Here is an 87,651-nt window from a genome sequence, read left to right on the forward strand (position 1 = left end):
CGTATAACCGTCGTGAATGGCGCGCCGGGAACAGGTAAAACAATCCTCGCCATCAGTCTCATGTTCAAAATCAAAAATGAGCCGAACCTTTCCGGTCTGCGGGTCGGTTTTGTCACCCCCATGGATTCCCTGAAGAAGACCCTCAGGAAACTCACGCACTTCCTTCCAGTGCTAAAGCCTGGCGATATCTTGAGCCCCAGTGACGTAACCAAAAATGATCGTTATGACATCCTACTTGTCGATGAAGCACATCGACTGGGTAATTATCTAAGCATGGGCTCCGGCATCAAGGCCTTCTATAGCACCTGCGATCGTCTCGGCCTTCCGCATACGAGCAACCAAGTTGACTGGATATTCAAATGCTGCGACAAGGCATATCTGTTTTATGACCCCAAGCAGCAAGTCAGGGCATCCGGCCTCAATCGAGACGGTCTTGAGCAACGACTCAACCAACTCGAAGAAGCAGGAATCGAGACCGAAGAATTCAACTTGAGCACCCAAATGCGTGTGCGTGGCGGCGATGAGTACCTCGATTTTGTCTACGACCTGCTTGATAACAAAGCGTACATGCATGCCGGCATGAAGTTTGATGAGCTCTTTGCCTCTCGGCCTTACGACTCGCAAGCCGGCGATCCTGACAGTGATATCCCCAGGTACCAGTTTGGCATCGTCGACCGATTTGAGGATTTCTGTTCTCTGCAGCAAGCCAAGGAAGAAGAAGTTGGTCTATCCCGCATGACGGCAGGTTTTGCGTGGAAGTGGGAAACGAAGAATAACAAAGACGCGTTCGATATCGTCATTGAGGGCATCCCTAAACGTTGGAACTCGAGTCAAAAGGATTGGGTTAACTCCCCCAACGCCGTCAACGAAGTCGGATGTATCCACACAGTGCAGGGCTACGACCTCAATTACGGATTCGTAATTCTGGGTCCCGACATTTACTACGACAACGACAAAGGGGGCGTCTGCGTTAACAAGGCAAACTTCAAAGATACCGTCGCAAAGAAAAAGGCAAGCGACGACGACCTACGAAAGATTATCGTCAACGCCCACTACGTTCTCATGACGCGCGGCATGCTGGGAACGTTTCTTTATGTATGCGACCCAGCGCTCAAGGAGTATTTGTCACGGTATATCCCGGTGATATAGACCTAACGACCGCCCTCCCCCATGTAACCATCCTGTAAATCATAGCGGCGCACTCGAGTTTTACCGTGATGCGGTCGCGCCCGGCGCTCCACTGTGCTAAAGTATCCCGAACGCTCAAACGACTACGAGGGGAACTAGAAGATGGCACGTGTGCACAACTTCTCAGCTGGCCCGGCCGCACTGCCCACAAGCGTGCTCGCCGAGATCGCCGACGAGATGATGGACTACCGCGGTTGCGGCATGTCCGTGCTCGAGATGAGCCATCGATCTAGCATGTACCAGCAGATCATCGACGACGCCGAGGCAACCCTGCGCCGCCTGCTGAGCATCCCCGACAACTACCGTGTCCTGTTTTTGCAGGGCGGCGCCACGCTGCAGTTTGCGGGCATCCCCATGAACCTCATGCGCCGCGGCCGCGCCGGCTACGTCGTGACCGGCAACTTTGCCAACAAGGCGTACAAGGAGGCCGCCAAGTACGGCGAGGCCGTGCTGCTCGCGAGCTCCGAGGACACCAATTTCGACCGCATCCCAGACATGGCCGACGTCAACGCGCGCATTGCCGCCGAGGCCGCGGGCGACGGGCTCGACTACGTCTACATCTGCCAGAACAACACTATCTTTGGCACCATGTACCACGAGCTGCCCAACTGCGGCGATGTGCCGATGGTCGCCGATGTCTCGAGCTGCTTTTTGTCACAGCCGCTCGACGTTGAGCGCTACGGGCTCATTTACGCCGGCGCGCAGAAAAACGCCGGCGCCGCAGGCGTGACCGTGGTCATCGTGCGCGACGACCTTATCGCCGAAAGCCCCGCCTTTGCGCAGACGCCGCAGTACCTGGACCTCAAGACCCAGGTCGCCAAGGGCTCCATGCTCAACACGCCCAACACCTTTGGCATCTACGTGTGCGGCAAGGTGTTCCGTTGGGTTGAGCAGACCGGCGGACTTGCCGCCATGGCCGAGCGCAACTGGGCCAAGGCCAACCTGCTCTACGACCTGCTCGAGCACAGCGAGCTGTTCCATGGCACAACGCAGGCCGACAGCCGCTCCATCGCCAACGTCACCTTCCGCACCGGCGACGCCGAGCTCGATGCGGCCTTTGTTGCAGGCGCGGCCGAGCACCAGATTCAAAACGTCAAGGGCCATCGCCTCGTCGGCGGCATGCGCGCAAGCGTGTACAACGCCGTCACCATGGAGGACGTGCAAGCGCTGGCCACGTACATGAAGGACTTCGAAGCGCAGCATAGTTTGAGTCCGCGATCTAACTAGCCCGCAACACGCGGGCCGACCAGCCACTTCAAACCACCTGTTTTAAACAAACCTGCTAAGGAGTTTTTCATGCGTAAGATTAAGACCATCGACGACATTACCAAGGACGGCAAGGTCGAGTTTGGCGAGGGCTACGAGTTTGTGGGCACCGCCGAGGAGGCCGATGCCGTCCTGATGCGCTCCACCGACCTGCACGGCTACGAGCTGCCCGAGGGCATCCGCGCCATCGCCCGCTGCGGCGCCGGCGTCAACAACATCCCCGTCGAGGAGTACGCCAAGAAGGGCGTCGTCGTCTTTAACTCCCCCGGTGCCAACAGCAACGCCGTCAAGGAGCTCGTCCTGGGCATGCTGGTGCTTTCGAGCCGCGGCGTGGTGCAGTCGATGAACTGGGTGCGCGACAACGCCGACGACCCCGAGATCCAGGTCGACGCCGAGAAGGCCAAGAAGGCCTTTGTGGGCCGCGAGCTCAAGGGCAAGCGCATCGGCGTTATCGGTCTGGGCAACGTGGGCTCCAAGGTCGCCAACGCCTGCGTCGATCTGGGCATGGACGTCTACGGCTACGATCCGTTCATTTCCGTCGAGCACGCGTGGGTGCTGAGCCGCGAGGTGCAGCGCGTGGGCACGCTCGAGGATCTGTGCCGCGGCTGCGACTACCTCACCGTGCACGTGCCCAGCAAGGCAGACACCATCGGCATGATCAGCACCGAGCAGATTAACCTGCTGGCGCCCGACGCCGTGCTCATCAACTACGCGCGCGAGACCATCATTGACGAGGACGCCGTCGACGCCGCCCTGCGCGAGGGCAAGCTCAGCTGGTTTAGCTGCGACTTCGCCACGCCCAAGACCGTCAAGATGCCCAATACGTTTATCACCACGCACTCGGGCGCCGGCACCGGCGAGGCCGAGGCCAACTGCGCCGACATGGCCATCAGCGAGCTCAAGGATTACCTGGAGAACGGCAACATAGCGCACAGCGTCAACTACCCCGCCTGCAGCATGGGCAAGGCGCGCGCCGCAAGCCGCATCGCCTGCCTGCACGCCAACGTGCCCAACATGATCGGCCAGATCACGGCGATCCTGGCCAAGGACAACGCCAACGTGCAGCGTATGACCAACGAGTCCGCCGGCGAGAACGCCTACACCATGTTCGACACCGACGAGCACCTGGACAGCAGCACCATCGAGGCGCTCAAGCAGATTCCGTCGATGTATCGCGTGCGCGTGATCAAGTAGCGTCGGCGCCAAGCCTGCCAGACAGACCACGAAGTCCATTCGCCCCCCGTTTTCACGAAACCGGGGGGCGAATTTCGTGCTCCCGGCGGCTTGAAAAGTGCTACCCAGAACAAGTTGTTTCGGATAATCGACAGTGAGGCCCTAGTCGCTAAGCACAGCTGCTTTTATCAGCAGCTTTATCAGGGGTTTTAGTAGGTAAAAATCGATCTCTATATGCCAAATTAAAGTTGACTGTCCATTTTCCGAAATAACTCGTTCTGGATAGCACTTTTCAAGCCATTTCCAAGGAGCAACTGAAGTTTTTTCGCAACCAAAACTCTAGCTCGCGCAATCGTTTTCCACCCGCGCCGCTACATTCCCGCCCAATCGATAAAAATCTCCTCACGAAGCCGCCGTTCGAGCTCCTGCTGCCGCGGCGTCTTGTCTTTCAGCGGCATATCGAGATAGGACATGATGAGTTCCATCACCACGCGGAAGGCATCGGAGTCGACTAGCTGACCATAGGTCATCAGAACGACAGGATATCCCATCGTCTGCAGGGCCGTCGTTCGATCGGAGTCCGAGATCTTGGATTCTATGGATCCGTGAATGGCTTTACCTTGACATTCAACCAGGCACTCCCGGCTGCCGTCCTTATTTGACAGCAGGATATCGGCGTAGCGCCTATCAAGCCCCGAAATCAGGCGGGCGCTGCGCGTCATGCGAATCTCGACGTTATTGGTGAGGTGCAGCCCTTCGCCGCCGCGCAGCCTCGAAAGGCCAAACAGCATCGAAGCCTGGACCTCGAGCGGCGATGCCACAATCCCCGTAATGCATTTCGCGGCACGTGTGAACGATTTAGCACCGCGGAGCCCCTGGATCTTATTGGCGAACTCCGTAAGTTCAGAGAGCTCGATCAAGGGGGGTCGTTTCCACAAGTCCGTTGGATTCCCCGAGGCATCCTTTACGTTTTCCCAGCCTAATCGTGCGTCGCCCCACCGGCCCCCATATGCCTGCTCAAGTGCCAACTTTACTTGAGGCGCAATCTTGCACACGGCAAAGGTGCCGCACATCTCATACATGCACATGATCAGACGCTCGTTTGAGACCGAGGAAGCAATGGTCAACAGCGTAAAGAGCGGGGACGCGACATCGAGGCCAAACTCTGTCTGCCGCACGGAGCCAAACGGCCTCTCCCCGTTCCAAACATGCCTGATAATGCGACCGCCTTTACGTCCACAGCTGCCCTGTGCCAACACGTGTAACGGGGTGCCCAGGAAATGTTTGACAAGCGGATGCTCACAAAGGCGCTCCCTGCGCTGATCGTCCGCAGAATCGGGCAGGTCCGGCATTATTGCCAAGACCTGTGGAGGTATCCGGTGATACCGAAAGGCAGATATGTCGCACAGCATGTCGTCCATGAAGGGTACGTACCCACTACGTCGTTTGTGAGCCCGCCCAGACGACAAACGCGATGGCTTAGCCTGCGAACGGTAAATACTGCTACGTGCACGTCGTGAATCTCTCAGGAGGCTTACAATCGGTTTGGAAAGCAGACAGATTGTGAGGTTGCATATGGTTGATGAGGACTTTGCCTGGCGGCTTGCGCAGGACCTTGTGAGGATTGACAGCTCGGACCCAGGTGCGTATGAGGGCGAGATCGAACGAAACATCAAAGGCCTGGTCGAGGCGTATATTGCCAAACTCGATTCGCCCGTGTTGGACGCCGCAGAGATACGCGAGCTCGAAGTACTCCCCGGGCGCCGCAACCTTATGGTCACCGTGCCGGGCATGAGCGATGAGCCGCGACTCGTCTACATCTGCCACATGGATACCGTCACCCTGGGCGATGGCTGGGATGCAGACACGCCGCCGCTCGGGGCGACCGTGCGGGACGATAAGCTCTATGGCCGCGGCGCCTGCGATATGAAGGGCGGTCTGGCCTGCGCCATTGCCGCACTGGTCCATACGCTCGAGCGCGTGACGGCGGATGGCGCGCTGCCTCGCCGCGGCTTTTCGCTCATTTGCTCGGTCGACGAAGAGGACTTTATGCGCGGCTCCGAGGCGGCCATCGATGCCGGCTGGATCGGCTCGCGCGAATGGGTGTTGGATACCGAGCCCACTGACGGACAGATTCAGGTGGCGCACAAGGGGCGCACGTGGTTCGAGATCGAGATGGCCGGTGTCACGGCGCATGCGAGCCAGCCTTGGAAGGGCGCAGACGCCGTCGCCGCCATGGCCGAGGTCGTGTGTTCGCTTCGTCGCGCGTTCGCGGCGTTGCCCCTGCATAAGGAGCTGGGGCCTTCGACCATCACGTTTGGACAGACCGAGGGCGGCTATCGCCCCTATGTCGTGCCCGACCATGCCAAGGTCTGGGTCGACATGCGCCTGACGCCGCCGACCGATACGGCCGCCGCGATCAATATGGTCGAGCATGCCATTGCCGCCGCCGAGGCCGCGGTTCCCGGTTGCCATGGCAGCTACGCCGTGACGGGCGACCGCCCCGCCATCGAGCGCGACCCGAACTCTCCCCTTCTAGCCGCACTCAAGCGTGCCACCGATGACGCGACGGACGCGGACACGACCGTCGGCTTCTTTACCGGCTACACCGACACCGCCGTCATTGCCGGCAAAACAGGTAACCGCAATTGCATGAGCTACGGCCCCGGCTCGTTGGCGCTCGCGCACAAGCCCAACGAGTATGTGCCCCATGCCGATATCGTTCGCTGCCAGAACGTACTCATCGCGCTTGTTGACAACACGCTCTGGGACGCAAGCGTCCAAGTTGGGGCATAATAAGCCGCGAACAAACCGACTCGCGCGTTAGGACCGCCCATGAAAGCACTTCCGTTTCCCTGCATCCGCCCAGCTCAGGACTGCGTGCTCGAAGCGCTGCCGCAGATGGGCGGTATCCTGAGCAGCAACGACGCCCTGCGCGACGCCATCGCCGACGGGCTTATGCTCAAAGATCCGGGCGCGGCGTATTACGTGTACGAGTGCTCGGGCGAACCGGGTCGCGTGACGGGTGTCGTGGCGATTTGCCCGGCCGGCGTACTGGCGGGCGACGGCGCGACCCCCGCAGGTGCGACCGCAGCCGCCCGCGCAATCGCCGAGCTTAAGGTCCAGCCGCGCCCTGTAACGCTCGCCTACGAGGCCTCGCCCGTCATGGATATCATCCTCGGCGCCGCCAAAGAGGGCGCGTCGCTCTATGCCGTCACCGACCCCGCCGGCATTACGCACCGTATGTGGGAGGTCAAGCGCGAGGATGCCGTTGCCGCCATCCGAGCCATGCTCGACCAGGCACCGGAGCCGACGCCGGCTGACGATCCCACCTATGCTGCCGCGCTGGCAGGGGCGGCGCAGCTCCTGGCAGACGAGGCACGCACAGCCGGCACCTACACGGGCAAAGAGCCGTTCAACTTTACCGTTGCCGCGCTATTCCCCGCCGCGCAGGTCACCGGCGGCGCACCGCAGGTTCCAACGGGTCTGCTCACCCACCAGATCGCAAGGTTCTAACAGGGCGTAAACGCCCAGTACAAAGACTCGGCAGCTCAACAAACAAGGGGCGGGGATACATGCGCATGCATCCCCGCCCCTTTCACATCGAGCAATGACATCGGCGATCCGTATCGCCACGCCCGCGCTACCCGCGCTGCGGACCCGATGCCGCCACGAGCGGCTCAACCCCCAGCTCGCGCGCATAGTCTTCTTGCGTAAAGACTTCGACCAGATCAAACGTATCGGCTGCATCGTCAAATGCAAAATGCAGCACTGAGCAGTTGCCCGGCACGCGCTCGCGCTCGTCGGCCGCCGCTCCCCTCACGTGGTCCAAAAATTCCTTGATGGCTGAGGCATGGCTCACCGCAAGCACGCACGAATGGTCCGGACGTCGCATAAGATCAGTCAACGTCGCCACCATGCGCTCGCGCACCTGCATCTGCCCCTCGCCGCCAAATTGGCGGTAGAAGTCACGCCACGGACGCTCGGGCATGAGCATCACGCGCTCGGCCTCAAAATCGCCAAAGAACCACTCGCACAGACCGTCCAGACGCTCGTAGGCAAGGCCCGGCCACAGGTTGGCGATAGTCTGCTCGGTGCGATGCAGCGTCGAGGTATAGGCGTGGTCGGGCTCGATGCCACGCGCTCGCAAGAACATGCCAGCGCGCGCCGCCTGCTCGCAGCCCAACTGCGTGAGCGGCGAATCACTCCAGCCCTGAATAATGCGCTTGAGGTTAAATATCGTCTGTCCATGACGGACCAGATACAGGTCTTTATTCATAGGGGTCCTTTCGTTCGTTACCAGTCAAGGAGCGAAAACGCCCCGTCGCAATAGCCAAAATGAAGCACGGCACCGTTGTCGGGCTGTCCTCCCCCGCCGGCCACATACTCAAGAAACTCCTGACAGGCAGAGCCATGAGAGACCGCAAGCACACGATCGTGCTGCGGTCGGGCCATAATGCGGGACAGCGCCGCAACCATGCGCGCCCGTAGCTCGCCTTCAGATTCGCCACCAAAGGCCACCGGATAATCACCCCAGGGCTGCGGCGGCATCTCGCAATTTGATGTGCCCTCCAGCGAGCCCAAGTGCCACTCGCGCAGGTCGTCGACCAGCTCTATGGAACGGCCCTCGCCAACGATAAGCTCAGCCGTACGCTGCGCCCGACCCAACGGAGACGAATACGCATGGTCAAACGTCACGCCACGGTCCTCAAACGCCGCGCGCGTCGCCAGCGCCTGCTCGCACCCGCGCTCTGTGAGCGGCGAGTCTTGCCAGCCCTGCAAAATGTTCTGCACATTGAGCTCAGTCTGCCCATGCCGCACCAAATACAGATCGGCCACACGCCCTCCCCTCGCACCACCGCAAAGGGAACAGGCGCCTTTGTGGTGGTTTTGCCGCCGGATCGCGCCGCAACGACGCAGCTACACCAGTACGTCGGCGAGTGGACGCTTGGGTACGTGGTGTACCTGCGCCTCGTCACGCCAGTAATTAATAGAGCCGTCGGGGTTGGAATCAATTGCATCGATCACCTGTGTCTCGGCGGGAACGCCAAAGACCATGATCAGCTTGACCTCGTACTTGTCGCCGTCAAGTCCCATGACATCAATCGCACGAGGCGGAAAAGCCTTGAACATGCACGCCGCCACCTCGGGCGTAGCGCTGCGGGCGGCGAGCATCATCGTCTGCGCGGCGATACCAGCGTCTGCCTCGGTGATTGGCGCGGCAGGCTTGCCCGGAGCGGGACGCTCTGCAAGGATCGCGATATAGCCGGTCGGGCGCTCGCCCTCGACAGGACCCGACCAATCCTTGAGCGCACCAGCCCATGTGAGCTTTTCAAATAAGCTCGAACACTCCTCGGCGTCGCTCACCACATGAAAGCGTAGGCGCTGAGCGTTGGCGCCGCAGGGAGCCAGGTGCGCCAGCTCTGCCAGCTCAAGCAAAAACTCGCGCGGCACGCGCATGGACTCGTCAAAACGGCGGCATGTGCGGGCGCGACGAACCAGCGCGTCAAACGATTCCAGACCGAGCTTTTCGCAACCTTGCTTTGCCATCGACTCCACGCTCGACGGCGCCGCGGGAACAGCTTCGTTCATAGAGACCCCCAATACAAGGCAATTGTTCTTAGGAAAATCTAACCTAAAACGCAGGCAATAACGAACAGAGCCGCAATGTTCTACACCTGTTGAATAGAAAAACGCGACATGGGGAACAACGAGAACAAATCGGGACCTTTGGGTTACACTTCGCCCTCCCCGACCCATACGCCGGTGCCTTTAGGCGATACTTGTTGTAGCAACTGCGGCATACGCCGCAAAAACAACAATGACGGCAAACGCCGCGCGGAAAGGAGACCTCATGGGCATCTTTAAGAACGACGACCAGCAGTCGAATCTGTTTGGATTTGACGAGAAAAGCATGGCAGGCAAGGCAATCAAGGCCGTGCGCTGGATCTACGCCGTCACGGGCGTCATCGCGCTGCTTGCCGGCATCGCGCTGCTGTTTGCACCCGCCAAGTCCCTCGTCTTCCTGACGACCGTCCTGGGCTTCTACTTTGTGATCACAGCTGGCGTCAGGCTGTTCACCGCCATTTTTGAGCCGCTGCTGCCCGCCGGTTGGCGCGTGACGAGCATCATCTCCAACCTGCTCATCATTCTGGGCGGCGTCATAATCCTGCGCAACCAGGCCTTCTCGACCGCGACGCTCACCACGCTCGTGGTGGTCGTGGCCGGTTTTGGCTGGATCGTCGAAGGTGTTATGTCCATTCTGGAGTCCGAGCTTTCGTCCAACCGCGCCCTCGCCATCCTGAGCGGTGCGCTCTCCATCATCGCCGGCATGTTCGTGTTTATCTATCCACTGTGGTCGGCAAAGATGCTCGTCATCTTTAGCGGCGCCGCGCTCCTGGTGTTTGGCGTGACGCTGATTATTCGCGCTATCCGCTTTGGCAAGCTGGTGCACTAGATGCCGCGGACGCTGTTTATTGATGCCGACGCCTGCCCGGTTACGCGCGAGTCGATCGACTGTGCGCGGCGAGCGGGCGTCGCCGTGGTGATTGCCGGCAACAGCACGCAGAACCTGGAGCGACACATTCGCCGCGACGATCCGCGCGATGCCGAGCACGCACGACGCGGCTTTTGGGTCACCACGCTCGATGTGAGCGTGGGCGCCGATAGTGCCGACTTTGCCATTGTCGAACGTTTGCAGGCGGGCGACGTGGTCGTGACGCAGGACATTGGCCTGGCGAGCATGGTGCTCGGCCGCGATGCCTCCGCCATCGGCGTGCGTGGGCGCGTGTACGACAAGGCGACCATCGACATGCAGCTGTTTATTCGTCACGAGGAAAAGAAGGTGCGCCGCGCTGGCGGTCGCACCCGCGGGCCAGCAGCCTTCACCAGCGAAGACCGCGCCCGCTTTAAGCGCAACCTCACCGAGCTGCTGCGCTAACCAAGGCAGATTTTTAGGCTATGCCCGGAAATTTGCCTTTTTGTTCTGACCGGTGTGAGCGCTCAGGATCCGTGGCTCAACAAAAAAACGGGCTTCAAAATGCCATGCGTCGCCGCATTGTGCAGGCGCCGGGCATGGCTATTTTGAAGCCCGTTTTGTTAGGCCTACTTAGAGGCCGAAGGCGGATAGGACGAGTCCCCAGCCGGCGCCGATGACGTACATCATGACCAGGAACACGGCATTTTCGCGAGCGCTGCGGTTGGTGCGGAACAGGACCAGGTAGCCCACGCCGGCGGAAATGAGCGTGCCGGCGAGCATCGGTGCCAGTTGCAGCGCGCCTTCCAGATACAGCTGCGTAATGACCACGCTCGCCGAGCAGTTGGGGATCAGGCCGACAAGCGCCGAACCCAGAACGGCGAGCGTCTCGTTGCCGCGCAGGAACTGCTCGATTGCGGACTCACCAAAGGTCTCGAGCACGGCGACCAGAATCAGTGTCACCAGGAAAATGAATACCGATACCTGCACGGTATGCGAGATGGCGCTGCGGATAATCGACAGGACGGGCGTACCTTCATGGGAGTGGGAATGACCGTGGCCGTGATGGTGTTCATGCTCGCCCTCATGACCGTGATCGTGGTCATGTCCATGTCCATGTTCGTGCTCGTCCTCGTCTTCATCACAACCGCAATGGTCGCGCTCGCACAGCTCATGGATGTGGTCGGCGCTCACGCCCGCCTCGGCCACCTCGTCGATGATGTCACCGCCGCTGTGGTCGTCATGCGCGCAGTTAACGTGCGCCGGATTGACAGTGGTCCCCAACACGGTACGGCGAATCGCCGCATGAGCACGGGCGTTGCGGCGCAGGCCGCGAATGGCAGCATCCACGATAAAGCCCGTGACCAGCGCGATCAGCGCTTTCGAAGCCAAAAGCATCGCCATAGTCTGCACGGGAACCTGCTCGGCAAGCAGCAGTGGCAGCATCTCGTCGGAAGTCGAGAGAAACACCGCCACCAGGGTGCCCAGCGTCACGACGCGACCGGCGTACAGCGTTGCCGCCATGGCCGAAAAGCCGCACTGCGGCACCATGCCCAGCAACGAGCCAACCACGGGGCCAGCGGCGCCGGCACGCTTGATGGTACCGTTGACGCGATCGCCTGCCACATGCTCGAGCGTCTCGAGGACCAGATATGTCACCAACAAGAACGGCACCAGCGAGAGCGTGTCCTTGCCGGCGTCGAGCAGAATATCAATCAGCAAATCCATGACGGATGGAACCTTTCGTGTCTTTCGGCAGCATTGTAAAAGTCCTAGCGGTCAACTAGGGTATTGTAATTGTCCTAGGCGTGATGCCAATAGTTGCCCATGGTAAACTATCATCTCGCCATAACTCGACAAACCCGAGCCGCGCGACGCGGCCCGTCCAAGGAGCAGCATATGAACGTTTCGCAAGCACTCGAATACGAGCGCCAGCCGTTTATCCCCATGTTTATCTACGGCGACCACGGCGCCATGGAATCCGAGCGTCAGAAAGGCGAAGAGGCCCTCAAGGTGCTCGAGACTGAGTACTTTACCGCCGAGGACGACCCCGGCTTCGACTTTGCCACCGTGCGCGACCTAGCCGACCGCAACCGCGACCTGTGCGACCAGATTGGCGAGGCGCGCCTGCGCAACGTGACGCCCGCGACGCTTTCGCGCGGCCTGTCCGACGCCGACACCTGCGCTGCCATCGGCAAGATGCAAAAGCGCACCGCCGCGTCCGTCATGCGCGAGATCCGCGGCGACCGCGACGCGCTCGGCGTCGCCTACGCCCGCAAGCCCATTCAGGGCACGGTGCTCGGCATCGACATCGAAACCACCGGCCGTGCACCCGAGCGCGGCTACATCATCAACGTGGGTTGGGAGATCATGGACCTCACCAGCGACGCCGTCCCGCACGACGCCGAGGCGCACTACTGCGGTCTGCCCGATATCTACCGCGGCGAGGATGTGCCGCTTTCGAATATCCACCACATCACCTGGGACGACATCGACGGCAAAACGCCCTTCCGCGAGAACAAAGAGCTGCAAAAGCAGCTGCTCAAGCTTATGAAGAAGTACCCGTACATGGCGCACAACGCCGCCTTTGAGGACAGCTGGTTCAAGATCCACCTGGACGGCTACGCCGAGGCACGCCGCGCCGGCAAGATCATCGTCATCGACTCGCGCCAGATCTGCCGCAGCCTGGACGCCGACGTGCGCTCGCTCCCCCGCGAGTCCGCGCCCGCCGCGCTCGAGAACTGGGCACGCCGCCGTGGCACCCTCGCCGCCGACGCCAACGAGCAGCACCTGGGCCTCGACGACACCGACCTCATGCTCCGTACCGTCCAGGCCGAGTTCAACCTCAAGAACCTGTTTGCCAAGTAAAAGCGCCATTCGCGAGCAATACCTGTCGGGCCATAGCGCCCCACGCAAAAGCGACACGCCGAGGCATCCCTCTCAAGCGACGCAATGCGGGCCGATAACCAAGTGGATATCGGCCCGTTTTTCCGCACCGCACAACGCAGCTCCCGGCCCTCGGAGCCTAGCCGCCGCACAACCAAGTACTTCGTTTGCGCATGTTCAAGCCAAATTACACATCATTTTTGACGCCGTCTTTGCATCAAAACGGCGCTGACCGGCATCAGTTGTGGAGGTCTGTGTAGCCAACGAACTGCGAAAATGCTCCAAGCGGCATCTTTCTCCATCATTGGCGTCAAGCTCTTGGACAGCTTTCGTTATGTCGCAAGATTTTACCTTGGCGTTTATCGCAAACACCGCCGCTCCGTCTGCCATGCTATCTGTATGAGTATCGTGCTTTCACATAACACGGCAAAAGCGGTCTACCAAGCCGCATACTCGGTATCCGCAATTGGAACCGAGCCCTGCAGTCCCGCCGAAATCTACGGGGCGCGCCCCAGCAAGGAACTGCTTGACTCTGCCGCCGACTGGCTCGTCAGGCACAATATCGCCCTCGATGACGACGCCCCGCTCGATACGACGGTGTTCGAGCGCGCAAACGTGCGCAACATACTGGGCTGCAAATGCCACGTATCGTCTAAGCGTTTCTCGGGCTCGCGCTTTATCCGGATCGCCGATGACATCTATATTGTCAGCGTCGAACTCTGTGCGCTTCAGGCCGCAACCTATCTTCCCTTTCGCGAACTTGTGGAGTACTACTTCGAACTGTGTGGCGCCTATTCCCTTGGACGCGATACCTCGGCAGCCTATACCGAGCGTTTCGCGCTCACCTCGACTTCGAGCCTCAAGCACTTCTTTAACTCCCTCACCGACTGCAAGGGACTCGAACTTGCCCGAAAAGCCGTCCGTTGTGTGCGAGACAGATGCCGCTCGCCAATGGAAACAGCGTTTGTCATGATGCTCACGCTACCCAGACGTGAGGGTGGGCTGGGCATTAGCGAGATCGAGACCGACTACGAAGTAAAGGTCACAGCTGCCGCAAAAGACCTCACGCGGCGCGAAAAGTTCTATATGGATGCATATCTTAAGCGGTCCCGAACCGACATCGAATACAACGGATTTCAGCACGATGCCGAAGAAGACCGCGCCATTGACGAAGAGCGCAAGAACGCGCTGGCGTCCATGGGCTACGGAATCATTACCGTCAGTCGCTATTCCTTTATGCACGCCAGCGCCTTCGCCAGGGTCATGGAGGCGATCCAGCGAAAGGAGGGCATTCGCCCATCGCGCCTACCCAAAGATTTTGCAATTAAGCAAGAAGAGCTGCGACGATTTGTGCTCAGGAGATTTATCGAGGAAAAGAAGCGTATTGAGGAGCTCCTCTGTCAAGATGCAGAGCAGCGTAGTGTACTTGAGCTCGAACACGCTGTGCTCGAAGGCATCTCGCTGAACGACCCGACAATCAACGATGCCCCAGCCATCGACGACATGCAAGTCATCGAGTTGGATTACCCGGAGTTCGCTCAAACAAGCACTTCCACGCCCGAAGGCAGGGTGTACGGGGCCAGAACAGAGGCGGACTGACGGGGTGGGTACCCAGGCGACGTGCAAAAACGGGAGTTTTCAGCAAAGCCGGGTATCAAGGAGCTTCGAATTGATCTATTTTGCACCGATGCCGCTGATTTTGATGTATGTTAGGCAACAACTGGGGAACATCAGTCGGCACTTACACTCCAGTAAAGCCCTGCGGCGGCAAATGCCGCCGCATTATGCAATCAATAACCCCTCGTCAATGCTGAAAACTCCCGTTTTTGCACGTCGCCAGGGTACCCACGTTGGCATCGGCGGCCTTATCCGCGATCATCGATGCCTTTAGCCGCCACCAGGGCATTCGATAGCAAAATATTTCGTGAATTATATTGACATATGAACATGCGCTCATATACTCGGAAGTAAGTTATATGAGCGCATGTTCATATGAAAGGATATTGCAATGAGCGATCCCGCTGATGAAATAAAGTCCAGCATCGACACCACCATCGCGCCCGACGTCCCCACCACCTGCTCGCCCGAGGACCTTCCCGACGAGGAGCTGCTGTACGACCTTGCCGACCTGTTCAAGGTCTTCAGCGACACCACGCGCATTAAGATCCTCTACGCCCTCATGGGCCGCGAACTCTGCGTGGCAGACATCGCCGAAGCGACCGCGACCTCGCAGTCTGCGGTGTCACACCAGCTGCGCACGCTCAAGCAGTCGCACCTGGTTAAATTCCGGCGCGACGGGCGCAATATCCTCTACTCGCTCGCCGACGACCACGTCTACACCATGCTCAACCAAGGCATGAGCCACATCTGCGAATAGCAACCAACCACGGTACCAGCGCGGCCTGCACCCAAGCCGCAAGACAGGGAAAGGAACCCACCATGAAAAAGCAGTTCAAGCTCGACGAGATCGACTGCGCCAACTGTGCGCGCGAGCTTCAGGACGAGCTGGCCAAGCTCGAGGGCGTCAAATCCGTGTCCGTTAACTTTATGACCCAGAAGCTGACGCTCGAGGCCGATGACGCCGAGTTCGACGAGGTGCTCGACCGCATCGTGGAGTTTACGGCCGACGCCGAGCCGGACTGCGAGATCATTCTCTAGCCTGCGCATACGCTGACCCGCAAGGCCGCGCTTGCCGCGGCCTTTGCTCGCGAAGTTATATGAGCGAGTGTTCATACATTCAAATGGGAGGTTTGAATCATGGCAGCCGCCGATCCCACCAAGAAAAAGAAGAAGCGTAAGAAGAAAGAGTCCCTTGAGCATAAGCGCAACCGTATCCTGGTAGCGCTAGGCATTTTTGCCGTTGTTTATGCCCTCGACGAGCTCGGAGCTCTCACTATCGCATTTGGGGAGCCCGGCAACGTCTACGCCAGTTTCGTGCTGTTCCTCGTGCCGTTTTTAATTGCCGGCTACGACGTGCTCCAAAAGGCATTCAATAACATCCGCCGCGGCAAGGCCTTCGACGAGAGTTTCCTTATGGCAGTCGCGACCATCGGCGCATTTGCCATGGTGCTCTTCCCCGACACCGACCCGCACATGGCCGAAGGCGCCGCCGTCATGCTGTTCTATCAGGTTGGCGAGCTGTTCCAGGCATATGCCGTGGGCAAAAGCCGCAAGTCGATCAGCGCCATGATGGACATCGCGCCCGATTACGCCAACGTCGAGCAACCCGACGGCACACTCGAGCAGGTCTTTCCCGATGACATCGCCGTCGGCACCGTCATCGTCGTCAAGCCCGGCGAGCGCGTGCCCATCGACGGCGTCATCGTCGAAGGCGAGACGCAGCTCGATACCGCCGCCCTTACCGGCGAGTCGGTCCCCCGCCCGGCCAAAACCGGAGACGATATCATCAGCGGCTGCATCAACATGACGGGTCTCATCCACGTGCGCACCACCAAGCCCTTTGGCGAGTCCACCGTCGCACGCGTCCTGGAACTCGTAGAAAACGCCAGCGAAAAGAAGGCGCGTACCGAGAACTTCATCACGCGCTTCGCCCGCGTCTACACGCCCGCCGTCACCGGCGCGGCCGCGGTACTCGCGCTCGGCGGTGGCTTGGTCACCGGCGCCTGGTCCGACTGGATCCTGCGCGGCCTGACCTTCCTGGTCGTCAGCTGCCCGTGCGCGCTCGTGATCAGCGTCCCGCTCAGCTTCTTTGGCGGCATCGGCGGCGCATCCAAGCTGGGTGTCCTCATCAAAGGCTCCAACTACCTCGAGACGCTCGCCGATGTGGGCACCGTCGTCTTTGACAAGACCGGTACGCTCACCAACGGCACGTTTTCGGTCGTGGCGGTACACCCCGAGGCAGGTTATACCGAGCAGTCGCTGCTTGAGATCGCAGCCCTTGCGGAGTCGTTCTCCGACCATCCCATCGCGCAGTCGGTACGCACCGCCTTCCAGGGCGAACTCGACCCCAAGCGCGTAAGCGACTCCACTAACGACGCAGGCCACGGCGTGACGGCAACCATCGACGGCAAGCACGTCGTCGTCGGCAATGCCAAGATGCTTGCTGCGGCCGGTATCGACGCTCCCAATTGCGAGGTCGTCGGTACGATCCTCCATGTACTGGTCGATGACACGTACGCCGGCCATATCGTAATTGCCGACACCATAAAGACCGATGCCGAGCAGGCGATTCGCGACTTGCACGCTGCCGGCGTCAAACGCACCGTCATGCTCACGGGCGACCGCGAGGAGGTTGCGGCGTCTGTGGCCAAGCAGCTGGGGCTCGACGAGTTCCACGCGCAGCTCATGCCAGGCGATAAGGTCGAGCGTGTCGAGGCGCTGCTTGCAACCGAGAGCGGCAAGGGCAAGCTCGCCTTTGTCGGTGACGGCATCAACGACGCACCCGTGCTCACCCGCGCCGACGTCGGAATCGCCATGGGCGCCATGGGTTCCGACGCCGCAATTGAGGCTGCCGACGTCGTGCTCATGGACGATAAGCCGTCCAACATCGTCCGCGCGATCCGCGTGGCGCGCAAGACCATGACGATTGTTTGGCAGAACATCATCTTTGCGCTGGGCATTAAGTTGCTGATTCTGGTGCTCGCGGCGCTGGGCATCGCCAATATGTGGCTCGCCGTCTTTGGCGACGTGGGCGTGGCGATCATCGCCATTCTGAACGCCATGCGCGCGATGGGTGTCAAGAACCTGTAGCGTCCGTAGCCCCTCCGGCCGGGGCCGGGTTTGGTTTCGAAAACGTCCTCGACCAATGAAGTGCCCCCGTTCCGCTCCTTCGGAGCTACGAACGGGGGCACTTCTGGTCTGCGGAATGTTTTCAAAACCAAACCCGGCCCCGGCCTGCGGTGACGTTGCTGGTGGTTCTTGGGAATCGCTTGCTGGCGGGGTTCTCTGTCTGAGTTGGACTTAGTTGGTGGGGCTACTGGTCCCGGTCGCTGGTTCGCGCTTTGCGCGAACTCCGCGCTACTGGGGATCAATTAGGCTTCCGTTGCTGGGCCCGCCACATCTTCCCGCCCCAGCATCGACCTTAGCTTCTCAAAGCTCTCCTCGCTCAAGCAATGCTCCATGTGGCAGCCCTCTTGCGAGGCAACCTCGGGCGCTACGCCGGCGTCCTCTAGCAGCCCCACAAAAAAGCAATGGCGCTCCCACATTTGACGGGCAACCTCAAGACCGCGTTCCGTCAGATGAACATCTCGTTTGCCCATTTCGACATAGCCGTTGCTTTCCAGCGTCGCCATGGCTTTAGAGACGCTTGCCTTGGTTACGCCTAGGTATTCGGCGACGTCAATCGATCGAACGATGCCTTGGCGCTCCGAGAGCACATAAATAGATTCGAGATAGTCTTCTCCGGATTCACGCAGGGCCATGGGCCGCCTTTCGCGATGGCTTCTAGTTAGCCTTTGGATACTTTTGCATGATTTACTTTACCGCAAAAGTTGCCCATGTCTTACTACGTTGTCTAAAAAGTTAACCGTGTTTCACAAAATGCGCGGAGCAAGCAGGGCGACACGACACGCAGCGCGCAAGGAGTGTCCCCAGCTACCGACAGAAAAGGAACGTCCCCAAGTGCCGAGCCGCAGCTATAGCAGCCCAAAGTGCTTCGCGGCGTTATAGATCCCGTCGTCGTCCACGGCGGTCGTCACATAGGTCGCCGCAGCTTTCACCGTGTCCTGCGCGTTGCCCATGGCCACGCTCGTGCCCACGGCGGCAAACATCGACAGGTCGTTCTCGCCATCGCCAAAGGCAATCGCCTCACTCGCGTCGACACCCAGGCGCTCCAGCGTCGCCGCCACGCCCAGGTCCTTGCCGCCGTTGGCCGGAATAATATCGCAGAACAGGTCGCACCAGCGTGTGGTTGTAGAATGCGACAGGACATCGGTAACTATGCCCTGGTCGGCCGGGTCCACAAAGGCGCAGAACTGGTAAACCGGTGCATCGAAAGCATGCTCAAAAGGCTCCTCGTGATACGAGATTCCGGCATTGTCGGCAGCCGCCACCACGCGCTTGGACAGACGGTTCACAAACGAGTTCTCGCCCTGCATGCACAGCGAGTCGTAGCGACCCTGCGCCACCTGGCACACGATCGCCGCGACGTCCTCCGGATCAATTGGGCAACTGCGGTAAACGCCGTCAGCGTCAAAACAGTGCTGGCCCGAAAGCGTAATGTACGCATCCCATCCCAAGTCGAACAGCCAATCCGGCATCTGGTAGGTCGGGCGACCCGTGGCGATCACGCACGCAATCCCCTGCTCGCGAAAGCTGTCGAGCACCTGCTGCGCCGACGCCGGAATCCGATGGGTCTTAAAGCTCAGCAACGTGCCGTCGATATCGAAAAATGCGGCCTTGATCATCCTCGACTACTCCTCGCCCTCGAGCTTCTCGCTCGCCTCGAGCCACGCCATCTCCAACTCGTCCATGGCGGCGTGGGCCTCGTCGATTTTTGCCTGCTGCTCGCCCAGCGCCGTGTAGTTGGTGGGGTCGACAAGGGCCATCGCGGCCTCGGCCTCCTCCACGCGAGCGCGCTGCGTCTCCATTTTGCGCTCGAGCGAGCTCACCTCGCGGCGGAGCTTCTGGCGCTCGGCGTTGGAAAGGCCATTGGGCTGGCCACTCGACTTGTGCTTTTCGGCCGCAGCCGCCGCGGCACCGGTGTCAAACGTGCCGGTCTTGGCGCTCGGCGCACCCACGGGCTCGCCCTCGGCGGTGGCGTTGCACAGGCGCAGGTACTGGTCGACGCCGCCGGGCATATGCGTCAGGTGGCCGTCGAGCAGCGCCCACTGCTGGTCGGTCACGCGCTCCATCAAGAAGCGGTCGTGCGTCACCAGGATCAACGTGCCGGGCCAGCCGTCAAGCAGGTCCTCGACAATCGCAAGCATGTCGGTATCCAGGTCGTTACCGGGCTCGTCCAGGATGAGCACGTTGGGCTCGTCCAGAATCGTCAGCAACAGCGACAGGCGACGGCGCTGGCCGCCCGAAAGATCGCCGATGCGGCTCCAGAGCTGCTGCGTCGTAAAGCCCAGGCGCTCGCAGAGCTTCTCGGGCGAAGTCTCCTTACCGTCGATGACGTAGTACTTCTTATAGTTGCCGAGCACCTCGCGGATCGTGTCGCCCATGTAGGGTTCGAGCTCCTCGAGCTGCTGCGACAGCACGCCAAAGCGCACTGTCTGGCCAATCTTCACGCGGCCGCGCGTGGGCTCAATCTTGCCCTGGATCACGTCGAGCAAGGTCGACTTGCCGGCGCCGTTCTCGCCCAAAAGGCCATAGCGGTCGCCCGCACCGATGAGCCAGGTCACATCGGAGAGCACCTGTTTGGGCGCGCCATCGGTATCCGCATAGCCGGCGTCCACGTCAACCACGTCGATAACCTGCTTGCCCAGGCGACTCACCGCCAGGCGCTTGAGCTCCAGCTCGTCACGTACGGGCGGTACGTCGGCTATCAGCTCGCGAGCGGCGTCCACGCGAAACTTGGGCTTGGTGGAGCGCGCCTGGGCACCGCGGCTCAGCCACGCGAGCTCCTTGCGCGCCATGTTGCGACGGCGCTCCTCGGTAACCGCGGCCATGCGGTCGCGCTCCACACGCTGCAGGATGTAGGCCGAGTAACCGCCCTCGAAGGGATCGACCTGGCCGTCGTGGACCTCCCACATGCTGGTGCAGACCTCGTCCAGGAACCAGCGGTCGTGCGTGACCACAAGCATCGCGCCCTGACCGCGCTGCCAGCGGGCCTTTAAGTGACGCGCGAGCCAGTTGATGGTACGCATGTCCAGGTGGTTGGTAGGCTCGTCGAGCATGAGCACGTCGTAGTCGCCGATCAGCAGGCGCGCGAGATCCACGCGGCGGCGCTGGCCGCCCGAAAGCTCGCCCACCGTGCCCTCCCAGGGCACATCGCTAATAAGGCCGGCCAGGATCTGACGCGTACGCGGGCTCGAGGCCCACTCGTACTCGGGCGCGTCGCCGACGACGGCATGATGCACGGTGTCGGTATCGGCCAGGTTGTCCTTTTGGCCGAGCAATCCGATCGTCGTGTCACGGCGATGCGTCACGCGGCCGTCGTCGGGCTCCAGCGTGCCGGCGAGCACGCTCAACAGCGTCGACTTGCCGTCGCCGTTTTTGCCGACAATACCAATGCGGTCGCCCTCGCCCACGCCGAGCGTCACGCTATCGAAAATATGCTTGGTGGGAAACTCTAGGCTGATGGAATCGCATCCCAAAAGAATCGCCATATGCCCTGCTCCTTCGTAGAAATACAACGTTGTCCATGATAGCAGCGAGCCCCACCCCAAACCACCACGAAGGTGCCTGTCCCCTTTGTGGTGGTCGTTTCGGTCGCAGAGCAAAAGGCGGGCCATCTCGCAAAAGAGATGACCCGCCTCTCCAATCAGTCCCGCGGCAACCGTAACCGCCGCGGGCCTCAAGCATGTCCCGGACTAGGAGAACATGCCGGTGAGGTAATCATTCAGCCGCTTATCCTTGGGCCGTTGGAAAATCTCGTCGGTCTCGTCGTACTCGACCATATCGCCCATGTAGAAGAACGCCGTGCGGTTGGACACGCGCGACGCCTGCTCCATGTTGTGCGTCACGATGACGATGGCGCGCTCGGCCACAATCGATGACATGAGGTCCTCGATCGCCAGCGTCGAGATGGGGTCGAGCGCCGAGCAGGGCTCGTCAAACAGGATCACGTCGGGGTTGAGCGCCAGCGTGCGCGCGATGCACAGACGCTGCTGCTGGCCGCCCGAAAGCGCGTAGGCGCTCTTGTCGAGCTTGTCCTTGACCTCGTCCCACAGCGCCGCACCACGCAGACTTTCCTCGACCATACGATCAAGCTCGTCGCGGTCGGTGATACCGTGGCGTTTAGGCGCAAACGTGATGTTGTCGCGAATGGACTTGCGGAAAGGATTGGGCTGCTGGAACACCATGCCAATGGAGCGGCGCAGCTCGTAGGTGTTTTCGGTCTTGGTGTTCACGTTGCGCCCGCGGTAGCTGATCTCGCCCTCCACGCGGCAGCCGCGAATCTCGCGATTCATAAGGTTGAGGCTGCGCAAGAAGGTCGACTTACCGCAGCCCGAAGGCCCGATGAGCGCCGTGATCTCGCCCTTGTGAAAGTCGAGCGACGTATCGTGCAGGGCATGGTGGTCGCCATAGTACACGTTGACGTCCTTGGTGGAGAGCACGACCTCGTCGCTCACGGCCTTGCCGCTCGCGCGCACGCGCTTCTCGCTCTCCCCCACGCTCGACAGGAAGTCCTGGGTCTCGGACGGTGCCGCTTCGGCTGCGGGTGTTGCTTTCATCTCGCTCACTCGGCCGTCATCCTCCTTGCCAGTTGCTTGCCCACGATACGGGCGATTACGTTAAACAGCAGCACGCAAATCATCAGCAGCGCAGCGGTGCCCCAAACGATCTGCTGGGCCTCGGGGCTGCCCTCGCCATAGATCTTGTAGATGTGCACGGCGAGCGACTCACCGGGGCGGAGCACGTTCCAGGCGCAGGTGGGACTCGACAGGTTAAAGCTCAAGAAGTTCAGGCGAACCGGCGAGCTCATGCCCGAGGTAAAGAGCAGTGCCGCGGCCTCGCCAAACACGCGGCCGGCCGAAAGCACGATGCCGGTCACGATGGCGGGCATGGCCTCGGGAATCAAGATGTGCAGCGTGGCCTCCCAGCGGGTAAGGCCCATGGCCAGGCACGCATCGCGCTGGGCCTGCGGCACGTCCTCGAGCGCCTGTTGGATCACGCGCACCAAGATGGGAATGTTGAACATGGTGAGCGCAACGGCGCCGGAGATGATGGAGTACTTCCAGCCCAGCTGCACCGAGAAGACCAGGAAACCGAACATGCCGACGACGATGGAAGGCAGCGAGGACAGCGTCTCGATGGCGGTGGAGGCGATGTCGCGGATGGGCCCATTCGGCGCGTACTCAACCAAAAAGACCGCGCCGCCCAGGCTGATGGGCACCGAGATGATCAGGGTGATCAGCAGCAGATAGAACGAGTCGAACAGCTGATAGAGCACGCCGCCCTGGGTTCCGTTGGCACGCGCGGGCTGCGTGAGGAAGCCCGGCTGGAACAGCGTCGAGATGCCCTCGAACAGGATATAGGCCACCATGGAAATGACGACGAGCATGACGATGGCGACGATCGCCGTCAACACGCCCGTGGCGATGCGGTCCTGTTTTTGGACACGCCCGAGTCTCGCCTCGTCGATATGGATGCGCGTGCTAGCCACGAGCCTTCGCCCCCTTGCGGCCAATGAGATGGATAATCAGGATGAAGATGAGGCTCATGCCCATCAGCAGCAGACCGAGCGCCCACAGAACGTTGTCCTGGGCTGAGCCCTCGGCATAGACAGCCATAGACGTGGTGAGCGTGGTGGTGATGGTGGACGCCGGCGACAGCAGCGACGTCGGCATGGCCTCGATGCCGCCGATAACCATGCGCACGGCGAGCGTCTCGCCAAAGGCGCGGGTCATGCCAAGGATGACCGCGGTCATGAGCGAAGGCATGGCGCTCTTGAGCACCACGTGCCAGATGGTCTGCCAGCGGGTATAGCCCAGCGCGAGCGAGCCCTGGCGGTAGCTGTCGGGCACGGCGCGCAGGCCATCGACCGAAAGCGTGGTCATGGTCGGCAGGATCATGACGGCCAGCACGATGGCGCCGGGTAAGATGCCCAGACCCGTGCTCACATGGAAAACACTCTTCATAAGGCCGACAACCACGTGAAAGCCGATCAAGCCAAAGACGACCGAGGGAATGCCGGTCAAAAGCTCAATAAGCGGCTGAAAGATCTTGGAACCAAACTTAGGCTGGATCTCGACCGCAAAGATGGCAGAGCCGATGGCGATGGGCAGCGCGATGAGCGTGGAGAGCACCATGACTGCAAACGAGGTGACGATCAGGGGCAGGGCGCCGGTATAAGGCAGGCCGTTTTCGGCCGTGTTGGCCAGGTCCCACTTGGTGCCGGTAAAGAACTCGACGACCGAGACGCCGTCCTTGATAAAAGCCGAGAGGCCCTTTTGGGCGACCATAAAGATGAGTGCGGCAACGACAAGCGTCACGAGCGCAACGCACGCGCCCGTGACGCCCAGGCCCACGTTCTCAAGGTCGCGCTTTGGCAGCTGTTTTGCCATTGCAAACCTTTCCGGGGGCGATTACCTATTTAGCGGAGACCTTGCCGCTGGCGTCCTTGACGACCTTCATGGCAGAGACGGGGATAAAGCCCTGCTCCTCGACAAGTTTGCCCTGGACGTCGTCGGAAAGCATAAAGTCCAGGAAGGCCTTGGTGGCCTCGTCGGCGTCCTTGGCGCAGTACATGTGCTCGGTAGCCCAGATCTTGAAGGAGTCGTCGGTGACATTCTTGCTCTTGGGCTCGACACCCTCGACCTTGACGGCGTTGAACTTGGAATCGTCAAAGTGCGAGAAGTCGAGGTAGGAGATGGCGTTGTCGGTGCTGCCCATCTGAGTCTGAACGTCGCCGGACTTGTCGAGCTCGGCGTCGCCCTTAAAGTCGACAACCTCGTCGCCAAAGACGGCGGCCTCGAAGGTGGCGCGAGTGCCGGAGCCGGCCTTGCGGTTGAGAACGACGATGGTGGCGTCGTCGCCGCCGACCTCCTTCCAGTTGGTGATCTGGCCGGAGAAGATGCCCTTGAGCTGCTCGAGGGACAGGTCGTCGACCGTCACGTTCTTGGAGACGACGGGACCCATGCCCACGACAGCAACCTCATGGTCGACGAGGTTCTTGACCTGGTCGGCCTCGAGCTTGGTCTCGGCGAAGACGTCGGAATTACCGATGGTAACGGTGCCGGCGGCGACAGCGGTCAGGCCCTTGCCCGAACCGTTGCCCGAGCCGGAGACGGAGACGTCCGGGTTGGCATCCATGAACTTCTCGGCAGCGGCCTCGACGAGAGCCTGGAACGAGGAGGCGCCGTCGTAAGTCACCTCGCCGGAGACGGACTCGGCAGCAGCGGCGCTACCCTCGGCAGCGGTGTCGGCGGCGTTGGAGCCACCGCAGCCAACGAGGCCGAGACCGACGATGCTGGCAAGACCACCAGCGAGGCCGAGGAACTGACGACGAGAATAAGCCTGATCGAGCATGATCTTCCTTTCATACATGCGACTCGCGGGCACCCCGCCCGCTTTGCTGTTTGGAAAGATACGGCCCCGACCGGGCATCGCCCGCGCCAACTACGGTTTTTTACGGGCATCTGATAGACCCTTACCGCAAGCGCGACTCGGCTTTACAAACGAATAACAAACCCGCCGCCAAACATGACCCGCCTTTTACACCGATAAAAAGAAGTTGCGGTGAAATAGTTCCTGTTTGGCTGTCAGGCAGCCGATTCTAGGAACTATTCCACCGCAACTTAGATTGGCAAAACGCCGCAACCTTAAAGCTCGAGCTCGTTGAGCCTTAAGATCGCAACAATATAGATCTTGAGCGCTTGCTTGAGCTGCTCCTCGTTGGCGCACTCGTTGGGGCCGTGCATCTGGCCGCCCCATGCGGGCAGCTCCAGGCCGGTCTCCTCGGGGCCAAACGAGACGGCGCGGGCAAAGTTGCGCGCGTACGTGCCGCCGCCCATGGCAAAGGGCTCGGCATGCTTGCCCGTAAACTCGTTATAGGTATCGATAAGCGCCTTCACGGCCGGATCGTCGGCAGAGACCGAGAACGGCACCTTTGCACGACCCACACGGCACGTCACGCCAAAGCGGCCCACGAGCGGCTCGAGTTGCTCGCAGATGGTATCGGCACTGGTGCTATCGGGGAAACGCACGTCGATGACCTGCTCGATGTGGCCATCCATCACACGGATAACACCGGGATTGCAGGTGAGCGGGCCAAACGCCGGGCTCGTCGCGTCGATACCCAAGCCGCGGCCATAGGCGTCCGCATGCACAAAGGCCAGAAACTTGACAAACTCGTGCTCGGCAGGCGTCAGCAGGCGCTCGCCACGGGCACCAAACGAGTCCTCGGCCTCGCGCAGATACGCCACGATGAGGCCGACGGCATTGATCGTTCCCTCGGGCATCGAGGCATGACCGCCAATGCCGTGGGCAAAAATCTGCGCATGCCCGTTATCGAGCGCCGTGATCTCCAAGCGGTCGGCGTTCTCGATCGGCGCCGGCAGCTCATCGGCGGCAATCGCGAGCTCGCAGATAGACTGCGACGGAATAGCGTTGCTCGCCTCGGCACCGCTCCAGGACACAATGCGCCCGCCGTCGATCTTGGAGCTCACAAACGTCGCCCCAAACTGGCCCTTCTCGGCATTGCAGACCGGGAACTCGGCATCGGGCGTAAACAGGAAATCGGGGTCTGCATAGTTCTCCAGATAATGGTGAACGTCGGACATGCCCACTTCCTCATCGCAGCCCAGCAGCGAACGGAAGGTATAGCGCGGCACAATGCCGTGCTTGAGCAGGTAGGCGCCGGCATAGAGCGACAACACCGCCGGACCCTTGTCGTCGATCACGCCGCGGCCGAGCAGCCAGCCCTCGCGGCGCTCCATCGCAAACGGGTCGGTGTTCCAACCGGGGCCAGCGGGTACCACGTCCACATGGCAGATGGTCGCGAGCTGCTTATCGCCGCGGCCCGGAATATCGGCGATTCCCACAAAGCCCTCGTCATCGCTCGTCTGGTAGCCGAGCTTTTGCGCGATGCCGAGCGCGCAATCGAGCGCATCACGGACCGGGCGACCAAACGGCGCACCGGGCTCCGCATCGGCAGAAACGGCCACAGACGGATAGCTCACCAGCTGCTCGATATCGGCGACGACATCTTCCCAGACCTCGTCGACATACTCGGCAACGCTCTGCTCCACCTGATTCATGGACGACCTCCTTACCAATGAGCAGCGGGCACGCCCGCCCCTCACATCACATACTTATATAGCGAAAAGTTTAGCAAGCTCGGCCACCGAGTGCACCACCGCATCGGCACCCGCCGCCTCGTGCTCGCCCGGCGCCGCCGCGCCCGAATAGATGCCGATGCACGGCACGCCCATCGCGTGCGCGCCCTCCACATCGTTAAAGCGATCGCCGATCATCACGGCGTCGTCGGCCGTCGCGCCCAGAGCCGCCAGCGCATCGCGGACCGAATCCGCCTTGATCTCGCGTCCCTGCGGCGGATTCATGCCGACCACCGCCTCAAACTGAGAAAGCCCGAGCTCACGTACCATGTCGATGCACTTTGCCTCCATGCGCGACGTCGCCACGGCCATACGCTTGCCCTGGGCGACCAACCCATCCAGCAGCTCGGGGATCCCATCGAACACGGGGTACTCTTCCGGTCCCAGCTCATCAAAAAAGGCGCGGTACTCGTCGGCCACCACAAGCGACTCCTCGCGGGAAAAGCCGTAAAAGTCGTGAAAGCTCTTCCACAGGGGCGGCCCGATCATGCGGCGCAGATCACCCATCTGCGCCTCCGAAAACCCGCGCGCAGCCAGCGTCTTGCGCGTCGAGGTCATCACCGCCCGACCCGTATCGGCCACCGTGCCATCGAAATCGAACAGCACGACCGGCCGTTTGCCTATCTCCAACGCCCCCATCGGCATTCCTCTTCCCCAGTTGACGATTTCCACACCGACACTTCAAACTGTTGACTATTCAACAATTGAACCTAGTAATGTGGAACGACTCTACTATACTTGTCGCACTTTGCTCTCAGAAGGCGGCGCGCAAGCGCCCCAACGAAAGGTGCAATTATGTCTTTTGCCATCATAACCGACTCCACGTCGGACATCTCCCCCTCCCGCGCCCAAGAGCTCGGCATTTACGTGATTCCGCTGCATGTGATTATCGAAGGCGAGGACCTGCTCGACCAGGTGCAGATTACCGCCCAGGAGTACGTCGCCCGCATGGCCGGCTCCGAGCAGCTGCCGCACACCTCGCAGCCGAGCGCCGGCGAGTTCAAGGCACTCTTTGACCGCGTGCTCGCCGACGGCCACGACAGCGCCATCTTTATCTCGCTGTGCAGCGAGTGGTCCGCCTGCCATGCCAACGCCAGCCTGACGGCCGAAACGCACGAGCTCGACGTGCGCTGCATCGACTCGCGCACCGGCTCGGGCGCCGAGGGCCTGCTGGTGGAGTACGCGCTGGCCATGCGCAAGGACGGCCGCAGCCTGGACGAGACCGAGGCGCAGATTCGCGCGATGCTGCCCGACGCCCACCTGCTGCTGATTCCCCGCACGCTCGAGAACCTCGTTAAGAACGGTCGCGCGCCCAAACTCGCCGGCCAGCTCACGCAGATGCTCAACATTCGCCTGGCCGTTTCGCCGGAGTGGAAATCGGGCGAGATCAAGGCCGTCAAAAAGGGCCGCGGTGCCAAGCGCATCGTTGCCAACACCATGGCCGATTGCCTTGCATTTTTGGCCGAACATCCGGGCTCCAGCGTGCGCGTGCTCACGACCGGCGCCGCCGAGGAGCAGGAGCTCGTCAACCAAGCACTCGCAGGCCAGAACTACGTGGACGCCGGCACCGGCCCCATCGGCTGCACCATCGCCACCCATGTAGGCGTCGACGCCATCGCCATTAGCTACTGTCCCCGCTACCAGCCCATCCACTAGGGGCACCTTTACCACTTGCGGTGGAATAGGGACTGTTTTTGGCGTATGGCCACAAATCAATCCCTATTTCACCGCAACTTCTTTTGCTGAGCCATCCATATACAAGATATGCTGACGATCGGCGCATTCCCAGCTGTTTAGGGGAGCTTCGACTAGCCCCTAGCGGTACCCGGTGGGCAAAAAATGGCAAATATGAGTACTGTCATAAATTTAGTAACAGCAAAATTTCGCTGAAATTGCCCGCTCCCACCGATTTCAAGCTCCATAAAGCCCCGAATCGTCGTGTTTAGGGGGGGTGAATATACTAAAACTCAGTCAATTGGTCTTAGATACTTCTCAAATGATATGAGACTAACCGAGCAACAGTACTCATATTTGCCATTTTTTGCCCACCGGGTCTGAATGAGGTCCGCTCTTTACGCCTCCGGCTACCCATATGACCGCAAACCCTGATTATCAAGGGCCGTCGCGCGCCTTGGCATCGACCGAAAGCCGCTCGCAGAATAATCCCTTGCCATTAGCAAACTTGAATCGAAATTACATATCCCAAAAAGCCGTAATGCCGTACCCTCGTCTCAACAACTCCAATACAAGGACGGCATTCAAATGGGCAACGCCATGCATCAATACGCCCTCTTTGGGACCGCACAATTTAAATACGATCAGACGATCACACATATATCGGACCAACACCGACAAATCGTCATTTGCAACAACGGTTCAGACGTACGCTACGCAACGCTAGAAGAGTGGGAAGAAGCTGGCGCTTTGTTCGATGAACGAGCACAAATCGAGGGCATCGTCACCAGCGCGAGCCCAGCACGCGATAAACTCGAGCTCTTTCGCAGTCTCTTTACCGGGCGCAAAGATGTTTACGCTCATGGATATCGCAGAAAGGACGGGGGCATTGGCTATACGCCTGCTTGTGCTAATGAGTGGAAGCCAGGAATTTGCCCCAAAGCAGCCCATCAAAGAGTTAAATGTGTAGAATGCAGCAATCGCGTCTTCCCGGAATTAAGCGATGCCGCAATCATTGCTCACTTTAAAGGCAACGATGACCGGTTCCGCGATGTCCTCGGGCAATATGTTCTCGATAGGAACTGCAACACGAAAGTTCTCGTCATCGATTTTGACAAAGCGGACTGGAAAGAGGCAACAAATGCCGTACGGCTTGTTGCAATACGACGGGGCATTAACGCCGCCGTTGAGCGCTCAAGGTCCGGCAACGGCGCCCACATCTGGTTTTTCTTCCTCGAGCCAATCAGCGCAAAGGCTGCCCGAGAGTTTGGAAGTTGCCTCATAACCGAAGCTGCGGCGCATAATAAGACAATCACGTTCGAGGCCTTTGATCGAATGCTACCCGCTCAGGCCACTATTCCCGATGGAGGCTTCGGAAACCTCATCGCACTCCCCTTTCAAGGCAAGGCGCAACGTGAAGGAAACAGTGTATTTGTAGACGAACAATTCAAGCCCTTTCCCGACCAATGGCTCTATCTATCACAAGTCCAGCTGATTCCGCGCTCGACGGTGCAAGATCTGATTGAGGCCCCTGGAAACAACCCACACGGACCAGCAACAACTACGGTGGCAAACAAGGGCAAACGGTATGCCCAAAGACCACGAAAGCGACTACCACTCACATCGCGGGACTTTCCCTCATCGCTGCCCGTTATTCAAGCCGATATGCTGTACATCCCCGAGAAGTCTCTGAGTCCAGCAGCTCAAATGGAAATCCGCGGACTTGCGACATTTGCCAATCCGGCATTCTATCGCGCGCAGTCCATGCATCAATCAGTATTCGGCAAACCGCGACTCATAGACCTTAGCGAACTGAGAGATGGTCATGTTGCAATTCCCCGGGGCTGCAAAACTCAACTTGAGCAGCTAGTTCAAGAGACCGGCGTTACCGCCCACTATTCAGACGAGCGCAAATCGGGCAATCCGATTGTTATGGCATTTAAAGGAGTCCTTCGCCCTGAGCAGCAAATCGCCGCTGATCAGATGCTCATATACGAAGACGGAATCATGTCCGCGCCGACAGGCTTCGGTAAAACAGTCGTCGGAGCTTATCTTATTGCATCCATTGGTCTTCCAACGCTCGTCATCGTTCCCAAAACCGCACTCATAACCCAATGGAAATCCCAGCTCGAGCGATTTATCGACATTACGGACAACAGGGAGCCCGTCCGAACCCCAAAAGGACGAATCAGCAAAAGGCAGCCTCCGGTCATCGGACAAATAGGAGGAGGCAAAATGGCCGTAAGCGGCCTCGTCGACATCGCTTCGTTCCAGTCGTTATCTGGCAAAGACCGTCAAACCGGAGAGCCGATAGTTAAGGGCCTTGTTCGTAATTACGGCCTCATTATCTGCGACGAATGCCACCATGCCGCCGCACCACAGCTCGAGCTTATTCTCAAGTCCGCCCCGGCCAAATACGTATACGGCCTTTCTGCGACGCCCGAACGATCCGACGGCCTTACGCGGGCGCTCTCCATGCTCTGCGGCCCGCTCCGTTATGTTATCGATCCAAAAGCGCAAGCGATTCAGCAGGGCATCCAGCGCATCGTACGGCCTCGTTTTACTGGAATTCGACTACCCGCCTACGAGCCAGGTGCAAGCTTCAATCAGATTCTCGACCTGCTGTGCACGCATGCAGCTAGAAACGAATTGATTGTCAACGACGCTATTGAAGCTGCGTCAAACGGCCGGCATCCGCTCGTGCTGACTAAAAGGAAAAAGCATGCCGAGGAGCTGTTCGGGATGCTCAAAAACCAAGGACACGAACCCGTTCTCCTGACCGGGGAAATCGACGCCAAAGAAAGAAAAACGATACTGAGCAGTCTTCCCCGCTTCGAGCATGAACATCGAATCATCGTCGCCACCGAAAGCCTTTTGGGCGAGGGCTTCGATCTATCCTACCTTGACACTCTACTCATTGCCACGCCGATATCGTGGGACGGCAGCATCACGCAGCAGGCGGGCAGGCTCCATAGAAGCCACGAGGGCAAGCGACGGGTTGAGATATTCGACTACGTTGATTTATCTATACCCATGCTCGCCCGCATGTACCAGAAGAGACTCAAGACCTACGCCAAGCTCGGGTACGAAGTCTACGTGACCGGAGGCAGCGAGCAGTCCGATCAAAACATTCTCATAGAACCGGCTAATGCCGTAGAGACTCTGGTTGAAGACATCGTTGGCGCCGCTAAGAGCATCTTCATTGCCGCGCCCTACGCATCCGCCGCCTGCCTCGCAAAGCTCGGCGATGCAATCAAAGGTGCCACTGCCCGAGGGATTGCTCTTGAGTTTTTCATTGCCTCGACTCCGCGCGAAGATGCAAGCGAGACTTTGGCAAAAATGAACGTCGAGCATGCCATTAGAGCAGAAGGACGTTTGTGTGCAGCGATAATTGACGAAGAAACTATCTGGTACGGAACGATCCCGCTACTAGCTTTCCCCAAGAAAGAAGACTGCAGCATCAGGTTCAAAAACAGCGAGATCGCAGCGGAGCTCTTAGACGAAATCAACCACAAGGGAAAGCCAGATGCCACGTCAACAGGCAGGACATCCCCACCACTTGCGGTGGAATAGGGACTGTTTTTTGGCTTACCAGCCGCAAATCAATCCCTATTCCACCGCAACTTAGAAATCGGCAATCAGCCCTGCGGGCCCCGGAACAGTTCCTCATGCGAGCCCATTCTGACCAGTCGGATCACAGGATTAGTCTTATGCGGCAAGTACAGAACGACCACATCGACCAAGCCATCGGATAGATGGAAATCGATGTGGCCGTTGTAATTGCCGCCCGGGTTTGAAAGCTCGTGGGCACCATATTCCGCGGGAAGCGAGCCGTGAGCCGCAAGTTCTGCAACCGCCGCCTTAAACTCGGTTTTTAGCTGCGGATGGATGCGCATCGTCCGTTTGTAATCCGCCTTAAACTGAGCCTCGACTTTAATCTCAAACATCGCTAGTCCTCATCGAGGAATGATATAAGCTCATCAGCGTTATTGAATGACGGGCTGTCGTCTGGCAGAATCCCCAACTCATGAGCTTCAGCGATCACCATGGCGCGCCTCGTCGCCTCGTTGGGAACTTCGGATCGACCAACGATCTCAAAAGGAATCTTTCGCTGATTTACCAGCTGCCGAACAGCAAGGTTGAGATACGAATTGAGACTCAGACCAACCGTATCCAAGAACTCAGTCGCCTGTTCCTTGAGCCCCTCTTCGATGCGAACCGTCGTAGGCTTAACCGTTGCAGTAGACATACACGACCTCCTCGCTCTCGTCTTTTGCATCAGTATACCCAGTTTAGAAGGCAGACTGATGTTAAATAGCATCAGTCTGCCTTCTCATCACTACAACGACAGGCACGCTCGCCCTACATCAGCCCGCTCAGGGCGATATCGACGGCCTCGTTGAGGTCGTCGGTAATGTGCACCAACTCCGGATCGAGCGGGCTGATCATACCGGCGTCCATCACCGGACCGTTAAGCCAGTCGAATAGGCCCTGCCAGTACTCGGTGCCCACCAGCACGAGCGGCATGCGCTTGACCTTGTGCGTCTGCACCAGCGTGAGCACCTCGAACATTTCGTCGAGCGTACCAAAACCTCCGGGAAACACGATGGCGCCCGAGCTGTATTTGACGAACATGGTCTTGCGCACAAAGAAGTAACGGAAGTCCATGCCGAGGTTCACGTATTTATTGAGCCCATGCTCGTGCGGCAATTCAATGCCCAGGCCAACTGACTTGCCGTTGACACTCGCCGCTCCCCTGTTGGCTGCTTCCATGATGCCGGGGCCGCCACCGGTGATGACCGCCACGCCGCGCTGGGCGATTTTGCGGCCGACCGTGCGCGCCGCCTTATAGAGCGGATCGGTCTTGGGCATGCGGGCGCTGCCGAAGATGGTCGCAGCGGGCCCGAGCTCGGCAAGTGCGCCAAAGCCATCGACAAACTCGGCCTGGATGCGCAGCACGCGCCACGGATCAGCATGCAGCCAGTCGGTCGACTCCTCGGGCGCCAGCAGGTTGGCGTAGGTGTTGTCCTTAGGAATCATGGGGCCGCGCATAACCACGGGACCGCGGCGGTACGTCTCGTCGTAGGCGGACTCGCCCTCGACATTCTCGTTCTCAATCATGGGTACTCCTATCGGGAAAAAGAAAAACGGGCGGGGTCGACGCCATGCGCCAAACACCCGCCCGAACATCAACTATTCGGTATGGTACCCACGATGCATCAAGCGCTTGCAAGGCATCGGTCAGCGGTCGCGGCTCTTAGTAATCCACCGCCGCAGGGCTGTTCATCCAGTCGCTCACAAACGCGCCGTAACGGCCCTCGATAATGGCCTGACGGGCACGCTGCATAAGGTTGAGCAGGTAGTAGATGTTGTGCATCGACAGCAGAATACCGCCGAGCATCTCCTTCTGCGTGACCATGTGACGGATGAGCGCACGGCTGTAGCCGCCCGTGCACACCGGGCAGGTGCAGGTGGGGTCGATAGGGCCGTCGTCGTGCGCAAAGCGCGCGTTGCGGAAGTTAAGGCGACCTTCACTGGAGAACGCCGTACCCATGCGGCCGGTGCGCGTCGGCAGCACGCAGTCGAACATGTCGATGCCCACGCCAACGCCGCGCACGAGCGTGGTAGGGTTGCCGACGCCCATGAGGTAGCGCGGCTTGTGCTTAGGCATGTACTCGGAAACCAGCGGTGCCAGCGTCTCGAACATGGTCTCGTGGTCTTCGCCCACCGAATAGCCGCCGATGCCGTAACCCGGGAAGTCGCCGCACTCCTCCAGATGGCGCAGCGAGCGCAGGCGCAGGTCCAGGTGCATGCCGCCTTGGACGATGCCAAAGAGCGCCTGGTCATCGCGGGTATGCGCCTTATAGCAGCGCTCGGCCCACATACTCGACAGCTCAACGGCGCGCTCAACGTAGGCGCGCGTGGCGGGATAGCCCGGGCACTGGTCCAGCTGCATGCAGATATCGGACCCGAGCTTCATGGCGATTTCCATGTTGTCCTCGGGCGTCCAGAACACGTGGCGGCCGTCGTAGTCGTTGACGATAAAGCGCACGCCCTCGTCGGTGAGCTTGACGGCGTCGTTGTGGCTGAACACCTGGAAGCCGCCCGAATCGGTAAGAATGGGGCCGTGCCAGTTCATAAACTTGTGCAGGCCGCCCAGCTCGGCAATGGTGTCCTCGCCGGGACGCATGGACAGGTGATAGGTGTTGGCAAGCACGATCTGGGCGCCGAGCTGTTTGACGGTCTCGGTAGGAATACCCTTGACGTTTGCCTTGGTGCCCACGGGCATAAAGATTGGCGTCTCGATATCGCCGTGCGGGGTGTGCAGTACGCCGGCACGCGCGTGCGTCGTCGGGTCCTCGGCGATCAGGTCGAATTTAAAAAGGCTCTGGTCCATAAACTGGAACTCCTTGGTTGCGGTTCATACGCAAACCATTATACGGGCAACCCGCAAGGAGCACCGACTCGACAGAAACTGGCGCAAAGGGGTCATAGTCGTTTAAGAACGTCCCCAGCGACTACGTCTGGGATCATTTCCAACAGCCAAGGTAGCGCCGATGTTATGGCACCGACAGCGAAAACCCGCCAGAGCGAGCAAGGTGCCTTGAAACAAGGCGGCATTGATCTTTTGATCATGCCACCGAAGTTGAAAGGCAGATTGCCGCTCTGGCGGGTTTGCAGCATCAACTGGTTACGCGGTTTGGTAAAACCGCGTAACTCTTAGGGCCGCTGGCCCATGCCACCCTCGAGGGTGACGGTCTCGCCGTTCATGTACTTAAAGTCGGGACCGCAGAGCTGAACGACCACGCGGCCGATTTCCTTCTCGACGTCGCCGTAGTGACCCGCCGGTGGCATGTGGACGTTGGCCTTGAACGCCTCGGGATAAGCATCCTGGAAGTTCTCGAGCGCAGCGGTCCAAGCAAGCGGGCACACGATGTTGACGTTGATGCCGTCCTTGCCCCACTCGTTGGCGGCAACGCGAGTCAGACCGCGGATGCCCTCCTTGGCAGCGGCATAGCTGCACTGGCCGTAGTTGCCAAACAGGCCGGCGCCCGAGGCAAAGTTGACCACGGAGCCCTTGGTCTCCTTCAGGTGCGGATAGGCCTTCTGCATGTACAGATAGGTAGCATACAGACCGGAGTAAATGGCCAGGTTAAACTGGTCCATGGTGTGATCGGCGATGGTCACGCCCGAGGCGCTGGCCTGAGCATTGTTGACGACGGCGTCGATGCGGCCGAATTCCTCAATGGCCTTGTCGATGACGTTCTGGACGACGGCTTCGTTGTCCTGGCCGGCCGAAACATCGGCCTGAACAGGCAGAACCTTGACACCGTACTCGGCCTCGAGAGACTCCTTGGCGGCCTCGAGCTTGGCAACGTTGCGGCCGGTGATGACGAGGTTCGCGCCCTCCTTGGCAAATGCGATATCGATGCCGTAGCCGATGGAGCCAGCGGAACCGTCCTTGAGCGTGGCCTTGCCGCCGCCGGTGACGATCACGGTCTTACCAGTGAAAAGTCCCATACAAAGTCCTTTCAAATCGCGACGGGCACGCCCGCCGACTGCGCGTGTCCAACTTCACGCGCCAAAAGCTGACATGCAACTTTAGCGTGTTCAAGTGAAAAATAAAGACCGCAGCAGGCGAACGGCGCAACGTCATTCGGCGAAGGGATTGTCAAGTACAAACTGGATAAAGCGGCCGAGTTGTTGTTATCAGATCGAGCCATCGAACACGTTTTGAAACTTTGCTGCGGCGCGCGGGATGTCGGCGCGAGACTTTATCATAGGGTGACAAGCAACGATGAGGAGCACATGCCTATGACAGACGAGCTGGACCCCCAAACTCAGCAGCATATTGATCATTCCGCAGACGCCGTCGACGACTGCGATACTCCCACCTGCATCGACGCCTCCACCGATGCGCCCGCCACCGCAGATGCGCACGCCGATGCGGACAAGGCAACAGACACAGACGATACTGTCGAGCATGACGAAGGCGAGCAGTCGGAGTCGAACGACGCCGAGCCCGATACGGAACCCGCACCACAGGCGGCGGGCCCCATCGAGGTATCTTCGGAAGAAGAGCTCGATGCCGTCATGGACTCCATGATGGACGCCGTCAAAGCGATGAAAGACGCCGTGGCCGATGCCGATATTGATGCCGAGGAAGAGGAGGCTGCCGAGGCCGCCTCGACCTTTGTGCCCGGCGAGACTCCGATTGCCGACCAGGGCAGCACCATGCCCTCGTTTCTGCAGCTCGAGCACCCCACGATTGGCGCCGATGCGGTCGATCCGCACGCAGCAGGCTTTTCTGTGGTCGAGGGCGGTACCGGCAATATCGCCGCGCCGCAGGCTGCCGATGCGGACGCTGCCGACACCGCTCGCCCGACCGCCCCGCACTACCCCGCCGCGAGCCACGATCTGGGGACCGCTGTCTCGAACACTGCGAACGCCGTGGGCACCTTTATCGCCCAGGGTGCCTCGGCCATGCGCGAAATGAACGCCGCGAAAAAGGCACTTGCCGATGCCCGCGCCCACCTGGCCGAACTTGAGCAGCGCATTACCGATCAGGCCGAGGAACTCGAGACGCGCCAGGATATCGCAGGCCGCTACGACCAGATCGTCGCCGACCAGCGTCAGGCGATCGCCACAGCGCAAAAGACCGCTGCGGCAGCCGAGATTGACCGTGATGCCCACGCCGCCAAAGCGACAGAGCTCAGGGATCAGTTCGAACAAATGAAGACAGAGGATGACGCGACTGAGATCCGTCTGAAGGCCGCGCTCGATGCCGTGGAGGCCCGCGAGGCGAGCTCGCGCGAGACCGGCAACCGCCTCGTTCGACGTCTTGAGGATTCCAAGCGCATCCGCGACAAGGTGCAGGCCGAGCGAGACGCCGGCATTGCCGCCGCACAACAAACCGTCGACGCCACGCGCGCCCAGCTCGAGACACTGCGTCATGAGTATGCCGAGCTGCAACGCAATCCCTCGGCAAATCCCGCCAACTATACGGTGCGCACCAGCGAGCTCTCGATGCAGATCTCCGACACGGCAGATGCCCTGCGAAAAGCCGAAGAAGATGTCCCGCGCATCACCGCCGACCTTGAGCACTCGCTTGCCGCAGCCGAGCAGGCCGTCGAGCAGGCTCAAGCCCCCATTGCCGAAGCCAAACGCGCACACCAAGCCGTGACGACTGAGGCCGATGCCGCGCGCGACGAGCTGCAGACGGCGAAAACTGCCGCCACGACGCGCCAGCGCGAACTGCGCGAGAAGATAGCCGCCGAGGACAAGGCACGCCGCGACCAAGAGCAAAGCGTCGCCAACGCCCAAGCAGATGCCGCACATGCACAGTCGATCATCGAGCAGGCGACCGAGGTGCATGACCATCCAGAGATCACTGAGTCGCTTGCAGGATCCTTGGCCCGAGACAAAGCCGAACACGCCGAGACCGAGCAAGAAGTCGCCCAGCTCGAGGCCACCGAGGACGCGGTGCGCGAGCGTACCCGCGACTCACGCATCAAATTCACTGGCGCCATCGTCTGCATCGTCGCCGTGATTCTGGTAATCATCCTGATCTGGCTGTTCGCGAGCAAGTAAACCAGCTGCCAAAAAACGCCTCAACTCAGTTGCGGTGAGAAAGTTTCTGTTTAGCCCCAAAAAGGCCAATTCAAGAACTATCTCACCGCAACTTATTTAGATCGACGCAAGGCAACCTATCCCTCTTGCACCGATCTCTTGACATAAGGACTGTCCCCAGGTGCCGGCACAAAAGGAACGTCCCCAAGTGCCAAGTGCCGTAAGAGTGTCCCCTTTGACTAGTCATTTAAGAACGTCCCCAATGACTACCCAATGACCACCCAATGACTACAGCGACAACCACGGCAACGCCGATGTTTTGGCAACGACAGACACTATGACCCAATCCGAGGGCACGGAAACGACAGGAGCCCCCGCTCGTGACCGCGGGTCGGGGCTGCGACAATGTTGTTGAAGTGCCAGAGGCGCAGCCGCGCCGCAACGAGGTTGGGAGGCTCCCGTGCCTAGATATTCTACCGCCTTCGGAATGGACGTACACCTCAGGTCCACCACCGTCTGCGCGCTCGACGCGGAGACGGGCGAGGCCGTGACGAGGAGGTTCCGCGGCAACCCCTGGGGCGAGGTCGCGGAGTGGATGTCGGGCTTCCCGGGCCCGTCGCTCGCCGCCTACGAGAGCGGCTACTGGATTGGCAACACCTATTTGGACGATTCCGGGAGGGACAGCCCCGCCTCCCTGAACTCGACCGGAGACATGTAGCCCAGCGTCGAGTGGATCCTGAAGTTGTTGTACCAGTGCACGTAGTCCGAGAGCTTGGCCCGGAGCTCGCGCGTCGTGCCGAACGTCTCGCGGTGGACGAGCTCGGCCTTCAGTATCCTGTTGGTCGACTCGTCGACGGCGTTGTCGTAGGGGCAGCCCTTGGCCGACAGCGACCTCTCAATGCCGAAGGCCTCGAGCATCAGGTCGATCTCGGCGTTGTCGAACTCGCTGCCGCGGTCCGTGTGGAAGACCTCGATGTCCGAGATGGGGAAGGCGAACGCCGCCACCGCCGCCGAGCTCGTGAGGTGGCTGTGGGCCCTCGGCGCGATGTGCCGGGAGGCCGGCGAATAGACATAGCCCCCGTCCCGGCGAGCCGGGCAGCCTTCGGGGACACCCCCGTTCTCGCTGTGCGCGCGGCGGCCGCCGCATCCGCGTCGACAGACTTGGGGAGCCCCGCCGAAGGAGAGGATTGCGGGCCGCCGGAGCGGTATCCGCGGATATGAGACTGAGCCGAAGGCGTCGACGACATGCCGGGGGCGGACCGGGACGGGTTCAACGGCAGGCCCCGCCGACCGATTGCAAGCGGTCGGCGGGGCCATTGTGGCTCTTGACAGCGGATTGGGTCATATGAGCGAGCGGGCCGCATTTGAGACAAGGTGACGTGAAACGAAAGGGCGCTGACCTTCTGGTCGCGCCCTTGAAGTTGAACGTCAGATTGTCCAAATGCGGCCCGCGCAGCGTCGAGCCGTTACGCGGTTCGTAGAACCGCGTAACTAACAAATGAGCATCGCGTCGCCAAAGCTGAAGAAGCGGTAGCGCTCCTCGATGGCGGCAGCGTAGGCATCCATGATCTGGTCGCGGGAGGCAAGCGCGCTCACGAGCATCATGAGCGTAGAGCGCGGCACGTGGAAGTTCGTGATCAGCGCGTCGACCACGTGATAGGTCGAGCCAGGCATGAGGTAGAGCTGCGTCGTAGCGTTCTCGCGCACCACGATGTCACCGCGGCCGAGCGTATCGGCCCCGTCCTCACGCCCCTCAAAATAGCGCGCCGTCACGGCCGGATCGGACACCGGCGCATCGGCGTCAAACGCGCTCTCGAGCGAGCGCACCGCCGTGGTACCGACAGCGATCACACGATGGCCCTCGGCCTTCGCCTTATGCACGGCGTCGACAACTTCCTGCGACACGTGGTAGCGCTCGGTGTGCATCACATGCTGCGTAGGGTCGTCCTCCTCCACCAGGCGGAAAGTATCGATGCCCACCTCGAGCTCGACGGCGGCAAACTTCGCGCCCTTGGCCTCGATAGCGGCCATAAGCTCGGGGGTAAAGTGCAGACCCGCCGTAGGAGCAGCAGCCGAGTGCTCCTCCTTCATGGCGTAGACGGTCTGGTACTTCTCGGGATCGCCCTCGTAATCGGTAATGTAGGGCGGCAGCGGCACGTGGCCGGCAGCGTGAATGGCCTCGTCGAGCGTGCGCGGCTCGCCGGCGGCGTTGCAACCAGCCGGCTCAAAACGCACCAGACGGCCGCCGCGGCTATCGGTGACAAAGTCGACGACCTCGGCCGTCAGCACCACGGGAGCCCCCTCGGGCGCATGGGCGCCACCGGCGCGATACTCAATCTGAGCACCGGGCTTCAGACGCTTGCCCGGCTTGACCAGACACTCCCAAACATGGCCCAGCGGGTCAACATCCTCGCGGCGCTTGAGCAGCAGCGTCTCGACCACGCCACCCGAGCCGGCTTTGTGACCGATCAGGCGGGCCGGCATCACGCGCGTCTTGTTGATGACGAGCACATCGCCCGGCTCGATATAGTCAATGATGTCACGGAAGATGCGGTGCTCGACGGTACCGCCGTGCTCCAACGGCGTTCCCGCCTGGGAGCCCTTGCGATCAACCACCAGCAGGCGGCAGGAGTCGCGCGGCTCGGCAGGCGCCTGGGCGATCAGTTCCTCAGGAAGGTTATAGTCAAAATCATCGGTACGCATCTTTGCCTCTTTCACAAAGCGCGTCAGTCGAAAAAATCGACTGACGCGCGCATCATTCTCCCCTGTATCCTATCAGCTTGTTGAGAGAAATATAGTATGGCAAACAGATTTGCGACTGTTTTCTCAACGCCCCGCTACTTAAGCGTTGCGTACATCACCGCCTTAATCGTATGCATGCGATTCTCCGCTTCTTGGAAAACACGAGATTTATCGGACTCAAAAACCTCGTCCGTGACTTCCATTTCGGTGACTCCAAACTTCTCAGCAATTTCGGCACCAACAGTAGTATTAGTATCGTGGAAGCTCGGAAGGCAGTGGAGGAAAATCGCCTCGGGCTTTGCCATAGACATCACCTCAGCGGTCACACGATACGGCGACATTAGCTTAATGCGGCTTTCCCACAGCTCTGCGGGCTGACCCATGCCAACCCAAACATCCGTGTAAATTACATCGGCATCACGAGCGCCTTCCTCAATATCCTCTGTAATGGTAATCGTCGATCCATGCTCGGCCGCAATACGACTACATTCTGCAAGGAGTTCAGGGTCATAGGATGTAGCCCCCTCCGAATTTCCCCCGATTGGGCCGCAAGAACAGTAGTTAATGCCGAGCTTAGCGCAAATGACCATGAGCGAATCGGCGACGTTTCCGGCCGCCTTACCAAAAAATGTAAGTTTCCTGCCCTTAATCTCTCCAAACTCTTCACGCATGGTCAGAATATCGGCAAGCACTTGAGTCGGGTGAAATTCAGTAGTCAGCCCATTCCAAACGGGAACCCCAGCTTTTGCAGCAAGCTCCTCAACCTTCGTCTGCTCAAAGCCGCGGTATTCAATTCCGTCATACATGCGGCCAAGGACGCGAGCCGTGTCCTCAATCGACTCCTTTTTGCCCATCTGGGACGAGCCCGGATCCAAATAAGTTACACCCATGCCAAGGTCAAGTGCACCAACTTCGAAGGCGCAACGAGTACGCGTGGAAGTCTTCTCAAATAGCAAAACAATATTCTTACCTTCAAGGTATTTATGCGGAACACCGGCACGCTTCATGCTTTTGAAGTTAGCAGAAAGCTCAAGCAGATACTCAATCTCTTCCGTCGTGTAATCAAGCAGCTTCAGAAAACTGCGCCCAGCGATGTTAACACCCATATTCGCCATCTCCTATCACAGTGGATTTGCAACTAAATATCTTCGCGCCAGAAGGGCATGCTCATGCAGCGCGGGCCGCCACGACCGCGGGACAGCTCCTCGGAGGGAACGACCAATAGTTCCAAACCGTTCTTGTAGAGCTCATCATTTGTGACAACATTGCGCTCGTAAACACAGACTTTACCAGGAGCAACGGCAAGAGTGTTCGACCCGTCGTTCCACTGCTCGCGAGATGCCTCAACCATATCGCCGGCACCGCACTCAATAAGCTGCACCTTCTCCACGCCAGTAGCCATTTCAAGAATATGTTCAAGCGTGTCATCAATCTCTTGAACAGCGACCATTCCCTCAGAGTCACCACGAGTCAGACGATAAACACGAAGGGTCTCAAAAATACCGGGATAAACTGTGAACTTATCGAAATCCACCATGGTGCAAACGGTGTCAAGATGCATGTAAGCATAGCCGTTGGGGATTTTAATAGCGTAAACGGTATCGATCTCAGAATTCCCAGATCCCCAGAACAAATTCTTTGCAAGCTCCTCAATCGCAGCCGCCTCAGTTCGCTGGCTAATTCCAATAGCCAAGGTATGAGCGTTAATGTTAAGCACATCACCGCCCTCGATATGCCAGGGATTCTTATGGTCGTACCAAATCGGAGTCCCTACATAATCGGGATGGTATTTGAAAATCGCTTCATAGAAGGGCACTTCACGATCTCGCTGTTTCCAATACATATGGTGAAGCAGAACGCCTTTGCCCACGGAAGCAAGAGGATCGCGAGAGAAATACGAGCTCGGAAGAGGCTTCAACACCAAATCATCGGGCTTCGCATCCTCATTATCCATCATACTAAGCGTAGTCGAGACGCGAGGCAGCTCAAGGTCACGATAACGATACCCCCCCATAGCCTCAAGTACAAACTGATACGAATCTGAAATAGCGTCGAGCTTTTCACGAACAGCCTGCTCAAGCAGAGGATTGACAATCCCGCTCTCAGCCATAAATGTATCGGTAAACTCAGCGCGAGCCGAGGGGCATGCATCCAGCGCCTCAGCAACGAGTTTCTCCATATAGAGAACCTCAACACCTTCGCTCCTCAGAAGATCCGCAAAGGCATCATGCTCCTTTTGAGCCACATCAAGATAGAAACAGTCGTGAATCCAGACATCCTCGAACTCTTCCGCCTTTACGTTCACAAGGTCACGACCGGGGCGGTGAAGCACAACTTTCTTGAGCTTACCAATCTCGCTGTGTACATTCAGTCCTTTAGACATTCCTGTTACTCCATTTCAGCCATGAAACCTACAGGGCAATAAGTCCCGAGATTGCTACAAATACGATATTGATGAGCGACACGACCAAGAAGAATTTCCAAACGGTCTTCCACCACTGGCCAAGCTTGATCTTACACACGCCCAAACCCGCTACAAGAATGGCGCTAGTAGGACAGATCAAAGACATCGTCGCGCTACCCATGGAGAGAGCCCACACGGCAGCCTCGGGATTAAGGCCCATGAGTTCGGTCAAAGGTCCAAAAATGGGAGCGGTCAGTGCTGCAAGGCCAGATGAGCTGGGAACCAGAATCGCCAGGAGGTTCTCAACCGCATAAAGAAGCGTAGTAAAGAGAACCGCCGGGATGCCGCCCAGACCAGTAGCGAGCGCATTGAGGATGGTATCAATGATCATGCCGTCAGAGGCAATGACAAGGATGCCACGCGCAAGTCCAACGACAATTGCCGAGAAAGCAAAGTCAGCGATACCCGCAACAAATTCCTGAGCGATGACGTCCTGACTAAAGCCCGCAATAACACCAGCCAACAGGCCCATGGCCAAAAAGACCGCAGAAATCTCGTTCATATACCAGCCCTGGGTCACAAGTCCCCAGATGATAAGGCACATACCAGCGATAAATACCGCAAGCACGCCTTTTTGACGACCCGTAAATTCCGCGTCAAGGGCAGATTCATCGGCAGCGAACTCGACTTTCTTGGCGATATCATCCTCAAATGTGATCGATGACTCAGGATTCTTCTTTACCCTTCGTGCATAGAGGACAACCCAAGTAATTGCAACGGCGGTCAAAACAACCCAGGCAATCATACGCAGCCACAGCTGGGGGTTGCCCTGAATACCAAGAATACCTTGCGCAATGAGAACATTAAACGGATTAATCGTTGAGGCGATGTAACCCGTGCGCGCTCCAACGAACACGACCATGAACGCCGTCATCGAGTCGAAGCCCATAGCCATCATAATTGGCATGAAGATCGCAAAGAACGGAAGAGTTTCTTCCGCCATGCCAAAGCTCGTTCCGCCCAATGCAAAGAGAACCATCGCAATAGGAATAATTAGAATGTCTTTGTTCTTAAAGCGGCGAACGACACGACCCATTCCGCTCGTGATAGCGCCCGTTTTAGTAATAACCTGAAACGAACCGCCCACAATCAAGATGAATGCAACGACCTCAATTGCCTCTTGTATACCGCGCGTTGGAGCCTGAAGAACATCGAAGACGCCTTGTCTGAGATCTACTTCATCCCCGGTTTCCTCGTCAATATATGTCTTTTCACTCTGCTCATACGTACCTGCGACAGTGACTTCACGACCGTTCACCTCCTGACGCTGATAGGACCCAGAGGGAACAATCCACGTGAGAACAGCGAAGATGACCATAAGTGCAAAGATGATCGCATATACGTGCGGGACCTTGAACTGCTTGATGCCTTTCGAACTTTCCGCTGCCATTTCTCCTCCTTCATTCCTTTTCCCATCTATCCAGCTGGCACCATAAATGTATGAGGTTGCTCAGCGTTGGTCGGCCAACCATCGCCATCGTGTCGCTTTTCACCTATGAACGGCAGCTAAAGTGACGTTATTAATCAATCTGATATTTAAAATTGATGTTATTTATCAATTACATACGTCTTTTAACTTTTCCGCAACACAACAAGGAACCTGCCTTAGCCTTATATAAAAACCAGCAGGACAGGAGACAGACATGCAAGGCGTACACATAACAAATGAAATCGGTCATTTAAAAGCCGTACTTGTCCATCGACCTGGAGCTGAAACACAAAACTACCCTGATGCCGACTTCAGCCAAGTTTTCTCCCTGCGAAAATGGAGCGGTCGTTTTGACCTCGACAAAGCAATATATGAGCACGATTCCATGGTTCAATTGCTTAAGAAGCATGGCGTAGAAACCATTGAAATTAGGGACCTTCTCGAAGACTCACTTGAAACTGAGCCCCAATCACTTAAATATTTTATTGATGACTACCTCCGTTGCAGCGGAGCAACAGGCAGAGAGTTCCTCGAGACAATAACCCAGCTGTTTGAGAACGCTAAGAACACCCAGGAATTGGTGAATATAGTACTTAACGGCATTCGCTTTGGAGACACTGAGCTATGTTCAAACCAGTCGGAAACACTACGAGCGCTCGTGCACGAGCAATTTGACCCCGCCTCGCTCTTGGTCAATCCCCTCAACACGCTTTTTTTCACTCGTGATCCTGCTGTGGTAGTCGGAGACGGCATCATCCTAAATCATATGTATTGGCCTGAGCGTGATCGTGAGGTCGCCTTATACCGGCAGATATTCACCCACCACAAGATCATGGGAGAAACCCCAGTATGTGATTTGAACAGGAGTAGTTACCATATCGAAGGCGGAGACATTCTTGTTATCAGTGCTAAGACAATTTTAGTTGGAATCTCTGACCGAACTGAACCCGCCGCCGTCGAGTCACTTGCAAAAGAGCTCCTGACCTCAAATAAATTCCAGACCACCGAGCTAATTGCGATTCGAGTCCCCTCTGACGGGCTGCGTATCCACCTCGATACGTTCATAAGTAGAATTGATCACGACGCGTTCCTCATCGATCGTGAGATATGCAATGCCGTTGATGCATACAGCATTCAACTTAAACGATCCGGAAAGGGCCTTACGATCACTCCTATCGATCGCACGATTCCGGAAATACTCTCTGCAGCCTGTTGCGAACCAATAAAAGTAATTGACTGCGGAGGCGGGAATCAAACCGCCTACGAAAGAGAGCGCCGGAACAACGCAACGTCTATCCTTGCGCTCTCGCCAGGAAAACTATGCGTATATGAAGAAAACGTTTGGACCAACGAAGCGCTTGAGAAAGCAGGAATGGAATTATTCCCGTTATCCATTGACGAGCTCACCAAAGGCTATGGTGGCACAAACTGTCTATGCCTCCCCCTGTGGCGAGAGGATCTATAGCCATGGGCTTCGGGGCAAATATTCGTAAACTCCGCACCATGGAGCATCTTGGTCAGGCGCAACTTGCAGAGATGTTGGGGGTATCTAAAGAGACCGTTTGTCGTTGGGAAAAAAGTCGGTATGCCCCCGTGAGCGCCATATTGAAAAGTTACAAGCGCTCTTCGGTTGCACCCGCGATGAACTTGTTGGCGAGGAAAACGGTTTGGCCGTAAAGCTCGCAAATAAAAGAATCGTCACCGACGAAGACCCTGCTATCCACGAAATGGAGGGCGCATTTCCCGTCATCGATATCGAATCGCAAAAGCGCCGCATCACGCACAGCCAACAAAATGCTTGCGCGCCCGTAGACGTAGCCAAGCGTCACCCACATAGCGTTTTCGTTAAAATCAAAGGTGACGAAATGTCCCGCATTTACCCTCCCGGCAGCTTACTACTTGTCGATACCACCGCAAAGCCTTGGAACGGCTGTGCTGTATTGGCGCTCGCAGACGGTAAAACACCGGTAATTAGGCGATTTGCAGAAGGAAACGACATGATTGTGCTGTCGTCCCATTCATATGCAACAGCAAGTCCGGATCTGATGTTTAACAAACGGAGGATTAGAATCATAGGAGTCGTCGTTTGGTATCAAGCGAGCCACGATCACACGCTTAATTAAATCGACTTTCCCAAAAACGACCGTACCGCACAGACAGCTCAAGGCCCCAGCCCAAATGAACTACTTTTTGGCGGCTTTGCGCTCGTCGCGGATACGGGCGCGGTCCATGGCCGCCTCGACAGCCGAGAAGCGGCAACCACAGTAGTTCTGCCGATACATGCCAAGCTCGCGCGAACGGCGTGTCGCCTCGGGGTAATACGGGCGAAAATCGCGAATCACCGGGGTGAGACCGCGGGCGGCAGCCAGACGCTCCAACACATCATTGCAGGTTTCGAACAACTGGTACGGCGAGACGGCGAGCGTCGTGCCCACAAACTCAAACCCGCGCTCCTGGGCCACGCGGCACGCCTCGGCCAGACGCAGGGCATAGCACACGCGACAGCGACGGGCTCGGTCGGCACCCAGCGGCGCCACGCCGGTCTCCCAGCGATCGCGGTCCTCCCCTGCCTCGATGAGCTCGATGTCGCCATCGGCACACCACCGGCGCAGCTCGTCCAAGCGGCGCTGCCATTCATCGCGCGGTTGAATATTGGGGTTGGTCCAGCAAATCGTGGGCTCAAACCCCTCCTCGCGCAGCAGGCGAACCGGCTCAAGCGAGCATGGTGCACAGCACGCATGCAGCAACAACGACTTCATCGACATCTCCTCACCCAAAAAAGCGCACGCCAAAGGACGTGTCCTCGCAGGCGACAATGCGGCGGTCGCGCAGAATGGTCCGCACGTAATACCAGTCGCCCACACAGCCCGACAAGTGCAGACCAGCCGCCAAGTAGCACAGCAGCGGATAGCCCGAGAGCGCAAACCCTAGGGCAAACGCCGCCGTCACAACAACCGTCGGCGCCAGGCAAACTGCCACGTACCGCCGGCGCGAATACACCACGCCCTCGGCGCAGGCGTAAATCATGCAGGTTTCGAGATTTGCCCCAAAGGTCACCCGAGCACCGGCGGGCGCAAACAGCTTAAAGAACACGCCGTGCACCAACTCGTGCACGGCAAATGACGCCGCCGAAACCGCAGCCAAGCCGACTAGCCAGCCCAAGATAGCCGTCCAACCACCCGCGTCAGCCGCATCCAGATCCGCGGGCCCGCCCATCAGCATAAACACCGGCACCAGGCACACGGCAAATGCGCCGAGCACGGCCATCCCCCACACAAAGCAGGCGTGCAGAAAATCCTCGTCCTCAAACGCATGTATGTTGGAAATCTCATTCATAGCATCTTAGGATAGCGCCCCTGCCACGTACCCGTCCGCATGTGCGATAATGTCGAACGATATGCACGAATTGACCACCGCGTCGCCAGGCCTTGCGCCCGGCCGCGCTCTCACCATACGCGAAGGAGTCCCATGGCATCCAAATACTCCATGAACGACCGTCCCAGCTGGCCTCGCCGCGCCATCGTCACCGCCGGCGAGCCCTACGGCAACAAGGGCCTTCACTTTGGCCACGTTGGCGGCGTCTTTGTCCCGGCCGACTTCTTCGCCCGCTTCCTGCGCGACCGCCTGGGCCGCGAGAACGTCATCTTCACCTCGGGCACCGACTGCTACGGATCGCCCATCATGGAGAGCTACCGCAAGCTCAAGGAGAACGAGGGCTACGACAAGTCCATTAGCGAGTACGTCGAGTCCAATCACTCCCGCCAGGCCGCGACCCTCAACAACTACAACATCAGCTGCGATATCTACGGCGGCTCGGGCCTTGAGCCGGCGGCCCAGATCCACAACGAGGTTACCGCCGAGATTATCGAGCGCCTGCACGAGCAGGGCACCATCTCCAAGCGCTCTACCCTGCAGTTCTACGACGCCAAGGCCGGCACGTTCCTCAACGGCCGCCAGGTGATCGGCCGCTGCCCCATTCAGGGCTGCAAGTCCGAGAAGGCTTATGCCGACGAGTGCGACCTGGGTCACCAGTTTGAGCCCGAGGAGCTCATCGCACCCAAGAGCCAGCTCACCGGCGAGGTGCCCGAGCTGCGCCCGGTCGACAACCTCTACTTTGACCTGCCCGCCTACCTCGACTTTATGAAGACCTACACCGCCAAGCTCGCCCAGAACCCGCAGGTTCGCTCCGTGGTCTCCAAGACCATGGAGGAGTGGCTGCTGCCGGCTCAGCTCTACATCCAGAACAAGTTCCGCGAGGCCTTCGACGCCGTCGAGGACCAGCTGCCCGAGCACACCGTGCTGGAGCCCGAAGGCAACAAGAGCAGCTTTACCGTCACCTTCCCCAGCTGGAAGGAGCGCGACGACGCCCACGCGGTGCTCGCCAACGGCGGCGTGCGCTTCCGCAGCGGCAAGGCGCTCGTGCCCTTCCGCATCACCGGCAACATCGACTGGGGCGTTCCGGTGCCCGAGGTCGACGGCGTTTCCGACGTCACCTGCTGGTGCTGGCCCGAGAGCCTGTGGGCGCCCATCAGCTACACCCGCACCGTGCTCGCCCGCGATGCCAAGGCCGCCGGCGTGACCGAGGGCGTCGCCGCCCAGGATGCCGCCCTCATGGGCGAGCCTGCCGCCGATTCCACGCAGGTCCCCGCGCCCACCTACCAGCACAGCTCACTCGACTGGCGCGACTGGTGGTGCTCTGACGACGCACAGATCTACCAGTTCATCGGTCAGGACAACATCTACTTCTACTGCATCGCGCAGACCGCCATGTGGGAGGCCCTGGGTTGGGACCTCACGCAGAGCACCGTCAGCGCCTGCTACCACCTGCTCTACATGGGCAAAAAGGCGAGCTCGTCCTCGCAGACGCCTCCCCCGCCGGCAGACGACCTGCTCAACCACTACACCTGCGAGCAGATGCGTGCACATTGGCTGTCGCTCGGCCTGTCCGAGAAGCCGGTAAGCTTTAGCCCCAAGGCATACGACACGCGCGTGACCGGCAAGGACAAGGACGGCAACGAGGTGCGTGCCTGCGACGACAAGCGCGTCATCGATCCGGCCCTTAAGGAGAGCGCCCTTTTGACCGGCGTCTTCAACCGCCTGGCCCGCAGCTGCTTCTACGGAGTCGCCATCAAGGAGGGCGACGAGAGCCCGTACCGCAACGGTTGCATTCCCGCCGGCGCCGCTTCTGACACCGTGGTCGAAGCCGCCGAACAGGCAGTTCTCGCCTTTGAGCAGGCCATGTACAAGTTCGAGACGCACCGCGCGCTCGCCGTGTGCGACGACTACCTGCGTGCCGCCAACAAGCGCTGGAGCGACGCCTCCAAGGCCGCCAACAAGCTCGAGGGTAACGAGGCAAACGCCGCAATGACGCAGGCACTGGTCGACGCCTTTACCGAGCTGCGCGTGGCGACCGTGCTCATGCATGGTATTGTGCCGGCCGGCTGCGAGCTCATCTGCGAGTACTTCGACGCCGATCCGGTCGCCTTCTTTAGCTGGGACAACATCTTCGCCTCCACGGACGAGTTTGTTGAGAGCCTGGGCGAGAAGCCCGGCGAGCACCGCGTAAAGCCGCTGCCCCCGCGCTTCGACTTCTTCAGCAAGCACGAGAGCCAGTACTAAAGCACGCCAGTAGCGGCGTGCCCGGAAAGTAATCAATTTGGGACGGGAAGGAAAGACGGATGTCCAAGCCGCGTCGTCGTAAGCAAAAAAAGCAGGTTAAGGCCGAGCTCAAGCTCAGGCAGTTTGCCGCTACCGAGCTTTCCGACCAGCTTGCCGCCCTTCCCTGCGCCGCCGACCTGCCGCGCTTTATGGTCGACACGGTCGCCGGCGCCTACACGCCCACCGATGCCGAGCTCATGATCGAGGGCTTCGGTGCCGCGGCCACACGCCCGGTCACGCTGCGCGCCAACACGCTCAAGGCGACCGCCGAGGACATCGCCGCTGCACTCGACGAAGCCGGCATCGCACACCAAACCGTTACCTGGTACCGGGATGCCTTCATCCTGCCCGAAGCCCAGGTTTCCGATCTGTGGGATCTCGACATCTACCGCGACGGCAAAATCTATCTGCAGAGCCTGTCATCCATGATGCCGCCGTTGGTCCTGGGCGCCCAGACAGGCGAGGACATCCTGGACATGTGTGCAGCCCCCGGTGGCAAGACGACGCAGATCGCCGCCCTCACCCAGGGCCAGGCACACCTCACGGCCTGCGAGATGAGCATTCCCCGCGCCGAGAAGCTCGAAGCCAACCTCCACCGCCAAGGCGCCAAAAACGTGCCCGTCATGCGCATCGACGCACGCGAGCTCGATGAGTTCTTCCGCTTTGACCGCATCCTGCTCGACGCTCCCTGCACCGGCACGGGCACCGTCATCAGCGGCAACGAGAAGAGTCTGCGCGGCCTCACCGAGCAGTTGCTCGGCAAGTGCGCCCGCTCGCAGCGAGCACTTCTGGACCGCGCCATGGGAGCCCTCAAACCGGGCGGCACGCTCGTCTATTCGACTTGTTCGATTATGCCGCAGGAAAACGAGGATGCCCTGCAAGAGGCCCTCGACAAGCACATGGACTGCGAGCTTATCCCCCTCGATGGCACACCGAGCGAAAGCGAAACGCGCCGTGCTCAGGAAGCTGGCGAAGAGCCGCGCGTCGAGAGCAACGCCCTCACCGAGGCCATCGCCGCCGGCCACGTCTCGTCCGTCGCCAACGGAATGCCCGGCACGCTGACCATTCCGCCCAGCCGCGACTTTGAGGGCTTCTACATCGCCCTGATCCGAAAACGCAGCTAGCGCACGGATTCAAAACTCAACAAACTATCTCCGCGCGCGCTTGTCCTGCTGGTCACGGTGCTGCTTAAGTGCCTCGCGCTCCTTGCGCTCGGCCCTTTTTCCCTTAATGGCCGTGACCACCAAGTAGATGACCGCGGCGGCTACGATTGCGCCCACACACAGGCCAATCGAGCCCAACATTGCTGCCAATTCCATACCGCGTCACCTCTCTTTTAAACGGGACATTCAAGATAGCACCTCAATACCCGCCACCACAGCTCCTTCACGTTCGCCGGCCCTTCGGTCTAACGGATGGCGCGGCGGGGAAAAATCAACTCGTCAAACGATTTAGCAAGCACAACGCTGTCGGCACCCTGCCAGCCACCATCGCATAGAATCGAGCCCCCATGGATACTCTCAACGATTTGAACGAGCGCGTCGACGCCTTTGTCGGCACCAGTTCCTTCGACGCGCCTGCCGCGACGAACGACCAGGCCCCCATCGATGTTCCCGCCGAGGTTCACGAGGACATCGTCGCCTCGGTCGATTTTTCCGAGGTCGAGCTCGCAGACGAGTTCACCGAGCCCCAGGTAGCCGTGACCCCCAACGGACTGCTCCCCATGGAGCCGCTGCCCATTGACGGGCGTCTGCGCAAGGCGGCCCTCCGCATGCCCGACGAGATCGAGGAGGCCAGCGGCTTCACGCTCTTCGGCCGCCGCATCAAGTCGCTCATCTACACCACCGATGTCGCGGTTATCCGCAACTCCAACGCCGATGCTGTCTTTGCCGTTTACCCCTTCACGCCGCAGCCCGCCATTACGCAAGCGCTGCTGACCGTCGCCGAGTGCCCGGTCTTTGTAGGCGTGGGCGGCGGAACTACGACCGGTAAGCGCTCCGTGCAGATGGCAGCCGTCTCCGAGATGCAGGGCGCGGCGGGCTGCGTGGTCAATTCCCCCGCCACTGCCGAGATGGTCGAGCACATCACCAACATCGCCGACATCCCCGTCATCGCCACAGTCGTACGTTGCGACGATGATGCGCATGCCAAAGTGCGCGCCGGAGCCAAGATTCTCAACATCGCCGCCGGCAAAAACACGCCCCAGGTCCTACGTGAACTGCGCGAGCACTATCCCAACCTGCCGCTCATCGCACCGGGCGGCAAGACGCCCGAGAGCATCCGTGAAACCATCGCCGCCGGCGCCAACGCCATCATCTGGACGCCGCCTTCGGCCCAGCAGCTACAGACCGACATGATGCAGCGCTACCGCAAGATGAAAGAAGACGCCACGCCCGTCATCTCGCGCGACGATGTGCCCATTATCGACCAGGTCGCCGCCGCCGAGGTCAGCCAGGTCGAGAACATGAATCCCGACGTGCCGATTCCCGACGAGGTTATCGAACGCGTCGCTTCGATCCACGATCATATCGAGGAGCGTCGCGCCAACCGTGGACTCAAGCCCTCGCTGCACGGCTTCTTCTTCCGCGGAAAGAAACGCTAACCGCAAGAGCAAGGCCCGCCCCACAAACGTGAGGCGGGCCGTTTTCGTTTGAGCAATCGTGCGCGACGTGATGGGCCAAGTTAATCCACGCGTTTGTCACCCATAAAGAAGAGCGCAACCGTACCAGGTCCGGTGTGCGAACCAATCAGAGCACCGATATTGTTGATCTCAATCCTGCCTTTGAGCCGCGGAACTTGTTCCTCAATCAGCGCCGCAACGGCCTCGGCATCCTCGCGGCACGCCGAATGGGACAAGATGCACTTACCCGAATAATCCACACCGTCCTGCACGTGTTTCATCATGGTCTTAGCCATCTCGGAAATCGCGCGCTTCTTGGTGCGGATCTTCTCACGTGGCGACAGCCCACCTTCGCAATCGACGGTCATAAGCGGGCAAATCTTAAGCGCCGTGCCGATAATCGCGCTCGCAGCCGAAATGCGACCGCCGCGCAGGTAGCTCGACAGATCGGTCGAGAAGAACCAGTGGTGAAGGTTGAGTTTATGCTCCTCAATCCAAGCGGCCGTCTCGTCGAGCGAAGCGCCGCTATCGCGAACGTCGGCGGCACATTCCGCCAGCAGACCAAAGCCCGAAGACGCCGCCAACGAATCGATGACGCGCACCTTGCCGCCCTGAGGATAGCGATCCGCGAGCATCTGTGCCGCAACGCAGGCCGATCCATACGTGCCCGAAATACCCGACGACAACGCCAGGTGCAGCACGTCTTTACCCTCGGCAACAAACGGCTCCCAAAACTCCTCGTACTCACCCACGCTCACCTGAGACGTCTTGGGCATGGCGCCCGCGGCAATCTGGGCAAAAAACTCGTCCGGCGTAATCGACTGATACAGATCGTCCGTATAGACAACATCGTCGATCTCGTAATGAAAACACACGACAGGGATATTGCGCGACGCAAAGAACTCACGGGTTCGGTCGGCGGCGGATTCACAGGTCAGGACAAAATCACTCATATGAGGCTCCTTAAGTATTGCTGCGCAAATTATCGCACAGCAAGCCTAAATACGATACAAACGTCCACTATTTACCAATTCGAACCATTTGCATTGAATATCTTTATCATGAACATCCCCATCCCCGCCATGGGCCAACATGGGCAAAATCACCCCCTTCGTCTCCACCCAACCGACACATCAACCTCAACTAAATCGATTTACCAAACCGTTCAGCCGACAATTCAGCCGCCGGCGCAAAATCGAAACAAAGCCGGCGCATACTGATAAACGTTTGACGCTGTTTATCAGTTTTACCAACCATATCGGAAGGTGTTTCATGGTCGCATTCGATCGCAACCCGCAAGACTTTAAGTATCTGCGTCTGCTGTCGAGACAATTTCCCACCGAGCAATCCGCGTTTACCGAGATTATCAATCTCTCGGCCATTCTCAACCTGCCCAAAGGCACCGAGCATTTTATGAGCGACGTGCACGGCGAGTACGAAGCCTTTATGCACATCCTCAACAACTGCTCGGGTGTCGTGCGCGAACATGTCGACGAGATCTTTGGCGACACGCTCTCCTTTGACGAAAAGGGCGAGCTGTGCACGCTCATCTACTACCCGCGCGAGAAGATCGAGCTGGTCCGCAGCCGGCGCGAGGACTCCCCCACCTGGTACAAGACAATGCTCGACCAGCTCATCATGGTTGCCCGCTCGCTTTCGAGCCGCTATACGCGCTCCAAGGTGCGTAAGGCCATCCCGCGCGATTACGCCTACATCATCGACGAGTTGCTGCACACGCATCCGGACGAGAACAACTATCGTGTGCGCTATCACGAGCGCATTGTGGAGTCCATCCTAGAGACCGCAAGCGCCGACGACTTTATCGAGTCGCTCGCCTCGCTCATCAAGCGCCTGGCCGTCGACCACCTGCACCTGGTGGGCGATATCTTCGACCGTGGCGGCGGCGCGGCCAAAATTATGGACCGCCTGCTCACCTATCATTCGCTCGACATTCAGTGGGGCAACCACGACCTGCTGTGGATGGGCGCCGCTGCCGGCGAGCCCGCCTGCATCGCCACGGTGCTGCGCAACAACCTGCGCTACGACAATTACGAGATCCTCGAGAACGACTACGGTATCTCGCTGCGCGAGCTCGTCGCCTTTGCCGATGCCACCTACACCGCCGGTGAGTCCATCACCCCGCTGATCAAGGCCATCAACGTGCTGCTCTTTAAACTCGAGGGCCAGATTATCCAGCGTCACCCCGAGTTTGACATGACCGACCGTCTGTTGCTCGACAAGATCGACCACGACACCGGCACGGTCACGCTCGCCGACGGCAGCGTGTGGCCGCTCACGACCAACGACTTCCCCACCGTCGACCCGACGGACCCCTACACGCTCACGCCCCAGGAGCAACATATCATCAACAAGCTCGTGTCCGAGTTTGTCACCGCCGATCACCTGCATCGCCATATCGATTTCCTCTACACCCACGGCTCGATGTACAAGGTCACCAACGGCAACCTGCTGTTCCATGGCTGCGTGCCGCTCAACGAAGACGGCACCTTTAGCAGCATGAACTGCCTGGGTACCTGGCACGCCGGCCGTGATTATCTCAATTTTTGCGACCGCATCGCCCGCCGCGCCTGGCGCGTGGGCGACCGCGACGCCCTCGACTGGATGTGGTACCTGTGGATCGGCTTTAACTCACCCGCCAGCGGACGCCTGGTGCGTACCTTTGAGCGCGCCTATATCGCTGATAAGAGCACTTGGGTCGAGCCGATGGACCCGTACTTTACGCTTACCAAGTCGCCCTCGGTCTGCGACGACATCATGCGCGAGTTTGGCGTCGCGCCCATGGCATGCTCGCCGACCGGCCACATCATCAACGGACACACACCCGTTAAAACCACCAAGGGCGAGCAGCCCATCCGCGCCGAGGGCAAGCTGCTGGTCATCGATGGTGGCTTCTGCCGCGCCTACCACCCCAAGACGGGCATCGCCGGCTACACGCTTATTTCGAGCTCACGCGGCTGTCGCCTTAAGTCGCACCGGGCCTTTACAACGGTTGCCGAAGCGCTCACGCGCAACGTGGACATCGAAAGCGAGACCAACCGTTTTGACCAGGCCGACCGTCGCCGCATGGTGAGCGACACCGATACCGGTGCCAAGATCCGCAGCCAGATCCAGGACCTACGCCAACTGCTCGATGCATATAGAAACGGTGCTATCGAGGAGCGCGCCTAGCCCCGCCTGCGGGGATTGGCTAAACTTGCTGAGTTCGTCATCCCCGCGGCGCTCCGGCGCCACCCTAAGGCAGGTACCATGCAAAAGCTCCTTGCGCAGATCATGAAGTTTGGCGTCGTCGGCGTCGTTGCCACGGTCATCGACTTTGGCATCATGAATCTGCTCCACTACGGTCTGGGCTTTAACATCCTGATCGCCAATACCAGCGGCTTTATCGTCTCGCTCATCTTTAACTACGTCGCGAGTATGAAGTACGTGTTTGCGCACAAGGAGGGCATGAGCCGCCGCCGCGAGTTCATTATCTTTGTCGTGCTGTCCGTGATCGGCCTGGCGCTCAACGACGGTATCGTGCTGGCGCTCAACGCCGGCCTGGGGCTCGAGGCCAATATCGCCAAGATTTGCGCCACCGCGCTTGTTATGGTCTACAACTTTGTGACCCGAAAGATCTTCCTGGAGGGCGACGAGACCAAGTAGCTCGACCTCCTCCTTGCACTACGGGGCCCACGGACGGCGCGCGTCGAACGCTGCGTTGTTCGTGGGCCTTGCTCGTTTACGGAAGGATTTACGACGTTTGCGGATTGTCTCTTGCAAATTTGACGAGTTCGTATAGTTCTTAGCAAAGCCCTTACGTTTCCCTTGCAAAAGCTCTAAAGTATCCTCTGCTCGATTCGTCAACGCATTGGATGTGATTACGTGCGCAAGGCACTGGCACAACCTCATACTAAGCAATTCCTCAAGTTCGCTGTCGTGGGTCTTATCTCCTTTGGCATCGACTGGGGCATGCTCATTGCGCTCGTCGAGCTGTTCCATCTCGACTTTTTGATGAGCACCACGATTTCGTTTATCACGTCCGTCGTGGTCAACTACTGGCTCAGCATGAAGTACGTGTTCGACCATCGCGAGGGCATGAGCCGCAAGCGCGAGTTCACGATCTTCACCATCCTGTCGGTGATTGGTTTGGGCCTCAACGACCTGTACATGTTTGTGGGCGTCACGTTTTTGAGCATCGGCTACCAGGCCATGAAGGCCATCGCCACGTTCCTGGTCACCTGGTACAACTACTTTAGCCGTCGCTTTTTCCTCGAGGGCGCACGGTCGTAGACGGCCCGACATAATCTCGCTTCGCAGCCGGTTGGAATTCACGTTCCAACCGGCTTTTTGTTTGCAGAGCCTGCCGAGGAAGGCGTACGAGGCGGGCTACAGCATCGGAATGGGACACAGTTTCCCTAGGGGCGCCGTTCCGGAAACTGCGTCCCAGATTGCAGCCTCAGAATGGGACGCAGATTCCGCAACGTCGTCCTAGCGGAAAGTGTGTCCCGGAATCGATGCTCAAAACGGTCCGCAGCTTCCCAATGGGCGCTGCTTCGGAAAGTCCATCCCGGAATGAGCCCTCAGAGCGGAACACGCTTTCCGAAACCCGCCCCATCGGGAAACTGGGGACCTCGGACAAAATCTCGGACCCAATTTGGGTCCAGGAGGGAGTCCGATGTATACGAAAGAGGAGCGCGAGGGGATTCTCTGGGAGTTCCACCGGAGCGGCCTGTCCGCCCCCGCCGCCTGCAGGAGCCTGCCGCTTTTCCCGAACAAGGACAACCTGTATGCTTGCCTCAAGCTGGAGGAGGCGGGCGAGCTGACCGCCCGCGAGATGCCCGGCCGGGCGGAGCGCATGCACTGCTCGCACGGCGAGGGCAGCCTCGCGTTCGCCGCGAGGCCGAGGTCAGGCTCGACGACGTTGGAGTACGGGAAGGACAGTACGAAGAAGCTCAGGCGGGTGCGGACGCCGGAAACGTAGAGATCGGCCTCGCCGAAGTCGGCCTGGGCCCGGCCGGGCTCCCACACCAGGTCGAGGAACCGCTCGCCCTGGGAGCGGTCCCGCCTTCTCAGCTCGGCGACGTAGCGGCCGACGGTGGACTCGCTGACGTCGGCGCCGTGCTCGTCGACCAGCCTGCGCCATATGCGCCTGGCGGTGTGTCGCTGCTTGCGCCAGTTCCGGGCGTCGTCCTCGAGCTATTGACGGATGACGGGCTTGTACGGGTCGAGCTTGCTCGGTGCGCTCCTCCTCGCGGGCGGCCTCGGGGAGAAGTCGTCTTGGGCGAGGTACTTGTAGACGGTGTCGCGCGATACGCCGTTCATCTTGACGATATCCGAGATGCTGAACCCGTCGCGGCGCTGCTGGCGTATAGAATTGACGGTGGACATGTTGATCATTGCCTTTCCTACCTTTCTGAGTAGAAACCGAAGCATCTATCAGATTAGGCACATTCGAAGGCGGTCGGCATGTCTTTGCGTTTAGCGTCGAAAACCTGCTGCCGAAAGTGTCGACGCTTATTTGACTACACACACCCATTCCCAACAGGGAGAACGCCATCGACGGGCTCTACGCGCAGTATCCGGGCGCGCTGGTCGTCGTCAACCAGGTCCGCAACATCGGCTCGCTCGCGCTTTCGCGCACCAAGCTCGCCGGGATGCCGCGCGCGTACCTGCCCGGGCTCGCCGCGCACGGCATCCGAGCTGGTCATATCCATAGACATAGCCGACTTCGCGGGCCGCGACAGGCTCGCCTCGCGCTGCGGGCTCGCGCCGCGCAACAGGCGGTCCGGCACGTCGATACCGTCGGTGTCCGCGTCGCGGCAGGGCAACAAGAGGCTGAAGAACCTGCTCGTATTCTCTAGCAACTGCCTTTCGCGCAGCCGCAACCGATGGGGCGAATATTACGCGCGCTGCCGCGACAGGGGCATACCGCACGGCAAGGCGCTGAAAGCGGTGGCGAGGAAGCGGCTCGAGGTGATTTACGCGATCATGGGGGGCAAGGTTCCATACGCAGCCTAACGGCCGGCGAAGATCGCAGGCCCGGCAGGGCCTGCGTCAGCATTGCCAAAAACGCCCATCGAAAGGGCGAATCCCTCTTGACAGAACTACAGGAACACCCCCCACGCGGGCGGGAGGGCGCGCAGGCGCGGCGAGCGCCTAGCGCGCGAACTCCCGTAAGAGCGCGTCTTCCACTTCCCGAAGCGAAAGGGCCCCGCCTCCCTCGGCGGGACGGGTGACCACGATGCAGCGCGCTCCAACGTCGCGCGCGGCGGCGAGCTTCTCGGCCGTGCCGCCTACGGTTCCCGAGTCCTTGGTCACAAGCCACTGGGCGCCCACCTGCCGAAGCATCGCCTCGTTGAGCTCGCGGGTGAAGGGCCCCTGCATGCCAATGACGTGCGACGGCGAAAACCCCGCGTCGATGCACTTCGTTATAGCACCGGGCAGCGGGAGCACACGCACGAAGAAGCGCTCCGTGAAATCGGTGACGCGCGTGTAGGGAGCAAGCTCCTTGCTCCCCGTCGTGAGAAGCGCGCGACCCGGGTTCTCGGAGAGAAAGCGCGCCGCGCAAGCGATCGACGCGACCGACACGACGCCTTTGGGCAGCGCCTCGACCGGGCGCGCAAGGCGCAGGCATCGTGTACCCACGGCGAGCGAAGCGGCCCGGATGTTGCCGCTTGCGAGCGTAGCGAAGGGGTGCGTGGCGTCGACGACGATGCGCGCGCCGGAAAGCTCGCGCTCCATGTCAGCCTCGTCGAGCCTGCCCGCATGCATCTCGATGCCCGGAAGCTCGCCCAAAAGCTCACCTCCGTACTCGGTTGCCGCGTAGGCACGGGCGGGGATGCCCGCCCCGCTCGCCCATTCGCAGAGAAGGCGGCCCTCGGTGGTGCCGGCGAAGATGCGCAGCGCCGGCGCGGATGCGGGCGCCGTCACTTCGGGCCGCCTGGGCGCGTGATCTGGTAGAGCAGCGCGTTCATAATGGCGGCCGCCACGGTCGAGCCGCCCTTGCGACCCCTCGCGACGATGGCCGGCACGCGTCGCGCGAGTAGCTCCTCTTTCGCCTCGACCACGTTCACAAACCCGACCGGCACCCCAACGACGAGCGCAGGCGCGATCTTCCCCGCGTCCATGAGCTCGGCGAGGCGCAGAAGTGCTGTGGGAGCGTTGCCGACGGCCACGATGAGCGGACCCTCGATGCCGCAAGCTTTGTCCATGCTCGCAACGGCGCGAGTCGTGCCCGCGACGCGCGCAGCCGCGGCGACATCAGGGTCGGCCATGTAGCACACGGCCTTGCAGCCGAGCTTCGCGAGCGCGGGCTTGCTTATGCCTGCGAGCGCCATGTTCGTGTCGGTGAGCACCGTGGCCCCTGCGCGCAGCGCGTCGAGCGCACAGTGCGCGGCGTCATGGGTGAACACGAGGGAATCGGCGTACGAGAAGTCGGCAGTGGTGTGGATGACACGCTTCACGACGGGCTCTTCGAGCGGCGGGAACGTGCGGCCGCCGAGCTCTTCGGTGATGATCTCGAAGCTGCGCCGCTCGATGTCCCCGGGCGCCATCTCCTTGGAATCCATCTAGTACTCCACCCCTTCCCTTGCACATATCCCCTGAGCGTAGGGGTGTTTCTCGCACCGCATCTCGGTTATGTAGTCGGCCTTCTCCACGATCTTGCGGGAAGGCGCGCGCCCGGTGAGCGCTACTTCGACGCCGCGCGCGGACATATCGAGCACGCGGTCCACGAGCGTCTCGTCGACAAGCCCCTTCGAAAGCGCGTCGAGCGCCTCGTCGAGCACGAGCAGCCCCTCCTGCGCGCCCTCGAGCTCGGCGAGCGCGGAAGCGAGGTTCCCATCGTGCAGTTCGCACGTCGCGGCAAGTTCTTCCGACGTCATCGACCAGGTAAACTTGTCCGACACCTTCCCCGCGAACACGGGCACGCCGAAATGCTCGGCGAGCAGGCGCGCCTCCCCGCTTTCGCCGTCTTTCAGGAACTGCACGACGACGACGCGGCGGCCTGCGGCGAGCATGCGAAGGGCGAGGCCCATCGCCGCCGTGGTCTTGCCTTTGCCGTCGCCATGATATACGTGGATCATACGCCCTCCTCGATAATGCGGTAGACATACTCCATGTCGAGCGCCGCGCGCACGACGTCGGCCAGGCGGTCGAACTCGCGCGCACGGTGATCGGCCGCGGACGCCGCGCCCGCAGCACCCACGACGCTCTCGGGCAGGCCGCGCATGCGCGCGAGCGAGCGCACGAGAGCGAGCGCCACCCCCGGTTCGTCGAACAGGCCGTGGAGATAGGTTCCGAACACGTTTCCGCAGGCAGCGCCTTCTGGTTTGCCGCCAATCGTGCCCGCAGGGGCGCAGGAGACGGTCGTTTCGCCGTCGTGAATCTCGTACCCGCGCGCCGTTATGCCATTCCACACCGAGAACGCGCCTTGGGCGCCCGTGATGCGCAGCTCCGACTGGGCGAGGCGCTTTTCCTCCTTGAACACCGTACTTGCAGGGATGAGCCCGAGCCCGCGCGCGGTGCCAGCGCCTTCCCTGCCGTGCGGGTCGGAAAGCTCGTCTCCCAAAAGCTGGTAGCCTCCGCATATGCCGAGCACCGGCGTGCCCGCGCCCGAAAGCGCGCGTACACAGGCTCCGATGCCGCTAGCCGCAAGCCAGCGCGCGTCGTCGAGCGTGGTCTTCGAGCCGGGGAGCACCACCAGGTCGGGTCGGCCCAGATCGGTCGTAGAGGAAACGTAGCGCACGCCCACGCCGGGCACGCGCGAAAGCGGGTCGAAATCGGTGAAGTTCGACAGATGCGGAAGGCGCACGACGGCGACGTCGATGACGCCGCGCGCCTCGCGGGCAGATAGGCGCGGCGCGAGCGAGTCCTCGTCGTCCAGGTCGAGCTTAAGATACGGCACGACCCCCACGACGGGAACCCCGCACATCTTCTCGAGCGGGGCCAAACCCGGGCGCAGGATTTCCACATCGCCGCGGAACTTGTTCACCACAAGCCCCCGCAAAAGCGCGCGGTCCTCGGGCGCAAGGAGCGCCACCGTGCCGTAGAGCTGGGCAAACACCCCGCCTGGGTCGATGTCGCCCGCGAGCAGCACGGGGGAGGACACGGCGCGCGCGAGCCCCATGTTGACGATGTCGTTTTCGGCAAGGTTGATTTCGACGGGGCTGCCGGCGCCCTCGATGACGATGACGTCGTTTTCCTCCGCGAGCGAACCGAACGCCTCCAAAATCTGCGGCATGAGCGCCTTCTTTCGCGCGAAGTAGTCCCTCGCAACGAAGGCTCCCTGCGCCTTGCCGGCCACGATGAGCTGGCTTCGGTGGTCGCTTTCGGGCTTGAGCAGGATGGGGTTCATGCGCACGTCGGGCGCGATGCCGCACGCCTCGGCCTGCATGATCTGGGCGCGCCCCATCTCGAGACCGTCGGCCGTGACACCGCTGTTGAGCGCCATGTTCTGGCTCTTGAAGGGAGCCACGCGCAGGCCGTCCTGCGAAAGCACGCGGCACAGCCCCGCCGCAAGCAGGCTCTTCCCCGCGTTCGACATGGTGCCCTGGATCATGATGGGCTTCGCCCTACCCACGGGTATCGACCTCCTTCGCCAAGCCTCGGCCATCCGCGCCCGCCATAGCGCCGCTGTAAGAAGCGCCGCCCCATTCGTCGGGTTCGCCTTCGCCCGATGCGCCTTCCGCCCGAAGCGCGCGGCTGAACGCCATCGCAAGCCGGGCGTTCTCCTTGCGCGTGCGCACCGCGACGCGGCACCAGAAACGGGACAGTACCGAAAACGAGTCGCACGTGCGGACCAAAACCCCCTGTTTATACAGGCGCTCGGGGATGTCTTTCGCCGGCGTGCGGACTAAAAGGAAGTTCGCATCCGACGGCACGACGGAAAGCCCGAGCGAGGAGAGCTCGTGGGAAAGCCACGCTCGCTCGCCCGCCAATACATCGCGCGTGCGCGAGACGTATTCGACGTCTTCCAGGGCGGCGATACCCGCGGCCTCGGCGACCGAGGAGACGGGCCACGCCTGCCCCGCCCGGCGAATTCCCTCGATGAGTTGGGCGTTTCCGCTGACCAGATATCCCAACCGCAACCCCGCCATTCCGTAGAGCTTGGTGAACGCGGAGAGCACGGCCACATGGCGCGAACGCGCGGCGCGTGCGGCCACGCTCCTTTCGCGGGCATCGGGCGCAAATCCGAGGAAGCACTCGTCCACGACGAGCAGCGCGCCCACCTGCTCGCAGCGGCAAGCCGCGGCATCGATCACGCGGGGGTCGACGAGGCGCCCCGTCGGGTTGTTCGGATTGCAGAGGTACGCCACGTCTCCCGGTCCCTCGATCGCGCGGGCGAAGGAGGCGGGCACGTCGAAGTCGTCCGCTTCGGAGAGCGGGAACTCCTGCACGCATGCGCCGTAGTACGATGCCGCCTCCGCATATTCAGAGAACGTCGGCGCACACACGACGATGCGTTTCGGGCGCACCGCCGCGGCGAGCCGCCAGATGATGTCGGACGCGCCCGCGCCGCAGACGATAGTATCTTCGGGAATGTCCTGGGCGCGCGCTAGGGCGCGAACGAGGGCGAGGCTTTCCCTATCGGGGTAGGCATCGATTCGAGAAAGCGCCTTGCAAGCAGCGGCGACGGCGCGCGGCGAGGGGCCTGCCGGATTCACGTTCACCGAGAAGTCGATGAGGTCGGAGGCGCCCCCTTCGCAAGCGATGCCGAGCGATTGCGAGCTGCCGCCATGCGCACGGGCGCGCAGGATTCCCCCGGCAGCCCGGGACGCGGCGTGGTCTTCCCTCATGCCATCGCCCCCACGGCGAGCACGACCGCCGCGCGCGCGGCGCCGAAGACGACGAGCGCGCATACGGACGCGGCGAGCATGAGCCTTGTCGCCCGGGCGATGTCGCCCCACTCGATTTCACGGGACGCGTCGCCTATCGTCGGTTTCTCAACGAGCTTGCCGAAATACACCGCGGGTCCTGCCAGACGCAGCCCGAGCGCGCCCGCGCACGCTGACTCGGTCTGCGCTGCGTTCGGGCTCGCATGGCGACGCCTGTCGCGGCGCCAGATGCGCGCCGCCCCACGCGCGTCGAGCCCGACGATCGGGCACCCGGCGATCATGAACAGGGCCGATAAGCGCGAGGGAATCCAGTTCACCGCATCGTCGAGGCGCGCCGAGGCGCAGCCGAAGTCGATGTAGCGCTCGTTTTTGTAGCCCACCATGCTGTCGAGCGTGTTCACAGCCTTGTACGCCATGCCCAAGGGCGCACCCCCGATCATAAGGTAGAACAGCGGCGCGATGACGCCGTCGCTCGCGTTCTCCGCCACCGTTTCCACAGCGGCGCGCGCGACGCCCTGCTCGTCGAGAACAGACGTGTCGCGTCCCACGATGAGCCCGACGGCTTTGCGCGCCGCGACAAGGCCGCCCTTCGAGAACGCGCGGGCCACGGCCAGGCTCTGGCGGCGCAGCTCGCATGCCGCGAGAATCTGATAGCTCGCCCATGCCTCGGCCACGAAGCGCAAGCCGGAGTGAACCATGCCGCAAAGATGCAGGATTCCCATGGTCAAAAGTCCACACGCAAGCGGAAGCGCCACGGCGAGCACAAGCCCTGCGCCGCGCGTGCCTGCGGACGTTTGCGGGAATGCGCCCCGCAGGCGGCCTTCGGCCCACGTGATCGCGCGCCCCATGGCGACGACGGGATGGGGAAGCCAGCGCGGGTCGCCGAAGGCAAGGTCGGCCGCGAACCCGGCGGCGACGGCAAGAATCGTCATCACCGGGCATCGCCCCCCAAAGCGGGGCGAACGTCGCGAAGGCAGCGCCCATCCCAGGTGGCGGCCCATGCGCCGCCCGGCTCGGTATGCACGTCGAAGTATCCCATTTTCGGGACAGCTAGCTCGGAGAGCAGCGCTTTCACGGTACCCGCGTGAACGACGAAGACGGCGCGCCCACTCCCCTGGGCACACTCCGATTCGCACGCCTCCCGAAACGCCGCGACGACGCGGCGGGTGAAATCGCTCTTGCCCTCGCCATGCGGGCAGCGCGTCTCGCACCAGGAGTCTACCCAGGCGCGGTAGCGCGCATCCTCTTTAAGCTCGGCGGCGCTTCGCCCCTCGAAGTCGCCGAAATCCATCTCGCGCAGACCAGGGCACGCCATAAGCTCCGCGTTCGGGAAGAGGATGCGCGCCGTCTGGTCGGTGCGGGCCATGCCGCTCGTGATAACACGGAACACGTCACGATCGCACGCGAGGTCGCGCAAAGCGCGCTCGCCCGCGCTCGACAGGGGCTCGTCGGTGCCCGCCCCGCTGTAGCGATGGTCTTCCGTGCCCGCCGTGGCACCATGGCGCACGAAGACGACTTCCAAAGGCGCGCCCGCGCCCTGCGTCCCTCGAGGCGCATCGGTAAGGTTTCCTTTGATGACCTGGGGAATCCCGCACGTCATGCGCACGACGACGTCGGCGCGCGCAGCGAGCGCGCATCCCAGGCGCCCCGCGCGCTCGCGCCATTGGGCGTCTTCCGCATGCATAGGGACGACCCCCGAGCCGACCAAGGACAGAATCACTGCGTCGAAGCCGATCAGCCGCTCGAGCGCCAGATCAACGTCGAGCGCGCGCACGAGTTCCTCAGCACGGTACGCGACGCGGCCGGCAAAAGCCGCGGGCACGCCGCCCTCCGCAAGCTGCGCCGCGTCGACGAAATCGTCCGCCGCGAACCCGAGCTTTTCGCGCACGAAAGTCCTCTTCCCCGAATGCGCGCCACCTACCACGAGCATCATAGGAGCATGCCCCCCGCCACCAGCATGGCAAGCATCGCGAGCTCGGCCCATTGCAGAAACCATCCGGCCAAATCCCCCGTCACCCCGCCGAAGCGGGACAGGGCAACATGGCGGTACCACGCGAGCGCCAAAAGCCCCGCCACCGCCATAAGGGCGCCGACGGCCTGAGCGCACGCGACCATCCCTGCAGCCGAAGCCGTAGCGAAAGCGCAAAGCGGCACGACGATCGCCGCGCGCTTCTTCGCAGGCGAGAGCCCCGCGGCCATGCCATCCGCCCGCGCGGCAGGCCAGCATTCAACGGCGAGCCCCGAAAGCGCGCGGGAGAACACGAGCGAGCACAGAAGCGCGAGTAACGCCCACGCCGTAAGCGGCAGCTCGGTGAACAGGGAAAACTGCAGAATAAGGTACACGACAACACCGATGACCCCGAAGGCGCCCGCCCGCGGGTCGTGCATGATCTCGAGCTTTCGCTCGCGCGGGGCCCAACTTGCAAGTGCATCGGAGGTGTCGCAGAGCCCGTCTAGGTGGATGCCTCCTGTCACCGCCACAGGCAGCGCCACGAGCACGGCCGCGATGATGGTCGCGGGCACGCCGAGCAGGTTCGCCACGTGCCCCCACGCGGTCATGAGGAAGCCTTCCGCAAGGCCCACCAGGGGAAACGCGGAAAGCGCATGCGTTGATCCGAAATCGGTCCAGGCCGATTTCGGGACGGGGATGCGCGAGAACGTTCCGAACGCCGCGCCGATTGCCTCTGCTATCTTCACCTTGTAGGTCCTTCGCCTTTCATCCACACGGGAATCCCGCATACCACTTCGACTGCGCGGTCGGCCAGCGCCGCCACGCCCGCGTTCACGCGCGCGATCGCGCGCCTCCATGCCTCGGTCCCCTCATCGTAGCGCATCCCATCGGCGAACACGTCGACGGTGACCACCACCGTATACGCAGCGACCTGAGCGAGCCGCTCGATGCCTCCGAGCACCTCGCGCGCCGCAGCGTCGGGGTCACGTGGGGACAAGCCGCCTTCCGCGAAGAGCTCGTTCGCAACCAGGTTGCCCACGTCCTCCAAAAGAAGCGTGCAGCCGCGCGGAAGCCCGGGCACTGCGGCGCCCACGTCACGCGTGCGCTCGAGGGTGGAAAACCCCTTGCCCTCGCGCAGCGCCCGATGGCGCGCGATGCAGCGGGCGCCCTCTTCCCCGAAGGGCTCCATCGTTGCCAGGTACACGCGGGGGCCGTCGTGCCCGAGGCACAGGGACTCGGCGTAGGCGCTCTTGCCACTCGCGGCGGCGCCGATGACGAGCGTCACCGTCATTTCCCGGCCTCGAAATGCTCGTAAGCAGCCATGCCAGTCGCCGTGAACGTCTTCCCATCCCGGTACACGCGCAGCGCCGAATCCAGAAGGGGCAGATACGCCATGGCGCCCGCGCCCTCGCCCAAGTGCATGCCTGCGTCGAGGGGGGCCTTTATGCCGAGCTCGCGAAGGAGCTCCTGGCTTGCGGGTTCGCTTGATGCGTGGGTGCCCACGAGGTAGCCCAAGGCGTTGGGGCACAGGCGCGCCGCGCACAGGGCCGCCGTGCAGGATATGACCCCATCGAGGAGCGCCGGCGCCTTCGAGGCCGCGGCCCCCAGGTAGAAGCCGCACATCGCCGCGATGTCGAAGCCGCCCACCTTCGAGAGCACGTCAATCGGGTCGGCGGGATCGGGCGAGTTCGCGTCGATAGCGCGCTCGACCACGTCGCGCTTGCGCGCGAGCGAGGCGTCCGAGAGCCCCGCGCCGCGCCCGACGAGGCTCCGCGCGTCCGCCCGGATGAGCACTGCGGCCACCGCCGCCGAGGTGGTCGTGTTGCCGATACCCATCTCGCCCGCGGCGAGAAGGCGCACGCCGGCGCGGGCAAGCCCGCACGCGACGGCGATTCCGACCTCGATCGCGCGCACGGCCCCATCGCGAGACATGGCGGAGCCGTGCGCGATGTTGCCGCTCCCCCGCCGCACGTTCGCGCGCACCATGCGCGCGTCTTCTATGCCCCGGGCCATACCCACGTCGACGGGCACGACCTCGGCACCCGCGAACGCCGCCATGCGGCAGGCGCTCGTGGCCCCCTCGCACATGTTGCGCGCGACGGCTCGCGTCACGTCTTGCCCGCTTTGCGACACGCCCTCGGCAACGACCCCGTTGTCGGAGAAGAATACCGCGAGCGCACGGGGAAACTCGGCCACATCGACGCTCCCCTGAGCTGCGGCGATACGCGCGACGGCGTCTTCAAAGTCGCCCAATCCCCCCAAGGGGTGCGCGATGGAGTCCCACGCGGCGTACGCGGCGGCGCGGGCGCACTCGTCTGCGGGCGCGATCCGGGAGAGCGCGGCTTCGAGCACGGCGCCCGGCGCCGAAGAGAACGCGCGCTCGACTTCCTCGCGGATGCAGGCAAGCGCGGTTTCGGTTGCTTCAGCCATGCCGTCTCCTCTCTGCGAACGACGCTGCGGCAGACGCGAACGCGCGCGCAACGTCGGGGTTCGCAGGATAGTACACATGCGGGAAGCCCGCAACCAGGGACGGGGTGGTCGTCATGCACGGCCAGCCCTTGTCGCGCCGGGGCTTCTGCGCCCAGAAGTCGCCGCCCGGGCAGGTGGACTGCCAGTAGTGGAACTCGTGCGCACGGATGCGTGTGCCGCGCGGCCCGTAGAGCCCGTCGCGTTGAGAAGTGAGCTCCACGTACCCGAAATGGGACAGCCTTCCCCCGTTCTCGCTTGAGCCCTCAAGGGCGCCCGCAACAGGCCAGCGCCGCCCCTCGCTATCGGCGATTTCGTGCTGCAGGTACAGAAACCCACCGCATTCGGCGACCGTCGGCATGCCGGATTCCACCGCGCGCCGCACCGCCTCGCGCATCGGCGCGTTCTCGGAGAGCTGCCGCGCATGGAGCTCCGGGTAGCCGCCTCCCAGATAGAGGGCGCTTGTCCCCCGGGGCAAATCGCTATCACACAGGGGGCTGAAAAAGGCAAGCTCGCAACCCAGGTCCTCGAGCGCGCGCAGGTTCTCCTCGTAGTAGAACGAGAACGCCTCGTCACGCGCGACGGCGACGATGGGCCGCGCTCCCGCGATCGGCTCCAACCGGTAAGGTTCCTCGCGGATATCGGGTGCCGTCGCCGCTATTTCGAGCAAGCGGTCGATGTCGACGCTCTTTTCCACCAGCTCGGCCATCTTGTCGATGCGCGCGGAGAGCCGCTCGACCTCGTCGGCGGTCACAAGCCCCAGATGCCGGCTTTCGAGCGAGAACGCCTCGTCGGCGGGGATATTCCCCAAAACCGCGACGCCCGTGTGCTTCTCGATCGGAGGCGCCGCGTAGGCGCAGGCAGCGGCGCTCGTCTTGTTCAGCACGACACCGCGCACGTTCGCACAAGGCAGGAACTCGGCGATGCCGCGGATTACGGCGGCGAGCGATAAAGACGCCCCGCGCCCGTTCACCACTAAAATGACCGGCGTTTCCGTGTCGCGCGCAACCTGGTAGCTGCTCGCGTCGGCCACGCCGGGTGCCATGCCGTCGTAGAAGCCCATGACCCCCTCGAGCACCGCGACATCCGCGCCCGCGGCGCCGCGTGCGAGCAGGGCGCGCAGCGTCGGGGCGTCGGTGAAGAAGCCGTCTAAGTTACCCGAGCGCGCGCCCACGACGCGGCGATGAAAGAGCGGGTCAATGTAGTCGGGGCCGCATTTGAAGGCCGCGCATGCAAGGCCGCGGCGCGCGAGCGCGCGCAGGAGCGCGCACGTTACGACCGTCTTGCCGCTCCCGCTCGAGGGCGCAGCGACCATGAGGCGCGGGATGGACGTGCTCACCGGGCACCGCCTTCCCCACCTGCACCACGCGCGCTGACGAGGAACACGGGATTTTGCGCCTTCATAAGATGGTGCGAGCCTACAGCCTCGGCGCGGGCGGCCGACACCTGGCACGCCTCGAACCCCTTAAAGCGCGAACCCGAGAGGAGCGCGCACGCCTCGGTGAGTGTCTCAACGGTGACGCATGGCACGCACAGGCGAACCTGCGAATTCTTCTCGAGCGCCGCCTCCACGATGGAGGGAAGCTCGCCCGCGCTCCCGCCGACGAACACGGCGTCGGGGACGGGCAGTTTCGCGAGCGCTTCGGGGGCGACACCGGGGACCGCATGCACGTTGCCGCACCCGAATGCATCCGCGTTCTCTCGGATGAGCTGCACGCCGGCCGCGTTGCGCTCGACCGCCCATACCGATCCCGCTCGCGCGACGAGCGCCGCCTCGATCGACACGCTCCCCGTGCCGGCGCCGACATCCCACACGGTGTCGGTCGCGGTAAGGCACAGCTTCGCGAGCGCGACGGCGCGCACCTCCTGCTTGGTCATGGGAACGTCGCCGCGGATGAAGAGCTCGTCGGGAATGCCCGAGGAAGCGTACGGCCAGCGAGAGCTCGCGGCACGGGATGCGCCCGCAGAGTCCGCCGCGGGCGCAGACGCGCCGGCCGGCGCCTCGGAGGCTGCGCTAGAGCCCTCAGGCGACCCGGCGCCGCCTGCGAACTCGATAAGCATCACGTTCAAGTCGTCGAACGTCTGGCCTGCGATTTCACTTGCGGTCGCGCAGGTAATGCGCTCGTCGGGGTACGACAGGCGCTCGGCCACCGTCACGCGCGCGTCCCCGAAGCCCGCATGCACAAGCTCACCCGAAAGCCGCGAGGGGTCTTCCCCGCCCGACGTGACGAGGAAGAGTTCACCTGCGCGCTCGGCCTCGGCCACGATGTCGCACGCCACGCCGTGAGCGCTCGCGAAGCGCCAATCCTGCCATGGACACGCAAGGCGCGCGGCGAGATACGACGCTGAGCTTATGCCGGGAACGACGCGCACGTCCACCTGCGCGTCGCCGGAGAGCGCCTCCACCAGGCGGCGCGCGCCGCTGAACAGCCCCACATCGCCCGTCATCACGACCACGGCGCGCCGCCACGACGCCGCATCGGTGAGCGCGGCGACGATGTCCGCCGTCTTCACGAGCTCACATCTCACCACGTCGGGCGGCACGTCGATGCCGGCAAGCGCGCGATGAGCGCCGATGACCACGTCGGCGAAGTCGATAGCGTCGAGCGCCGCGCGCGAGAGCAAGTCGGGGTTTCCGGGCCCCGCCCCGATGATCGTTACCTTTCGCATGGAATCTCCCGATACCCGCGTGGCGTGACCATACGGCCGCCTACGAGCTTCGTGTCCGCGTTGCCGACGAACACGGTGGTGAACATGTCGGCGTCGATCTCCCCCAGCTCAGAGAGCCTGCACATGCCCGACTGCTGCCCCTCGCGCCCGATGTTGCGTACCCAGCCGCAGAGCGTGTCGGGGGCCTTCCATTCGAGCATAATCTTCGCCGCGCGTGAGAGCCTGTCGGTGCGCTTTCTGCTGCGCGGGTTATACAAACAGATGCAGAAGTCGGCGCTCGCCACGGCGGCGAGCCTGCGCTCGATGACCTCCCATGGCGTGAGCAGGTCGGAGAGCGACACGACCGCGAAGTCGTGGGCAAGCGGGGCGCCGAGCACCGCCGACCCGCTCTGAGCCGCGGTGGCCCCGGCGATAACTTCCACGTCTACATCGGGGTAGTCCTCCGCAAGCTCCAGCACGGGGCTCGCCATGCCGTACACGCCCGCGTCGCCGCTGCACACGAGCGCCACGGCGTCTCCACTCTGCGCGCGCGAAAGCGCAAGGCGGCACCGTTCGACCTCGTGCATCATCGGCGTCGCGAGATGCGCCGCGTCGGGCACGGCGGCGAGCGCGAGCTCCACGTATTTCGTGTAACCCACAACGACGTCGGACGCCTCGAGCGCACGCCGAGCCGCAATCGTCATGCCGTCGGGGCCGCCCGGGCCGATTCCCACCACGAAGAGCTTTCCCATCACCGCTCCTTAAACGAAAGTTTAATAGTTACCTTGGAAAACGCGACGGTCACGCCGCCGTGAGCGAGCTTCGGGAAGATAAGTTTGCCCCCCTCCGCGAGCGCTGCCCGCTCGCACACGTTGTCGACCCCCACCGTCGCGCGCACGAAATCAGATGGCGAAACGCTGCCTTCGACCTGCGACAACTCCTCTGCGGAATACGTCGCAAGCGGGATATTGCGCGCGCAGCAGAAGGCGAGCAGACCCTCCTCGTGCGCCTTCACGTCGATCGTCGCCGCCTCGCGCACGGCCAAAGGCGAGATGCCCGCCTGCCCGCACGCGAGAAGAAACGCCTCCTCGATCGCTTCGGCGCACGTACCGCGACGGCATCCTATGCCCGCAACGATGCAGGGCACGACAAGGCGAAGCGGCTCGGGCGCAGGCGCCTGCGCCCGCACGCCCGCCGGCTTCCCCGTCTCACCGGCGGGCACGACCTCGCCCGTTGTCTCCGCCGCACGAACGGACGCACCTGCATTCGCGCCAGCGAACGGCGACACGACGATATCGGCCCGAGCGCGGTCGGACGCAATGTCAACCCCCTCAGGCGGCTGTCCCGAAATCGGCATGTCGGAATAGAGCGCCACGCGCCCGCCCGAAAGCAGCCGCGCCGACACTCGCTTGATGGCCTCGGGATTCGAAACGGCGAGCCCCGCACAGCGCGCCCACGTATCCACCGCCCACACGCCGCGGACGTCGGTCGCCGTGGTGATGACGGGGATGGCCCCTGCCGCGCGTGCCACAGTTTGCGCAAGCTCGTTCGCACCGCCCAAATGCCCCGACAAAAGCGGGACGGCAAAGCGCCCCGCCTCGTCGATCGCCACAACCGCGGGATCGTTTGCCTTCGAGGCGACATGCGGCGCGATCGCCCGCACGGCGATGCCCGCCGCGCCCACGAACAGAAGCGCGTCCGACGCTTCCCACGCGAGCGCCGTCCATGCGCGCAGGTCGGCCTTCCCCTCGCCGAACCCGCGCGAAACGGAAACGTCCCAGCCAGGGTCGTCTTCACCTGTCTGCGCGCAATCGGAAAGCGCGTGTGCGGTGCGCACCGCCAACGCATACCCCCTCTCAGTGAACGCTATGCAGGAAACCCTCATCTAGCGCACCACCATCGTCGAGAAGTAGCTGCCCCGATCGGGCACATCGTCGAGCGAGCGGTACACGCGCTCGCCCGGAAGCCCACAGTCCTCTACAAGCTCGGCACCGTCGAAGGCACCCTCCTCGCAAAGGAAGCGCTTCGTGTCCGCAAGCGAGCGGCGCGCCTTCATGACCACCTTCGTCCCCGGCCAGCCGATTGCACGGCGCACCCCGTACAGAACGCCTTTACTCATACGTCGCCCCCAATTCCCCGATAACTGCATCGGCGCCCGACGTGCGGAAAAGCTCGCGGCGCTCGGCGTCGAACACGACCGCGGCGATGTCGCATGCGCCCGCCGCGCGGCGGCGCAACCTGTCCTCGATTGCCGCAGCGAGCGAGGCGCGCGCAGCGTCCCCCGCGCCGGCGGCCTCGATTACCTCGAGCGCCGCCGTGGTCGTGACCGACGACATGATCTCGCGCACGGTCTTCGCGCCCGCGCCGGCCATGGCCGCGTGGGCGGCCAGAATCTCCGCGCGGCAGTCGGCGGTACGCGAATGGGTGTCCATGATACCGCCCGCGACCTTCACCAACTTACCGATGTGTCCCACAAGAAGGACATTGGTAAATCCCTCGCGAACGCAGCAATCAATCGCATCGCCCACAAAGTTGGAGATGAAGACCACCGGCGCACCGTTTAGATGGAAATGCCCCGAGATGAACTGCGCGCCGTAGTTGCCGGGCGTGAGCACGACTCCGCGCCGCCCCATAGCCGCATGCTGCCGGATCTCGAGCTCGATGCTGTCGCGCAAGGCAGCGAGGCTGCGCGGCTCGACGATGCCCGTCGTGCCCAGGATGGAGATGCCGTCCACTATCCCCAGGTGCGGGTTGAAGGTCTTTTCGGCAAGGGCAACACCCTCGGGTACCGAAATCGTCACAGCAATATTTCCAGAAAAGCCGTGCGCGGCGCACACCTCGCGCACCGCCGAAGTGATCATCGCGCGCGGCGTCGCGTTGATGGCGGCCGCCCCAACCGGCTGCTCGAGCCCGGGCAACGTCACGCGCCCCACGCCCACGCCGCCATCGACGGAAACTTCCGATTCGCGCGCGGGCACGCCCTTGCCGCCCGCAGCGCCCGTGCCCGATCCCGCATGTTCCACGCGCGAGTACACGAGCACGCCGTCGGTCACATCGGCATCGTCGCCTGCGTCCTTTCGCACGGCGCACTGGGCGCACCCCTCGCCGATGCATGCGTCGACCACGTTCGCCTCGACGGGCAGCCCGCCGGGAGTGACGATCGACACGAGGCCGACGAGCTTTCGTGACAAGAGCATCTCGCAGGCCGCCTTCGCCGCGAGCGCGGCGCAGCTCCCCGTGGTGTAGCCGCAGCGCAGGCGGGTCGTCCCGGTATATATGTAGTGCTCGAAGGCCACGCTAGCTGCTCGCCTTCCGATACCCCGTGGCAAACGAAGGGTCGTAAAGCTTGCTGCGCTCGTACGACTCCGCTTGCACGCCGTCGTGCGCAAGCCCGCCGCGAGCTCCGAGCACGCGGCCCACCACCACGAGCGCCGTGCGGTCGATGCCCTCTCGCGCGCCCGCATCGGCGAGCGTGCCCACTGTGCATCGCACCACGCGCTCCTCAGGCCAGGTCGCCTTGTACACGAGCGCCGCCGGCTCGTCGGAGCTGCGGCCCGCGGCCAAAAGCTCGGCGGAAAGCTCGGCGAGCATACCCGAGCTCAGGAAGATGACCATAGTCGAGCCGCTTTCCGCCATGGTGCGCATGCCCTCGCCCGCGGGCATGGGGGTGCGCCCGGAAAGCCGCGTGATCACGACCGACTGGCTGATTCCCGGCAGCGTGTATTCCTGGCGAAGCGCCGCCGCGGCACCGCAAAAGCTCGACACGCCGGGCACCACCTCGTAGTCCACGCCGCGCGCGTCGAGCGCGTCCATCTGCTCCTGGATGGCGCCGTACAGGCACGGGTCGCCCGTGTGCAGGCGCACCACTTCCTCGCCCCGCACATCTGCCGCGCACATCACGTCGAGCACTTCCTCCAAGGTCATGTGCGCGCTGTCGTAGACGATGCAGGATTCCTTGCACTCAGCGAGCAGCTCGGGGTTCACAAGGCTTCCCGCCCAAACGACCACGTCGGCCGCGCGCAGAAGGCGCGCCCCGCGCAGCGTGATAAGGTCGGCGGCGCCCGAGCCTGCGCCAACGATATGAATCATCCGAGCCTTCCCTTCCCGTTTCTCATCGCAACCGTTTACGCCGCCATTCGCGCAGCGGGCAAAACACGGCGCCTGCGGCGACAATCGGCGCAAATACGCAGGCAGGAGGCGCAATGCCGCCCGCCCTGGCTTTGACACGTTCACAAGTGCCCACTATCATAGTAAAAGATTCGGCAACGAGCATATGACAATCGGATAAAAGGAAATGACCGGCGCGGCGCCCGCACAGCCCGCGCTGGCTTGCGGAGGGAACCAGGTGGGAATCCTGGGCAAGGGACATTACTGTATAGGACGCGCGGGCGAACCGCCTCGCGCCCCAAGCCAGACTGCTTCGCCTTTTCCTCACGGCATCGCCGTGGCGTTAGCTCCTTGTGAACCCCGAGGGGTGCGCTTTTCTTTCGCTTGTGCCGACAAGCAACTGTCGCCGGGGGACCGGCAAACCGAGGAAAGGAAAAACCATGTCCGACCAGATGTCACGCCGCGGCTTCATGGGCGCCGCAGCAACCGGAGCCTTCGCGCTCGCCGGAGTCGCGCTCGCGGGCTGCTCCAACACCTCCGCGAGTTCCGAGAAATCGAGCGAAAAGGAGAAGGCCGTGAAGCCGGTCATCCTCGTCACGAGCTTCGGCACGAGCTACAACGACTCGCGCCACATCACCATCGGCGCCATCGAAGACGCTATCCGCGAGAAGTACTGGCAGGACTACGACATCCGCCGCGCCTTCACCGCGCAGATCATCATCGACAAGCTGAAGAAGCGCGACGGCATCACGATCGACAACATGACCGAGGCGCTCGACCGCTGCGTGGAAGACGGCGTGAAGGAAATCGTCGTGCAGCCGACGCATCTCATGGGTGGCCTGGAATACACCGACGTGAAAGACGAGCTCGACAAGTACGCCGACAAGTTCGACAAAATCTCGCTCGGCGACCCGCTGCTCACCTCCGACGACGACTACAAGAAGGTGGCCGCAGCCATAAAGGAGAACATGGCGTCCTTCGACGACGGCAAGACGGCGCTGTGCCTCATGGGCCACGGCACCGAAGCCGATTCCAACGCCGACTATGCCAAGATGCAGGAAGTGTTTAAGAACGAGGGCTTGACGCAGTTCTTCGTCGGCACCGTCGAGGCTGAACCGACCTGCGAGGATGTTATCGCCGCCGCGAGCGCCGCAGGCTACAAGAAGGCCGTGCTCGCGCCGTTCATGGTGGTCGCGGGCGACCACGCGAACAACGACATGGCAGACGAGACCGACCCCGACAGCTGGGCTGCGAAGTTCGTGGCCGCCGGCTTCGAAGTAACGTGCCTGCTCCAGGGTCTGGGACAGAACGTCGCGGTCGACGACATCTACGTCTCGCACGTGGACGACGCCATCGCCAAGCTGTAAACTCGCCGCGCACGGGGGCGCCGGTCGCGTCCCCGTGCAACGGGCATGCGCCTTCCCCGACCGACGGCGCATGCCCGTTGCATTCGCATCCCGCCCGCCCACCGCACGGCGCAGGCGGTCGAAGCGATTGAAAGGAACCCCCTCCATGTTGAAGAAAACCCTCGCCTTCGCCCTGTCAGCGGCGCTTTTCGCGTTCTCGCTCGCCGGCTGCGCCGGAAATTCAAGCGACAGCGCAAAGGCAAGCGATGCCGATTCCCAGGAAAAAACTGAACAGGTGGCCGATGCGCCCGAGGGCGCAAGCTCTGCCCCCATCACCGCCGACAAGGTGGCCGACGGCACCTATCCGATCACCGTAGATTCCAGCTCGAGCATGTTCAGGATTGTGGACGCCCAGCTCATCGTGGAAAACGGCTCCATGCACTGCGTGATGACGCTTTCCGGCACGGGCTACGGCAAGCTCTTCATGGGCACGGGCGACGAGGCTGCCGCCGCGAGCGAGGCCGACTTCATCCCCTATGTGGAAAACGCGGAAGGCAAGTACACCTACGACGTGCCCGTTGATGCGCTCGACGAGGACACCGCCTGCGCCGCGTGGAGCATTAAAAGGGAGCGGTGGTACGACCGCACGCTCGTATTCGAATCCGCCGGCGTCGATCTGCGCGCCGACGCACTGAAGTAACGCCATGCGGTCGATTCTTCCCAAGGGGGAAAACAGGAAGCGCCACAGCATCACGGCGCGCGCGATCGCCTGCGTACTCGTCGCCCTGCTCGCGCTTCCTTTCGCGGGGTGCAGTGCGAGCCCGAACGCGACCGGTGGCACGGCAGGCTCTCAGGAATACACTGTGAGCGTCTCGCTCTCCGGCGGGTCAGGGCGCGCAAGCATCGCCTCACCCACCACAATTGTGAAGGATGGCGACACCTACACCGCGACCATCACCTGGTCGAGTTCGAACTACGACAAGATGACCGTCGACGGCGTAGACTACGCGCCCGTAAACGACGGCGGCAACTCCACGTTCGAGATACCCGTCACGCTCGACGAGGACATCGCCGTGTCGGCCGAGACCGTTGCCATGTCGACGCCGCACACCATCGACTACACGATCCACTTCGACTCATCCACCATGAAGAAGAAAACGGGCGACGATGCAAGCGGCGACTCCCCTGCGGAAACGGCTTCAAGCGCCGCGGCCGACTTCCACAACGCCGATTTGGGCTGCGGCTGGGAGCCGACGGGGACGCTTCAGCTAGAATACGCCAAGCACTTCACTGTCGACGAGTTCGAAGGCGGCTTGCGGCTTATCTGCGTTTCGAACGGGGAGCGCTTCCTCGTGGTGCCGCAAGATGCGAAGGTACCTGACGGGTTGAGCTCCGACATCGCGGTCATAAGACGCCCCGCCGACAAGGTGTACCTCGTGTCGTCGGCGACGATGTGCCTGGTCGACGCGCTCGATGCGAACGACAATATCTTAATGTCGGGCACGAAGGCCGACGATTGCTCGGTCGCGGGCTTCAAAAGCGCGCTCGAAAGTGGGGCGATCGCCTACGGCGGCAAGTACAGCGCGCCCGACTACGAGCGAATATCGGCCTCGGGCTGCACGCTCGCCATCGAGAACACCATGATCAACCACACGCCCGATGTGAAGGAAAAGCTGCAGAAGCTCGGGCTCGTCGTGCTCACCGAACAGTCGTCGAGCGAGCCCGAAGCACTCGGACGCGTCGAGTGGATTAAGCTTTTCGGCGTCCTGTTCGACAAGGAAGAGGAGGCCGCGCACCTGTTCAACGAGCAGAAGGCCCGCGTCGAGCAAACGTCGGGGCTCGCGTCGTCAGGTAAAACCGTGGCGTATTTCTACATTAACTCGAACGGGGCCGCCGTCACGCGGCGGAGGGGCGACTACGTGGCGCAGATGATCGAGCTCGCAGGCGGCAGCTACGCGCTCGATGACGCACAGACGGCGTCGACGTCAGGTTCGTCAGTAACGCTCGAAATGGAGCGCTTCTATGCGACGGCGAAGGATGCCGACATCATCGTCTACAACGGCACCATCGACGAATCGGTTGCCACCTTGAGCGACTTCGTAAGCAAAAACGCGCTATTGTCGCAGTTCAAAGCCGTGAAGAACGGCAACGTCTGGGTCACAAGCGCCGACATGTACCAGCAGATGACTTCTACCGCCGACATTATCGACGAGCTGCACGGGGCGTTCACCGGCGATGACACGAGTGACTTCCATTATCTGAGGAAGCTCGGCTAGCGCCATGAGAAGCCGGCTTACCATGGCATACGACGAATCGGGGCGCGCCGCGCGGTGTCGCGTCGTGACGGCGCTGCTCGCTGTTGCCCTCATCGTGCTCGTCGGGGCCAACCTGTGCATCGGGAGCGTGCTCGTGCCCGCAGACCACATCCCCGACATCCTTTCGGGCGGCGCGGCCAATTCCATGGAAAGCCAGGTCATCTGGGAGATTCGCCTGCCGCGCGTGCTTTCAGCCATACTTCTCGGCGGGGCACTTTCGCTCTCCGGGTTCCTGCTGCAGACGTTTTTCAACAACCCCATCGCCGACCCGTTCATCTTGGGCGTCTCCTCGGGCGCAAAGTTCGTCGTCGCGCTTACGATGATCGTGCTTCTGGGCGCGAACCAGGCCATGTCCTCGCCGGTCATGGTGGCCGCAGCGTTTCTGGGATCGCTTATCACCATCGGCTTCGTGCTCCTCATCGCACGGCGCATAAGTTCCATGGCCATGCTCATCGTGGCGGGCGTCATGGTGGGATACATCTGCTCGGCGGCGACGAACTTCCTCATCGCCTTCGCCGACGACCAGTCCATCGTGAACCTGCACAACTGGTCTTTGGGTAGCTTCTCGGGTTCGAGCTGGGACGACGTCGCGGTCATCGCGGTCGTGGTGATCACCGTGAGCGCATGCGTATTCGCGATATCGAAGCCCCTTTCCGCCTTCCAGCTGGGAGAAGCCTACGCAAAAAGCGTCGGCGTGAACGTCGCACGCTTCCGCGTGGTGCTCGTCCTTCTAGCAAGCATGCTCTCCGCCTGCGTGACCGCGTTCGCTGGTCCGGTGTCGTTCGTAGGCATCGCGGTTCCGCATCTCGTTAAGTCGGCGCTGAAGTCGTCGAAGCCCATCCGCGTGATTCCTGCGTGCTTCTTGGGAGGCGCCATCTTCTGCGCGGGCTGCGATTTGATCGCACGCACGCTGTTCTCCCCCGTCGAGCTTTCCATCAGCGCCGTCACCGCCATCTTCGGCGCGCCGGTGGTTATCGCACTCATGTTGAAGAAGCGGGTGAGGTAGATGGGGAAATTCGTGCCGCAGCCCAAAACGCTCGGAGGGGAGTCGAACCTCGAAACCCCGGTCGAAACGCAGGCTGACGGAGCGCCGCTTTTCCGCATAAGCGACCTGTCGGCGGGTTACGACAAGAAGGTCGTAGTCGAAGGCGTCGATCTGGAGGTTCGCGCGGGCGACGTCGTGGCGCTCATCGGGCCGAACGGCTCGGGCAAGTCGACCATCTTGAAAACAATCACACGCCATCTGGCACCGCATGCCGGCACGGTCGAGCTCGACGGGCGAGAGATTTCCCGATGGAAGACGGCGGAGTTCGCAAGGAACCTTGCCGTTATGCTGACAGATCGGCCCCGGACCGAGCTCCTCACCTGCCGCGATATCGTAGAGGCGGGAAGGCATCCCTACACCGGGCGAATGGGCACACTCACGCCCGATGACCATAATCGGGTCGACGAGGCCATGAAAACCGCACATGTGGAAGGGCTCGCCGAGCGCGACTTCATGCAGATAAGCGACGGGCAACGCCAGCGCGTCATGCTCGCACGCGCCATCGCGCAGGATCCGCGTGTGCTCGTGCTCGATGAGCCCACGTCGTATCTCGATATCCGCTACCAGATCGACCTGCTGCGAATACTTCGCCACCTTGCGAAATCGCGGAATGTTGCTGTCATCATGTCTATCCACGAACTCGAGCTCGCGCAGAAAAGCGCCGACAAGGTGATTTGCGTGAAGGACGGCCGGGTCTTCCGCGCCGGCGCACCCGAGGACATATTCACGCGCGAGACGATTGGCGAGCTCTACGGCCTTCAACATGGCACCTTCAACGAGCGCTTCGGCAGCGTGGAAATTGGGCGCCCACACGGCGATGCGCACACGTTCGTCATCGCCGGCGCAGGTACGGGGTCAGCTGTGTTTCGCCAGCTCATCCGGCAGGGCAAGGCGTTCTACGCGGGCATTCTGCACGAAGGGGACATCGACTGCGAGCTCGCGCGCGACCTGGCGACGGAATGCGTGGCCGAGCGCGCCTTCGAGCCGATCGGGGATAAAACCATAGCCCGCGCCAAAGAGCTCCTCGTCCACTGCGCGCGCCTTATCGTGTGCCCCGCCGCCTTCGGCACCATAAACGCCCGCAACGCAGAGCTCGTCGAGTTCGCACGATCGCATGGTATCGAGGTCATGCGAGCGTGCGAAGGCGCATCGGAGGTTTCCCAATTGGAGTGGGAAGGATAAACTGGACTTTCTTTTAAGGATCCTAAAGCGTACTGTCGTTCGTATTCCACTGGAGACATGTAGCCCAAGGTGGAATGCATGCGCACCCTATTGTAATAGAGCTCTATGTACTTGAAGATGTCCTGCTTGGCCTCGTCCCTCGTCCCATAGCTCCTTCCTTCCGCCAATTCCCTTTTCAGCGTCTTGAAGAACGACTCGGCCACCGCGTTGTCCAGCGGCGTGCCGGGCCTTGATACCGACCGGATTACGCCATGCGAGTCCAGACATCGTGGAAGGAACGGGAGGCGTGCTGCGCGCCTTGATCGTCATGGAAGACGAGGCTGCCGTCATCTGGCGGACCCTCCCTGCCAACTGCCTGCTCTATCGCGTCGATCGCGACCTTCTCGGTGATGTGCTCGGACATCGACCAGCCCACGACCTTGCGGGAGAAGGCGCCTGTCACGGCTGCGAGATAGAGCCACCCTTCTCTTGTGGGTATGTAGGTGATGTCGCCCACCCAAAGCCCGTTGCGCCCGCCCACGGAGAAAGCGCGCTCTTCCAGGTTCAGTCGAGGGTCTCCCGGCTCGACCTTCTTCTGGATGCGGCGTTTTCGGGCCGCGCCCCTTCCGGCGAGCCCGAGCTTCTGCATGATGCGGAGCACGCGCTTCTCGCTCACGGCGATGCCGCTTTTTCGCAGTTCGCGGTTGATGCGCCGGTAGCCGTAGCGGCCCCTGTGCCGCTCGAAGGCCTCGACGACGAACCCTTCGAGCGCCTCTCGCTCTATTGCGGGTGGTAACTTCAAAATGAACATATCGGCTTGATCATTTTGAGCACAAAGGCAGACATGCCGACCAACTCAATCGACTAACTTGGTTTTCGCCTAGAGAAATCAACCAAGGAGGTCAGAAAGGTATGATCAGCATGTCGCAAACCTATTCTATACGCCAGCTGCGCAAAAGCGGCGAGTCCATCTCCGAGATCGCGCGAAAGGTCGGCGTCTCGCGCAACACCGTGTACGCGAAGCTGGCCGCCCCCGACCTTTCGCAGCAGATGCCGGCGAAGGAGCACAGGGAGAAGATGCTCGACGCGTACAGGCCCGTCATCGAGGGGTACCTCGACGAGGACGCGCGGGGCTGGCGCAAGCAAAGGCACACCGCGCGCCGCATATGGCAGCGGCTTCGCGACGAGCACAGCATCGCCTGCAGCGAGTTGGACTGGCTACACCGATGTGGACAGTTCCGGGAGGGGGCGCAAGAGACGGGAGGGCCGCATATGAGGGACCCCAGGCACCCGAGGCATTTCACCGACGATTTCAAGAGGCGGGTAGTCGACCTCTACAACGCCGGCAAGCCCAAACGCGAGATCGTGGACGAGTACGACCTCGGCAAGAGCACCGCGGAGAGGCGGGTCAAGTCGATAAACGCGACCGGCTCGCCGCGCGCCGCGGACAACCGCAGCCCGAGCAGAACCGGATCCTGGAGCTCGAGCGCGAGAGCTGCAGGCTCCGGATGGAGGTCGACGTCTTAAAACAAGCGGCACCGATATGCGCTCGAAAGTGAGGGCCATGGCGGCCAATGAGGGCCGCTACCCCATATCGGCGCAGTGCATGCTCCTCGGCGTCGCGAGGCCGACGTACCGGTCCATGCGCTCGCCGCGCCGGCCGGCCCGCCGTGCCGGACCCCGCCGCGCCGGCCGGGCCGCGGTCCACGTCGCCAGCGAGGGCCGGTACGGCCCGCGCAAGATAAAGGCGTCGCCCGGGAGGTCGGGCGTCACCGTCAGCCGGCGCCGGGCCTGCCGCACCATGAGGGAGAACGGCCCGGTCGGCGCATAGGGCAGGAAGAGGTTCAAGGTGCGCCCCGGGGCGGCCGACGAAGCCGACGTGCCCAACGCCGTCGCGCGCGGCTTCGGCGGCAGGGCGCCGCGCACCCATATATGCAGCGACCCGACCTACGTGCGCGTCGGGGCCTCGTGGAACTACGTCCGCCTGCTCGTCGACCCCTGCAACAGGGAGATCGTCGGCCACTCCGCCGGGCCCAGGAGGGACGCCCGGCCGGTCAAGTCGGCGTTCGCGACGCTCTCCTTCCCCATCTCGGGCATCGAGGTCTTCCACACGGACCGCGGCAGCGAGTTCGACAACGCCGAGATCGACCCGATGCTCGAGGCCTTCGGCATAGAGATGTCGCTGTCGGCCAAGGGCCGCCCCCACGACAACGCCGTCGACGAGTCGACCAACTGGATACTGAAGGCCGAGCTCGCCCGCCGCGAGGCGTTCGGCACGAAGCGCGGGCTCCGGGCCAGGCTCTCGGACTACGCGCACTGGTACAACAACTTCAGGATCCACTCGACGCTGGGCTACATGTCGCCGGTCGAGTTCAGGGAAGCGGGGCTGTCCCTCCCGGAATCGTCCAAATAGGTGTTGCCAATCCACCGGCGAGCACGTCTCGTGGCGCGTGCTCGCGCCCGGGGACGCCGAGACCCCCGTCGTCGCGTCCGAGAAGGTCGTGCGCCGGATCATGCGCGAGGAGGGCCTGGTCGCCCGCAAGGCGGCGCAGATGCGCAGGAGGGCAAGGTACTGCAGCTACCGGAGTGAGCTCGCGGGGCGCCCGGCCAACGTCCCCCTTCGCGGGTGCGGGACGCACGACTTCCACGCCGCCGCACCCGGCCTGCTCGTGGTCACCGACGTCACGGAGTTCAGGCTCGACGGGTACAGGGCGTACCTGTCGCCGGCGATCGACTGCTTCGACGGCTGGCCGATCTGCTGGAGGGTCTCGGTCCACGCCGACTCGGACCTGGTGGTTGGCATGCTCAGGGACCTGGTGGGGATAGTCTGCCCGACGGAGGGGCGGCCGCTCACGGTGCACACCGACGACGGCGCCGTCTACATGGGGCGCGAGTGGCGCGAGGCGTGCGGCCCCGGGATGGTGCACTCGATGTCGAGGAGGGCCCGGAGCCCCGACAACGCGCGCGCCGAGGGGTTCTTCGGCACGCTCAAGTGCAACTTCTTCGAGGGCAGGGACTGGACCGGCGTGCCGTTCGACGAGTTCTCCCGCCTGCTCGGCGAATATATCGATTGATATAGGGACGGCAAGCTCACGAAAGACCTAGGATGGAAAACCATTAGGAAGTATCGCGAGGAGAGGGGCCATGCGGCATAGCGCCGGGACATGGTCCGGAAAAACGTCCGAGGTCCCCGCTTTCCCAATGGATGCTGATGCGGAAACTGTGTCCCGGAATTCGCCTACAGAGCGGGATGCATTTTCCGGTTGAGCCTCGATTGGGAAACGACGTCCCATTCGCATAAAAACGGGCGGCCCGGGTGTTTGTCCGAACCGCCCGTCTGGCGCGCTATGTCGAGGCCTCTAGCCTGTAACGTAATACCAGACTACGTTGTCGCCGTTTGAGAGAACGTAGTTGCTGCAGGCCGTCATGGGCGTTGTGCCGTTGACGGAGTACATCCAGCCGCTCGTGCCGCCGTACTGTTTCTCGGCCAGACCACCAATCGCGGCGACATACGTGCCGTATGGCGAGCCGTACGCATTGACAGAAAGCCCCAGAGCGCACAGGGCATCGTAGACCGTAGCGCCCTCGTTAAAGGTGAAGGTGCCGCCAGAAGACACAGGATTGCCCACGGCGCTCGACGCAACCGAGACCGTCACTGTGACATAACCAGACTGCTGCGAGCCGTCCTGATTGCCCGCAGAGGCGCCGCCACTGTTGGATGCAAACCCACCGCCAGACGCCGAGCCACCGCCCGAAGAAGAGCCGTCAGAAGAACTCGATCCGCCAGTGGAATCAGAATTCTGCGAACCCGATTTGTCCCCTGACTTCTTGCCGCCCTTGTCTTCGGACTTCTTCTCCGTCGAGCCCTTGTCTGACTTTTTGTCCGAAGATTCAGACTTGTCCTTGGAATCAGATTCATCCGAATCCTTCGACCCGTCCTTCGCATTGTCCGAAGATTTTGAGCCCTTGACTCCAGTCTTACCCGAAGCGGTAGTCGAGCCGGAAACCGACGCATCCTTAGCAACGACGCTCTCCCCCGTCACGGTCTCGACAATCCAATCGATGGACCAGGCACCGCTGGCGGAAGGGCGAACAAAGCCCAGCGAGACGACAATCAACACGATGCAGACGGCCGTCAGAGCCCCAAGCAGCGTCTTGCGCCGAGGGGCGGACGCCGCCGAAGCGGCGCCCTTTTGCTTTGCATCGTCGAGCTGGATGAACGACGAGTCGGACTGCTTGGACTCGGCGTCCTGAGGCTTATTGGACACAGCCCTCACCTACCGACGCTTGGTGAATACGAACACGCCGATGACGGCAAGACCGATCACGCCAGCCGCAACGCCGACGATGGCAAGCGGATTGGTGCCATTCTCCTGCTCGGAAGCACTAGAGGACTTCTTAGCAGTGGTCGTGGAAGCAGCACCCGTATCGGACTTGGAATCGGACTTCTTGTCGGACTTGCTGCCCTTCTTGTCAGACTTCTTCTCGTCCTTCTTATCGGACTTATCGGAGTCCTTCTTGTCGGACTTGTTGTCCTTGGTCTCGGTCTTGGTCGACACCGTCGTCTTGGTCGTCGGCTTATGACCCGGGGCGACAGCGCCGCCAGCCTGCTGACCCTTAGAGCCGGAACCAGTACCGGAACCGTTGCCAGCGCCACCATTGCCGCCATTGGAGCCTGAACCGCCATTACCGCCAGGGTTAACGGCATTCTTGGTCCACTTGGCATACAACGTCAGGTCGGCCGTCACCGGCATACTGAAGTCATACGCCTGTGTGCAAGCCTCGTCGGTATACCAGCCAGCGAAGGTGTAGCCCTTGCTCTGCGGCTTGGTCGAGGGCTCCGTCGCCGCCTTGCCTTCCTTCACGCGTTGAGAATCGGGCATCGCCGCATCCTTACCGTTGGCGTCGAACGTCACGGTATAGCGGTTGACCCTTTGGCCATTGCCCTTGACTGCAAACAGCTTGCCCGAGTCATTGACATAGTAGAGTGAGCCATCGGATCCGACCGAAATAGAAGCCATGCAGTACTGCTGATCGCCCGCCGCGGGCGTATAAAGCAGCTCGGCCTCGTCATCGCCCATACGGTAGCGATAGATGCCGCCCGGGTTGTTGTTAGACGTAAAGTAGACGTACGTCTCGCCATTCTGGACAGAAACGACCGGCTGCGACTTTACATCACCGCCGCCCGAAGCCCCCTGACGAATATAGCTACCGTCCGCCTTGCAAATGGAATAGTCCACGGCAAGCGTCTCGGCATCAATCACTGCAAGCTGACCGTAGTGATACGTGTACTTGTTCTGATAACCGCCCATAAAGGATTCAGTCGATGCGCCTCCGACCACAATCTTGCCGTTGGCCAGCACCGGCGTCGAGGTCGAGCTGCTACCAAACGCCACCTTGCCAAACTCCGACAGCGCTCCGTCCGTTCCAACCAAAAGCTTATGCAAAACGCCATCGGCGCTCACGACATAAGCGATCGACCCATCGACCAGCACGGTTGTGCGCACGCGGTCGGCAATCTTGAGCGACGCAACGGTCTTTCCAGTTTCGGGATCGACCGTGCTCACCGTACCGGAATCATCTGCGATGACCCCATAATTGCCCGAGAACGCCAAGCCGGCCCAGTAGTAGCCCTTGCTGTTCTCGTTCTTATGCTGCCACATAACCTTGCCATCGGAGATGCGCACGCAGAGCAGGTAGCCGTCGCTCGAGTCGGACCAGCCGGCCGACGCCGTACCAAAGTAGGCAAAGCTGTCACGAACCGTAATGGACGCAAGTGACTGCTGAGCACCATCGGGGCCAGCAGGCAACCCATCGGTTACCCAAACCGTCGCCAGAGCATCAACCGTCAGCGCCTGCAGGCGACCGCTCGAAAGCGGCACGAGTATCACGCCGCCGGTGTATACCATACGCGAGGTCGAATCGATCTTTGCCGCCAAAGGCGATTCGGCAACGGTCTCACCCGTGTCGACATTCTTCTTGAGCAGCTTGGAACCAACGGCCACGTAGAGGTAGTCACCGACCAGCAACGGGTCGGAAATACCCTTGCTCCATTCGTTCGAGCCCTTGAGCTCGCTCACCCATTTTGCCTCAGCGTCCTTCGTGGGCACAGGAGCGTCAGTTACTTTGTCGGCGCTCGTATAACCAGGCCAATCGCTATCCCAGTTAGGACGTGCGGCACCCGGGTCAACAACAACGCTGTCGACGCCGGGCACAGTATCGCCGGGAGCAAAAGCCCAGACGATTTTGTCGCCAGACTTGAGCACGTAATCGCTATCGAGCTGAGACCCAGGAACGCCGTTGACAAAGAACGACCATGCACCCGACAGCTCGGTGCCATCAAGCGGAGATACGAGACTATAGACGCCCCAATAGCCAAATTGGTCGTACATTTTTGACTTTATGCCAAGGGCATCGAAGTAAGCAGCAGAGGCATCCTTAATCGACGTGCCCTTAGCAAACACCTGGGTCGAAGGGCTCGTCCAACGCTGAGCTATCTCGGCCTTTTTGCCAATAATCTCCATCGTGACGGAAACCTGCTCGGGCGCGGGGTCGCCGTACTTCGAGTAGCACCAGACGACGGAGTCGCCGTCCTTGAGCGTGTAGCCGCCCGCGCCGACCTCGGAGGCGCTGCCGTTGACGAACAGCTGCCAGTACGCGCCGGTCGCCGAGTCGTAGCCGAGCTTGCGGTCCTTATCGAAAGGCGACGTGATCGTGTTGAGCGCCC

At 61.4% G+C, this 87,651-nt stretch carries 86 protein-coding genes and 1 pseudogene (1 of these 87 cut by a window edge); 36 read left to right on the forward strand and 51 right to left on the reverse strand.

Annotation, left to right across the window (positions count from 1 at the left end; all coding sequences use genetic code 11):
* From V2391_RS08465 to V2391_RS08475, 3 genes are all read left to right on the forward strand, one after another.
* Positions 1-1,149 carry the 3' portion of a DNA/RNA helicase domain-containing protein gene (locus V2391_RS08465; protein ID WP_329738972.1) on the forward strand. It extends 594 nt beyond the left edge of the window, so only the last 1,149 of its 1,743 coding nucleotides appear in the window; the start codon falls outside the window, past its left edge; its stop codon occupies positions 1,147-1,149.
* A 141-nt stretch (positions 1,150-1,290) separates the two neighbouring features.
* Complete coding sequence (gene serC / locus V2391_RS08470; protein ID WP_329738973.1) at positions 1,291-2,415, forward strand: 3-phosphoserine/phosphohydroxythreonine transaminase; 1,125 nt, start codon at positions 1,291-1,293, stop codon at positions 2,413-2,415.
* A 69-nt stretch (positions 2,416-2,484) separates the two neighbouring features.
* On the forward strand, positions 2,485-3,648 hold the full coding sequence (locus tag V2391_RS08475) for a phosphoglycerate dehydrogenase (protein WP_329738974.1): 1,164 nt from the start codon (positions 2,485-2,487) through the stop codon (positions 3,646-3,648).
* Positions 3,649-3,998: 350 nt separating this feature from the next.
* Here the strand turns inward: V2391_RS08475 and V2391_RS08480 are convergent, their stop codons facing one another.
* A complete protein-coding gene (locus V2391_RS08480) occupies positions 3,999-4,547 on the reverse strand; it encodes a hypothetical protein (protein WP_329738975.1) in 549 nt (182 codons plus the stop codon).
* 643 nt (positions 4,548-5,190) lie between these two features.
* On the opposite strand from V2391_RS08480, the gene V2391_RS08485 reads away from it, so the two are divergent.
* Together V2391_RS08485 and V2391_RS08490 are read left to right on the forward strand one after the other, a co-directional pair.
* A complete protein-coding gene (locus tag V2391_RS08485) occupies positions 5,191-6,423 on the forward strand; it encodes a M20 family metallopeptidase (RefSeq protein ID WP_329738976.1) in 1,233 nt (410 codons plus the stop codon).
* 39 nt (positions 6,424-6,462) lie between these two features.
* Positions 6,463-7,143, forward strand: a complete 681-nt coding sequence (locus V2391_RS08490) for a DUF1015 family protein (RefSeq protein WP_329738977.1) — start codon at positions 6,463-6,465, stop codon at positions 7,141-7,143.
* A gap of 127 nt (positions 7,144-7,270) precedes the next feature.
* On the opposite strand, the gene V2391_RS08495 is transcribed toward V2391_RS08490, so the two are convergent.
* From V2391_RS08495 to V2391_RS08505, 3 genes are all read right to left on the reverse strand, one after another.
* Positions 7,271-7,906, reverse strand: a complete 636-nt coding sequence (locus tag V2391_RS08495; protein ID WP_329738978.1) for a histidine phosphatase family protein — start codon at positions 7,904-7,906, stop codon at positions 7,271-7,273.
* A gap of 17 nt (positions 7,907-7,923) precedes the next feature.
* Positions 7,924-8,466 carry a histidine phosphatase family protein gene (locus V2391_RS08500; RefSeq protein WP_329738979.1) on the reverse strand — a complete coding sequence of 181 codons (543 nt, stop codon included), beginning with the start codon at positions 8,464-8,466 and terminating at the stop codon, positions 7,924-7,926.
* An 81-nt stretch (positions 8,467-8,547) separates the two neighbouring features.
* On the reverse strand, positions 8,548-9,219 hold the full coding sequence (locus tag V2391_RS08505; RefSeq protein WP_329738980.1) for a nitroreductase family protein: 672 nt from the start codon (positions 9,217-9,219) through the stop codon (positions 8,548-8,550).
* 262 nt (positions 9,220-9,481) lie between these two features.
* Between V2391_RS08505 and V2391_RS08510 the strand changes: the two genes are divergently transcribed.
* Positions 9,482-10,084, forward strand: coding sequence for an HdeD family acid-resistance protein (locus V2391_RS08510; protein ID WP_329738981.1), 603 nt, complete (start codon positions 9,482-9,484; stop codon positions 10,082-10,084).
* Complete coding sequence (locus tag V2391_RS08515; protein ID WP_329738982.1) at positions 10,085-10,567, forward strand: YaiI/YqxD family protein; 483 nt, start codon at positions 10,085-10,087, stop codon at positions 10,565-10,567.
* Positions 10,568-10,735: 168 nt separating this feature from the next.
* Here V2391_RS08515 and V2391_RS08520 read toward each other — a convergent pair whose 3' ends face one another.
* Positions 10,736-11,830 carry a putative manganese transporter gene (locus V2391_RS08520; protein ID WP_329738983.1) on the reverse strand — a complete coding sequence of 365 codons (1,095 nt, stop codon included), beginning with the start codon at positions 11,828-11,830 and terminating at the stop codon, positions 10,736-10,738.
* A 171-nt stretch (positions 11,831-12,001) separates the two neighbouring features.
* Here V2391_RS08520 and V2391_RS08525 point away from each other — a divergent pair, with 171 nt between their 5' ends.
* The 6 genes from V2391_RS08525 to V2391_RS08550 all read left to right on the forward strand — a co-directional run bounded on the left by V2391_RS08525 (position 12,002) and on the right by V2391_RS08550 (position 17,698).
* Positions 12,002-12,970, forward strand: a complete 969-nt coding sequence (locus V2391_RS08525) for a 3'-5' exonuclease (RefSeq protein WP_329738984.1) — start codon at positions 12,002-12,004, stop codon at positions 12,968-12,970.
* 294 nt (positions 12,971-13,264) lie between these two features.
* Positions 13,265-14,587, forward strand: coding sequence for a hypothetical protein (locus tag V2391_RS08530; protein WP_329738985.1), 1,323 nt, complete (start codon positions 13,265-13,267; stop codon positions 14,585-14,587).
* A 70-nt stretch (positions 14,588-14,657) separates the two neighbouring features.
* Positions 14,658-14,879, forward strand: a complete 222-nt coding sequence (locus V2391_RS08535) for a hypothetical protein (protein WP_329738986.1) — start codon at positions 14,658-14,660, stop codon at positions 14,877-14,879.
* A gap of 117 nt (positions 14,880-14,996) precedes the next feature.
* The gene (locus V2391_RS08540) at positions 14,997-15,365 is read left to right on the forward strand and encodes an ArsR/SmtB family transcription factor (RefSeq protein ID WP_329738987.1); all 369 of its coding nucleotides are present in this window, start codon (positions 14,997-14,999) and stop codon (positions 15,363-15,365) included.
* Between the two features lie 62 nt (positions 15,366-15,427).
* Entirely contained in the window at positions 15,428-15,646 is a 219-nt protein-coding gene (locus tag V2391_RS08545; protein WP_329738988.1) for a heavy metal-associated domain-containing protein, read from the forward strand.
* Between the two features lie 99 nt (positions 15,647-15,745).
* Entirely contained in the window at positions 15,746-17,698 is a 1,953-nt protein-coding gene (locus tag V2391_RS08550; protein WP_329738989.1) for a heavy metal translocating P-type ATPase, read from the forward strand.
* A gap of 281 nt (positions 17,699-17,979) precedes the next feature.
* Here the strand turns inward: V2391_RS08550 and V2391_RS08555 are convergent, their stop codons facing one another.
* The 9 genes from V2391_RS08555 to V2391_RS08595 all read right to left on the reverse strand — a co-directional run bounded on the left by V2391_RS08555 (position 17,980) and on the right by V2391_RS08595 (position 27,564).
* Complete coding sequence (locus V2391_RS08555) at positions 17,980-18,369, reverse strand: metal-dependent transcriptional regulator (RefSeq protein WP_329738990.1); 390 nt, start codon at positions 18,367-18,369, stop codon at positions 17,980-17,982.
* A gap of 213 nt (positions 18,370-18,582) precedes the next feature.
* A complete protein-coding gene (locus tag V2391_RS08560) occupies positions 18,583-19,353 on the reverse strand; it encodes a Cof-type HAD-IIB family hydrolase (protein WP_329738991.1) in 771 nt (256 codons plus the stop codon).
* Positions 19,354-19,359: 6 nt separating this feature from the next.
* A complete protein-coding gene (locus tag V2391_RS08565) occupies positions 19,360-21,219 on the reverse strand; it encodes an ABC-F family ATP-binding cassette domain-containing protein (RefSeq protein WP_329738992.1) in 1,860 nt (619 codons plus the stop codon).
* Between the two features lie 204 nt (positions 21,220-21,423).
* A complete protein-coding gene (pstB, locus tag V2391_RS08570; protein WP_329738993.1) occupies positions 21,424-22,296 on the reverse strand; it encodes a phosphate ABC transporter ATP-binding protein PstB in 873 nt (290 codons plus the stop codon).
* Positions 22,293-23,219 (reverse strand): phosphate ABC transporter permease PstA, encoded by a 927-nt coding sequence (gene pstA / locus V2391_RS08575; RefSeq protein ID WP_329738994.1) that lies wholly within the window; start codon positions 23,217-23,219, stop codon positions 22,293-22,295. Before pstA ends, pstB begins: the two co-directional genes overlap by 4 nt.
* Positions 23,212-24,120 (reverse strand): phosphate ABC transporter permease subunit PstC, encoded by a 909-nt coding sequence (gene pstC, locus V2391_RS08580; RefSeq protein WP_329738995.1) that lies wholly within the window; start codon positions 24,118-24,120, stop codon positions 23,212-23,214. Before pstC ends, pstA begins: the two co-directional genes overlap by 8 nt.
* Before the next feature lie 25 nt (positions 24,121-24,145).
* Entirely contained in the window at positions 24,146-25,084 is a 939-nt protein-coding gene (locus V2391_RS08585) for a phosphate ABC transporter substrate-binding protein (protein ID WP_225093732.1), read from the reverse strand.
* Between the two features lie 293 nt (positions 25,085-25,377).
* A complete protein-coding gene (locus V2391_RS08590) occupies positions 25,378-26,814 on the reverse strand; it encodes a M20 family metallopeptidase (protein WP_329738996.1) in 1,437 nt (478 codons plus the stop codon).
* Between the two features lie 54 nt (positions 26,815-26,868).
* Positions 26,869-27,564 (reverse strand): HAD hydrolase-like protein, encoded by a 696-nt coding sequence (locus V2391_RS08595; RefSeq protein WP_329738997.1) that lies wholly within the window; start codon positions 27,562-27,564, stop codon positions 26,869-26,871.
* Between the two features lie 123 nt (positions 27,565-27,687).
* Between V2391_RS08595 and V2391_RS08600 the strand changes: the two genes are divergently transcribed.
* Both V2391_RS08600 and V2391_RS08605 read left to right on the forward strand, forming a co-directional pair.
* Positions 27,688-28,548 (forward strand): DegV family protein, encoded by an 861-nt coding sequence (locus tag V2391_RS08600; protein WP_329738998.1) that lies wholly within the window; start codon positions 27,688-27,690, stop codon positions 28,546-28,548.
* A 606-nt stretch (positions 28,549-29,154) separates the two neighbouring features.
* The gene (locus V2391_RS08605) at positions 29,155-32,139 is read left to right on the forward strand and encodes a TOTE conflict system archaeo-eukaryotic primase domain-containing protein (RefSeq protein ID WP_329738999.1); all 2,985 of its coding nucleotides are present in this window, start codon (positions 29,155-29,157) and stop codon (positions 32,137-32,139) included.
* 65 nt (positions 32,140-32,204) lie between these two features.
* On the opposite strand, the gene V2391_RS08610 is transcribed toward V2391_RS08605, so the two are convergent.
* The 5 genes from V2391_RS08610 to V2391_RS08630 form a co-directional block, all read right to left on the reverse strand.
* Positions 32,205-32,513, reverse strand: a complete 309-nt coding sequence (locus V2391_RS08610) for a type II toxin-antitoxin system YafQ family toxin (protein WP_161116228.1) — start codon at positions 32,511-32,513, stop codon at positions 32,205-32,207.
* Positions 32,514-32,515: 2 nt separating this feature from the next.
* Positions 32,516-32,815 (reverse strand): type II toxin-antitoxin system RelB/DinJ family antitoxin, encoded by a 300-nt coding sequence (locus V2391_RS08615; protein ID WP_128620155.1) that lies wholly within the window; start codon positions 32,813-32,815, stop codon positions 32,516-32,518.
* Between the two features lie 113 nt (positions 32,816-32,928).
* Positions 32,929-33,687 (reverse strand): TIGR00730 family Rossman fold protein, encoded by a 759-nt coding sequence (locus V2391_RS08620; protein WP_329739000.1) that lies wholly within the window; start codon positions 33,685-33,687, stop codon positions 32,929-32,931.
* Positions 33,688-33,823: 136 nt separating this feature from the next.
* On the reverse strand, positions 33,824-34,963 hold the full coding sequence (gene tgt / locus V2391_RS08625) for a tRNA guanosine(34) transglycosylase Tgt (RefSeq protein WP_055285790.1): 1,140 nt from the start codon (positions 34,961-34,963) through the stop codon (positions 33,824-33,826).
* Between the two features lie 323 nt (positions 34,964-35,286).
* Positions 35,287-36,087 (reverse strand): SDR family NAD(P)-dependent oxidoreductase, encoded by an 801-nt coding sequence (locus tag V2391_RS08630; RefSeq protein WP_006235414.1) that lies wholly within the window; start codon positions 36,085-36,087, stop codon positions 35,287-35,289.
* A 294-nt stretch (positions 36,088-36,381) separates the two neighbouring features.
* Between V2391_RS08630 and V2391_RS08635 the strand changes: the two genes are divergently transcribed.
* Entirely contained in the window at positions 36,382-38,157 is a 1,776-nt protein-coding gene (locus V2391_RS08635; protein WP_329739001.1) for a hypothetical protein, read from the forward strand.
* Between the two features lie 439 nt (positions 38,158-38,596).
* Complete coding sequence (locus V2391_RS08640) at positions 38,597-38,854, forward strand: hypothetical protein (protein WP_329739002.1); 258 nt, start codon at positions 38,597-38,599, stop codon at positions 38,852-38,854.
* Here the strand turns inward: V2391_RS08640 and V2391_RS08645 are convergent.
* The 5 genes from V2391_RS08645 to V2391_RS08665 form a co-directional block, all read right to left on the reverse strand.
* The gene (locus V2391_RS08645; RefSeq protein ID WP_329739003.1) at positions 38,794-39,453 is read right to left on the reverse strand and encodes an IS3 family transposase; all 660 of its coding nucleotides are present in this window, start codon (positions 39,451-39,453) and stop codon (positions 38,794-38,796) included. The genes V2391_RS08640 and V2391_RS08645 overlap by 61 nt on opposite strands.
* A 174-nt stretch (positions 39,454-39,627) precedes the next feature.
* The gene (queA, locus tag V2391_RS08650; RefSeq protein WP_329739004.1) at positions 39,628-40,839 is read right to left on the reverse strand and encodes a tRNA preQ1(34) S-adenosylmethionine ribosyltransferase-isomerase QueA; all 1,212 of its coding nucleotides are present in this window, start codon (positions 40,837-40,839) and stop codon (positions 39,628-39,630) included.
* A gap of 134 nt (positions 40,840-40,973) precedes the next feature.
* Entirely contained in the window at positions 40,974-41,984 is a 1,011-nt protein-coding gene (argF, locus tag V2391_RS08655) for an ornithine carbamoyltransferase (protein WP_138112876.1), read from the reverse strand.
* 32 nt (positions 41,985-42,016) lie between these two features.
* Entirely contained in the window at positions 42,017-43,261 is a 1,245-nt protein-coding gene (locus V2391_RS08660; protein ID WP_138112878.1) for an arginine deiminase, read from the reverse strand.
* Positions 43,262-43,289: 28 nt separating this feature from the next.
* Positions 43,290-44,732 carry a YfcC family protein gene (locus tag V2391_RS08665; protein WP_035137320.1) on the reverse strand — a complete coding sequence of 481 codons (1,443 nt, stop codon included), beginning with the start codon at positions 44,730-44,732 and terminating at the stop codon, positions 43,290-43,292.
* Between the two features lie 253 nt (positions 44,733-44,985).
* Here V2391_RS08665 and V2391_RS08670 point away from each other — a divergent pair, with 253 nt between their 5' ends.
* Genes V2391_RS08670 through V2391_RS08675 form a run of 3 tightly spaced genes read left to right on the forward strand, consistent with a single transcriptional unit; the run spans position 44,986 to position 46,894 of the window.
* Complete coding sequence (locus tag V2391_RS08670; RefSeq protein ID WP_138112882.1) at positions 44,986-46,236, forward strand: arginine deiminase; 1,251 nt, start codon at positions 44,986-44,988, stop codon at positions 46,234-46,236.
* Entirely contained in the window at positions 46,206-46,448 is a 243-nt protein-coding gene (locus V2391_RS09650; RefSeq protein WP_442878004.1) for a helix-turn-helix transcriptional regulator, read from the forward strand. The genes V2391_RS08670 and V2391_RS09650 overlap by 31 nt, the downstream gene beginning before the upstream one ends.
* Entirely contained in the window at positions 46,334-46,894 is a 561-nt protein-coding gene (locus V2391_RS08675; protein ID WP_329739005.1) for a S24 family peptidase, read from the forward strand. Before V2391_RS09650 ends, V2391_RS08675 begins: the two co-directional genes overlap by 115 nt.
* Positions 46,895-46,954: 60 nt before the next feature.
* Here V2391_RS08675 and V2391_RS08680 read toward each other — a convergent pair whose 3' ends face one another.
* Together V2391_RS08680 and V2391_RS08685 are read right to left on the reverse strand one after the other, a co-directional pair.
* The gene (locus V2391_RS08680; protein WP_329739006.1) at positions 46,955-47,530 is read right to left on the reverse strand and encodes an epoxyqueuosine reductase QueH; all 576 of its coding nucleotides are present in this window, start codon (positions 47,528-47,530) and stop codon (positions 46,955-46,957) included.
* 10 nt (positions 47,531-47,540) lie between these two features.
* A complete protein-coding gene (locus V2391_RS08685) occupies positions 47,541-48,107 on the reverse strand; it encodes a DUF3267 domain-containing protein (protein ID WP_329739007.1) in 567 nt (188 codons plus the stop codon).
* Between the two features lie 132 nt (positions 48,108-48,239).
* On the opposite strand from V2391_RS08685, the gene V2391_RS08690 reads away from it, so the two are divergent.
* Both V2391_RS08690 and V2391_RS08695 read left to right on the forward strand, forming a co-directional pair.
* Positions 48,240-50,390, forward strand: a complete 2,151-nt coding sequence (locus tag V2391_RS08690) for a methionine--tRNA ligase (protein ID WP_329739008.1) — start codon at positions 48,240-48,242, stop codon at positions 50,388-50,390.
* A 59-nt stretch (positions 50,391-50,449) separates the two neighbouring features.
* On the forward strand, positions 50,450-51,553 hold the full coding sequence (locus V2391_RS08695; protein ID WP_329739009.1) for an RsmB/NOP family class I SAM-dependent RNA methyltransferase: 1,104 nt from the start codon (positions 50,450-50,452) through the stop codon (positions 51,551-51,553).
* A 24-nt stretch (positions 51,554-51,577) separates the two neighbouring features.
* Here the strand turns inward: V2391_RS08695 and V2391_RS08700 are convergent, their stop codons facing one another.
* Positions 51,578-51,748 (reverse strand): hypothetical protein, encoded by a 171-nt coding sequence (locus tag V2391_RS08700; protein WP_329739010.1) that lies wholly within the window; start codon positions 51,746-51,748, stop codon positions 51,578-51,580.
* 191 nt (positions 51,749-51,939) lie between these two features.
* Here V2391_RS08700 and V2391_RS08705 point away from each other — a divergent pair, with 191 nt between their 5' ends.
* On the forward strand, positions 51,940-53,031 hold the full coding sequence (locus V2391_RS08705; RefSeq protein ID WP_195568806.1) for a hypothetical protein: 1,092 nt from the start codon (positions 51,940-51,942) through the stop codon (positions 53,029-53,031).
* A gap of 80 nt (positions 53,032-53,111) precedes the next feature.
* Here the strand turns inward: V2391_RS08705 and V2391_RS08710 are convergent, their stop codons facing one another.
* Complete coding sequence (locus V2391_RS08710; protein WP_329739011.1) at positions 53,112-54,002, reverse strand: DegV family protein; 891 nt, start codon at positions 54,000-54,002, stop codon at positions 53,112-53,114.
* A 319-nt stretch (positions 54,003-54,321) separates the two neighbouring features.
* Here V2391_RS08710 and V2391_RS08715 point away from each other — a divergent pair, with 319 nt between their 5' ends.
* From V2391_RS08715 to V2391_RS08730, 4 genes are all read left to right on the forward strand, one after another.
* Positions 54,322-56,238 carry a fructose-1,6-bisphosphatase gene (locus tag V2391_RS08715; protein ID WP_329739012.1) on the forward strand — a complete coding sequence of 639 codons (1,917 nt, stop codon included), beginning with the start codon at positions 54,322-54,324 and terminating at the stop codon, positions 56,236-56,238.
* 78 nt (positions 56,239-56,316) lie between these two features.
* Positions 56,317-56,712: a GtrA family protein gene (locus V2391_RS08720; protein ID WP_329739013.1), complete on the forward strand. Its 396-nt coding sequence runs from the start codon at positions 56,317-56,319 to the stop codon at positions 56,710-56,712.
* Positions 56,713-56,931: 219 nt separating this feature from the next.
* Positions 56,932-57,339 carry a GtrA family protein gene (locus V2391_RS08725; RefSeq protein ID WP_035137329.1) on the forward strand — a complete coding sequence of 136 codons (408 nt, stop codon included), beginning with the start codon at positions 56,932-56,934 and terminating at the stop codon, positions 57,337-57,339.
* A gap of 385 nt (positions 57,340-57,724) precedes the next feature.
* Positions 57,725-58,030, forward strand: coding sequence for a hypothetical protein (locus V2391_RS08730; RefSeq protein WP_329739014.1), 306 nt, complete (start codon positions 57,725-57,727; stop codon positions 58,028-58,030).
* A 215-nt stretch (positions 58,031-58,245) separates the two neighbouring features.
* On the opposite strand, the gene V2391_RS08735 is transcribed toward V2391_RS08730, so the two are convergent.
* Positions 58,246-58,446: a helix-turn-helix domain-containing protein gene (locus V2391_RS08735; RefSeq protein ID WP_329739015.1), complete on the reverse strand. Its 201-nt coding sequence runs from the start codon at positions 58,444-58,446 to the stop codon at positions 58,246-58,248.
* Between the two features lie 69 nt (positions 58,447-58,515).
* Here V2391_RS08735 and V2391_RS08740 point away from each other — a divergent pair, with 69 nt between their 5' ends.
* Entirely contained in the window at positions 58,516-59,067 is a 552-nt protein-coding gene (locus V2391_RS08740) for a transposase (protein WP_329739016.1), read from the forward strand.
* A 138-nt stretch (positions 59,068-59,205) separates the two neighbouring features.
* Here the strand turns inward: V2391_RS08740 and cobK are convergent, their stop codons facing one another.
* The 17 genes from cobK to cobM are packed head-to-tail and all read right to left on the reverse strand — an operon-like array spanning position 59,206 to position 75,039.
* Positions 59,206-59,979, reverse strand: a complete 774-nt coding sequence (gene cobK / locus V2391_RS08745; protein WP_329739017.1) for a precorrin-6A reductase — start codon at positions 59,977-59,979, stop codon at positions 59,206-59,208.
* The gene (locus V2391_RS08750; protein ID WP_329739018.1) at positions 59,976-60,617 is read right to left on the reverse strand and encodes a precorrin-8X methylmutase; all 642 of its coding nucleotides are present in this window, start codon (positions 60,615-60,617) and stop codon (positions 59,976-59,978) included. The genes cobK and V2391_RS08750 overlap by 4 nt, the downstream gene beginning before the upstream one ends.
* Complete coding sequence (locus tag V2391_RS08755; RefSeq protein ID WP_329739019.1) at positions 60,618-61,133, reverse strand: cob(I)yrinic acid a,c-diamide adenosyltransferase; 516 nt, start codon at positions 61,131-61,133, stop codon at positions 60,618-60,620.
* Positions 61,130-62,629: a cobyric acid synthase gene (locus V2391_RS08760; protein WP_329739020.1), complete on the reverse strand. Its 1,500-nt coding sequence runs from the start codon at positions 62,627-62,629 to the stop codon at positions 61,130-61,132. Before V2391_RS08760 ends, V2391_RS08755 begins: the two co-directional genes overlap by 4 nt.
* Positions 62,622-63,845 (reverse strand): pyridoxal phosphate-dependent aminotransferase, encoded by a 1,224-nt coding sequence (locus V2391_RS08765; protein ID WP_329739021.1) that lies wholly within the window; start codon positions 63,843-63,845, stop codon positions 62,622-62,624. Before V2391_RS08765 ends, V2391_RS08760 begins: the two co-directional genes overlap by 8 nt.
* The gene (gene cbiB / locus V2391_RS08770; protein ID WP_329739022.1) at positions 63,842-64,816 is read right to left on the reverse strand and encodes an adenosylcobinamide-phosphate synthase CbiB; all 975 of its coding nucleotides are present in this window, start codon (positions 64,814-64,816) and stop codon (positions 63,842-63,844) included. Before cbiB ends, V2391_RS08765 begins: the two co-directional genes overlap by 4 nt.
* Positions 64,816-65,772, reverse strand: coding sequence for a histidine phosphatase family protein (locus V2391_RS08775; RefSeq protein WP_329739023.1), 957 nt, complete (start codon positions 65,770-65,772; stop codon positions 64,816-64,818). Before V2391_RS08775 ends, cbiB begins: the two co-directional genes overlap by 1 nt.
* 41 nt (positions 65,773-65,813) lie before the next feature.
* Positions 65,814-66,581: an adenosylcobinamide-GDP ribazoletransferase gene (gene cobS, locus V2391_RS08780; RefSeq protein ID WP_329739024.1), complete on the reverse strand. Its 768-nt coding sequence runs from the start codon at positions 66,579-66,581 to the stop codon at positions 65,814-65,816.
* Entirely contained in the window at positions 66,578-67,126 is a 549-nt protein-coding gene (locus V2391_RS08785) for a bifunctional adenosylcobinamide kinase/adenosylcobinamide-phosphate guanylyltransferase (protein WP_329739025.1), read from the reverse strand. Before V2391_RS08785 ends, cobS begins: the two co-directional genes overlap by 4 nt.
* A complete protein-coding gene (cobT, locus tag V2391_RS08790; RefSeq protein WP_329739026.1) occupies positions 67,123-68,265 on the reverse strand; it encodes a nicotinate-nucleotide--dimethylbenzimidazole phosphoribosyltransferase in 1,143 nt (380 codons plus the stop codon). Before cobT ends, V2391_RS08785 begins: the two co-directional genes overlap by 4 nt.
* Positions 68,258-69,640, reverse strand: a complete 1,383-nt coding sequence (locus tag V2391_RS08795) for a cobyrinate a,c-diamide synthase (RefSeq protein ID WP_329739027.1) — start codon at positions 69,638-69,640, stop codon at positions 68,258-68,260. Before V2391_RS08795 ends, cobT begins: the two co-directional genes overlap by 8 nt.
* Positions 69,637-70,971 (reverse strand): precorrin-6y C5,15-methyltransferase (decarboxylating) subunit CbiE, encoded by a 1,335-nt coding sequence (cbiE, locus tag V2391_RS08800; protein WP_329739028.1) that lies wholly within the window; start codon positions 70,969-70,971, stop codon positions 69,637-69,639. The genes V2391_RS08795 and cbiE overlap by 4 nt, the downstream gene beginning before the upstream one ends.
* Positions 70,959-71,702 carry a precorrin-3B C(17)-methyltransferase gene (gene cobJ / locus V2391_RS08805; protein WP_329739029.1) on the reverse strand — a complete coding sequence of 248 codons (744 nt, stop codon included), beginning with the start codon at positions 71,700-71,702 and terminating at the stop codon, positions 70,959-70,961. The genes cbiE and cobJ overlap by 13 nt, the downstream gene beginning before the upstream one ends.
* Complete coding sequence (locus V2391_RS08810) at positions 71,702-72,787, reverse strand: cobalt-precorrin 5A hydrolase (protein ID WP_329739042.1); 1,086 nt, start codon at positions 72,785-72,787, stop codon at positions 71,702-71,704. The genes cobJ and V2391_RS08810 overlap by 1 nt, the downstream gene beginning before the upstream one ends.
* A gap of 48 nt (positions 72,788-72,835) precedes the next feature.
* Complete coding sequence (locus V2391_RS08815) at positions 72,836-73,069, reverse strand: hypothetical protein (RefSeq protein WP_187359579.1); 234 nt, start codon at positions 73,067-73,069, stop codon at positions 72,836-72,838.
* Positions 73,062-74,246, reverse strand: a complete 1,185-nt coding sequence (gene cbiD, locus V2391_RS08820; protein WP_329739030.1) for a cobalt-precorrin-5B (C(1))-methyltransferase CbiD — start codon at positions 74,244-74,246, stop codon at positions 73,062-73,064. Before cbiD ends, V2391_RS08815 begins: the two co-directional genes overlap by 8 nt.
* A 1-nt stretch (position 74,247) precedes the next feature.
* The gene (gene cobM / locus V2391_RS08825; RefSeq protein ID WP_329739031.1) at positions 74,248-75,039 is read right to left on the reverse strand and encodes a precorrin-4 C(11)-methyltransferase; all 792 of its coding nucleotides are present in this window, start codon (positions 75,037-75,039) and stop codon (positions 74,248-74,250) included.
* Positions 75,040-75,497: 458 nt separating this feature from the next.
* Between cobM and V2391_RS08830 the strand changes: the two genes are divergently transcribed.
* The 5 genes from V2391_RS08830 to V2391_RS08850 all read left to right on the forward strand — a co-directional run bounded on the left by V2391_RS08830 (position 75,498) and on the right by V2391_RS08850 (position 80,945).
* Positions 75,498-76,424, forward strand: a complete 927-nt coding sequence (locus V2391_RS08830) for a sirohydrochlorin cobaltochelatase (protein WP_195919596.1) — start codon at positions 75,498-75,500, stop codon at positions 76,422-76,424.
* A 145-nt stretch (positions 76,425-76,569) separates the two neighbouring features.
* Positions 76,570-77,103, forward strand: a complete 534-nt coding sequence (locus V2391_RS08835) for a hypothetical protein (protein WP_329739032.1) — start codon at positions 76,570-76,572, stop codon at positions 77,101-77,103.
* 4 nt (positions 77,104-77,107) lie between these two features.
* Positions 77,108-78,679, forward strand: a complete 1,572-nt coding sequence (locus tag V2391_RS08840) for an ABC transporter substrate-binding protein (protein WP_329739033.1) — start codon at positions 77,108-77,110, stop codon at positions 78,677-78,679.
* 22 nt (positions 78,680-78,701) lie between these two features.
* Positions 78,702-79,724 (forward strand): FecCD family ABC transporter permease, encoded by a 1,023-nt coding sequence (locus V2391_RS08845; protein WP_195503389.1) that lies wholly within the window; start codon positions 78,702-78,704, stop codon positions 79,722-79,724.
* A 12-nt stretch (positions 79,725-79,736) separates the two neighbouring features.
* The gene (locus V2391_RS08850) at positions 79,737-80,945 is read left to right on the forward strand and encodes an ABC transporter ATP-binding protein (RefSeq protein ID WP_329739034.1); all 1,209 of its coding nucleotides are present in this window, start codon (positions 79,737-79,739) and stop codon (positions 80,943-80,945) included.
* Between the two features lie 44 nt (positions 80,946-80,989).
* On the opposite strand, the pseudogene V2391_RS09655 reads toward V2391_RS08850, so the two are convergent.
* Together V2391_RS09655 and V2391_RS08855 are read right to left on the reverse strand one after the other, a co-directional pair.
* A pseudogene (locus V2391_RS09655) lies at positions 80,990-81,148 on the reverse strand (IS3 family transposase); the annotation flags it as partial.
* 41 nt (positions 81,149-81,189) lie between these two features.
* Positions 81,190-81,735 carry a DDE-type integrase/transposase/recombinase gene (locus tag V2391_RS08855; protein WP_329739035.1) on the reverse strand — a complete coding sequence of 182 codons (546 nt, stop codon included), beginning with the start codon at positions 81,733-81,735 and terminating at the stop codon, positions 81,190-81,192.
* Between the two features lie 101 nt (positions 81,736-81,836).
* Here V2391_RS08855 and V2391_RS08860 point away from each other — a divergent pair, with 101 nt between their 5' ends.
* Positions 81,837-82,451, forward strand: a complete 615-nt coding sequence (locus V2391_RS08860) for a helix-turn-helix domain-containing protein (RefSeq protein WP_329739036.1) — start codon at positions 81,837-81,839, stop codon at positions 82,449-82,451.
* A gap of 57 nt (positions 82,452-82,508) precedes the next feature.
* Here V2391_RS08860 and V2391_RS08865 read toward each other — a convergent pair whose 3' ends face one another.
* Positions 82,509-82,772, reverse strand: a complete 264-nt coding sequence (locus V2391_RS08865; RefSeq protein WP_329739037.1) for a hypothetical protein — start codon at positions 82,770-82,772, stop codon at positions 82,509-82,511.
* A 31-nt stretch (positions 82,773-82,803) separates the two neighbouring features.
* Between V2391_RS08865 and V2391_RS08870 the strand changes: the two genes are divergently transcribed.
* Both V2391_RS08870 and V2391_RS08875 read left to right on the forward strand, forming a co-directional pair.
* On the forward strand, positions 82,804-83,337 hold the full coding sequence (locus tag V2391_RS08870; protein WP_329739038.1) for an IS3 family transposase: 534 nt from the start codon (positions 82,804-82,806) through the stop codon (positions 83,335-83,337).
* Between the two features lie 100 nt (positions 83,338-83,437).
* Positions 83,438-83,998 (forward strand): DDE-type integrase/transposase/recombinase, encoded by a 561-nt coding sequence (locus tag V2391_RS08875; protein ID WP_329739039.1) that lies wholly within the window; start codon positions 83,438-83,440, stop codon positions 83,996-83,998.
* Positions 83,999-84,283: 285 nt separating this feature from the next.
* Here V2391_RS08875 and V2391_RS08880 read toward each other — a convergent pair whose 3' ends face one another.
* On the reverse strand, positions 84,284-85,192 hold the full coding sequence (locus tag V2391_RS08880) for a DUF4430 domain-containing protein (protein ID WP_329739040.1): 909 nt from the start codon (positions 85,190-85,192) through the stop codon (positions 84,284-84,286).
* Positions 85,193-85,201: 9 nt separating this feature from the next.
* On the reverse strand, positions 85,202-87,651 hold a 2,450-nt coding region (locus tag V2391_RS08885; protein WP_329739041.1), incomplete at its 5' end, for an InlB B-repeat-containing protein.

It is taken from the genome of Collinsella sp. CM84Y_54 (assembly GCF_036317945.1).
Lineage (GTDB): Bacteria > Actinomycetota > Coriobacteriia > Coriobacteriales > Coriobacteriaceae > Collinsella.

What these genes read in the sequence shown, in the direction of transcription:
- V2391_RS08630 (WP_006235414.1), bottom strand. Translation starts at nt 36,087, where the DNA reads ATGGGACTTTTCACTGGTAAGACCGTGATCGTCACCGGCGGCGGCAAG.
- V2391_RS08565 (WP_329738992.1), bottom strand. Translation starts at nt 21,219, where the DNA reads ATGGCGATTCTTTTGGGATGCGATTCCATCAGCCTAGAGTTTCCCACC.
- V2391_RS08615 (WP_128620155.1), bottom strand. Translation starts at nt 32,815, where the DNA reads ATGTCTACTGCAACGGTTAAGCCTACGACGGTTCGCATCGAAGAGGGG.
- V2391_RS08700 (WP_329739010.1), bottom strand. Translation starts at nt 51,748, where the DNA reads ATGGAATTGGCAGCAATGTTGGGCTCGATTGGCCTGTGTGTGGGCGCA.
- V2391_RS08490 (WP_329738977.1), top strand. Translation starts at nt 6,463, where the DNA reads ATGAAAGCACTTCCGTTTCCCTGCATCCGCCCAGCTCAGGACTGCGTG.
- V2391_RS08690 (WP_329739008.1), top strand. Translation starts at nt 48,240, where the DNA reads ATGGCATCCAAATACTCCATGAACGACCGTCCCAGCTGGCCTCGCCGC.
- V2391_RS08715 (WP_329739012.1), top strand. Translation starts at nt 54,322, where the DNA reads ATGGTCGCATTCGATCGCAACCCGCAAGACTTTAAGTATCTGCGTCTG.
- V2391_RS08815 (WP_187359579.1), bottom strand. Translation starts at nt 73,069, where the DNA reads ATGAGTAAAGGCGTTCTGTACGGGGTGCGCCGTGCAATCGGCTGGCCG.
- V2391_RS08600 (WP_329738998.1), top strand. Translation starts at nt 27,688, where the DNA reads ATGTCTTTTGCCATCATAACCGACTCCACGTCGGACATCTCCCCCTCC.
- V2391_RS08875 (WP_329739039.1), top strand. Translation starts at nt 83,438, where the DNA reads ATGCGCGAGGAGGGCCTGGTCGCCCGCAAGGCGGCGCAGATGCGCAGG.
- V2391_RS08510 (WP_329738981.1), top strand. Translation starts at nt 9,482, where the DNA reads ATGGGCATCTTTAAGAACGACGACCAGCAGTCGAATCTGTTTGGATTT.
- V2391_RS08525 (WP_329738984.1), top strand. Translation starts at nt 12,002, where the DNA reads ATGAACGTTTCGCAAGCACTCGAATACGAGCGCCAGCCGTTTATCCCC.
- V2391_RS08710 (WP_329739011.1), bottom strand. Translation starts at nt 54,002, where the DNA reads ATGAGTGATTTTGTCCTGACCTGTGAATCCGCCGCCGACCGAACCCGT.
- V2391_RS08860 (WP_329739036.1), top strand. Translation starts at nt 81,837, where the DNA reads ATGATCAGCATGTCGCAAACCTATTCTATACGCCAGCTGCGCAAAAGC.
- queA (WP_329739004.1), bottom strand. Translation starts at nt 40,839, where the DNA reads ATGCGTACCGATGATTTTGACTATAACCTTCCTGAGGAACTGATCGCC.
- V2391_RS08670 (WP_138112882.1), top strand. Translation starts at nt 44,986, where the DNA reads ATGCAAGGCGTACACATAACAAATGAAATCGGTCATTTAAAAGCCGTA.
- serC (WP_329738973.1), top strand. Translation starts at nt 1,291, where the DNA reads ATGGCACGTGTGCACAACTTCTCAGCTGGCCCGGCCGCACTGCCCACA.
- V2391_RS09650 (WP_442878004.1), top strand. Translation starts at nt 46,206, where the DNA reads ATGCCTCCCCCTGTGGCGAGAGGATCTATAGCCATGGGCTTCGGGGCA.
- V2391_RS08730 (WP_329739014.1), top strand. Translation starts at nt 57,725, where the DNA reads ATGTATACGAAAGAGGAGCGCGAGGGGATTCTCTGGGAGTTCCACCGG.
- V2391_RS08660 (WP_138112878.1), bottom strand. Translation starts at nt 43,261, where the DNA reads ATGTCTAAAGGACTGAATGTACACAGCGAGATTGGTAAGCTCAAGAAA.
- V2391_RS08740 (WP_329739016.1), top strand. Translation starts at nt 58,516, where the DNA reads ATGTCTTTGCGTTTAGCGTCGAAAACCTGCTGCCGAAAGTGTCGACGC.
- tgt (WP_055285790.1), bottom strand. Translation starts at nt 34,963, where the DNA reads ATGGACCAGAGCCTTTTTAAATTCGACCTGATCGCCGAGGACCCGACG.
- V2391_RS08520 (WP_329738983.1), bottom strand. Translation starts at nt 11,830, where the DNA reads ATGGATTTGCTGATTGATATTCTGCTCGACGCCGGCAAGGACACGCTC.
- cbiE (WP_329739028.1), bottom strand. Translation starts at nt 70,971, where the DNA reads ATGCGAAAGGTAACGATCATCGGGGCGGGGCCCGGAAACCCCGACTTG.
- V2391_RS08845 (WP_195503389.1), top strand. Translation starts at nt 78,702, where the DNA reads ATGGCATACGACGAATCGGGGCGCGCCGCGCGGTGTCGCGTCGTGACG.
- V2391_RS08545 (WP_329738988.1), top strand. Translation starts at nt 15,428, where the DNA reads ATGAAAAAGCAGTTCAAGCTCGACGAGATCGACTGCGCCAACTGTGCG.
- V2391_RS08685 (WP_329739007.1), bottom strand. Translation starts at nt 48,107, where the DNA reads ATGAATGAGATTTCCAACATACATGCGTTTGAGGACGAGGATTTTCTG.
- argF (WP_138112876.1), bottom strand. Translation starts at nt 41,984, where the DNA reads ATGGGTGTTAACATCGCTGGGCGCAGTTTTCTGAAGCTGCTTGATTAC.
- V2391_RS08750 (WP_329739018.1), bottom strand. Translation starts at nt 60,617, where the DNA reads ATGGATTCCAAGGAGATGGCGCCCGGGGACATCGAGCGGCGCAGCTTC.
- V2391_RS08720 (WP_329739013.1), top strand. Translation starts at nt 56,317, where the DNA reads ATGCAAAAGCTCCTTGCGCAGATCATGAAGTTTGGCGTCGTCGGCGTC.
- V2391_RS08755 (WP_329739019.1), bottom strand. Translation starts at nt 61,133, where the DNA reads ATGATCCACGTATATCATGGCGACGGCAAAGGCAAGACCACGGCGGCG.
- V2391_RS08585 (WP_225093732.1), bottom strand. Translation starts at nt 25,084, where the DNA reads ATGCTCGATCAGGCTTATTCTCGTCGTCAGTTCCTCGGCCTCGCTGGT.
- cbiB (WP_329739022.1), bottom strand. Translation starts at nt 64,816, where the DNA reads ATGACGATTCTTGCCGTCGCCGCCGGGTTCGCGGCCGACCTTGCCTTC.
- V2391_RS08785 (WP_329739025.1), bottom strand. Translation starts at nt 67,126, where the DNA reads ATGACGGTGACGCTCGTCATCGGCGCCGCCGCGAGTGGCAAGAGCGCC.
- V2391_RS08680 (WP_329739006.1), bottom strand. Translation starts at nt 47,530, where the DNA reads ATGAAGTCGTTGTTGCTGCATGCGTGCTGTGCACCATGCTCGCTTGAG.
- V2391_RS08665 (WP_035137320.1), bottom strand. Translation starts at nt 44,732, where the DNA reads ATGGCAGCGGAAAGTTCGAAAGGCATCAAGCAGTTCAAGGTCCCGCAC.
- V2391_RS08590 (WP_329738996.1), bottom strand. Translation starts at nt 26,814, where the DNA reads ATGAATCAGGTGGAGCAGAGCGTTGCCGAGTATGTCGACGAGGTCTGG.
- V2391_RS08560 (WP_329738991.1), bottom strand. Translation starts at nt 19,353, where the DNA reads ATGATCAAGGCCGCATTTTTCGATATCGACGGCACGTTGCTGAGCTTT.
- V2391_RS08620 (WP_329739000.1), bottom strand. Translation starts at nt 33,687, where the DNA reads ATGATTGAGAACGAGAATGTCGAGGGCGAGTCCGCCTACGACGAGACG.
- cobM (WP_329739031.1), bottom strand. Translation starts at nt 75,039, where the DNA reads ATGATTCATATCGTTGGCGCAGGCTCGGGCGCCGCCGACCTTATCACG.
- V2391_RS08550 (WP_329738989.1), top strand. Translation starts at nt 15,746, where the DNA reads ATGGCAGCCGCCGATCCCACCAAGAAAAAGAAGAAGCGTAAGAAGAAA.
- V2391_RS08765 (WP_329739021.1), bottom strand. Translation starts at nt 63,845, where the DNA reads ATGAGGGAAGACCACGCCGCGTCCCGGGCTGCCGGGGGAATCCTGCGC.
- V2391_RS08530 (WP_329738985.1), top strand. Translation starts at nt 13,265, where the DNA reads ATGCTCCAAGCGGCATCTTTCTCCATCATTGGCGTCAAGCTCTTGGAC.
- V2391_RS08495 (WP_329738978.1), bottom strand. Translation starts at nt 7,906, where the DNA reads ATGAATAAAGACCTGTATCTGGTCCGTCATGGACAGACGATATTTAAC.
- V2391_RS08645 (WP_329739003.1), bottom strand. Translation starts at nt 39,453, where the DNA reads ATGGCCCCGCCGACCGCTTGCAATCGGTCGGCGGGGCCTGCCGTTGAA.
- V2391_RS08735 (WP_329739015.1), bottom strand. Translation starts at nt 58,446, where the DNA reads ATGATCAACATGTCCACCGTCAATTCTATACGCCAGCAGCGCCGCGAC.
- V2391_RS08695 (WP_329739009.1), top strand. Translation starts at nt 50,450, where the DNA reads ATGTCCAAGCCGCGTCGTCGTAAGCAAAAAAAGCAGGTTAAGGCCGAG.
- V2391_RS08505 (WP_329738980.1), bottom strand. Translation starts at nt 9,219, where the DNA reads ATGAACGAAGCTGTTCCCGCGGCGCCGTCGAGCGTGGAGTCGATGGCA.
- V2391_RS08555 (WP_329738990.1), bottom strand. Translation starts at nt 18,369, where the DNA reads ATGGCCCTGCGTGAATCCGGAGAAGACTATCTCGAATCTATTTATGTG.
- V2391_RS08610 (WP_161116228.1), bottom strand. Translation starts at nt 32,513, where the DNA reads ATGTTTGAGATTAAAGTCGAGGCTCAGTTTAAGGCGGATTACAAACGG.
- V2391_RS08540 (WP_329738987.1), top strand. Translation starts at nt 14,997, where the DNA reads ATGAGCGATCCCGCTGATGAAATAAAGTCCAGCATCGACACCACCATC.
- V2391_RS08830 (WP_195919596.1), top strand. Translation starts at nt 75,498, where the DNA reads ATGTCCGACCAGATGTCACGCCGCGGCTTCATGGGCGCCGCAGCAACC.
- V2391_RS08840 (WP_329739033.1), top strand. Translation starts at nt 77,108, where the DNA reads ATGCGGTCGATTCTTCCCAAGGGGGAAAACAGGAAGCGCCACAGCATC.
- pstC (WP_329738995.1), bottom strand. Translation starts at nt 24,120, where the DNA reads ATGGCAAAACAGCTGCCAAAGCGCGACCTTGAGAACGTGGGCCTGGGC.
- V2391_RS08515 (WP_329738982.1), top strand. Translation starts at nt 10,085, where the DNA reads ATGCCGCGGACGCTGTTTATTGATGCCGACGCCTGCCCGGTTACGCGC.
- V2391_RS08835 (WP_329739032.1), top strand. Translation starts at nt 76,570, where the DNA reads ATGTTGAAGAAAACCCTCGCCTTCGCCCTGTCAGCGGCGCTTTTCGCG.
- V2391_RS08705 (WP_195568806.1), top strand. Translation starts at nt 51,940, where the DNA reads ATGGATACTCTCAACGATTTGAACGAGCGCGTCGACGCCTTTGTCGGC.
- V2391_RS08635 (WP_329739001.1), top strand. Translation starts at nt 36,382, where the DNA reads ATGACAGACGAGCTGGACCCCCAAACTCAGCAGCATATTGATCATTCC.
- V2391_RS08605 (WP_329738999.1), top strand. Translation starts at nt 29,155, where the DNA reads ATGGGCAACGCCATGCATCAATACGCCCTCTTTGGGACCGCACAATTT.
- cobJ (WP_329739029.1), bottom strand. Translation starts at nt 71,702, where the DNA reads ATGGGAAAGCTCTTCGTGGTGGGAATCGGCCCGGGCGGCCCCGACGGC.
- V2391_RS08475 (WP_329738974.1), top strand. Translation starts at nt 2,485, where the DNA reads ATGCGTAAGATTAAGACCATCGACGACATTACCAAGGACGGCAAGGTC.
- V2391_RS08855 (WP_329739035.1), bottom strand. Translation starts at nt 81,735, where the DNA reads ATGTTCATTTTGAAGTTACCACCCGCAATAGAGCGAGAGGCGCTCGAA.
- cobT (WP_329739026.1), bottom strand. Translation starts at nt 68,265, where the DNA reads ATGGCTGAAGCAACCGAAACCGCGCTTGCCTGCATCCGCGAGGAAGTC.